Consider the following 115,027-nt stretch of genomic DNA (forward strand, 5'->3'; position numbering starts at 1 on the left):
CTGGTAGAAGAGCAAGGATCGCCACAGCAGGTGTTCGAAAACCCGCTTTCGGCGCGCTGCAAACAATTCATGTCCAGCAACCGCTAACGGAGCTACCCGCATGCAGAACTACAAAAAAATCTTCCTGGCTGCTGCCGTCACCCTGGCCTTCAGCGCCGGTGCCGCCGCCGAGACCTTGAAGATGGGCATCGAAGCGGCCTACCCGCCGTTCAACAACAAAGATGCCAGTGGCAATGTCGTCGGCTTCGACAAAGAAATCGGCGACGCCCTGTGCGCCAAGATGAAAGTCGAATGCACCGTGGTTACGTCCGACTGGGACGGCATCATCCCGGCCCTGAACGCCAAGAAATTCGACTTCCTGATCTCCTCGATGTCGATCACCGACGAGCGCAAGCAAGCGGTGGACTTCACCGACCCGTACTACTCCAACAAGCTGCAATTCATCGCACCGAAAAACGTCGATTTCAAAACCGACAAGGACTCTCTGCAAGGCAAAGTGATCGGTGCACAACGTGCGACCCTCGCCGGCACCTGGCTGGAAGACAACATGGAAGGCGTTGAAGTCAAACTCTACGACACCCAGGAAAACGCCTACCTCGACCTGACTTCCGGTCGTCTGGACGGCATCCTGGCCGACAAGTACGTCAACTACGAGTGGCTGAAAAGCGACGCCGGCCGGTCCTACGAGTTCAAGGGCGATCCGGTGGAAGAAAGCGACAAGATCGGTATCGCCGTGCGTAAAGGCGACGCGATCCGCGAGAAGCTGAACGTCGCGCTGAAAGAAATCGTCGCTGATGGCACCTACAAAAAGATCAACGACAAGTACTTCCCGTTCAGCATCTATTGATTCTGACCTGCCGGGCCGGCGCCGTTATTTGACGGCGCCAGTCCCTGGCATTGCCTGCCGCGATTTGAAAAGAAATCCATGACTATCGATCTCTACGGATTCGGCCCGGCGCTCGCCGCTGGCGCGCTGATGACTGTGAAACTGGCACTCTCGGCCTTGTGCCTGGGGCTGGTGCTCGGTCTGCTCGGCGCCTTGGCCAAGACTTCCCCGTACAAGCCGCTGCAATGGCTTGGCGGTACTTATTCGACACTGGTTCGCGGCATCCCTGAATTGCTCTGGGTGCTGTTGATCTACTTCGGCACGGTCAACTTGATGCGTGCCCTGGGCGAGTTCTTCGGCAACCCCGACCTCGAACTCAATGCCTTCGCCGCTGGCGTGATTGCGCTGGGGCTGTGCTTCGGCGCCTACGCCACGGAAGTGTTCCGTGGCGCAATTTTGGCTATCCCCAAAGGTCACCGCGAAGCGGGTGTGGCGTTGGGTCTGTCGAAATTCCGTATCTTCACCAAACTGATCATGCCGCAGATGTGGCGCATCGCCCTGCCCGGCCTGGGCAACCTGTTCATGATCCTGATGAAAGACACCGCGCTGGTGTCGGTCATCGGCCTGGAAGAAATCATGCGTCACGCGCAAATCGGCGTGACCGTGTCCAAGCAGCCGTTCACCTTTTATATGGTGGCCGCGTTCATGTACCTGGGCCTGACGGTTCTCGCTATGACCGGCATGTACTTCATGGAAAAACGCGCCGCTCGCGGCTTCGCGAGGAGCACCCAATGAACTGGGAAGTCATCATCAAGTGGCTGCCGAAACTGGCTCAGGGCGCGACGCTGACCCTGGAACTGGTGGCCATCGCCGTGATCGCCGGTTTGCTGCTGGCAATTCCGCTGGGCATCGCGCGCTCGTCACGACTCTGGTACGTGCGGGCATTCCCCTACGGCTACATCTTCTTTTTCCGTGGTACGCCGTTGCTGGTTCAACTGTTCCTGGTCTACTACGGCCTGGCGCAGTTCGACGCGATCCGTAACAGCTCGATGTGGCCGTACCTGCGCGATCCGTTCTGGTGCGCCACGGCGACCATGACGTTGCACACCGCGGCCTACATCGCCGAGATCCTGCGCGGCGCGATCCAGGCGATTCCACCGGGCGAGATCGAAGCGGCGCGCGCCCTGGGCATGTCCCGGACCAAAGCGCTGGTCTACATCATCCTCCCCCGTGCCGCCCGCATCGGTCTGCCGGCCTACAGCAACGAAGTGATCCTGATGCTCAAGGCCAGCGCCCTGGCCAGCACCGTGACCCTGCTGGAACTGACCGGCATGGCCCGCACCATCATTGCCCGGACCTACCTGCCGGTGGAGATATTCTTCGCGGCGGGGATGTTCTATCTGCTGATGGCTTATGTGCTGGTTCGCGGCTTCAAGCTGCTGGAGCGCTGGCTGCGCGTCGATGCCTGCCAAGGGCGTTGATGCCTGCGTGCTGACGGGCGAGGAGTTACTCGCCCGTTTCGCGGCGCTGGATGCTTTTCTGATCGAGCATCAGGCGCAGTGGAAACCTCGGCCGTTTACTCATCTGCAGCTTCCTTGGGAAGCGTCCTACCCCGAGTTGTCTGTATGGCTACGCGGCAGGTCGTTGGAGGATGCGGAAAATGCTCATAACCAACCTGCTCTGTTGGATGCGCCGGAGCCTTTTGCTTCGCTGGCGGCGCTGTCGCTTGAGCTGAGCGCAGTGGGTGAACTGCCCAGGCATGCGCTTGAAGCGGCTGGGCATCGGTTGAATGTCGATGTGCCGGGGCGCAAGTGGCAGCAGATTGAGGCGTTTGCCAGCCGGTTGGCGTTTGTCTCTGCACCGAAGCATTGGCTTGATTGGTGTTCGGGCAAGGGCCATTTGGGGCGGCGATTGTTGCAAACCGGTCAGCAGCTCACTTGCCTGGAATACGACCCGGCGCTGGTCGCCAGCGGTCAGGCACTCAGCCAGCGTCATCAATTGCACGCACTGCATGTCGAGCAAGATGTACTCGCTGCGGATGCCGCCTCTTTGTTAAATACTGCCCACACGCCGGTAGCGCTGCACGCCTGCGGTGATCTGCATGTGCGGCTGATCCAACTCGCCAGTGCCGCTGGCTGCAAACAACTAGCCATCGCGCCTTGCTGCTACAACCGGATCAGTCTGAGCGAGTATCAGCCGCTTTCCTCGTCGGCCAAGCGCTCCAACCTACAGCTGTCCCTCGATGATCTTTCGCTACCGATGAGCGAAACCGTCACCGCTGGCGCTCGCGTCCGACGTCAGCGTGACACCTCCATGGCCCGACGCCTGGCCTTCGACCTGCTGCAACGGCAGCTGCGCGGCATAGACGAATACCTGCCCACCCCTTCCCTCCCCAGTGCCTGGCTGGATAAATCCTTCGCTGATTACTGCCATCATTTGGCCGCGCTTAAAGAGTTATCCACAATCGGACCGCAGAATTGGTCAGCACTTGAAGCCACTGGTTGGCAGCGATTGGCCGAAGTGCGCAATCTGGAGCTACTGCGCGGACTTTTCCGACGCCCATTGGAGCTGTGGCTGGTACTCGATCGAGCCCTTTTCCTCGCCGAGCAAGGGTATGCGGTTCGCCTCGGAACCTTCTGCGAAACCCCGCTTACACCGCGTAATTTCCTGATCCTGGCTGAGCGCCCATAAAGCGCCTCAGCCTGTGGATAACTCTGGGGATGAAATTATCATGGATCCAATATATACGGCTGTTTCGGAGCTGAAACACAACTGTTCAATTTTCGTACACCTGTAAAAAAATCGGAAAAACAGGCATTTGCGATCAAATGAGAACGGCTCCACAAATTTGCCTCTAAGCAGGTGCGGTACAGATCCAGTTGTGCATAAGCGTTCAGCCAAAACAAGATAAACGACCTGCGAAACCTCAACTATCTTTTCCAAACGCCAGAATTGCCTGGCGCTCAAACAGCAAGGAGCTGGGAAAAACATGAGCACATTGAACAGTGCACAGGAAGCCGTCGATACCGTCGCCAACCAAGCCATTGATGCTGCGCTGCAGCAAACCTTCGCGGTGGGTGGCGCCATCATCAACAACGCAACGGGCGAAGTCATCGCCGCGCTGCACAACAATGTGCTGATGCCTTACCCCGGCAGCGGCACCACTTACTTTCTACCTCATGACCCGACCGCACACGGCGAGCGGCAATTGGTGGACTGGTACTACGAAAACGTCGCGCCATTGAACCTGCCACCGCCCAATCAGTTGACTGTCGTCACCACGCTGGACCCGTGCGCCATGTGCGCTGGTTCACTGCTGACTGCAGGATTTAACGTCGCCGTCAGTGCGATCGATGACTACGCAGGCATCAACTACAACAGCCAGTTCACCTTTCCGTCGCTGCCGCCGCAGATCCGCCAACAGGCGCAGGACACCTGGGGTTATTACGCGATTGCGGCGCCTGTCAGCCGGGCTTATCAAGGTTCGACCAGCCCGGTATTCGGCGGTCAGACCATCGACTCGGCGGCTTACTTCCTCACCAGTTCGATCTTCTCCGCCAGCGTCAACACCGTACGCGAGGCCAGCAACAACAGCGGTCTGCCACCGGATCAACTGCAAAACCCGGCAAACCTTCCGGCCAACAGCAAAGTGCGCCAAGCACTGACTGCGCTCAGCCCGTTTGCGCTGACCGTGCAATCGGCGAACCCACGCGACCCTGGCGCAGAACTCGCCCCGCCGCTACTGAAAACCGCGCAACAAAGCACGGTGTTCAACTCGGTAGCCCTCATCGATCCGTTCGGCAACCTGCTGGTGTGTCTGGGAGGCGTCGAGAACCAGTCGCCAATTCGTACAGCGTTCATGGAAACCACCCGCAACTACGCGGTCATGCGCTGGACCCTGATGAACGACCCCGACCCGACGGTTCGCGCCCAGGCCGAGCAATACCTGACGCATCCAAAGTACGGCACCTTCGTCTTCCTCTACGCCCCCGACCCCACCACCCCGCAGGCCGTGATGACCTTCGGCGCGTACGGTTCGACCATGGAAGGCCCCGTGCCGCAGAGCTATCCGTCCAACCTCCAATACGTGCTGCTGCCGGGCAACACCACCGCACAAGCGCTGTCGACACTGGCCCAAAACCTGCCGCCGTTCTACACGCAAAGCGTGCAAGTGGCGCCCGCGCAGGTGCTGAGTCAGGACCTGATCAACGCGGTTAAAAACGGCGTGTAACGCTTTAAAGCAATCGCATTGACCGGCCCCGCAGAAGCGTCCGCGGGGCCGGCCTGACGCCTCCGCAAAAATAGTCTGAATTCAGGGGTTTACAGAACCAACCCAATCGCTATAATCGTCGCCCTAACACGCCGGTATAGCTCAGTTGGTAGAGCAACTGACTTGTAATCAGTAGGTCCCGGGTTCGACTCCTGGTGCCGGCACCATACAAGGTTCCAGAGAAGGCTTTCAAAATCTCTGGAACCCCCGAAAAACCCGCCTTCTGGCGGGTTTTTTCGTTTTGGCGCTCCATCGGTTTCCGTCAGAAACTGGTGGATTCCAACCGTTTTAAGGGTAGAGTTTGGGATACAGGTCACTTCGATAAAAGGGAGTACCCTTATGTCGCGCACCACAGCTCCGCTCTCCGACGCAGCTTGCCGCTTGGCAAAACCTACAGACCGCGCCTACAAGCTTTTCGACGGCGATGGCCTCTACCTCCTAGTCCAACCCAATGGCCGCAAAGGCTGGCGGCTCCGTTATGTCAAACCTGACGGACGCGAAGGACTGACCTCGTTCGGCAACTACCCCGTCATTGGCCTCGCCGACGCGCGCCGCAAGCGCTTGGAGGTCAAGCGAATGCTGGCGGATGGCATTGATCCCATAGAGACCAAGCACCAAGCCAAGGCGGAAGCCGTAATCAAAGGCAGGACCTTTGAAAGCGTTGCGCTCGACTGGCATACGGAAATGTCGACCAAGTGGGCACCAGGCCATTCCAAGACAGTGATGAGCCGCCTCAAAACCCACGTATTCCCGCTGATCGGCGCCCGCGCCATTGTCGACCTCGACACCCATGACCTTATGCAGCCCTTGGAAGCGATCAAGAAGCGCGGAACGATCGACGTTGCTTTAAGGGTACAAAACTACCTGCAGAGCATTATGCGCGAGGCAAAGCGCCTCCGGCTTATCACCATAAACCCTGCTTACGATCTCGAGGGCTCGATCAAAGCCCCGCGGGTGGTACATCGCCCCGCTCTACCCTTATCGCGACTGCCGGAACTGCAGGAGCGGATCGACACCTATAAAGGCCGGGCACTTACCCGTCTGACGGTGATGCTGTCGCTGCATGTGTTTGTACGATCCAGCGAGCTGCGTTTCGCACGCTGGAGCGAGTTCGACCTCAAGCGCGGCACCTGGGAGATACCGGACACTCGACCCGTGTTGGAGGGAGTACCCTTTTCCACAAGGGGTACGAAGATGGCAGGGGATATCCATTTAGTACCCTTATCGCCGCAAGCAGTGTCGCTACTCGAAAAAATCCATGCACTCACAGGCAAATTCGCATTGGTCTTCGCAGGGGATGCCAAACCTTGGAAGCCCATGTCCGAAAATACCGTGAACAACGCGCTACGGACGATGGGATACGACACCAAAACCGATATCTGCGGGCATGGGTTTCGTTCGATGGCCTGCAGCGCACTGATCGAGTCAGGATTGTGGTCCGAGACCGCCATTGAAAGACAGATGAGCCACAAGGAGCGGAACAACGTCCGCGCCGCTTACATCCACAAGGCAGAGTTCATCGAGGAGCGCAGGCTGATCATGAACTGGTGGAGCCGGTATCTGGAGGCCAATCAGCAGGAGCATGTCACTCCACACGAGTTTGCAAACCAGACCGGGACGAACGTCACGCGGCTCAAGGCGAAAAGCCGCTTGAGGGAGTAGGCCGTTAGCCTACTCCTCGTCCTGCCCACCAACGTACGCTTTATACGCCTGCCTTTCATGAGTCGGCTTGGACGGAAATGCCAACTGAATCTGCCTACTTTTCACCATTCCATTCAGGTACTGCTGACGGAGGGCATCTGGACTGCGCTTTACCAAATTAGCCAAAACGTTGAGCGTCAGATAGTGCTCCTTGCATAGGGTGATAATCACCTGTTGCATACGATCCTTTTGCATGCGCTCTCGATTGCGCGGCTCCTCAGCCAGTATTTCGAGCTTTTCTCGAAACCCTGCATCAAGCCTGTCCAAAGCATCGATCAGCGGCGCGTCAATATGATCGCTCAACAAGCAGCCATCATCGTTTCGCTGCATATCCAGCTCGACCTTATGTTCGGAGCTACCTGCGTTATGTTCGGAGCTAGCCCCGTTATGTTCGGAGCTGCCGGCGTAATGTTCGGAGCTCTGCAGCGGACCTGCGAACACTTGCTCCGGCGTAGGCAGTTGCTCACCCGGCAGGTGATAAATCATGCCCCGTGAGCGCCCGTCGGGCACAAGGAATCCCTCGCGTACCAACCGCGCAAGCAGTTGGCTCAAGTCATGAGCATGAGTATCACAAATCTCAAGGAGACGATTATGGCTGACCACCCGCTCAATCGCGGCCGTGGCCAAAATCAACCTAGCAGTATGTTCCAAGCTCTCGAAACGAACCCCAAATCGCTCTCGTAACTGCTCCACCACCCCTTCAGGCAGCAAGTCCAACATGCGAAGCTCAAGAAGGGTTTGCTCGGGCTCGGGCTTTTCATAAAGGGCTGGCGGTCGCCAATGCTGGCTGCGCCACCCGCTGTAGATTTTTGGAACCCCAGAACCACCACGCTCGCCAAGACCGATAAGAAGAAACATTTGGTGCATTAGCCTGTTCCGGCAATCGCTGGTACCACCTTGCAACACCTGCTCAAGGGGTAAACGTAAGCCGCCAGGATTGCGAAAGCCAAACAAGTCAGGACGCTTCACGACTAACACAGAAACCCGCCCGGTATAGTCGGCATGGACCAAGGTATTAACCAAAGCCTCGCGCAGAGCTTCATGTACCGGTGTGTCATCCTGGCGCTGATCACCTTTGAGAGCGAACGGTACCTTTAGGTCCTCAACCAACTTGCGATAAACCCGCCGGTAGAAATCAAACAGATTTCCTGACCAGGTTCCATCAGGGACGAGTCTATCCACCCAACGTAGTTCTGTTTTGGCGTGCGGCCGCTCCTGATAGTCCACAAAGTAATGCGGCACACTCTCTTGGATCGAAAGCCAGCGTCCGAACATTAGTAAACCTGCCAGAGTCAGCCCTTCGACTCCGTTCGCGCGGTCTTTTCGCCAGCCGCCTATCTGTCGGAGAAACTCAATCCCTTGGTGCTCCAGCGCTGGATGGCCTGGCTTTATGTCGCTAAGCATCTGGCGGTAGATACGCAGACTGTCCGGATCGATGTCTGCGAAGTCGTAATTTGGCAAAATCCGCTCGTCCCGACAGTCCTCCACTTGCTCTGCGAACATGCGGCGAACATCTTCCTCAGAGCAACGCCGATCACCCTCATGTAATCGACGATAAGTGTTACCTAGCGGCTGACCATTGAGAAATACCGGCTTCTGCTTACGCGAAGCCGCCGGGATTTTCACTTCAAGTACCTGCTTGCCCTCCAGCTCTCTGACGACCACCTCCCGGTCAGTCAGCAGATTGACACTGACCTTGGCCGGATTGTTGAGGGTATTGAACAGGTCAGTACGTACTTTCTCGATATTTGATAGGCCTGCAACGCTGAACTGCCCATCCTTTTCGCGCACGCCAAGCAGTACTACCCCACCCTGAGTGTTAGCAAAAGCGGAGTAGGTTAACCAGAAATCCTTAGGCAACTCTCCCTTCCCATCCTGCCCCTGAGCGAGCTTGCATTCGAGCTCGACAGATTCAACCAGCGAGGGCAGATCTTCAAGGGTATGGGGATTGAGTGACATCAAAGACTTCCTAAATGATCAGCCTGCTTCACGTAGCTGCAAAAGGTCGAAGAAAAGACATACGTGCGGGGATTGTACTCAGTCTTCCATAGTCGCACGCAACTCGACGAGCGGAGACTGATCATGAACTGGTGGAGCCGATTCCCAGTCACCAATCAGCAGGAGGATGTCACTCCTCACGACTCTGCACGAATGTCACACGGCCAAAAGCCAATCGCGGCGCAGCAAAGTAAGCGTACGTTCTCGAAATCTCGATGATCCGTTTGTCCACGCGGGTCCATCCAAACAGGGCTGCAAAGCCGCCCTGTTTGGATGGACCTCACTTAAAAAATCTAAAGCCCCCACAACTGTCTGTGGAAAACCACTGATTTCCACCGGTGGATAATTTTATCCACAGCCGCAGAACTCTCGAAAATTCGAGCCTTGACCCAAATTATCCACAGGAGTAGAAAAGATCGAGCAAAGCGCTGTCGTTGACAGCAACCCAGGTAGCCAGAATCTTTAAGGCTACGCCACACCGTGGTGGTTCTCCCAAAGTGCGATTAGCGTCCGGCGGCTCGCATGGTCACAGCGATGTGATGGATGCCTACTTCAGATCATTGCCATTGCGGCAAATAAATCCCCCTACCCAGCTGCCCTGCAGCAACCTATCCGCTTGGCCATTTCACTGCGCCAACCTGCGCCCGTCTCTTTCTCTGGAAAGAGACGGGCGCTCCTACCGCTGCTGCAGCCCACCTCGTATAAGGCTTTGCGGCAATTCCCTCTGTGACAATCGGCGTGACAAACACCGAAGTCATCAGCAACAGCGACGCAGATGATGGTGCCGCAGCCCACGGAATGGACTGCACCTGACTGACAGCCAGGCACGCCCCGGACATCGCCTCACTGCCCTCACCCGACTCAGGATCTCGCGGCGCTGGTCTCGTCAGCCAGTGCAGCCTCTACCCGCCCACTTCTGCGGAAGTGTTCAGGAGGTCAGATCATGAGATGCCCAAGCTCCTGGTCGTAAAGAGCCGCCAGTCCCGCGTAGTGGACAATCCTCACAAGGTCGCAGGGGCCTTGATCCCTGATAACACTCAACATTCTTGGCGGGATGACGTGGGGAAGGTTTTAAAGGTTTGGCTTCGAGAGGAGTTTGATCATGGCATTGGTAGGTAGACGGGACGGGCGGAACTTTGGCTATGGACGGCAACTGAGTTATGCCGGACCACAGGCGCTACGTGATCTGTTTGGCGGCGGCCATTACGGCACGGTCAAAGCGCACAGCGATCGCTGGCAGGCGTTCGTACGCTGGTGTCGGTCGGAGGAAGGGCCGGGGTTTAACGATGCGCGGCAGATTAATTGGCAGACCTTGCTGGACTACGCCGGACATCTGCGCCACCAAGTTGAACAAGGTGAGCTGGCCATCGCAACTGCGCAGAACCGGTTGTCCAGTGTGAATCGGACCATGGGCGCGCTTCGCGGTGATCAGTATGTAAAAGTGCCGAGCCCAAGTAAGGCGCTGGGAATGCGGCGCACCAGTGTTCGTCGTTCTGTGCCGCAAGGCCAAGACCGCGAACACGTTAAGAAGATCGTAGAGGTGCTTTGCGCACACCAGCAGCCGCGCGCCGCGGCCATCGCTCAGTTAGCGCGAGCCACCGGTATGCGGTTACGCGAGGCGATTTTGGTCGACCTTCCGCGCCTGAAACGTGAGTCCGAACAATACGGGAAGATCAACATCCAGGATGGCACCAAAGGTGGCCGTTCTGGCGCGTCAGCACCTCGTTGGATTACGGTAGATGATCATATTCGTGATGCACTGAGGTTTGCCGAAAAGGTCTCGCCCGACGGTAGCCGCAACCTACTTGCACCGAACGAAACCTACCTCGATTTCCAACGGGGAATCGTCCGCCCCGCACGGAGCATCCTCCATCAGCACAACCTCAAAGGCTTCCACGAATTGCGCGCGGCTTATGCATGCGAACGCTATGACCAGATCACTCATCACCTAGCGCCCATCAACGGTGGCAGGTGCAGGCGCCTCGATCCACGCCTTGATCGAGAGGCACGCTTACAAATCAGCTATGAGCTGGGACACGGTCGAATCGACGTGGTATCGGCGTACATCGGTGGTCGGGTATGAATAAACCATTCGATATGGAGATCTTCTTGGCTGGGGTGCTGACGGGAGCACATGCCACACGCGAACGTCACATCCGCCAGGCCAAGACTATTCAAGCAGCCATTTCTGAACGCTGGAACCGAGATAATCCATGGACATGGCAAAGAAAACATCTCGTTTGGTTTTTGAACCACCACATGAACTCAAACTCGAAATCGACGCGCTACTACTACCTGCTGACCACAAACCTGATCACTCTGCGCCTAGGAAGATCCTGGAATTTTCCACGCTAGCCGAATGCCAGCAACTGCGCGCTCTGTATCCCTCACCGGCAGATTGAGCCAGCCAACGATTTGATTGGGATTAGGGCGGACCTCTTGAGCTCCTGAACCAAACCTCTGTTGTTTGATAACCTCTATGTTTTACTGATGGACTGAGGGTTGTAGCTCGAGGCTACAGGCTTCAACTGAGACGTAGAGGCTGAAGGCGGTGATAGACAGTAGTCTGGTGGCGAAGCTAAGGGCTGAGAATGCAAGATTGGTTGCCTTGCTGGATGCTCATGGCATCGATTGGCGCCCGCCTGCTGAGCCAGTCAAGATAGCGATTGTCCAAGCAGAACAATCACAGCAACTCGATACTGAAGGGAAGCTTGCCCTATTCCGAAGCTTGTTTCGTGGTAGGACGGACGTTTATCCCATCCGCTGGGAAAGCAAGGCAGGCAAATCAGGATACGCACCCGCTTGCGCAAACGAATGGAGGCCTGGCGTTTGTGAGAAGCCCCGAATTAAATGTGGCGACTGCGGTAACCGCCAGCTGCTTCCGCTGACCGATGAGGTGGTCTATCGCCATCTGGCGGGCGAAGTGGTCGTTGGTATCTACCCCCTACTCTCTGATGACACTTGTTATTTTTTGGCGGTCGACTTCGATGAGGCCGAATGGCGTGATGATTCCAAAGCTTTTGTGCAGTCATGCCATGAGCTGAACGTCCCGGTGGCGCTGGAAATATCGCGCTCAGGCCAAGGGGCTCATGGCTGGATTTTCTTTGAGCGTAATGTCCCTGCCTGCGATGCGCGCCGCCTCGGTGCCGCAATCATCAGTCATGCCTGTGAGCGCACCCGCCAGTTGGCGCTCAGCTCCTATGATCGACTGTTTCCAAACCAGGACTATATGCCCAAAGGCGGCTTTGGAAATCTCATCGCGCTCCCTTTACAAAAGCGGGCCAGGGCCCAAAACAATAGCGTTTTTGTAGACGACTCGCTTGAGCCTCATCCTGATCAATGGGCCTTCCTGGCATCGATTCAGCGCTTGAGTCCAGAAGATATCCAGCCCGTTATTATCCAGGCGATGGGTAATCGGGACCCTCTAGGGGTCGCCTATGTCGATGACGAAGGTGATGCAGTACCTTGGAAAAATCGTGAATCGAGATCACGTAAATTGACATGCCCGTTGCCTGCTGCTGTCAACATCACGCTGGCTAACTTAATTTACTTTGAAAAGTCGGAATTGCCACAGCCATTGGCAAACCAGCTTGTCCGGCTCGCTGCCTTTCAAAATCCTGAGTTCTACAAAGCTCAGGCCATGCGCATGTCAGTGTGGAACAAGCCAAGGATTATCGGCTGTGCTCAGAACTTCCCCAAACATATTGCGTTACCACGTGGCTGTTTGGATGCTGTGCTGGAGCTTTTAGAGGAAAACGGGGTTGCCCCTATTCTTAAAGACGAACGCTTCGCGGGCGACCCCATCGACGTGAGCTTTCTCGGGACCCTGCGTTCTGACCAAGAGGCTGCTGTCAGCGCAATGCTAAGTCATGACACCGGTATCCTCTGCGCACCGACAGCTTTCGGTAAAACGGTGAGTGCTGCTGCGTTGATTGCCGCACGTGGCATTAACACGTTGGTGCTTGTGCATCGGACGGAACTGTTAAGGCAGTGGCAAGAGCGCTTGCAGGCGTTCTTGGGAGTCGGGAATGGTGTCGTTGGTACTCTTGGAGGCGGAAAAGCGAAGCTTACCGGCATCATCGACATTGCCGTAATGCAGTCGTTATCGCGAAAAGGCGAGATCAGCGATCAGGTAAAAAATTACGGCCAGATCATCGTTGATGAATGTCATCACCTATCAGCAGTGTCATTCGAGGCACTACTGAGGAGCGCTACCGCGCGGTACGTACTGGGGCTCACAGCAACCCCAGTGCGCCGAGACGGGCAGCAGCCCATTATTTTCATGCAGTGCGGACCGATCCGACATACTGCTGCTCGACCAGCGAGTGCGCCCCATGACCTCTCTGTCGTGCCTCGATTGCTGCCCAAACCAATAGTGGTCCCCGACGGCTTTGGGATTCAGGACGTTTTTCGGCGTCTAGCCGACGACTCTGAGCGGACAGCCAGAATCGTCTCGGAGATTGAGCTGGCGTACAACGAGGGTAGAAAAATTCTAGTGTTAACGGAGCGGACGGAACATGTGGATGCCCTTGAATTAGAATTGAAGCAGCGCGTGCATAACCTTTTCACGCTTCATGGGCGAGTGCCTAAGAAACAGCGAATTTCCCGTATGCATGAGCTTGAGTCCCTTCCCCCTGATGCTCCACGAGTGCTGTTGGCAACAGGAAAACTAGTAGGTGAAGGCTTCGATCATCCGCCGTTGGACACGCTGGTGCTGGCAATGCCCATCTCATGGAAGGGAATCCTTCAGCAATATGCGGGGCGGTTGCATCGATCACATGCCGATAAGGCCGACGTGCGAGTGATCGACTTCGTTGACGAGGGTAATGTCGCGCTGATGAGGATGTGGGATAAGCGCCAGGCGGGTTACAAAGCGATGGGCTACCGCATGGCTGATTCCATGGCCACCATGGACCTACTCTAACTCTAACGTGGTTGACAGTTGACACATCAACGGCCCAAATCTCATAGACGAATGACCGGCCGCTGTGGGGGCAACTCCGGCCCTTCGCCGTTAGTCACGTCAAGCAAGATCCTCAGGCGTACGAGGACCTTGAGGTAGCTTTAGAGGTAGAGTCGCACAAACCTTTAAGTATTAATCAGCTAATTCAATAGCTTATGAAATTATTCGACTCCTGGTGCCGCAGCACCATACAAAACAAAGCCCTCGTAGAAATACGAGGGCTTTGTTGTTTTCGGGGTTTGGAAAACCAGGCCTTAGTGACCCGCGCTTTGCCCACCATCAACGTGCAGAATCTCGCCAGTAACAAAGTTGGCGCTATCCAGATAAACAACCGCCTGCGCAATATCACTGATCTCACCCATATGCCCGACCGGGTGCAAATTCCCCAGCGCTTCATGAGTTTCCTCGCCATGCATCGGCGTCTTGATGATGCCCGGGGAAACCGCATTCACCCGAATCCCACGCTTGGCGTACTCGATGGCCAGGGACTTGGTTGCCGCGTTCAAACCACCTTTGGTCAGCGAAGCCAGTACCGACGGCACACCGTCGATGGCGTGGTCCACCAGGCTGGTGGTGATGTTGACGACGTGGCCGCTTCCTTGTTTTTCCATCTCGGTGATCGCGAGTTGGGTGATGTAGAAGAAACCGTTCAGGTTCACCGACAGCACTGCGGCGTAGTCTTCCGGGGTGTAAGCGGTGAACGGTTTGGCAACGAAGATCCCGGCGTTGTTGACCAGGGTGTCGATGCGACCAAAACGTGCGATGGCTTCACGGATGACTTGCTGGGCGACTTCCGGGTTGCCGATGTCGCCCGCCACGGTGAGGATGTCCGGGTCGGTGGACGGTTTGATCGAACGCGAAGTGGCGACAACCTTGTAATCCAGATCACGGAACGCCTTGACCATGCCTGCGCCGAGACCTTGGGAGGCGCCAGTGATAACGATGACTTTTTTCGAATTGCTCATGATGAACCTCAACTAATAAATGATGGTTTGAAAAAGTAAGTAATCAGGCTTCGGCGGGGGCCTTCGCCATTTGTCTCAACATCTGTTCGTAGTACTCGACCGACTGCGAACCGGACACCAGGTGACGACCGTTAAGCACCATGGCCGGAACCGAATTGATGCCGCGCTGGCGGTAAAACGCTTCAAGCTCACGCACTTCCTTGGCAAACGCTCCGGACGCCAACACCTCTTGAGCACCTGCCGCATCCAGTCCTGCTTCAACAGCCAGACGAACCAGCGTCTCGCGATCGCTCGGGTTCTGGCCGTCGGTGAAGTAAGCGCGCAGCAGGATTTTCTTCAGTGCGACCTGCCGCCCTTCCTGCAACGCCCACATCAACAACCGGTGAGTATCAAACGTGTTGTAGAAGTGGCTGCGCTTCTCCAGATCGAACTTGAAGCCAATGGCCTCACCGCGAGCGATCTGCATCGCTTTGCCGGCGGCGACGTCTTTGGCGGTTCGTCCATATTTGCGCATCAAGTGCTCAACCGCTTTTTCGCCGACTGCCGGCATGTCCGGGTTCAACTCGAAGGGCTTGTAGGTCAGCTCCACCGAGACTTCACCCGCCACGTTCTCGATCGCCTGCTCCAGCGCCGTCGCGCCCAAGGCGCACCACGGGCACACCACGTCGGAGATGAAATCGATGGAGACGGTCGCGGTCATGACTGCCCCTCCGCCTCAGCCAGTTGCTTGCGGTACTGGGTGGTGGTGATGCCGGCGTAGCCCCAGTTATCGGTGTCGACTTCTTCGATCACGATGTGGGTCAGGTGCGGGTCCTTGTTGAGAACGCGTTCCAGGGTTTCAGTGATTTCGGCGATCACCTGAGCTTTCTGCTCTGAGGTAACGCCATCGCGGGTGATGCGTACGCTTACGAAAGGCATGAGGAATCTCCAAGTGACCTTCCCTTCGGAATGAATGGGTAGGCGTTGGAGTTCAATGTAGGGAGTTAGCTGGAGGGGATAAAGGTGGGGGCGGGAACATCATTAGTTACTTGGTGTAATGAGTTTTGTCTCGCAGACCCAATACGTTTGCATCAAAAACGATCAATCGACTAGCCTGCGCTTATCGCAAATTTTAGATAACTCAAAGGAGGGAGGCGTTCATGGCAGTTCAATTTTTCGACAGCCCATTCCATGTCACGCATGACAGCGAAGTCGCTAGCAAAAAAGCGTTGAAGATGGAGCTATCGATATTCATCACCGACTACATCAAAACCCTGGGCCTCAAACAAAGTGAGGCTGCAGCCAGGTTGAACGTGACCCAATCACGCGCCTCAGAACTCACCACTGGCAAGATCGAGAAATTTACGATCGATGCAATGATGGACATGTTGGATAAACTCGGCTTTCGAACGACTTTTACTTTGCCATCCAATGATGCCGGGGCTTTGCCTCAGATCGTAATTTCACAAGCTAACGCCTGCTAGACGTTGTGCGATTTTGCAGTAGGACTCAGCCCCTTCTGATGTAGTCCGTCTTGTTACGTGTCGCTTTTTTTCACTTTCAGCGACACGTTATTAGAACGTGTCGCTGGAGACGACATATGCGAGTCGATGCGTTCCTTCGTTAACGGCCTCCCCTCAGCGATTGGAAGCGTTTGGCTCTCATTCATTTCGCGTACAGATTCCAGCAAATCCTTTTGAAACTTATCCAATTCAATGTCCATTCCTGATATCTCCTTCAGCAAGTCCGCAAGGACATCAGCACGCCTTCTTCAAATTAAGAAAATTATGGCTGGCCAATAATTATTGCCCAGCCATAAAAATCACTAAAACGTTCCCCCACGCCACCACCTAGCCACGATTGCGCATCTGTCCCTCTCAAGCTACCTTCAACCCGTCGCTGCCAATTCAGCGACCGGGCCTGATAACCCGAGTAAGATACAGGCGCACAAGCGCCCATAATCACGATTGTTGGCGTTTTTTTGTGCCTGCATTTCCGTGTAATGGCGGCTGTGCGTGGGAGACCTTCGGGTCTGCCGGGTTCCTGTATCTCCGGTTTATCAGCCCGCGCATAGCTGCCACCCATTCGCCTGATAACGAACGTGGTAGCTCTAACTTTGATTCAGGAGTTTTTGCTAATGCCCGCTATCGATCCGTCCATAATTTTCAATTCTGCTTCACTGATTACCCACCACCGCCCAAAAACCGGAGGTGCCCAATGACCAACCCCCAAGACCTGAAAACCATCGGCCTCACCCCTTTCTCCTACCACGCCAACCAACCGCTATTCCGCATCAACGCCGGCGTCCCGGTCATCCAGGCCCTCTCCCACGCCTCCGACCTGCTCCACATCGCCAAACTTCTCGCATCAGACGCCGCCATGGTCCGCGACACCGACCGGCATGCCTGGGCGTCGCATTTTTTGCAGGATATGAGTAAGGCGATCATCGATGACGTAGCGAAGGTACTCGATGCACCGGGTAACAATCGTAACCAGTGACGTCGTTATGTAGACCCAAGCCGCACGCGTAAAAAAGCCCCGATCAATCGGGGCTTTCCAGTTTCCGACTCACACCTCGCTGACCTCAAACACAAACGAAATCTTCCGACTGCTCGCACTCCACACATATCGAATGTGCTTGCCTTGCTTCGGAATCGAAACGGCCGGCGGACGAAACGCAGCGACACATTCATGGCCGGGCAGCCGGACGCTGTTGTAAAGCAGCCCCCACGACAAGGTTTCACGCAGTTGACGGGCAAACGCTTGTGACGGCCCATATGCGTCAGGATCCGGGTTGTGCAGCTCGGGGTAGTGTTGGCGAACGTCATGCATCGGTTTGACGACTTTGTTGACGTAGGTGCGCAGGGTCAACTCGATGTCGGGCTCGTTGGTCGCGGCGAGGAAGCGTTCCTGGTGATAGCTCGTCTCGGCGATGGCGGCGGCCTGACTGCTGGCGGCGTAGTAGACGCCGTAGGTGCCGTCGGTGAAGCGGCTGGTTTTGCCGATGTGAGTGAACGCGGCCATGACCGGTGATGAGCCGGGGCCGGAGATTCGGTCTTCGGGCAGCACACGGGAGAGCACGCCGGCTTCTTGCACCAACCGGTCGTTGGTCAGGGCTTCCAGGGCGTAGGCGGTTTGCAGGTCTTCAGGGTCGAGCACGTCTTCAAACAGGGTGATCGGGGGGAACGCACTGTTGATCATCCGATAAGCACGGTTCCACTCGGGGAGCACGACTTCCGGGGCCATCAGCCGCGGACGCCATCGAGGTAGCGACGCACGTCAGCGATGTCCACCACCCGGCCGGCCAGCATGTAGCTCAAGGCGGATTGACCATTGAACGGCGCGGCGGTGTTCGGACTGCTGACCCATTTGTAGGCGCGGTCGCGGTTGTTGCTGAAGATGATGCTCAGGGCTTTGTGGATGCCCATCAGGTAGGAGATGCGCTCCAGGGTGTCGTGCGGGAGACGCACATTGGGCGGCAGGTGTTTGTATTTATAGAAGGTGGTGTTGCCGACTTTGCCCAGCAGCGTGCGCTGTTCTTCGGCGGTGCAGCCCCAACGCTCCATCAGGTTGAAGAAGAACTTGAGCGCCACACGGCCGGCTTCCGGGGTGTCGAGCTCTTGGGGAGCGGTGCGCACGGGAGATGAAGTGGCCATTGGAAGGACTCCTTCGGGCAAAGGGTTGTGCCTTCAGAGTAGTACAGATCCGAATATGTTCTAAATTTTTGTTCGCTTACGGATTTTCTAAGGCTTTTCGACGATCACGGTTTCCCTTGAGCTAAATCGCGCCCACAAAAAAACCCCGAACCAGTCGGGGCTTCCTTTCTCAGCCTTGCATCAGGCCTCGATGGTGCAACCGATCATCAGAAAATGTTGATCGGGTAATCCACGAACACACGCACTTCGTTACCGCTGGAGTTGTACTCACTCGATTTCTGCGAAACACGCAGGATCGAGCTGCGCAGTTTCACGCTCAAGTCTTTGGCCGGGCCGCTTTGCACGACGTACTTGAACTGGTTGAAGATTTCGCGCTCGGTACCGCCTTCGCTGGTGGAGGTGGTGATGTTATCGCCGCGCACGTAGGCGAAGTTGTAGCTCAGGCCTGGAACACCGAAGGTGCTGAAGTCGAGGCCGTAGCCGAGCTGCCAGCTGCGTTCGTCTTCGGCGTTGAAGTCGGACCAGTAGGAGTTCGCCAGGTAGATGGTGTTGCCGCCGTCGCCGACGCGACCTTGATCTTTCTGGTAGCCGCCGTAGGCGTAGCCGAGGTTGCTGTCGCCGGTGCTGCGCTGGTGGGCGAGCGTGAACGAGTGCGCGCCGGTGGCGAATGTGGCGGCCAGGCTCCAGATTTTGTTGTCGTCGCCGGTGGCATCGCTGTCGCGGACGTAGGAATCTTCCAGCTTGGTGCGGTAGCCGTTGAAGTCCAGCGTCAGGGACTGATCCTTGTCGATCGGGAACACGTAGTTGGCGTTCACGTATTGCTTCTTCAACACGTCTTCGACGTCGGAGGCGTACAGCGCAGCCTTGAACTGTTCGGTGAACTGGTAACTACCGCCTAACACGTTGATCGACTTCAAACCGCCGCTGTCATGGCCTTCAGCGCTTTTGCGCGATTCGGCGGTGAAGCGACCGGCGTTCAGCTCCAGGCCTTTGATCTCCTTGGAGGTGATCAGGGTGCCGGTGTAGCTTTCTGGCAGCAGGCGAGAGTTGTCGTAATTCAATACCGGCAAGGTCGGCATCTGGTCGCCGTAAGTCAGGACGGTGCTGGATACGCGGAATTTTACCGCGCCACCGGCTTTGGCCAGATCGCCGGCCGGGTTACCGCTGTCGCCTTCCTTGAAGAAGTCGATGCCTTGACCGCCGCTGTGGCTACCACGGTCCAGACGCAAACCGTACAGACCGAAGGCATCAACGCCCACGCCGACGGTACCTTGGGTGAAGCCCGAGGTGTAGGTGCCGATGGCAGCCTGACCCCATTCACGCTGGTCATCGTTACCGTTTTTTTTGTCGCGATTGATGTAGGCATTGCGCAGCAGCACTTTGAGGCTGCTGTCTTCAACAAAACCCTTGGATTCGGCCTGGTCGTTAGCCATGACCTGTGTAGCACTCAACATCCCCAGAGCGATCAGGCTGATTCGCTTGTTCAACATGTTGTTCTTTTCCTTATGACCGGTTGATACGCGCTGTGTCGAACGGCTGAAACGGCGCTATCGCACTCTTTTTTCACCCCAAACAAAAAGGCCCGCACACGAAGAAATCGTGGCGGGCCTTTTTGTTATTTTATGAGTCATGGCGGTTAGCCACAGGCGTGGGGCGAATCCTAGCCGCGTCCTTAACCATGTGTCAATTTCATGAATCGTCTGTAAATAGGTGAAAACGTCTAAGAAATCACTTGTCGACGTCAATGGGCGCAGCCGTCGAGGCCACAGGCTTGAAGCTCCGATGACGACGCTTGTGCGCGAAGCGATTGACTCAGCCATGCCGCGAAGGCTTGCGGCTTGCCGAGCCACGGGCCGATATCGATCAGGGTGAGTTGGCCGTTGTGTTCCAGGGCGAAGGTCGGGAAACCCTGGCCGCCGACTTCGGCCAAGCGTGCTCGACTGTCCTTGATGTGGCGATCGGTTTCAGCTTCTTTGAAAGCAGCCTGGAACGCTTGAGGTTCCAGACCGATGTCTTTCGCGAGTTCTAACAACACAGCTTCATCGGCAATACGTCGACCTTCCTCGTAGTGAGCACTTTGCAAACGCCCCAGCAACTCCAGTCCTCGGCCGGCGATCTGCTCGGCTGCCAGCACCGCGGCAATCGGCGGTGCGGAATCGAACACCGCTGTCTCATCGCGCAGCAATCCTTCGAAATACGCCTCGCCGAACGGCTGGCCGGTGTACTCGGCGATGCGCCGGTCGTGGGGTATCACGTAGTTGCGCAGTTGTGGCGAGACGGTCTGGCGGTTAGCGCCGGTCATCATGCCGCCGCCGTGGGCGATCACTGGCAACACAGCCTGAGCGGCTTGCACCAGCGGTTTTGCGCCATAGCACCAGCCGCATAACGGGTCGTAAATGTAGTGAAGGATCATGGGAAGACTCCGGCAAAAGCGTAGGAAAACGAGATGCCGGCAGATTAGTCCTCCGCCCGTTTCTGAAAAACGCTGCAATGGCTTTCAGTCTGTTTCATGAATCGGTCAAATGACCTCACCGCCCACTGTAGCCATCTCGACACAATTCGAAATAATCAAACAGCGAAACCTTTCAAGAATAATTAACGGAAGTAAATAACAAGCATTACCATTCGCACCCTCGAATTTCTCCACCCTTTCGGATGCGCTTCAGATGCCTGCCCCCTTTCGCCTCACGCCCGTCACCCTCGGGCTTTCTGCATTTCTCTCTGCCGGTTTTGCCTGCGCCGCCACCACCGTTTTACCCGAGACGTCGATCAGCGCCGAAGTTGAAGCCGATGACCCGCGCGTGAAGGAAACCAGCACCGCGACCCGCACCGCCACGCCGGTGCGCTACGTTCCACAAGCCATCGACTCGATTAAAACCGCGAACGTCGTGGATTACGGCACCAACGATCTGGGCACCGCGCTGAGCGGCATCCCCAACGTCAGCAGCGGCGCCGACACTCGCTTCGACAGCCTGCGCATCCGCGGTTTCGACGCCAGCAACGACTTCTACCTCGACGGCATCCGCGACGACAGCCAATACGTGCGCGATTTGCACAACATCGAACGCATCGAAGTCCTCAAAGGCCCGGCCGCTGTTTTGTATGGCCGTGGCAGTCAGGGTGGGATCGTCAATCGGGTCAGCAAACTGCCCGAATTCGGTCGCCGCTCGACCCTCGAGGCCCAGGGCGGCAGCGATGATTTGCGCAGCCTCTACGCCGACCTCAGCACCGACCCGAGCGAGAACATCAGCCTGCGCCTGAACATGGGCAACATGGATCAAAACAGCTTCCGCGATGGCGTGAGCGGCAATCGCCAACTGTTCGCTCCGTCGATGAGCTGGCAACTGACGCCGGACCTGAACTGGCTGGTGCAGTACGAATACAGCCGCTACAACCGTACGCCGGATCGCGGTATCCCCGGTGTAAACGGGCGCCCGGCGGACGTAGGACGGGATACGACCTACGGCAGCGAGCACGATTTCATCGACGACAAGTCGCAATCCCTGCGCTCGAAGCTCAGTTATGAGCTCAACGACAACTGGCAGCTGCGCCACACCCTGGGCGTGTTCAAGCTCAACAGCGATTTCGACAACACCTACCTGACCGGTTACACCCCGGCGACCAACAAGGTCACGCGCCAGCACTGGCAACAGGACCTGACCACCCGCAACGTCTACAACAACGTCGAACTGGAAGGCGGTTTCGACACGTTCGGCCTTGAACATCGTTTGCTGACCGGCATCGAAATCGGCAGCCAGCGGCGCGACCCTACGTTGTACAACGCGGCCACCGGACGCGGGACTCAGCCGGTGCCGGCACTGGACCTGTACAACCCCGACCGCAATTTGCGCCATACCGGACGGATGCAGGTTTCCAGCAGCACTCACACCGAAGTCGAAAGCCGTGCGGTGTACGTGCAGGATCAACTGCGTCTGAACGATCAATGGCAACTGCTGGCGGGTTTGCGTTACGACACCTTCGACATCGAGTCGACCAACAAGCTGCGGGACATTTCCGAAGATCGCGACAGCCATAGCACCAGCCCGCGTGTAGGACTGGTGTGGACGCCGCTGCAGAATCATTCCTTCTACGCCTCCTGGACCAAGACTTTTTCCCCGGTCGGCGGTGGTTTGATCGGCATCACCCCAGGCGCCGCCGGCAACAGCAACGACCTGAGTCCCGAGCTGACCAAGCAAAAAGAAATCGGCGTGAAGAGCGACTGGCTCGATGATCGCCTGAGCACCACGTTGGCGATCTACGAACTGGAACTCTACAACCGCCGTACCAGCGATCCCAACGATCCGACCGTCACCTTGATGACCGGCGTGCAACGTTCCCGCGGGATAGAGCTGACTGGCACCGGCAAAATCGCCGGCAACTGGTACGTGCGCGGTGGCGTGGGTGTGCAGGACGCGACGGTCGAAAAGGACAACAACGGCTTTGAAGGCAAACGCATCAGCAACGTGGCCAAGCATAACGGCAGCCTGTTCCTGACCTGGAAGCCGGAAATGGGCTGGTACGCTGAAACCGGTCTGACCCTGGTAGGCCAGCGTTATGCCGACAACCTCAACACCACCGTCCTGCCGGGTTATGGCCGTTGGGATGCATTGGCCGGGTTCCGGCAGAAGGATTGGGATTTGCGCGCGGCGCTGAACAACATCAGCGACAAGACCTATTACTCGTCGGCCACCAGCGCGGCGCAGATTCAGCCGGGTGAACCGCGCAGCCTGGTCGTGACCGGGACCTACAGCTTTTAAGGGCAAGATCAAAAGATCGCAGCCTGCGGCAGCTCCTACATAGATCGGTGTAGGAGCTGCCGCAGGCTGCGATCTTGGCGTGCTGACAGGCGCCACCCTTTCCAACTGGCAAAAAAAAAGCGCCGCCATCCCGGCAGCGCTTTTACCAATCCGTTGTTTTTCTTCTTATCCTTCCATCACATCCCACAACGCTTCCAGCTCCGCTTCGCTGAATAAACCAGCGGGGTAGCGCTCGATCATCATCCGGCGCGGATCAGGTTCTCTGATCTGACGCGTTCCATTGGACTTCAACCAGTGCGCCAGGATCTGGAGTGAATCGCTGTTTACTGCCAGGGGATGCAACGCCCGTTCGCTCACTACATTCATTTCGGCGTTCATTTCCGCGCTCTCTCCTGGTGTGTGAGCGGCTAACTTATCCAAGGTTTATGACAGAACATCGCAGTTCTCTCCCTCCCTGTTTTACACCAGGAGAGATACAAGAGCTGTGCCAAGGTTTAGAAACTGTCGACAAGCGGATACAAAAAAGCCCGCGGTCCTGAAGGGCTGCGGGCTTTCTGCTGGACCGGGAGTGAAAACGTTTGCCGGAATGATTTCGCAATCAACTCAAGCTGTTACAACTGCACTCACTCTTTGTGCGGTGCTGGCTGTTGTTGGGTAAGGCAGTGGATGTTACCGCCTCCCAGTAACAGTTCGCGGCCGGGCACCATCACCACTTCGTGCTGCGGGAACAGTGCCTGCAAAATCTCTTTTGCCGGGCCATCCAACGGATCGTCAAAGCTCGGCGCGATGATGCCGCCGTTAACGATCAGAAAGTTCACGTAGGAACCGGCCAGACGCACGGTCGGATTACGTTCCTGAGTCCCGTCCACCGGATCAACACCAGCGCACTCTTCTTCGGTCGCAAACAGCGGCCCCGGAATCGGCATCTTGTGCACCGTGAATGGGCGACCCTTGGCGTCGGTGCTGATTTCCAGCACTTTCATTGCCGCTTGGCAGCGCGGGTAGTTCGGATCCTGCGGGTCATCGGTCCAGGCCAGCAACACTTCGCCCGGACGCACGTAGCAGCAGAAGTTATCCACATGGCCGTCGGTTTCGTCGTTGAACAAACCGTCCGGTAGCCAGATGATTTTATCCACAGCCAGATTGGCGCTGAGCACCGCTTCGATTTCTGCACGGTTGATGTGCGGATTGCGATTGCGGTTCAGCAGGCATTCTTCGGTGGTGATCAGCGTGCCTTCGCCATCGACGTGGATCGAACCGCCTTCAAGTACAAAGCCGTCGGTGCGGTAGCGCTGGCTGCGCTCGATCTCGAGGATCTTGCCGCCGACCTGTGAGTCGCGATTCCACGGCGAATACAGACCACCGTCGAAACCGCCCCACGAGTTGAAGTCCCAATTCACACCACGGACTTCGCCACCGTTATTGATAACAAACGTCGGACCAGTGTCGCGAACCCAGGCGTCGTCGCTGGACATTTCCACCACACGAATATTCGGCACGTCCAGACGGGCACGGGCGTTTTCGTATTGGCCGGCGGAAACCGCCACGGTCACCGGTTCGAAGCGGGCAATGGCTTTGGCTACCGCGACGTGCGCGGCCTGCGCCGGTTTGCCACCCAGGCGCCAGTTATCCGGGCGCTCGGGCCAGATCATCCAGGTCTGGGTTTGCGGCGCCCATTCGGCCGGCATGTAAAAGCCGTCGGCGCGCGGCGTGCTGTGCAAAGTGGTCATAGCGATCAGGACTCCAAGGAACCGTCGAGGGTCTTTAGTGTGCCATACAGGTTCGGACGACGATCACGGAACGAGCCCCAGGCGCTGCGGATGTGTTCCAGTTCGTCCAGGTCGAAGCTCTGAACCAGCACACCTTCTTCGGTTTCGTTGAGTTCTTGAACCTTCTCGCCGAACTGGTTGGCGATGAACGACGAGCCGTAGAACGTAATGTCGTAGCCGTCCTGCTCTTCGTTGCCGATGCGGTTGCTGGCGATCAGCGGCATCAGGTTGGCGCCGGCATGGCCTTGTTGCACGCGCTGCCAGTGATCACGGGACGAAATGGTCTTGTCGTGTGGCTCGCTGCCGATCGCGGTCGGGTAGAACAGGATTTCCGCGCCCAGCAACGCCATGCTGCGGGCGCATTCCGGGAACCACTGGTCCCAGCAGATACCCACGCCGATTTTCGCGTAACGGGTGTTCCAGACTTTGAAGCCGGTATCGCCCGGATTGAAGTAATACTTTTCGTGGTAGCCAGGGCCGTCCGGGATATGGCTTTTACGATAAATCCCGAGGTTGCTGCCGTCGGCATCGATGATCGCGATGCTGTTGAAACGCGCGCGGCCCGCCAGTTCGTAGAAGCTGATCGGCAAAACCACTTGCAGTTCTTTGGCGACTTTCTGGAAGTGCTTGATGGCGACGTTGTCTTCAACCGTCGTGGCCAGCTGCAGGTAATCCGGGTTCGGCTTCTGGCAAAAGTACGGAGCCTCGAACAGTTCCTGGATCAGGATGATCTGCGCGCCTTGCGCCGCGGCCTCACGGACCAGCCGCTCAGCGGTCTCGATGTTGGCTTCAAGGTCCCAGGAACAGGCCATCTGGGTAGCGGCGACGGTAACGATACGGCTCATGAATCATCTCCGGGGCAATTGCTTGAGGGTCGAGTGTGGCATCGACCAATGACAGAAATGGGAAGCACCGGGCGTGGTGAGTCCACACCGGGGCAGCGGTGACTTTATAGCCGATAAAAATCGGCTTTTAAAGCTTAAAACCATCCGCCTGTCGAAATTAATTCAAGAAAACCAGATAATAATCGAACTTTACGCTATCCCTGTGGGAGCGAGCTTGCTCGCGATGAGGCCAGACCAGCCAACATTGATGTTGAATGCTGGACCGTTATCGCGAGCAAGCTCGCTCCCACAGGGGATGGGTGTTTACAGACCCTCGGCGAGCACCTTCGACAGCATGTCCACGAAGAAATCCACGCTCTGACGCGAGGTCACCATCGGCGGTTTGATCTTGAGGATGTTCAGGTAATCGCCAGTCGGCTGCATGAAGATCCCCAGCTCGCGCAATCGATCACACAGCGCCGTTGTTTCTTCGGTTGCCGGTTCCAGGGTTTCGCGATTGCGGATCAACTCGACGCCTAGATAGAAGCCGGAACCATGCACCGCGCCCATCAGCGGATGAATATCGATCAGCGCTTCAAGCCGTTCCTTGAAATACCCGCCCACGACCTGAGCGTTTTCCCAGAGCTTTTCTTCCTCCATCACATCCAGCACTGCCATGCCGATCTGGCAACTGACCGGGCTGCCGCCGGCCGACGAGAAGAAGTAACCCTCGGCCTCCAGCGCTTCGGCAATTTCCCGACGGGTGATCACCGCGCCCAACGGCTGGCCGTTGCCCATGCCTTTGGCCATGGTGATGATGTCCGGCACCACGCCTTGTTCTTCGAAACCCCAGAAAAAGTTGCCCATGCGGCCGTAACCGACCTGCACTTCGTCGGCGATGCAGACACCGCCCTGAGCACGAACCAGCGCATAAACCTGCTTCAAATAACCCGCCGGCAGCGAGATACCGCCGGCATTGCCGTACACCGGTTCACAGATGAAACCGGCCAGCTGACGTTTCTGCTCGGCAATTTTCGCCAGGTTGTGTTCGACGCTGCGCACGTAGTCCGGCGCGCTGCCCGGTCCACGGAATTCGCCGCGATAGGTGTTCGGCGCGGTGACCGGATGCACCCAGTCCGGACGGCTGCTCAAGGCCTTCGGGTTGTCGGCAATCGAGGTCGAGACCGCATCGGCTGCCACCGACCAGCCGTGATACGCCTCAAGCACACTGAGCATGTCGCGACCGCCGCTGTAGGCCCACGCCAAACGGATCGCAAGGTCGTTGGCCTCGGTGCCGCTGTTGACCAGGAACACTCGATCCATGGAGTCCGGCGACAGTTTCAGCAAACGTTCGGAGAACTCGGCAATCGCCGCGTAGTTAAAACGCGAGTTGGTGTTGAGCAGCGACCACTGACGACTGGCGACAGCGGCCATGCGCGGATGACCGTGGCCAAGTACCGCGACGTTGTTGAGCATGTCGAGGTAGGAACGGCCTTGCATGTCGATCAGGTGATTACGCCAGCCGCGTTCGATACGTGGCGGGTCGACGTAATAGTGTTTCTGGGTACGGGCGAAACTGGCGTCGCGGCGCGCCAGCAACGTCTGCGAATCGAGTTCCTCTTCGGCGTCACAGGCCAGACCCAGCAGCACCGCCGGCGACGGGCACAACGCTTGCCAGGCCGCGGCACGAGACGGCGTACAAAACAAGGGCGCATTGAACGAAGCGCCTCGGCACAACTGCACGATCAGTGGCCCGCAGACCGAACCCAGCACCTGGCCTTTGACCAGCGCTGCGCCCGTGTACAGCGACGGGGTCACTCCCCACAACCGCACGCTCAGTTGCGGACCGTCCAGTTGCAGCACACCCGCCGCTGGCTGATGCACCACCCCGGCAAACGGTGATTCGACCGCCGTGCCGTAGAGCACTCGCAATTCGACGTGCAATGGGCACGTGTCCGGCTCAGTGGCGCTGTCCGGCCGGGTGCGGGACAAGCGATATTGCCCATAACGACTGGCCGCCAGACCGTGAGCCGCGGCAGCTTCGGTCAGCAGCCGCTGATCGATCCCCTCCTGCTCCCAGTTGCCGGCCTCGAAATGCGGACTGAGCACGCCCAAATCGATCAACGCAAACTCACGACCCACCAGGCTCGGCAGTAGCGGCGCAAAGCCTTCGCTGCCGATGCTCGGCAGGCTCTGGCCGACGGCGGTCAGGATCGCCGCTTCCATCAACGCCAACGGCACCGATGTGGCGACGCGGAAAATCTCCCACTCGTGGGTGAGGTTGTCGCGGCTGTATTCGTTGCCCGGATCAATATTGACCTGCTGCTCGCCGCTGAGCACCAACACCGCCGCACGGGCGACGATCAGTGGCCAGAGCGCCAGTAGCTCTTCATGCGTGAGCGGATTGACAGCGTGATAGGCCTGAACCGCCGGAAAAATGTAGAACGGATCGCCATCAGCGTGGTGCAGCAGCGCTGCGCAGGTCACCGACAGATCAGTAATGCGCCAGGTACGGATCAGGTCGCCGAAATCGATCACGCCCTGCAATTGCCACTGGCGTTGCGAATCTCGCTGCCACACCACGTTGTCGTCGGTGATGTCCATGTGAATCGCCTGCACTGGCAGCTTATCCACAAGCGGTTGCAAATGACGCTCGGCCTGTTCAGCCGCATCGGCAATCAGCCGGCGTTGCTGGTCGTCGCTGATGACCGGCAGCAAGTGCGTGATCAGCGCGTTGGCGTGACGGGCGTCCCATTGAAGGGTGCGCTCAAGGCCCGGATGGTCGAAACCGGCCAGCGCCAGGTCCATTTCACCGCAGAGTCGACCAAAACCGGCCACCACTGAACCGGGCAGATGATCCAGGTGTGTGAGCGACTGGCCTTCGATGTAATCGAGCAGGCGCACATGCACCGGTTGGCCGCCGACTTCCAGGGAGAGAAGGTCTGCACCGTTTTTGGCGGGAATCACTCGTGGCACATGCACATCGGGGTGTTCACCCAAATGCCTAAGCCCGGCGTGCTGAGCGTGCAGCTCCAGCGCCGAGTAGTCGCCACGGCAGATTTTCAGGACAAAACGCCCCTGGTCGCTGTCGACCCGATAGTTAAGATCCTGCTGGCTGCCGAGGGCCTGCAACCTTCCACTCAGCCCGTAATGTCCCTTCAACAGCTCAAGCGCTTGCTCCGCAGACACTTGCGGGCTGGGCAAACTGGCGCGATGAATCAACGTGGCGAGTGGCATACAACGACCCCTGAAATTTTATTAGGCGCTTATATCGCCACTGCTTTGAGCGATACGCAACCCCTTCGCCTGCCTGAAATCCTCCTGAGGTTCGACAAATCAGTTAACGGATCAGGAAAAAAAATCACTCCACTCGCACCGGACGCCACTTTGCGCAAGAATGTCGCCCATCAACGCCTATTGCTGGAGAAAGACCATGAAAGTAGTCACCACCGACCTGCCCGGTGTTCTGATCATCGAACCCAGGGTATTTGGTGACGAGCGCGGTTTCTTCTATGAAAGCTTTAATGCCAAGGCTTTCAATGAAGCGACTGGCCTGGAGACAAATTTCGTTCAAGACAACCATTCCCGTTCGCAAAAAGGCGTATTGCGCGGCCTGCACTACCAACTGGAAAACACTCAAGGCAAACTGGTTCGCGTCACAGTCGGCGAAGTACTCGACGTGGCTGTGGACATTCGCCGCAGCTCGCCACATTTCGGCAAATGGGTGGCCGTGCGTCTGTCCGCCGAGAACCATCGCCAACTCTGGGTCCCGGAGGGTTTCGCCCACGGTTTCGTGGTGTTGAGCGAGTTCGCCGAATTCCTCTACAAAACCACCGACTACTACACTCCGTCCGCCGAGCGCTGCATTCGCTGGGACGACCCGGACCTGGCCATCGATTGGCAACTGGATGAAGCACCGCAACTGTCCCATAAAGATCAGGCCGCCGCGTTCTTCAAGGACGCTGACGTCTTTTCCTGAAACACCGTCTGAATCTTCGCCGCACAGTCGTGCCTGACCCACGGCGCGCAGACTGCGCCCGCAAGCCTAGGCATAATGCGCCTGTACCCACAGGCGCTCGATGCTCATGACTCCAACCCTCCCCCGCAGGCCCCGCTGGCGCAGCCTGGCCCTGCTCGCGCTGTGCCTGGCGCCATTGCTGTGGCCGCTGGAGCATCTGGCCGAGCGTTACTACCGCAGCGAACTGGCCGGGCAGAACCGCCAGACGCTCGACCTTTACGTCGCCAACCTGCTGGGTACCCTGCACCGTTATGAAGTGTTGCCGCAAATCCTCGGCGATCTGCCGGCCCTGCGAGCAGTCCTCGGCGCGCCCGACGATGGCGTCACCCAGGGCAACGCCAATCGCTTGTTGAAAAATATCAGCGCCCAGACCGGCGCCGAAGTCATGTACCTGATGGACACCACGGGCAAGACCCTGGCCGCGTCCAACTGGGACAAGCACGACAGTTTCGTCGGGCGTAATTTTTCCTTCCGGCCGTATTTCAGCGAAGCCATGGCCGGGCGACTGGGGCGTTTTTTCGGTTTGGGCACGACCTCGGCCAAGCGTGGCTATTTCTTCGCCGCCGCCGTGCGTAACGGCGAAAAGATCATCGGCGTGCTGGTGGTCAAGGTCGACCTGGACCACACCGAAAGCCTCTGGGGCAAAACCCCGGAACAACTGCTGCTGACCGACCATAACGGCGTGGTCATTCTCACGTCGCGGCCCGAGTGGCGATTCCGCTCGACCCGCCCGTTGGGCGAAGAAGAACGCAAGGCTATTGCTGCGATTCAACCCTATCCGACCCGTGATCCCAAACCATTGCGGCTCAACCCCAACGCCTGGCTGACACAAACCCAGCCCATCGCAGAAACCGGTTGGAACGTCAGCATCCTCGCCCCACGCACTTTGATTGATCGCCCGGTACGCACGGTCGTCGCCATCGGCGGCGCGACATTGTTGGTCTTGATGTTGCTGCTGGGTCTGATGATGCAGCGACGCCGTCATTACCTCGAACGAATCGCCTTCGAAGCCAAGGCCCGTCGTGAGTTGGAAGGCCGGGTAGCCGAGCGGACCAGCGACCTCGAAGGCCTCAACCGTCGACTGAAACAGGAAGTGCTGGAACGCGAACAGGCCCAGCAAGAGCTTGTTCGCGCTCAGGATGATCTGGTGCAGGCCGGCAAACTGTCGGCCCTTGGCACCATGTCGGCGAGCATCAGCCACGAATTGAATCAACCGCTGGCGGCGATCCGCAGCTACGCAGAAAACGCCGAGGTGCTGCTCGATCATCAGCGCACCGATGATGCGCGCGGCAACCTCAAGTTGATCAGCGAACTGACCGGGCGCATGGCGTCGATCATCGCCCACCTGCGCGCCTTCGCCCGGCGCGATCGCCACGCCCCGGAAAGCGTCGCCCTCCAACCGGCGCTGGACGATGCGCTGGCGCTGCTGGCCAAGCGTCGACGCAGCATGGAAGTCGAGCTGATCCGCGACTTGCCGGCCGCCACCCTGTGGGTCGAGGCCGGGGAAACCCGTCTGCGTCAGGTGCTCGGCAATCTGCTGGCCAACGCCTTGGACGCCCTGACGGAAAAAGGCCCGCCACGTAAGCTCTGGTTGAGTGCCCAATCCACTGCCGACGGCGTCAATTTGTACATTCGCGACAATGGCCCCGGGTTCTGCCTGGAGGCACTTGGCCGCGCCAGCGAGCCCTTCTACACCACCAAGACCCGCACTCAGGGGCTTGGGTTAGGGCTGGCGATTTGCGAAACCCTGATGCGCGCCTTCGGTGGTGAACTGTCGTTCGCCAACCACAAGGAAGGTGGCGCCCTGATTACCCTGAAGTTGCGTGCAGGCGCACCGGGTGTGAGCCTGCAACCGTCCGAGGACCGAAGTGCATGACCATCGACAACCGCATCCAGGTCGTGTTGATCGACGACGATCCCCACCTGCGTCAAGCCCTGAGCCAGACCCTGGACCTCGCCGGCCTGAAAATCCTGCCTCTGGCCGAAGCCAAAGGCCTGGCGGGGCAACTGGAGCGTGACTGGCCGGGCGTGGTGGTCAGCGACATCCGCATGCCGGGCATGGACGGCCTCGAACTGCTGACCGAACTGCATGCCCAGGACCCGGAGCTGCCAGTGCTGTTGATTACCGGTCACGGCGATGTACCACTGGCCGTGCAAGCCATGCGCGCCGGGGCTTATGACTTTCTGGAAAAACCCTTCGCCAGCGACGCCCTGCTCGACAGCGTCCGCCGCGCCCTGGCCCTGCGCCGGCTGGTGCTGGACAACCGCAGCCTGCGTCTGGCCCTGAGTGATCGCAATGAGTTGAGCACCCGACTGGTCGGGCAATCGGCGCCGATGCTGCGCCTGCGCGCGCAGATCGGTGCATTGGCAGCGACCAAGGCCGATGTGCTGATCCTTGGCGAAACCGGTGCCGGTAAAGAAGTTGTCGCACGCGCATTGCACGATCTGTCGAGCCGTCGTAACGGTCCGTTCGTGGCGATCAATGCCGGCGCCCTGGCCGAGTCGGTAGTCGAAAGCGAGCTGTTCGGTCACGAGCCCGGCGCCTTTACCGGCGCGCAAAAACGTCGCATCGGCAAGTTCGAATTCGCCAATGGCGGCACGTTGTTCCTCGATGAAATCGAAAGCATGAGCCTGGATGTACAGGTGAAATTGCTGCGTTTGCTGCAAGAGCGGGTCGTCGAGCGCTTGGGCGGTAATCAGCTGATCCCGTTGGACATCCGCATCATCGCTGCGACCAAGGAAGACCTGCGTCAATCCGCCGATCAGGGCCGCTTCCGTGCCGACTTGTATTACCGCCTGAACGTCGCACCGCTGCGTATTCCGCCGCTGCGCGAGCGCGGCGAAGATGCACTGATGCTGTTCCAGTATTTCGCCGACGAAGCCAGCGCTCGTCACGGTCTGCCACCCCACGAGTTGCAACCGGGACAACGCGCCCTGCTGCTGCGCCACACCTGGCCGGGCAACGTGCGGGAATTGCAGAACGCGGCCGAACGCTTTGCCCTGGGCCTGGAACTGGCCCTGGACAATAACGCAGCGGATGGCGCTGTCGGCATGACGGTCGAAGTGGTCAGCGGCGGTCTCAGCGAACAAGTGGAAAACTTCGAGAAGAGCTTGATCGCCGCCGAACTGGCGCGTTCTCACAGCTCGGTGCGCAGCCTCGCCGAAGCCCTTGGCATCCCACGCAAGACCTTGCACGACAAACTGCGCAAGCACGGGCTGAACTTCGCCGACGGTGGCAGCAGCCACACCGACGAACTCGATTGAGCTACCGTCAATTCATCATCTTCAAACAAGAGATCCGTGCATGAGCCGCGACAGCCGTCATCTGGAATCAGTCCTCCATCGCGACATTCCCCTGACGCGGGATATGGGCCTCAAAGTGCTCGATTGGCACGACCAGCAACTGCGCCTGCACTTGCCGCTGGAGGCCAACGTCAATCATAAAAGCACCATGTTCGGCGGCAGCCTGTATTGCGGCGCCGTGCTGGCCGGTTGGGGCTGGCTGCATTTGCGTTTGCGGGAAGAAGGGGTTGAAGGCGGACACATCGTGATTCAGGAAGGACAGATCAGCTATCCGCTGCCGGTGACCATGGACGCGACAGCTATTTGCCACGCGCCGAGTGCAGCGGTGTGGAAGAAGTTTTTGGCGATGTATGTGCGGTATGGACGGGCGCGGTTGACGTTGCATTCTCGGATTGTGAATGTGGGGAGTGAGGAAGATGCGGTGACGTTTACCGGGCAGTACGTCCTCCACCGCTAAAGCAAAAGATCGCAGCCTCGTTTCACTCGACAGCTGCTACAGGGGGCGCGTTTCTCTGTAGCAGCTGTCGAGTGAAACGAGGCTGCGATCTTTTGATCTTTACGCCCGCGCCAACGCCAGCAGTTTTTCGCGCCACGCAGCCTTCGCCGGCAGCGCCAGGAAAAACTCATTCAACAACGATTCCCGCGCCGGATAACAAAACGGCGCACCGCTCAAATCCAGCACCTCACCGCCCGCCCCTTCCAGCACGCCTTGTGCCGCCGCCGTGTCCCACTGCGAAGTCGGCGCCAACCGCGGATAACAATCCGCCGCCCCCTCAGCCAACAAACAGAACTTCAACGAACTGCCGATGTTAGCCAATTGCAGTTCACCCAGACTGTCACTCAACCCGGCCAGCAGGCGCTCCTGCTCAGGACTTGAATGCCGACGACTGGCAACCACGGTAAACGCTTCACCCGCCGCGGGCACGTCGCGCACCTGAATCGGCAGCGGCGTTGCGCCTTTATCGCCACGCCACGCGCCCAGACCCGCACCACCGACGTAGAAGCGCCCGTTGGTCGGCATCGACACCACGCCAAACACCACTCGGCCTTGTTCGATCAGCGCGATATTGACAGTAAATTCTTCGCTACCGGAGATGAACTCCTTGGTTCCATCCAGTGGGTCCACCAGCCACCAACGCTGCCACCCGGCGCGCACGCTCTGGGGAATGTTGGCGTCTTCTTCGGACAGTACCGGGATGCTTGGGTCCAGCGCCGTCAACCCGGCCAGGATCACATGGTGAGCGGCCATGTCGGCGGCCGTCACCGGGGAATCATCGGATTTTGCAGTCACGGCGACGTTGGCACGCCAAAACGGCAGAATCGCTTCACCGGCATTCAGCGCCAGTTCAACAACAGGCGCCATCAACGGATGGGGGAAAATCATGGCTGGAACACTCCACGCTGAGTCAGCAGATCACGGGCCAGATAAAGTGCTGCCAACGCACGGCCCTCAGTGAATCGTGGGTTCTGGGCCAGGGCCGACAACTCACGCAGGTTGATTTTGTCCACGCCCATCGGCTCGGGCTCATCGCCTTCAAGGCTTTCTTCGTACAGATCAGTGGCCAGCACCACCTGGATCTTCTGGCTCATGTAACCGGGCGACAACGACAACTCAGTCAAATGCTCCAGTTGCCGCGCGCCATACCCGGCCTCTTCCTTGAGCTCCCGTTCGGCCGCCGCCAGCACGTCCTCGCCCGGCTCGATCAAGCCTTTGGGCAAGGACAGCTCGTATTCATCCGTGCCGCCGCAATACTCTTCGACCAGCACCGCGTGGTCCGCATCCAGCATCGCCACGATCATCACCGCGCCATAACCGGCGCCCTTGCCGACCAGTCGCTCATACGTGCGCTCCACGCCATTGGAAAAGCGCAACTTCAGCTCTTCGACGCAGAACAAACGGCTGGTGGCGACGATCTCGCGGGCGAGGATGGTGGGTTTCTGGCGCATGAGCGGCTCCTTGGCGATAGCGCGTTACTATACCCGGCCTATCCTGATTGTTTACGTCGGATATCTTTTTTACCGCTGGAGAAGTTTTTTATGTCCCTGCTGCCCTGGCGCGACATCGACACCGTTCTGTTGGATATGGACGGCACGCTGCTGGACCTGCATTACGACAACCATTTCTGGATGGAACACCTGCCCCAGCGTTACGCCGAATTGCACGGGGTGAGTCGGGCCATGGCCGAGATGGAATTGCAGCCGTTGTTCGAACGCAACGCCGGCCAGTTGCAGTGGTATTGCCTGGATTTCTGGAGCGCCGAGCTCAAACTGCCGGTGCGCGAACTGAAACTGGAAACCGCGCACCTGATCGCCTTGCGACCGGATGCGGACACCTTTCTGGCCGCCATCAAACAGGCCGGCAAGCGCGTGGTGCTGATCACCAATGCACACCGCGATTCGCTGTCATTGAAACTGGAAAGAGTCGAACTGGCGCCGTACTTCGAGCGGTTGATCAGCTCACATGATTACGGTTTCGCCAAGGAAAACCCGCAGTTCTGGGATGCCTTGCAGGCGGACATCGGCTTCGACCCGGCGCGCAGTCTGTTTATCGACGACACCTTGCCGATTCTGCGTAGCGCCCGCGACTTTGGGGTTGCGCATCTATTGGCCGTGAGCGAACCGGACAGCCGCAAAGGGCCCAAAGACACCGCAGAGTTTGCGGCGGTGGGGGATTATCGAGAATTGATCGAAGGCCTTTAGAACTGTCTGTAAACGAAAAAAGCCGCCGCGCTGACCGCCAAAGGCCAGCTCGCCGGCTCCCGCCTATGCAAAAAGCTCACTAGCTTAACCCTACTCCCCCGCTCGATACATGTCCTGAACGCTAACTATAAACTGCACAGAAAAGCATTTTCGAACGCCTATTAAGGATCAAGAATCGTCACGGTAAATAAGTTACTGCGTCAGGGGCACGTATGCGCTGCCGTAGCTTGGTCGCTTCCACGCAGGGGAGTCGCGCGCACCCAAAAGGAGCAAATCCTCCAGAGGCAGCGCTCGGCGTCAGTTCCAGCGGTCCCAATGGCAGTAACTCAGATACAGGGAAAATAGACAGACTCTGGAGTTATCCGTGAAGCACATCCAACATCCTCGTAAGGCCCCCACCCAGACTCGTTCGAAAATGATGGTCGAGGCCATCCTCGAAACCACTGCCAACGTGGTGGTCAAACATGGCTATGCTGGGACCAATACCAACCTGGTCGCGCAGCTGGCCGGCGTCAGCGTCGGATCGGTCTATCAGTATTTCCCCAACAAAGACTCACTGATAGCCGCCCTGCACTATCGCAAGGTCAAGGCCACTCACGAAGCCATCCAAGGCCTTCTGACCCGCTCAGACATCTCCAGCCTGCAAGGGCATATCGAGCACTTGGTACGAGCCTTCCTGACCCCACATACGAAGGAGCCGGAGCTGCATCGACTGCTGGAGCAAGAGTTCTCGTTCTTGAATGATCAGACGACCGAGGATGCGTATAAAGCGGAAATCCCGCTAATGGTGCAGGACCTGCTGGGGCGCTGGGCCGACCAACTGGTGCAAAACGATATCCAGCTGGCCGCCTGGCTAGTGACCCGGATGATCAGGTCACTGATACATGCCTATGTGATCGAATGCCCCGATTTTTGCCCCAAGGCTATCGAAAAAGCCATCTGCGACTCAGTCATGGGCTATCTGTGCGGGACAGCCAACAACACTTCGCTACTGGTTTCCCGCGCGCGACGGATTGCAAAAAACCGCACCAACGCCCGCATGGCGCACTCATGCGCCCCCGCGGCGTGACGCCTGCACCGCGCACAATTGCTCATAACGATTGAGCAGTCGCCTGGATTGTAGATAGCTTGGCACCTCAACAATTAGCCCATCCACTTCTGCCCGCACCTTACCGCCACTGGCAGCCTGTTCGAAGGCCTCGATCTGGCGAACTGACAACTCGGCATCGGCACTTGTCGGTGTCAGATAGCGATTGGCAACGGCCACGTGATCCGGATTGACCACACCTTTTGCCTGATAACCGATAGAGCGCGCAACGCGCATGTCCGCTTCGGCGCCCTCGTCATCAGCAAAGGTATAGGGCGAATCAATCGCCAGGACTCCGGCAGCAGCGCATTCAAGGAGAAAACGGGATCGGGGATAGAACAGCTCGGTCCCTTCTCTACTGCGCCCGGCACCGAGGTCAGCGACCATATCTTCAGTCGCTACCAGCATTCCCTTGATTCGCGGGCTCGAATGCGCGATATCGATCGCTCGCACCACACCCAGGGCGGTTTCGATGTTCGGGACAATCAGCGTTGAGCCCTGCTTGATCGAAAGCATCGACTCCAGCCGGGTAATTTGCTGGTCCAACTCGATCATCTGTTCAGTGGATTCGACTTTCGACATCATGATGATTGCCGGCCGGCCGACCATAACCGCACTTAGATCATCATGGCCGCACGTTTCGAAGGGATTGATGCGCACCGAAGTGATACGCCCGCACTCGCGCCAATGGTCCATGACTCTCGCCGATAATGCGCGGGCCTCTGCGCGCCTGGCCGGCGGCGTGAAATCTTCCAGCTCCTGTACCAGGACATCGGCACCCGTTTGCAGTGCCGCATGCAGCGCGACCTCTTCTGCGCCTGGTACAAACAAGAACGTACGGCATAGCGCCAACGGGTTTTCGGGGGACATAGCCATAGCATCTTCCTGATGATCTGTTGGGTTGAGAGAGGAAAAAATACGAGGTACTTCTAGAGCATGGTCAGGCCGCCATCCACCGGAATAGTCACACCACTGACAAATGAGGCTTTGCCGGACAACAACCACGCGATAACCTCGGCGGCTTCGTTCGCCGAGCCTTCACGACGCAATGCGGTCATCTCATGCAAACGCTGCAACTGGCCATCCTGACGAGTGGTGTCATCGAGCATCGGGGTACGAATCACGGCGGGGGCGACACAATTGACGTTAATACCTCGAGGGCCCAATTCGCGGGCAAGGCCCTTGGTCATGGTCACCACCGCGCCCTTGCTGGCGGCATAGGCCAGAGTCCCGGCCAAGCCACCACCGCGCAGCCCGGCGACACTGGCCACAGTGCAGATGCGAGCACCCGGGCTCATTCGCGGCACAGCCAATTGCACGACACTGAAGGTGCCGATCAGGTTGATATCCATCAGTGTTCGGAAACGCGCAGCCGTGAGCGAATCAAAAGGTGAGGTATCGACTACCCCGGCACAGGTTGCCAGGGCGTCTATCCGACCCTGCCAATCATCGATCTGCTGGAACACCCGAGCCAGCGCCTGCTCGTTACAGACATCGGCAACAAACCCGCGGTGCTGGCTACCCAGCCCACCGATCGCTTCCTCCAGCCCCTGCGCATTCATGTCCAGGCCTGCGACCAAAAATCCCAACTGGTGCAAGTGTCGTGCAGTGGCTGCGCCAATGCCGCTGGCGGCGCCAGTCACTACGGCCACGGGTTGTGATGAAGACATCTGAGCGGGACTCCTTGAGCATTCCGTTGCGGGTCGGCGTGAGCCTTGATCAGGTACCCACCCACTCGACTGGACGAGCCAGAACGAGCGCTTATGCTAAAAGAACCCGGACAGCCTCACTACTCGCATGCCAAACAGACAGCCCTTGGTTAATACAGCAGTCTAAAGCGACTTATTACTCGCATTTATTTTCTACTCGGTCGTTAATGTGTATTGTCCGACAATAGGAATACAACACCGTTCCTGAAAATGCGAGTACGCCAGTCTTATACGGACTGAAGTTGCTCTTCTGTTTACGCGCCCCTCAGATGAAACAAGACCGAGAACAGCGACTCTGCGCTACCTATCGATAGGTCCGCGCTCGCCAAGTTGGAAGTTTCGTCAGTCTTTTCGAGCGCAACGGAATGCGAGTAGCCACACTAATACCTGTGCCGTAGCATGAGTAACAAGTTGTGACAAGCGCTGAGAGAGCCTAGAACTATTAGTCATCAAAGCGTCATAAAGTTCAATGCTTTGATGAACACACCAACGCTTCTCACCAGCACAACTCAGATGTCTCACTAAGCCAAGAGGGTACTGCAATGGGCAACAATGGATTTGATACCGTCATCGAAGTTAAATATCGCGACACCGACTCGATGGGTCATGTAAGCAGCCCTGTTTACTACGACTACTTGCAGCACGCTTACCTGAGCTACATGCACAACCTGCTGAACCTGCCGAAGGATCAAAAGCTTCCGCACATCATGGTCAAGACCTCCTGCGAATATGTTAAGCCAGCGGTCTATGGCAACATCGTGACTGTCACCAGCCGTGTTATCGAGTTCGGCAACAAGAGCTTCGAGATGGAGCACATCATGCACCTTAGCGATGCAGGGAAAACCACTGTCGCTAAAGGCCTGTCCAAACATGTGATGTTCGACTACGCGGGCAATCGCACCATCACCGTCCCCGACGAATTCAAAAACCAGGTTCTGGCCTTCCAGGAGTAGTGATCGAAACCCGACCACGACTCGAACATTGATCGCTGGCCGATGCCACCAGGCCGGCGTCTAGGGTGTATTGATAGGTAACGCAAATATGCTGCTGTCCTGGACTACCGAACAACGAAGCCTGCTCGAGAAATACCGTGAAATCGGCGGGCAACTGGCAAGTGCAAACAAAGGCACACCGGTTGGGTTTGACCATGCCGGTTGGAGCCGCCTCTGCGAGGAGGGACTATGGAAACTGGTAATTCCATCCAGTCACGGCGGCACGGGAGAAGACTGGTGGGGCTTCACTGCAGCGCTTGAAGGGCTGGCCTCTTCGATCCGCACACCAGAGCTGCTGCTCTCGGTCATCGCTCAGGCCGGTATGGTTCGGGCGTTGATGCTGTATGGCAGCGAAAGCCAGAAGGACCGATACCTTCAGGCGATTCTCAACGGCGCAATCAGCGCCACCGGGATCGCCGAACCTGGCACCGGTACCGACGTCAGAAGCATCGACAGCACGCTCAGCCCTACCGCCGACGGCTACAGCCTGACCGGCAGCAAATACAATATCGCTCACGCACCGATCGCCGACTTCATGCTGATCGTGACCAAACTGGCCGATATGCCAAAGCACAATATCGCGCTGGTCCTGCTCGACGGCGACATGCAAGGCCTGAGCAGAGGCGAGCCGGATGACAAGCTCGGCAACAAGAATCTACCTACCGGCCCGCTGTACTTCGACAACGTTCAGGTACAGGCTTGCCAAGTACTGGGCAAAGCCGGTCGCGGCCTGCAACAACTGATCGACATTATTTCTTTGGGCCGACTTTATTACGGTCTGGTGGCAGTCAACCTGCCAACGCCTTATGTTGCCGAGGCCGTGCGCTACGCCGCCGAGCGACAAAGCTTCAATAGTTCAATCGACAGCCACCAATATGTACAAAAGCGCCTGATCAATATGACCATTGGCATGGAGCGCAATCGCTGGATGGTCTATGCCGCGCTGTACCAACTTCTTAATGGTCATCCGCAGGCGTTGATGAGTTGTTCCATCGCTAAACTTACCAGTGCCCAAGACTTGATAGAAACTGCACTAAGTCTGGTAAAACTGTATGGCAGTATCGGCTATCACGAAGGTGGCATCGCCACCTTTGTTAAAGATGCTCTGGGCTTTGCCAGTGTCGGCGGCACAGAAGAAATGCATCAAAAAAATATATTCAATCAAATGCTTCGACTGGCATCCCATACAGAATAACAAAACAGCAATGCAGCCAACTTAATAGCCGGTTGATCCTGCGCACTCTAAACAGTGTGCTGTCGGCTTTAGGTTGAGCTGTGACGTCTTATCGAATGCATAACACTGCGTGCGACGTTGTATCAGCCTCACTGCGTGGTTAACGGCCGCGTGCCGGTACAACCAATTGCATCAATGATGAGTGGCTTGAGATGAATAGCGAGAACATTCTTTTCTCTGTGGATCAAGGTGTCGCTGTCGTGGTTCTGAATCGTCCGGACCAATTCAACAGCTTTACCGCAGACATGCACGAGCAACTGCGCCAAGCGTTGGCTCTGGTTCGGCAAGATCCAGGTATTCGCGCCCTGTTGCTGACCGGCAAAGGCCGGGCGTTTTGCGCCGGGCAGGATCTGGCGTCGTTGCAGATAAATCCTGACGGAACACCAGCAAACCTGGGCGACCTGCTCGAGCATGACTACAACCCGCTGATCAGAGCCTTGCGTGACCTGCCAATTCCGGTGATCTGCGCCGTCAACGGCGTAGCCGCCGGAGCTGGAGCCAGTATCGCTCTTACCGCCGACCTGGTCATCGCGGCCCGCAGCGCCAGTTTTATTCAGGCCTTCGGCAAGGTTGGCCTGATACCCGATTCAGGCGTCAGCTGGGTACTTCCACGCCTGATCGGCAGCGCTCGAGCCAAAGCGCTGTTTATGTTGGGCGAGCGCATCAGCGCCGAGCAAGCACAACAGTGGGGAATGATCTGGCGTTGCGTAGATGACAGTGAGCTTGCAGACGAAGCGCTGCTGCTGGCTAGGCACCTTGCCACGCAACCGACCTACGCTCTCGGTCTGCTCAAGCGCTGCATGGATTTAAGCCAGCAACACAGCCTGGATCAGCAGCTTGAAACGGAACGCGAGTTGCAGACGCTGGCAGGGCAAAGCGAGGACTTCAGTGAAGGCCTCAACGCTTTTATCGAGAAGCGCAGCACTCACTTCAAGGGTCGTTGAAAATGGACGCAATCGCACGTTTGGACACTGCGGTCAGACCGCTGCTCAATACTCACGATGACGCACTTGAACACGCGTCGATCGACCAACTGCGGCACCACCAGTTGCAACGTTTGCGATGGAGCCTGTCACACGCCTACACCAACGTCCCGTGGCATCGCCAGCAGTTCCATGATTTGGGGGTTCACCCTTACGACCTGAACAACCTGGAAGATCTGGCACGCTTCCCGTTGACCAGCAAAGCCGAGCTGCGCGAGCACTACCCTTTCGGGCTGTTCGCCGTGCCCATGGAGCAAGTGGTTCGTCTGCACGCCTCCAGTGGCACCACCGGCAAACCGACAGTGGTCGGTTACACCCGCAACGACATCGATGTCTGGGCCTCACTGGTGGCCCGCTCGATTCGCGTGGCGGGCGGGCACAGCGGCGACCGTATTCACATTGCCTACGGTTACGGCCTGTTCACCGGTGGCCTGGGCGCACATTACGGTGCGGAGAAACTCGGCTGCACGGTTATCCCGATGTCTGGCGGGCAGACCGCTCGACAAGTCCAACTGATCCAGGATTTCCGTCCCGACATCATCATGGTCACGCCGTCTTACATGCTCAACATCGCCGAAGAAATCGAGCGTCAGGGTATCGCCACCGAAGATCTGTCACTGCGGGTCGGCATCTTTGGTGCAGAGCCGTGGAGCGCGCAGATGCGTAGCGAGCTGGAACAACGGCTCGGCATTCAGGCACTGGATATCTATGGATTGTCCGAGCTGATGGGACCGGGCGTTGCCATGGAATGCCTGGACACCAAAGACGGCCCGACACTTTGGGAAGACCATTTCTACCCTGAAATCATCGACCCCGACACCGGCGCGGTATTGCCCGACGGGCAGTTCGGTGAGCTGGTGCTGACCTCGCTCAGCCGCGAGGCACTGCCGATGATTCGTTATCGCACCCGTGACCTGACCCGACTGTTGCCAGGCACCGGTCGAGCCATGCGTCGCCTGGACAAAATCACCGGTCGTAGCGACGACATGCTGATCATCCGCGGGGTCAACGTGTTCCCGACGCAGATCGAGGAACAACTGCTCAAGCAGGCGCCGCTGAGCCCGATCTATGAGCTGCACATCTATCGCAGCGGCAACCTCGACAGCCTTGAAGTGCATGTCGAACTGCGCCCGGAGCACGCCGCGCTGAGCGAGCCTGAGCGGGATGCGCTGTGTCGCGAATTCGGCCATCAGATCAAGGTCCATGTCGGCATCAGCACGCAGATCAAGTTACAGCCCCACCACACGCTCAAGCGCTCGGAAGGAAAGGCTTGCCACGTCTTCGATCGACGCGGCGAGTACTGATTGCGCACCTCACACGTCTTCGACTCACACGAGGAACCGCTCATGCAATCTTCATCGCAAAAGGATTTCGGCTCGACCCACGAGTCTGACGAAGAAGCCGCCTTTATGGAAAAAATCCAGGCTGAAGTGAAAATAGAGCCCGACAACTGGATGCCCGCCGGCTACCGAAAATCACTGATCCGTCAGATATCCCAACATGCCCACTCGGAAATCGTCGGCATGCTCCCGGAAGGCAATTGGGTCACCCGCGCGCCAACGTTCAAACGCAAGCTGCAACTCATGGCGAAAATCCAGGATGAAGCCGGTCATGGCCTGTACCTGTATTGCGCCGCAGAAACACTCGGCGCCGACCGCGACCAGGAGATCGCCCGCTTGCATGCCGGGCAAGCCAAGTACTCGAGCATTTTCAACTACCCAACGCCGAGCTGGGCCGATGTCGGCACCATCGGCTGGCTGGTCGACGGCGCCGCGATCGTCAATCAGGTAGTCCTGCAACGGACCTCCTACGGCCCCTATGCACGGGCCATGGTGCGGATCTGCAAAGAAGAAAGTTTCCATCAGCGCCAAGGCTACGAGCTGCTGTTGGTGATGATGAAACAAGGCACAGAGGCACAGAAGGCAATGGTTCAGGATTCAATCAATCGCTTCTGGTGGCCGGTGCTGATGATGTTCGGGCCAAGTGACGCGCACTCGCCCAACAGCGCGCAATCGATGGCCTGGAAGATCAAACGCAACAGTAACGACGAGCTGCGTCAGCGATTCATTGACCAGACCATCGCGCAACTGGAATTCCTCGGTTGCACAGTCCCGGACCCGGACCTTAAGTGGAACGCCGGACGCGGTCACTACGACTTCGGTGAGATCCAGTGGGATGAGTTCTACCACGTACTCGAAGGTAATGGTCCCTGCAATCAAGAGCGCCTTGATACCCGCCGCCAAGCCTTCGAAGAAGGTAGCTGGGTACGCCAGGCGGCAGCCGCCCACGCTCGCAAACAACAAGAAAAAAACCGAGAGGCCGCGCATGTCTGAATGGTCCCTGTATGAGGTCTTCGTGCGCAGCAAGCACGGCCTCAACCACAAACATGTTGGCAGCGTGCACGCCACCGATGCGTGCATGGCCATCGAAAACGCTCGCGAGCTCTACACCCGGCGCAATGAGGGCATCAGCCTGTGGGTGGTCGCGGCGGAACAGATCACCGCTTCCAACCCGCAAGACAAGGAGATGCTGTTCGAACCGTCTCAGGACAAGGTTTATCGGCACGCCAGTTTTTATGAGCTGCCCGACGAAGTGGGGCATATGTGAGCCAGATCATGAATCAAACCGACGAGCTAATCGACTATCTGCTGCAAATGGGTGACAGCGCATTGATCACCGGCCAGCGCCTGTGCGAGCTGTGCGGGCATGCCCCGGCCATTGAGGAAGAACTGGCGCTGATGAATGTCGGCCTCGACCTGGTCGGCCAGGCTCGCAACTGGCTGGAGTACGCTGCCGAGCTGCTCAATGACGGGCGCAATGCCGACCGCTTGGCGTTCCTGCGCGGTGAACATCTGTATCGCAATCTGCTGTTGGTCGAACAGCCCAACGGAGACTATGCGCAAACCTGCGTGCGCCAATTTCTGTATGACGCCTGGCACTTTCATCGGCTGCAGGGTTTGCAGAACTCCAGCGACAAGATGGTCGCCGCTATCGCCAACAAAGCCCTGAAAGAAGTTACCTACCACCTGCGCCGCTCCAGCGAGTGGATGCTGCGCTTGGGCGACGGCACCGACTACAGCCATCAACGGATGCAGAGCGCGCTGGATCAGCTGTGGCGCTTCACTCATGAACTGTGCACGGTCAGCGACCGCGAGCAGCGTCAGTATCAAGTCGGTTTGAGCAGCGATCCCCAACTGCAGGTGAACGCCTGGCGCGAGACCGTAGAGGGCATCCTCGCCCGCGCAACCCTGAAGCTGCCGCCGCCTGCGCGCTACTTCTACTTGAGTGGCATCGAGGGACGGCACACGGAAAACCTCGGCCCGCTTTTGGCGACCATGCAGTCTCTACCACGAGCTTACCCAGATGCACGCTGGTGAGCTGATCGCGTCCGACTGGTGTGGTCGTCGGGCGAAGGCCGAGGACCTGCCAAACGCCTGGTCGCTCATGGCACAGGTGATGGACCCGGAAGTGCCGGTGGTCAGCCTGGTCGACCTGGGCATCGTGCGCGACATTCTGTTCCAGGACGGCCGGCTGAAGGTGGTGCTGACACCCACCTATTCCGGCTGTCCAGCGACCGAAATGATCGAGCAACGTGTGCGCCAGGCGCTGGAATGCGCAGGCTATGCCACGCCCTATCTGGAACAGCGACTGGCGCCAGCCTGGAGCTCGCAATGGATCACCAACCAGGGCCGGCAACGCCTGCTGGACTACGGCATCGCCCCGCCACAGGAGAAATCCGGCCCGGTGCCCTGCCCGCAATGTGCGAGTCTCGATACCGAAACCGTCAGCGAGTTTGGCTCGACCGCCTGCAAGGCGTTGTACCGGTGCCGCCGTTGCAAAGAGCCCTTCGACTACTTCAAGTGCATTTGAGTCTGTAGCTGACTCAGGAGAAATCCATGAACACCTTTCACCCACTGGAGGTCCGGGACATTCGGCGCGAAACCCGCGATGCGGTTTCGATTCTCTTCAATGTGCCCGGGGCATTGCGCGACACCTTCCAGTTTCAGCAGGGCCAGTACCTCGTACTGCGCACGCAACTGGATGGCGAAGAAATCCGCCGCTCCTACTCGATTTGCAGCGCTCCACATGAAAACGAGCTGCGGGTGGCGGTCAAGCAAGTCAGCGGCGGGCGCTTCTCCGAGTTCGCCAATCAAACGCTGGTCGTCGGCGATTATCTGGACGTCATGGCGCCAAGCGGCAATTTTTTTGTCGAGCTGGACGCGCAACGTCACGGCCGCTATCTGGGCATCGCCGCCGGCAGTGGCATCACGCCTTTGCTGTCGATCATCAAGACCACGCTCGAGCAGGAACCGCATAGTCAGTTCACCTTGCTCTATGGCAATCGCTCCAGTTCCGGGACGCTGTTTCGCGAACAACTGGGAGACCTGAAAGACCGCTATCTGGAACGCCTGAAGCTGATCTTCGTGATGAGCCGCGAGCGCCAGGATGTCGACCTCTATAACGGTCGCCTGGATGGGCAAAAATGCCGGCAATTCTTCACTCGCTGGATCGATGTCGCAGCGTTGGATCATGCGTTTATCTGCGGCCCGCATGCGATGACCATTGAGGTTCAACAAGCGTTGATCGAGCACCAGCTTGACCCCGCACGAGTGCACTGCGAACTGTTCGCCAGCCCATCAGCCGGCCGCAAACAGGCCGTTCGCGAGGCCGCCCCGACAGACACCGTCAGAACCAGCCTGATCACCGTGATCAGCGATGGCAACAGCCTGGCCTTCGAGCTCCCGCGCAACACCCTGAGCATTCTCGACGCCGGCAACCAGAACGGCGCAGAACTACCCTACGCCTGTAAGGCCGGGGTCTGTTCGACCTGCAAGGCCAGGTTGGTCGAAGGTGAAGTGGAGATGGACAGCAACTTCGCCCTTGAAGATTACGAGATCGAAGCAGGCTTCGTTCTCTCATGCCAATGCTTTCCCCTTTCTGATCGAGTAGTGCTGGACTTCGATCAACTTTGAAACCCTACAACAAGAAAACTGTTCCGCTGCTGCAGCACTTTTAGCACCGCCCTTTTCTGGTACCTGCGTGACTAAGCCGCCTTTGAACTGCCTTTAGCGCAGAGAAGACTCGACTCATCAAGGAACTCTGAGGAAAAACGAATCATGGACATGACTATTGGTGATTTTTTATTGCGACGCTTGCGCGAATTCGGCATTCGTCATCTGTTCGGCGTACCCGGGGATTACAACCTGGCATTCCTCGAACAGGTCGAGTACTCGAACGAAATAGAGTTCATCGGCAATTGCAATGAACTCAACGCTGCCTATGCCGCGGACGGCTATGCCCGGACCCAGGGCTTTGGCAGCGTATTGACCACCTATGGCGTCGGCGATCTGAGTGCGCTAAATGGCATCGCCGGCGCCTACGCCGAACGCGTACCGGTGATTCTGATCTCCGGCATGCCGCCCCTGCATGCGATTCTCGACCGCGCGTTGTTGCACCACACGCTGGTCGACGGCAACTACGACAACGTGATGATCACCCTGCGCGAGTTCACAGTGGCGCAAGCCCGCATCACGGTGGAAAACGCTGCAGCGGAAATCGACCGGGTGTTGCTGACCTGTTATCGAGAGCGACGACCGGTTTATCTACAGCTACCGTCGGACCTCGCCACGCTGCAAATCGAAGTGCCTGAGCATCCATTGCAGTTGACCGAAACCCGCAGTGATCCGAACCAACTAAAGGAAGTGGTTGAGCAGATCGTCCAGCGCCTTTCACACGCCAGCACGCCGACGCTATTGGTGGATGCAGATGTCTCGCGTTTTGGTCTGACCGGCTTGGTGCAGAGCCTGGCTGAAACGCTGAATGTGCCATTTGCAACCATGGCACCAGCCAAGGCCATGCTGCCAGAATCGCATCGTCTGTTTCTCGGGACCTACGTCGGCGCTGGTTCGGCTCCGAGCGTACGTGAAGCGATTGAAAACTCAGACTGCGTGATCAGCATCGGCGCTCGATTTACCGACACGAGCACGGGTCTGTTTTCGCAAAAATTCAGAGCCGGCTCGTTGATTCAGCTGCACCCCTATGCCGTATCCCTCAACCGTGTCCACTACACCGCCGTATCGGTGCGCCAAGTGCTGGCGGGCGTCCTTCAGCTGGCCACGAAGCGCCTCCAGGCCTGGCCGATGCGCGAGTTGCGCGAGCAACGTTCAGTCACGCCGTTCGAGCCACAACCGGATGCCAAGCTGAGCCAACTGCGCTTCTGGCAACGCATCAGTCACTTCATAAAACCGGGCGATCTGATCATCGCTGAAAGTGGCACTTCTTCAGCTGGCCTCAACGGTTTGAGCCTGCCGGAAGATGTCACCTTCATTTCCCAGCCGATCTGGGGCGCTATCGGTTTCACTCTGCCGGCCCTGCTCGGCTCGCTAGTGGCCCAACCGCAACGCCGGCAGATGCTGTTCATCGGCGACGGTTCGATCCAGATGACCGTGCAGGAGCTGTCATCGATTCTGCGTCGCGACCTCAAGCCGATTATTTTCCTGATCAACAACGACGGCTATACCATCGAGCGCCTGATACTCGGCGAGAACTCCAGCTACAACGACGTCAACCGCTGGCGTTACGCCGAGCTGCCGTATGTACTGGACACGCGCAATCGCTCTCGACGGCTGATCGTTCACACCGAAGATCAATTGGAGGCCGCTGTCGAACAGGCAGCGACAGCCAACGAGCTGGTGTTTATCGAAGTGATGATGGAGCGGATGGATGCCCCTGAGTCGCTCAAGCGTTTCGCGAAGATGTTTGCCGACTTCGATTTCGGTCCCATTCCCAAAGCGACCGAAACGTTGTCGATGGCAGTCTGAGCCAAAGGCATCGGCGGTGGTCACCGCCCATGCCTTCTTGCCTCCAGTGACCTTCAACGGTCACCCTCTGCATCAGGCGATGGAACGAACCACGCCACCATCGACACGCATCGCCGCACCGTTGGTTGCACTGGCTTGAAGCGACGCCAGATAGACCACCAGATTCGCCACTTCTTCAGTCGTCGCCAAACGCTTGATCAGCGAGCTTGCGCGATGTTGCGCGATGAAACTCTTCTCCAACTGCTCAGACGGCACGCCTTGTTCTTCGGCCATCTGCGCGAAGAAACCGCCGACACCTTCAGAGCGCGTTGGCCCCGGCAGTACCGCGTTGACCGTCACACCGGTGCCGGCCAGCGTTTCCGCCAGTCCACGAGAGATTGCCAGCAGCGCGGTTTTGGTGGTGCCGTAATGGACCATTTCAGCCGGAATCTGCAACGCCGATTCACTGGACAGGAACAACACCCGACCCCAGCCACGTTCAGCCATGGCCGGCGCATAGTGACGTGACAGACGCACTGCGCTCATCACGTTGACGTCGAAAAAACGCTGCCAGTCGGCATCGGTAATATCAAAGAAACCCTTGGGCTCGAAGATCCCCAGGTTGTTCACCAGGATGTCGACATTCGAGATTTTGGAGAACAGTTCCTGCGCGCCTTCCACGGTTCCCAGATCGGCTGCAAGACCGATCAGCCGAGCACCCGGCAGTCGGCTCAGAATGTGCTCGATAGCCTTGCGCACCCTCTCCTCGCTGCGCCCGTTGATGACCACTTCAGCACCCGCCTCGGCCAGACCGAAAGCAATAGCCAGACCAATACCGGCCGTGGAACCACTGACGATCGCGCGCTTTCCGTGCAACGATATGTTCATGCTTACTTCCTCCGATAGATGATGTAACGACACAAAAGGCGGACTCAAGGTCCGCCGTAATTGATTCGAAAAGCCTGGCGCCTCAATGAGTGGTACCGGCATCAGCCGTTGCCAGCGGATAAATCGACTGCCAGCCGCCACCTAGTGATTTATAGAGCCCAACCATGGCCAACGAGACCGTGGTCGAGCTTTCCACCAGTTGTTCCTGATTCGCCAACAAGGCGCTCTGAACCGTCAGCACGTTGAGGAAATCCACCACCCCTTCGACGTACTGGCTTTGCGCAGTTTCCAGCGCAATCCGATTCTGCCGCACCGCTTCGGCCAGTCGGTCACGTCGCAGTTGGCTGGCGTTGTACAAGGTCAGCACATCATCAATTTCATGCCAGGCCCGAAGCACCACCTGTTGGTAATCGAGCGCCGCTTCCTGTTGTTGCGCCTCGCGCAACTTGACCATCCCACGCAAACGTCCACCCTCGAAAATCGGCAGGCTCAACTGTGGGCCGATAGCAAATTGGCGCGAGCCCCAGGACCCGAAATCCGATAGCTGCATCGACTGGAAACCAACGTTGCCGGACAGACGAATGCGCGGATAGAAATCACCTTTGGCCACTCCGATCCCAGCCGTCGCGGCATGCAGACGGGCTTCGGCTTGACGAATATCCGGACGACGCTCGGCCAGCTCCGACGGCAAGCCAATTGCGAAGTTTTGTGGGGTTTGCGGTACTGGCGCCGGTCGTTCCAATTCGGCCTGCAAGGCTCTTGGTGGCTCGGCCAACAGCAGGCTCAACGCATTGATCAACTGTGCCTGACGCTGTTCGAGCGACGGTAAGCGAGCTTCGACTGCGGCGACCTGCGCAGCGGCTTCAGCCACATCCAGATTGGTCGCGATGCCATCAGCCAAACGCATCTGCGACAGCTTCAGGCTGTGCCGGGAAACATCCAGGTTCTCGCGAGTGACCGCGAGGGTGCTCTGCACGCCGCGCAGCTGAATGTAATCGCGAGCGGTCTCGGCCAGAATCGACAGCAGGACCATGCGCCGGTCGTTCTCAGCCACCTCGACCGATGCATCGGCCACTTCCACTTCGCGTTTGACCCGGCCCCACAAGTCTAGCTCCCAGGCAGCGGTGAAATCGCCCTCCCAGAGATTGAAGGCAGACTTGCCGCCCTTGCCCGAAGGGTCACTCAGGCCCTTGCTGCTGTTGCGTGCCCGCTCATAGCCGACACCGGCATCAAGGCTCGGATATTGATCGGCGGCGATGGTCTGGCGCGCCGCTCGACTCTGCTGCAGACGAGCACTGGCGATTTTTACATCGAGGCTGCTGGTGACAGCACGGCGAGCCAGGGCAGACAACTGCGTATCGTGAAAGATGTCCCACCAGCGTTCTTCAACCGGCGAAGCCTCTGGGCGACTGACGGCAGCCTGGCCTTGCAGCAAGGGCCACTTTGCGTTATCTGGCCCCTGAGGCTTCTGAAAGTCCGGACCGACGCTGCAAGCCGAGAGCATCAACACGCTCGACAACAATAATGGTTGAACAGGGAAAGTCCGACTCATCGAAGGGTGACCTCTTTACGTGCGTCGTTGCCCTGCGGGTCCTGCGTCTCGATACTGGCTTCCACCGACATGCCCACACGCAGGCGGTTCGCCAACGGTTGATCGGCATCCAGCGCAATCTTCACCGGTATCCGCTGCACGACTTTGGTGAAGTTGCCCGTCGCATTGTCCGGTTTGACCGAAGCAAAGGTCACCCCGGTCGCCGGCGCAATACTTTCGACCCGACCGGTGAGGCTCTCGCCACTAAAGGTGTCGACGCGGATCTTCACTGGCTGCCCTGGCTGCACATGTGTCAACTGGGTTTCCTGGAAGTTGCCAACCACATAGGCCCGCTCCAGAGGAACAATCGCCATGATCTTCGCGCCTGGATTGACATAGGCCCCGACACGCGCAGCACGTTCACCGACTACACCATCCAGCGGTGCCACAAGACGGGTGTAGGACAGATCAAAACGGGCCCGCTCCAAGGATGCCAACGCATGTTTGTGGCCTCCGTCGGCACTGTCGAGCTGGGCCTTGAGGATATCCACCTGTTTGCGCGAAGCGGCCAAGGCAGCGGTCGAATTGGCCAAGCGGGCGCTGGCTTGATCCACCCGGCTGCGGGCCTGCTGAGCATTTTGCACGGTGCCGGCGCCCTGGCCTGCGAGATGGTTGTAGCGCGTCAGTTCGTGCTCCGCGAAAGCTTGCTCAGCCTTGTCGGCAGCCATCATGGCCTGCGCCTGAGCGATCAATGACGACTGGCGTTCCAGCGTAGCTTTCGCGTTTTGAAACTGCGCCTGCGACACCAGTGACTGTGCCTCGGCCGCCTGGAGCGCAGCCTGGTAGTCACGATCATCGATGACCACCAGCAATTGACCGGCCTTCACCGGCTGGTTGTCCTCGACCAGCACCTGACTGATAAAACCCGAAACCTTCGGCGCCACCAACGTGTAATCCGCCGTGATAAACGCATCGTTAGTGGTTTGCAGCGAGCCGGAACCAAACAGGCGCGGCGCTGCCAGGTAGATGACCCCGCCAAGAGCAACCAAGGCAACTGTGTACAAGGCAATTTTCTGATTTTTACTCGTAGTCATAACGACTTTCTCTCTGAATGGAACGCTATGCCACCGCACGAGGTGGATAGATCCGGGAAGGCATCAACGGGATCAACAGAATCAAGGCCAGTGCCAGCAACGCCATGCAGTAGTACAAGTCCGAAGACGTCAGTACGACCGCCTGTTCGTGGATGCGATGGGCAAGCCCTGCAGCGTCGCTGTCTGCCAAAGGCGAGTTGCCCAGGCGATCGACCAGCATGGTTGAGTGGAAATGCAGCCGCGCCGTGGTCAACGCCTCCAGCACGCCGGTAGCAAGGACCGCCGAAAAACCTTTGACGGTGTTGAACCAGGCGGAAGCGAACGGGCCGTCTTGCGGCGCCAGGCCGCCGGTAGCGAGCATCAGCAACGGGATCACCGCCATCGGCTGACCAAACACCTGGAACAGCTGCAAGATGTAGAAGTTGTCACGAATCCACTCGGAAGTGATTTGCGTGCCGCCAGCACAGGCCAGCGCCAGCAATCCAAGACCGATTGCCAGAACCCATCGGCAGTCGACCCGACGGATGTTGCACAAGGCCGCCACCAGCGGTAACGCCAGCAACTGCGGCAAGGCCACCATCAGCAATACCGGCGCAGTTTGTACCGGGCGATAACCCTGCACCTGAGCCAGGTAGCTGGAAGGGATGATGATCACCCCCAGCAATACGATCAGCACCCCGCCGAGGGTTAGCAACGAGTGGGACAGGTTCAGGTTGGTCAGCATCTGCAATTTGAAGAACGGCAGCGGGTGCGACCATTCATTAATAAAGAACAACACCAACAGCACCAGACCGCCGCCAAGCAGCCAGCAGATCAGCGTGGACTCGAACCAGTCCAGACGATTGCCCTGGGACAGACCGATCACCAGCGCACAAATCGCCGGCAAACCGAGCAACAGGCCACGCCAGTCAAACTGTTTGAAACGCTCAAAGCGCATCGGGTCCTGCGGCAAGCCATATGCAACCGCGACCATCGCCAACAAGCAGGGCGGGACGATCTGCCAGAACGCCCATTGCCAACCGACGTATTCGGTCCACAACGCGGCCAGCGGAGTCCCCAGGCTCGGGCCGAAGGTGGCAGTCAACGCATAACTTGCCAGCCCGTAAAGCTTGACGCCGGGCGGGAGGAAACGCAGCGCGACGGTCATCAGCATCGGCGGCAGACTGCCCCCGGCCAGCCCCTGCAAAGTTCGTAACACCATCAGGCTTTCGAGGTTCGGAGCGAACGGGCAGAGAATCCCAAGCACGGTAAACGCACCGATGGCGCTGAGAGTGAAGCGACGCAGGGAGAAGGTGACCGAACACCAGGGCGCAAACGCCATGGCCGATACTGAGGTGGCAGCGTAAGTGGCGATCAACCAGGTACCTTCATCCGCACCGATATACAGCGCGCCACGAATGTCAGGCATGGCCACTTTAGTGACCATCTCGTTGAGACCGGCCACTAATACGGCAATCAGCACCCCGATCAGCCCGATCACAATACGCAGGCCAAACACTGGTGCAGCGGCCGGTGCGGGTTTCGTCACCTCCAGCGTCGGGGCCATAACAGCAGGGGCTGCGAGCGAACTCACGGGTTCACCCGTCGGCCAGCGCCCCGAAAGATAGAAAACAACACAAGGCACATTGCGTCATGACTCCAGGTAAAGGGTTACCTGGATAGTTTATGAAGACGCAATAGTTCCGAAAACTGACATATGGGAAGCTTTAAGCTGCACCCAACGCACGTATCAATCCACAGGCCGCGATAAGCCGGGGTCGTGCTCGGCCCGAAGGGGCTTGCGGCGATCCTGGAAGCGCAAGCTGCTTCAAACCCGTGGCGAGGAGTACTTGGCACAGCTCTCTTTCAACGTCTGACGCAGCCAGCGATGGGCCGAGTCGTTATCAAAGCGTGGATGCCAGGCCTGCATGACCACCACCGTCTCCAGCGCCATAGGGATACGGAACGAACGCAACGGCAAGCCCAGCCGCGAGACGCTCCACAACACATGCTCCGGCAGCGGCAGCAACAGGTCGGAATCGGGCAAGGCGAACATCGCCGAGTGAAAGCTAGGAGTGATCAACGCGACACGCCGCTGCAAGCCCATCCCGGCCAAAGCGGTATCGATCGGCCCGGTTGCACGACCGCGTCGCGACACGCTGACCTGCGCATAGGAGGCGAAACGTTTTGGCGTGATTTCTTCCTGAAAGATTGGGTGATCCACCCGGGCCAGGCCGACAAAGGTCGTGGTGAACAGGCTCTGAACTTTGATTTCCGGCCCAAGATTTCGCGTCGCACTGATATAAAGATCGATCCGCCCTTCGCGCAACGCGTCATCCTCGCCCTCGCCTTCCGGCACGAAGCGCAGCACGGTACGTGGGGCCTTTTTGCGCATGATTTCCAGCAGCTGCGCACCAAAGGCCGCGACAAATACGTCATTCGCCCGCAAGTTGTAGCAGCGTTCCAGCGTCGTCAGATCGACCTCGTCACCCGAAAGGAACACCTGCGCCGCTTGTTCGACCAGGCTGCGCACCTGAGCCCGTAATGCCAGCGCCTTGGGTGTCGGCACCAGACCACGCCCGGCGCGCACCAGAATCGGGTCACCCACTGCGCTACGTATCCGGGTCAAGGTCCGGCTCATCGCCGCGGGGCTCAAGCTCATGCGCCGGGCGGCACCGACCACACTGCCCTCGTCCAGCAGCGCATCCAGGGCCACCAGCAGATTCATATCTGGAAGATGCACAACAAACACTCCTTGTGAAAATCAATTAATCCTGGCGCAATCCTAGCAGTTTCTGACCAAACACCAATGCGCGCGAAGCCTGCGCCGTATGCAACTACAAAATGCACGACGAACCATTTACCTAAACGTACGATTTTCCAAGAATACCTGCTTTCCGTTAACTCCCGGTTGGAACAGCCATGCTTCGCTCCTTACTCGTTGCTATTGATGGTTCGCCCCAGAGCCGATCGGTCCTGGACCTGGCCGCACAGTATTCCAAGCTGGATGCCTCTCGACTCTATGTCCTGCTTTCCGTCGACAGTGCGTACACCCTGCCTTCGGAAAATGGGCACATCAAGCCTGCAGATGAGCAGGAATATCCCGCGGCCAGCAGTGAGCAACATATAGCCAATAACGCCATGCAAGAGGCCCTGGACTATTTACGGTCACTCGGGCTTGAAGCAGAAGGCGTGGTCATTGACGGAGAGCCGGCCTCTTCGATCGTTTCGCAAGCCGACCGGCTGAAGGTCGACTTGATCATCGTCGGCCACCGCCATCTTTCGCGGATCAACCGTATCTTCGACCCTTCAGTCAGCGCCCGAGTCATCGAAGTCGCCCGCTGCCCGGTGCTGGTCGATGTCCTGAATTTCGCAGGTGATATATGAAACTGGAATACCTTTTATTGGAAAAGCATGGCCATGTGGCGATGATCACCCTTAACCGCCCCGAGGTGCTGAATGCGCTTTCAGCCGGACTGAATGCCGAATTGGCGCGTCTGCTCGATCATCTGGAAACAGATGACGAAACTCACGTAGTGGTGATTACCGGCAATGAAAAGGCCTTCGCCGCCGGTGCCGATATCAAGCTAATGAAGGATTGGAGCTACATGGATGTGTACAAGGCTGACTTCGTCAGCCTTGACTGGGAACGCCTGAGCACCTTTCGCAAGCCGAGCATCGCTGCGGTTGCTGGCTATGCGCTGGGCGGAGGCTGCGAGCTGGCGATGATGTGCGATTTCATTATCGCAGCGGAAAATGCCCGCTTCGGCCAGCCAGAGATCACCCTCGGTACCATCCCCGGCGCCGGTGGCAGCCAACGACTGGCAAGGTTTGTCGGCAAATCCAAGGCCATGGACATGGTTCTGACCGGGCGCACCATGGATGCCGTCGAAGCCGAACGCTGCGGTCTGGTTAGCCGTTTAGTGCCGACTGCCTCGCTGCTCGACGAGGCACTGAAGATAGCCTCACGCATCGCTGGCTTCTCATCCCCGGTAACACTACTGGCCAAGGAAGCGGTAAACCGCGCCTTCGAAACCAGCCTGGCAGAGGGCGTACGCTTTGAACGCCGGCTGTTCCATTCGACCTTTGCTATCGAAGATCAGAAAGAAGGCATGAACGCGTTCAGTGAAAAACGCCCACCGCAGTTCAAACATCGCTAAGCAGGCAAGCAGGAATCGGGATTCAGCCAGGCTCGAAAGCCTGGCTGAAAAGCATCACTCAGGAATGCGCAATACCTGGCCGGGATAGATCTTGTCCGGGTGCGACAGCAGCGGTTTGTTGGCTTCGAAGATTTTCTGATACTTGTTGGCGTCTTTGTACTCAGCCTTGGCAATCGCGCTGAGGGTGTCGCCTTTTTTCACGGTGACGAAACGCGCCGCCTGAGCGACCGGGCCGGTCACGGTGATCTGGTCGTCAACGCTGCCGATACCGGCAATGTTGCCCAAGGCCAGCAGAATTTTCTCTTTTTCTTCCTGGCTGGCGACTTCACCGGTCACCGTGACCGTATCGCCATTCACTGTTGCCTGAACATTCGGGTTGCCCAGGCCGACCTTGGCGATGTGCTCCTTCAACTGCTCGCTCGCATTGGCATTACCCGGCGTTAACAGGTCAATAAGCTTTTCGCCCGCTTCTTTCACAAAGCTAAAAATACTCATGATGCACTCTCCTTGGGTTTATGAGGTCCAGACGCGAAAGACTAGACCAACGGCAAAGAACGAGGTTGCGATCCGACCAATGACTCAAGTGCTCTGCAAGCGCGTTAGAATCTCGAGCCTGACCGCGCCCTGGAGCGAAGATGGACATCAAGCAACTTAAATTCCTCATCGCCCTCGACGAAACCCGGCATTTCGGCCAGGCCGCTGCGCGTTGTCACATCACCCAGCCGACCCTGTCCATGCGCCTGCGCAGCCTCGAAGAAGAACTTGAGTTGCCGCTGGTCAATCGAGGTCAGCGCTTCGAAGGTTTCACCGCACCGGGTGAACGGGTGCTGGCCTGGGCGCGCACCGTGCTGGCGGCCTACGACGGCTTGCAGGCCGAGGCGGCTGCCTGTCGCGGCAATCTGGTCGGTACGTTGCGTCTGGGTGTGGTGCCGCTGTCGAGCTTCGATCCGCTGCCGCTGATGCAACGCCTGCACGCCGAACACCCGAACCTGCGCTTCGAACTCTCGGCCCTGAGTTCTGAACAGATCCTCGAACAACTGGCGAACAATCGCCTGGATCTTGGCGTGTCGTACCTGGAGCGACTGGACGGCGAACGCTTCGATTCCCTGGCGTTCAGCGAAACCCGCATGGGCCTGCTCTACGATCAGCGCTTCTTCAGTTTCGGTGAGGCGCCGCTGAGTTGGGAGTCCCTGATCGAACTGCCGCTGGGCATGCTCACCAGCGGCATGCATTTTCGGCAGTCCATCGACCACAACTTCCACAGTCGCGGCCTCACCCCGCAGCCGTTGCTGCAAACCGATGCCGTCCACCAATTGTTACAAGCGGTGCACGGTGGATTCTGCTGCGCCGTGATGCCTCTGGACGGAGGCCTGGAAAAACTCACCGATCATTTACGCCTGCAACCCATCGAAAATGCTCAAACCCTCGCCCGGCTGGGGCTGATCATGCGTCGCAGCGCTCCGCGCTCGGCACTCGCGGAAGCCTGTTTCGCGATTCTTCAGCAATCGCTGCCAAGCTCTTGATCGACGCTATCTATCGGTAGATCAGTATTAGCGATTAGACGCGACAAGTTGACGCGCCTAGGCTTAAAGCAGCCTAAACCGTCGGTGATGCCTCATGAACGCCAAGCACCCTGTCTGCGCGGCGCCAGCCCTCGAAACGCCAGCGCCCGCCGCAAGCCAGACGTACAGTTACTGCGACCTTCAAGACACCGAATCAGCCAGCACCGCGCTGGCCGAAGAAGTCGCGTTGGCGATCGCTTATAACGGCATCAGTCAGGCGGTCATGTTGGTGACGCCGACCGATCTTGAAGACTTCATCGTCGGCTTCAGCCTCGGCAGCGGCATCATCGAAGACGCTTCCGACATTTATGACCTGCAACTCAGCGGCTCGGGTTCAGCGCAATACGCGCAAGTGACCATCGCCAACCGCGCCTTCTGGAACCTCAAGCAACAGCGTCGGCAAATGGCTGGCACCAGCGGTTGCGGACTCTGCGGTGTGGAAGCGGTGGAGCAGGCCTTGCCAGACCTCAAGATACTGCCCGGCGCCCCCTTGCCGCCCGCCGAATGGCTCGATGGTTTGCGTCAGCGCATCGGTGCGTTCCAGCCTCTTGGCCAGTACTCCGGCGCAGTGCACGCCGCCGTGTTTATGAACAGTCAGGGCCAATTGCTGCTTGGCCGCGAAGACATCGGCCGACACAACGCCCTGGACAAACTGATTGGCGGACTGATCCGTCAGAAGATCCCGACCACCGGCGGGCTGGCGATTGTCACCAGCCGTTGCAGTCTCGAATTGATCCAGAAAGTGTTGCGCGCAGGCATCCAGACCCTGGTCAGCCTGTCGTCGCCCACGGGCCTAGCCGTGCAATGGGCCCGTCGCCACAACCTCAATCTCATCCACCTGCCGCAGAAAAGTGCGCCGCGGGTCTACAGCCCTGCGACGGAGAACCAAGCGTGAGTCAACATCGTCAAGCCGACCAGAAACCCGTCCCTCGCTACAAGCCCTACAAAGGCCCAGCCGGTGGCTGGGGCGCGCTGGCCAGCGTTGCCCGGGCCTGGTTGACCAGCGACAACGCGCTGAAAAACCTGCGCATGATGCTCAAGACCAACAAGAACGGCGGGTTCGACTGCCCCGGTTGCGCCTGGGGCGACTCCAACGAAGCCGGCATGGTGGCGTTCTGCGAGAACGGCGCCAAAGCGGTGAACTGGGAAGCGACCAAACGCCGTGTCGACGGTGCGTTCTTTGCCAAACACAGCGTCAGCTCGTTGCTGGAACAAAGTGACTATTGGCTGGAATATCAGGGGCGTCTGACCGAGCCACTGCGCTACGACGCCGAGACCGATCGCTACAAACCCATAAGCTGGGAAGCGGCCTTCGCGCTGATCGGCAAACACCTGCAAGGGCTGTCGAGCCCGGATCAGGCCGAGTTCTACACCTCGGGCCGCGCCAGCAACGAAGCGGCGTACCTGTATCAATTGTTCGTGCGTGCCTACGGCACCAATAACTTCCCCGATTGCTCGAACATGTGCCACGAGGCCAGCGGTGTGGCCATGTCGCAAAGTGTCGGCGTCGGCAAAGGCACCGTCACCTTCGACGACTTCGAACACGCCGACGCGATTTTTGTCTGGGGTCAGAACCCTGGCACCAACCACCCACGGATGCTCGAACCGTTGCGCGAAGCGGTGAAACGCGGCGCTCAGGTGGTATGCATCAACCCTTTGAAGGAGCGCGGCCTGGAACGCTTCCAGCACCCGCAACACCCGATCGAAATGCTCACCAACGGCGACAAGCCGACCAACACCGCGTACTTCCGTCCGGCATTGGGCGGCGACATGGCGATCATGCGCGGCATGGCCAAGTTCCTGCTGCAGTGGGAGCGTGACGCACAGAAGGCGGGTGAGCCGGCCGTATTCGACCACGACTTCCTCAATGAACACAGTGTCAACGTGCTGGAATACCTGGGCATCGTCGACGACACCTCGTGGGAGCAGATCGTCGAACAATCCGGACTGACGCTGGTTGAAATCGAGCAAGCGGCGCGGATGTACGCCAAAGGCAAGAACGTGATCATGTGCTGGGCGATGGGCATCACACAGCATCGCCATTCGGTGGCGACCATCCAGGAAATCGCCAACCTGATGTTGCTGCGCGGCAACATCGGCCGCCCCGGCGCCGGTCTGTGCCCGGTGCGCGGCCACAGTAACGTGCAGGGCGACCGGACCATGGGCATCAACGAGCGTCCGCCGGTGGCGTTCCTCGATTCCCTGGAGCGTCGCTTCAAGTTCAAGGTGCCGCGTGAAAACGGTCACAACGTGGTCGAGGCGATCCATGCCATGGCTGACGGCCGCGCGAAAGTCTTTATCGGGCTGGGCGGTAACTTCGCCCAAGCCACCCCGGACAGCTCACGGACCTTCCAGGCCCTGAGCAACTGCGACCTGACCGTGCAAATCAGCACCAAGCTCAACCGCAGCCATTTGGCGCACGGTAAAGACGCGTTGATCCTGCCGTGCCTGGGTCGCACCGACATCGACATCCAGACCGAAGGCCCGCAAGCGGTGACCGTCGAAGACTCGTTCAGCATGGTTCACGCCTCCAACGGCCAGTTGCAGCCGCTGTCGAACCAGATGCGCTCTGAGCCGTCGATCATCGCCGGCATCGCCGCCGCGACCCTGGGCAGCAAACCGGTGGACTGGAACTGGCTGGTGGCCGATTACCGGCGCATCCGCGACCTGATCGCCGACACCATTGCGGGTTTCAAGGACTTCAACGAGAAGATCCAGAACCCGGGCGGGTTCTACCTCGGCAACAGCGCCGGTGCTCGCCGCTGGAATACCGCGTCGGGGCGCGCCAATTTCCGTCCGAATGCCCTGCCTAAAGATCTGGTGCACGAACGCACTCGCGCCACCGGCGTATTGCCGGACCTGATCATGCAGTCGATGCGCTCTCACGATCAGTACAACACCACGATTTATGGGCTTGATGACCGCTATCGCGGCGTGAAAGGTCAGCGTGATGTGTTGTTCGTCAACGAAGCCGACATCATTCGCCTGGGGTTCAAACCAGGGCAGAAGGCTGACATCGTTTCGATCTGGGATGATGGCCGTGAGCGTCGGGTGAAGGGCTTTACGCTGCTGGCGTTTGATATCCCTGCCGGACAAGCGGCGGCTTACTATCCGGAAGTGAATCCGCTGGTGCCGCTGGAAAGCATCGGGGATGGCAGCCATACGCCGACATCGAAGTTTGTGGCGATCCGGTTGGAAGCGGCGAGTGCGACTGGGTTGATTATGGCCAAGTCGGCTTAACGTAGTGACAAGACTGGCCCCGTCGCGAGCAAGCTCGCTCCCACAGTGGATCCTGATTGAACACAAATACTATGCCCACTGAAGATCTAATGTGGGAGCGAGCTTGCTCGCGATAGCGGTGGAGCATTCAACGAATTTCCGAATTGACTGCTTTTCCTTTCGCCCACAAAAAAGGCCGTTTTGCATGAAAACGGCCTATCCGAAGTAGCTAAAGACCGGCGAAAAACACTTAAGTTCCGGCTAAAAAACAGTAACTTATAGAAATGTGCTCAAGTCGTGTTACTCGTCGGATTTCGATTGTCACGACCATGACACAGCCTCAGGATCGCGCCGTCATCCCCTTGAGGTTCCTCTAATGAAGTTCTCCTCGATTCTCTTGTTGTCCCTTGGCCTGGTCAGTGGCTTCGCTTCTGCCGGCGGCACCACCGAAGCAGGTGTGGGCGGCGCATTGGGCGGGGTTCTGGGCTCGGTCGTCGGTCAGTCACTAGGCGGCAGTACAGGTTCCACCATTGGCGCGGCCCTGGGCGGCGCGGGTGGTAGTGCTGTTGGCGCAGACAAACGCAGCCGTGGCGAAGCAGCCATTGGCGGTGCGTTGGGCGCAGCAGGCGGTAACGTGGTCGGTCGCAGCATGGGCGGCACCACCGGCAGCCTGATCGGCTCCGCAGCAGGCGGCGGCGCCGGTGGCGCGCTGGGTAACTACATGGGCAACAAGAGCGATGACGACGATGATCGTCGCTCCTATCGTCGTGGTTATGATGATGATCGTCGCTACTACCGTGACGGCCATCCGGGTCGGGGCCATGCCTATGGGCATCGCAAGCACAAACATCGCTATCGCGACTGAGGTTGAATCACCTCGTTTACCGGTAGATCAAAAAAATCGCAGCCCAAGGGCTGCGATTTTTTTTGCCCGTCAAACCACCAACCGCTCCAGCGCCCCGCGCAACCCGGCAGGAATCGCCACCGGCTGATTAGAGGCCCGATCCACAAACACATGCACAAAGCGCCCTGCTGCGCAGGCTTCGTCTTCCCCGGCCTTGAACACCGCCAGCTCGTATTGCACCGAACTGTTGCCCAGCTTGCCCACCCGCAAACCGATTTCGATCCGGTCAGGGAAGGCAATGGAAGCGAAGTAATCGCAGGCCGAACTCACCACAAAGCCCACCACTTCGCCATCATGGATATCCAGATCGCCGACTTCGATCAGGTAGGTGTTCACTGCCGTGTCGAAGAAGCTGTAGTAGGTGACGTTGTTGACGTGACCATAGGCGTCGTTGTCGTGCCAGCGGGTGGTGATGGGTTGGAAGTGCGGGTAGTCGGTGCGTTGATTCATGCGCAGTTCTCGTATTGAAGTGGATGAAGTTTACCGATCCGCAAACCCTTTACCCATCGCCTCCAACTCGCCAATCAAGCGCGCCGGCTTCCAGTGATCACCTTGGCGTGTCTCAAGCGCCATCAACCGCTGGTGAATATCCGCCAACCCTTGCTGATCCGCCCATGCCATCGGCCCCTCCTTGTCCGCCGGGAAACCATAACCATTGAGGTAGACCAGATCGATGTCGTGCGCCGACCCGGCAATGCCTTCCTGAAGGATCTTCGCCCCTTCGTTGACCAGCGCCAGCAGGCAGCGCTCCAGAATCTCCTCGGCGCTGATCTCGCGACGCTGGAAGCCCAACCCTTCGCTGACCTGCAACACCAGCGCATCGACTTCCGGATCGTGCTCAGCCTGTCGACTGCCCGGTTCGTAGTGGTAATAGCCGTTGCCACTCTTCTGGCCAAAACGCCCCAGTTCGCACAGACGGTTATCCACCTGAACCTCTGGTGCGTCCTGGCCTTTGCCCGCCAGCTCCCGAGCACGCCATCCCAAGTCGACACCGACCACGTCGTACATGCGGAATGGCCCCATGGCAAAACCGAAACCTTGCAGCGCCGCATCCACCTGATAGGGATAGGCGCCCTCCAGCAGCATCTTGCGCGCTTCAAGCACGTAGGTATTGAGCATGCGATTACCGATGAAACCTTCGCAGTTGCCCGCCACCACGCTGACCTTGCCCATGCGCTTGCCAAGCTCCAGCGCCGCTTCGAGCACCGCCGGCGAAGTCTGTGCACCGCGGACGATTTCCAGCAACTTCATGATGTGCGCCGGGCTGAAGAAATGCAGGCCCAGGACTTGTGTCGGACGGCGAGTCGCCGCGGCAATGGCGTCAATGTCCAACGCCGACGTGTTGCTGGCCAGAATGGCTTCGGGTTTGAGCAGGCCATCCAGTTCGCGGAAGATCTTTTGCTTGAGCTCCAGGTTTTCGTAAACCGCCTCGATCACCAGATCGACATCACGGATCGCCGCATAATCAGCAGCCGCCGTGACCCGTGCTATGCGAGCGTCCGCTTCGGCCTGATCGATCCGTCCCTGACGCACGTTGTGGGCGTAGGTGTCCGCCACGGTGGCCAGCGCCTGTTCAAGCATTTGTGGGTTGTTATCGACCCACTGCACCGGGACGCCGGCGTTGGCCAGACACATGACAATGCCACGGCCCATGGTGCCTGCGCCAATGACGGCGGCGCGCTGAATAGTGAACGGTGTCTGGCTCATAGTTGTTCTCTTGTTGGCGATCCAAAGACAGCCTTCACCATAGTCAGCCACCGCGCATTTTTGAAATTTATTCCTGTGATGAGCAACATTCAGCGGATGGATCTACGCCGGCAAATGCGCCTCGGCCCACGTCCGGACTTCGGCATACGGATAATCCTCCAGCGCCGCAAACCCGGGAATCGACCGTGCCTTGAGCTTGGTGAACAGCGGCACGCCGATGCCGCATAAAAACCGCGTCACACGTTCCGCCGACGGAACGTTGCCGGTGTGCTGCTCATGCCTGTGGATAAAATCACCGCACAACGCCTCGAAGTGTTTATCCACAATTGCCGGTAATTCCGGTGGCGTCGGCAACCGCGCCACGTCCCCGTGACACACCGAACAATGCCCGCACTGCTGCGGCGCATTTTCATCGCCGAAGTACTCGGCCAGGCGATAACCCAGGCAATGGTCCGTGGCGAACAGATCCAGCATGGCGTGAATCCGCGCGATCTCGGTACGCTCATGCCGAGTGAAGTAAGCGTGTAACTCGGTGCTCAGGGCCTGGCTGTTGAAGTCCGTTTGCAGCAGGCTGTAGACCTCGGTCATCTGCTTGCTTTCGAGCTCGACCCAGCCCTTTTCCTGGAAATAATCCAGTGCCTTCACCACCCGATTACGCTCGGCCTGATGCTGTTCATACAGCGCATCGAAATTCACTGTGGCCCAGGTCCGTGCGCGGCTCGAGGTCTGGATGATCGCTGCGACGAAGTCTTTGCGCTCACCCTCGAAGCGGGCCAGCAAGGCCTCGGGTTCCTGCAAGTATTTGAAGCGGTATTCGGCGTAATAGGCGTAACGCGGGGCGATGATCCCGCGCAGTTCCAACTGCACCAGCAAGGTCTTGAGGGGCAATTGGCGGATGTTGCTTTGGTCCGCTAGCGGCCCCAACAGAAACTCCCACTGCCCCTCGGGTGCGGCGGCTTGCAACTCGTCGAGCACATAGCGGATGCCATCCAGCTCAGGCGTATCGCCGTAGACGAAGTTTTCCAGCACGTTGAGGCTGTCGCGGTTGGCCAATACCAGGCAGTCGGACGGCTGCCCGTCACGCCCGGCGCGGCCGATTTCCTGGCTGTAGTTTTCGATGGATTTGGGCAGGTCGAAATGCACCACGTTGCGGATGTCGCTCTTGTCGATGCCCATGCCGAACGCGATGGTGGCAACGATGCAATTGGACTGCCCACCCATGAACCGGCGCTGAATTGCTTCGCGTTGTTCGTGGGGCAGACCGGCGTGATAGGCCTCCGCCTGAATGCCGTTGCGGGACAGATGTTCGGCAATGTGCTCGGCGGTTTTCTGCAGGGTGACGTAGACAATGCTCGGCTGGTCGGGACGCTGGCTCATCCATTCGACAAGGCGTCGGCGTTTGTCCTGACCGCGCACCGGTTCCACTAGCAGATTGAGGTTCGGCCGATAGAAACCGGTGGTTACTACGTCTTCGGGGGCAATGGCGAACTTGGCCTCCATGTCAGCGATCACCTTGGGTGTCGCGGTGGCGGTCAGCAGCAGCGCCTGAGGGATGTTGAACTGGCGCTGATAGTCGGGGAGCTTGAGGTAGTCAGGGCGAAAATTGTGGCCCCATTCCGAAATGCAGTGCGCCTCGTCCACCACCAGCAACGAGATTGGCACCTGCTGCAAGAAATTGCGGAAACGCTCGTTCTTCAAGCGTTCCACGGAGATCATCAAAATCTTCAGTTCGCCAGACTTGGCCCGGGCCATCACGTCGCTAGCGTCATCGCGGCTCTGGGCCGAATCGATACTGCCCGCCGCAATGCCATGGCGCTTCAGGAACGCCAGTTGATCCTGCATCAACGCCAGCAGCGGCGAGACCACCAATGTCAGGTGCGGCAGCAGCAAGGCTGGCAATTGATAACAAAGGGACTTGCCCGAGCCGGTGGGGAAAATCGCCGCCGCCGAACGCCCGGCCAACACCGCACTGACCGCCGCTTCCTGGCCGGGTCGAAACTGTGGATAACCGAAAACCTGTTCCAGGGTGTTGTGCATAAGCTGTCACTCCGTTGACCGCTGCGAAGCCCAAAGCCTAGCCGGCAAACGCAGCGAGTCGAGAAAAGGTCGGGGACCAAAACGATACGGGATGATACAGCTTCGAACGATCGTCAGCAGACGATGAGGCTACGGCACCAACACCGCCACTCGCAGCTGCTCATTAAGCGCCTGCTCGTGAAACACTTGGCTCTTGCTTGCCCAAATGGCATGGGCGGGGCTGATTTCGCCGGTGAACGCTGCCGCCAACTGACGCAAATCAGCGACGCTTCGCACGCGGGGGCAGAAGGGTTCGCTGTCGCAGTTCTGACTGGCGCTGCGATAGGTGATCAGCAAGCGGTCCCATAAGTCATCACGCACCTGCCTGACCGACTTGAGCTTCACATCCTGCACGCCCAGTCGTTGTTTCAGGCTCTGTTCGTCCAGCGCTTCACTGGCCAGCAATGCCTTGCCGAACATCAGCACTTCAGCACGGAAAGCGGTGTCCATGCTCGCCTGACTGGTCAGCGAATCCGGCCAACCGGTGCGATCCATATTGGCCAGGACCATCGAGTTACCGGCGTCAGCAGCATCTGCTGCGCGACAAATCCCGGCCCACAGCAACAAAATCGCGGCCATACGTAGCCATTGCATACTTAATTCCCTTTAAGCGTTGGACGGACGTTTCGAAACGTCCTACTGATTCTGGCGCGCACCATACAGAGGTTTGATGCGTTGCGCCTGACAAACCCGTAGGAAATTTGCCGTCTAAGGGTTTAGGCGTAAAAAACCTCGGGAAACGCGTAGGCTCGATCCGAAAAGGCAGGTAAAACCCCTACAAAACCTGTCCATCGCAGCCGTATTGCCGCGCGGCGCCGTGCCCTTCTATAGTCTGCGGCGCGGCTGAAAACAGGGTGTCGACCTGCCGGCGAGACTGCCCGACTTCTTACAGGACTGACCTAAATGCAAGACCGCTATCGCCCACTCAAAACCAGCTACAGCGAAACGCCCGTCCTCGTCATCGACACCGCGGCCAGCACGGGTGCCGTCCTCGACGCAGCGCACCAACGCCTGCGCGCAGCCAGCGATTTGCTCGAAACGCTTTATTGTCTGTGCTTCAAACAGGCCGATGTTAAAGACATCCCTCATATAGTGAATGCACTTTATTTACTAACGCAGGATGGTTGCGAGCTTCTAGAAGTTGCCAAACAAAGAATAGGACATTAGAACTTCGCCACAATTCCAGCAACAACTAACCACTTCATTATCTAAATAAATCAAACTAGTCTGCACGCTCTTAAACCAAACAAGAGCACAACAATGACTACATTAACTATTTTCTTTTGCGGTACCGGCTCGACTAAATTCGACAACCAAAACCCAACTTACTGGAATGGCGAACTGGTTTCGGCACTGGCCTCCCATCATGCTGGCCGAGAGTTTGCCGAATGGATCGTCATTGACGGCCCAGGCACCAGCAACCTGCAAGCTGATGAGCTGTTCACCAAATCCAAGGACTACGGCCTGAGCGGCACGCTGTTCGGCAAGGGCTGGGAGGAGAACGTAAAGCACGCCATCAACATCATCAAAGGCCAATGTGACTGGCAACGTGAAAAACTGACCGAGACCGAATACAACCGCCTGAAGGCTGCAGGCATTCCAATCGAAGACGTGATCGTCGAAGGCTCCTGGCTGTGGCGTAAATATAACTACGGCGACCGCAGTGTGACCCAGCAGAAGTTACAAGAACAAATCATTAAAACGTTTCGCAAGGACGGCGTTATTCCAACCAAGGTCAACTTGGTAGGCTGGAGCCGCGGCGGCATTAGTTGCCATATGCTGGCCAATGCCATGTTCAAGGACAGCGCACTGAAGAACATCCCGGTAAATATCTTTGCGATTGATCCGGTACCGGGCATCGGCAACTTTCAGGAAGACAAAGTAAAACTGAATGCCAATGTAAAAGAATACGTCGGCTTCTACGCCCGAGACGAGCGTTCCAAAGGCTTCAGCTGTGTCATCCCGCAAACGGCCACCGGCACCCGAACCCACATTTATCCCATGCCTGGCCGCCATGGCACGCTGGTTGGCAACGCCGCCGCAGATGGTGTCAGCGGCCCTAAAGCGCTGGCCGAACCCGGCCTGGTCGTCCGCCACTTTGCCGAAGTGTGCCTGAAGCGCTGGGGAGTGCCGCTGAACAAAACCCTCAACCTGACTCCGGCCGACTTGCAGAACCACCACAACACCATGGCCAGCGCCACCGAAAAATACAAAGCGATGGAAAAGTGCTCGTACACCTACTTCACCGAGCTGGACCAGGGCGAGCGATACGTTTCGCTGGGTAGTAATGGGGTCAAGTTCTCAGCAGTGAAAGGCACGATCTACGCGCCGGCAACCGGGCTGACCACTAGCCCGCTGGATGTTGCTTCGTATCAGCATATTCGTTGAGGTGGTAGGGCGCGGGATGGCGGAAAAGCACGAGAAATTTCGTCGCGAAAATTCCTATAGAAAGGGCCTAGCCGAGGTTCGGCCCGATCCTACAAGCGGGGACTCTTTGTCGTCTATCGCTGCCCGGCTGCTCACACCTATAGTCGGGCTGTCGCTGCTAATTCAGCGACTCGGGCTTGGTCACCTGAATAGAGAACTCATTCCGCTTCCGTTGTATGCTGCGGCACTTCAAGTGCCTGCACGCTATATGGTGGCTGTGTTCGGGACGCCTTCGGGCGTACCGGCAAAGTGAGTTCTCACCGGTTTGACCAACCCGAACACAGTCCGCCTCCCATCGCTTGGTCACGATGGTGGTGGTTTCTCCTGATGCACTTGAGAATTCTCACTATGAATAAATTGAACCCGTTCCCCGATCGCTACCGCCCCCTCCAAACAAACCTCACCGATTCCCCACCCCTGATCATCGACACAGAGGCCAACCCCCAGGACATTCTCGAAGCCGCCCTCCAGCGAATCCGAGCCTCCGGCGACCTACTCAAAACCCTACATTGCCAATGCTTCAAAAACGGTGACGTGGAAGACATCCCGCATATCACCCACGCCCTCTACCTGTTGACTCAGGACGGCTGCGACCTGCTGAAAGTCGCGCAACAACGCATGATGGGCTGGAAAGCACCAACCTGACGTTGAGCGAAGATCGTTCCCACGCTGTGGGAACGATCAAAACCACGGGATAACCTTGAGCAAATTTTTTGATGAGCTGATGGAAATCGTGCAACAAATGAACGAGATCGTACGGGGTGAGCGCCAGCCTTCCCGCGAATTCCATGTTCGCTGCTCTGATCGACATCCAACACATCGCAAGATCAGGCTTAATCCGCCTCACGAAATGGCCCTGAACAGAAGACGCCCCATGAACCTCGCCCCCAACTTCCCCGACGACCACGCCATGCACCTGCTCATGCAGCTGCTGCACGAAGAACTCGGTCTCCCCGAACGCAAAACCATCAGCCTCACCGCCTCGATCAACTTCGACCTGGGCTGTGACGGCGCAGATGCGCAGCATTTGATGGAAGCACTGGAAGAACAGTTTGGGATCGACTTCGTGGACTACGACACCTATCGCTACTTTCAGCCCGAAGGGTTTGATGTGCATCTCAAGCGACGGGCAAAGGGTCGCGGCGACAAAGTCCCGCTGACCATCGGCATGCTTTACCAAGCGGTCAAGGTGCAACGGTGGGATACCAAAGCTCTGGAAGAGATCTGACCGAGCACTTAAGTGGCATTATTCTGGCTGTTTACCCATATTTCAGTTGGAATAATGGCAGTTTTCGCAATCGATCAAATCCTACTCATACCGCATAAACCTGGAGTGGCTGGACAGGGCAGGCTGCTTTTCGCAACTGGTCGAGCTAGCCCAGCATCTCAATACATAAGTGCTATTATTCTGGCAGTTTAGGCTTAAAAATGAAGGAATAATGGCACATGGCTAAGAAAACAGCGCCGCTCCTGCCAGCAGCAGCCAAGCTGCTCTCCGAGTTTGGCGAGCGGCTCAAACTCGCTCGGTTACGCCGCAAGCTGACAGCCAAGCAGGTTGCCGAGAGGGCTGGCATGTCACTGACAACACTGCGCTCTCTAGAGTCAGGTGGATCTGGCGTGACAATCGGGGCTTATTTGTCAGTGATGCAGGTGCTGGGCCTGGAGAAAGACTTGAGCAAACTCGCCGCAGTGGATGAGCTGGGGCGCCAACTGCAAGACGCTCAATTAACCCCAAGAGCAAACCTCGCAGCCAGTAAACGCCAACGAGTACGCAGCGTAACCCCAGCGAAGGTATCGCCACCTATTCGCGACAGGGAGACGGGGGCATTTGAAAGTCCCACCTCTAAATCGGACCTTGCTGCTGATTTCCCTTTGAACACTCACTCTTTATCCAATTTGTTAACCAAGAAAAACCCCAAACCTACGACGGGTAAAAAATGACACGGATCGCGGTGTATGCCGATTGGGAATCCTTGAACGGACCAAGGCGTCTTGGGTTCCTCCATGCCAGAAAGGCTCGCTCCACCAACGTATTTGAGTTTGAGTACGACACTGCTGCTCTGGCCGATCCCGAGTTGAACTTCACATCGCTGGATCCCCGAATCGGCCTCTTTGAGGGCCGGCAGTTCCCTGGCCAACATCAGACCCGGTTCGGCGTTTTTGCCGATTCAAGCCCGGATCGATGGGGCCAATTGCTGATGAAGCGACGGCTGGAACGAGACATCCGTGACGGGTTGGCCCCTAAAGGCACCAAGCTGTACGAGTCAGATTTCCTTCTAGGCGTTCATGACCTCTATCGGGTTGGAGCGATCCGCTACAAGCTCAATGACGAAGGAAATTTTCTGGATGATCGCAACGGGTTGGCAGCCCCACCCTTCGTCGAGTTGCGTGCCTTGGAAGAAGCAAGTCGTGCCTTGGAGAACGATCCGGACAACACCTCTCCCGATGGGCGCGAGTGGCTGAGGATGCTGATAGCGCCTGGCGGTTCATTAGGTGGCGCCAGACCCAAGGCCAGCGTTGCTGACGAGCGCGGTCATTTATGGATAGCCAAGTTCCCGAGTACCCGCGATGACTATGACGTCGGCGGTTGGGAAATGGTGGTGAATGCCTTGGCGAGTCATTGTGGTTTACGGGTCGCGATCGGCACCGCACGCCGCTTCGCGAGTGATCATCACTGCTTCATGGTCAAGCGCTTCGATCGCACCGAACAGGGTGGTCGACTGCATTTTGCTTCAGCAATGACCATGACCGACCGTGTTGACGGTGACGACGCATCGGTAGGTGCCAGCTACCTTGAGTTAGCAGAAGTGCTCATGGAACACGGCTCAGAAACCAACGCAGATCTTCGCGAGTTATGGTCTCGTATCGTGTTCAATATCTTGGTCTCCAATACCGATGACCACCTGCGCAACCATGGTTTTATCCTCGACCCCGGCCGGGGATGGCGTCTGTCTGATGCCTACGACATGAACCCGGTAGCACACGCCGATGGATTGAAGCTCAACATCACAGACGCCGACAACGCGCTGGATCTTGAACTCGCTCGCGAAGTGGCCGAATACTTTCGGGTCAGTCGTGCAGATGCGGAAGAAATTATTGAGAGCTTCCAAGGAGTCGTCAGCCAATGGCCAACGCTAGCGGGCGCAATCGGGCTATCAAAGCGTGAGCAAGACAATATGGCTCCGGCGTTTCGCCTCTCTGGCAATTGACCTCCGTACTGCTCTTCTCTCGACCATAAAAAAGCCGCCCCTAGAGGCGGCTTTTTCATCACATCAAACCAAATCTTACAAATTCGGCCCAGCAGCCTTGATCGCGTCGCTCACTTCAAACTTCTTGAAGTTCTCAACAAACAACCCAGCCAGTGCTTTAGCCGCTTCATCGTAAGCAGCCTTGTCAGCCCAGGTGTTACGTGGGTTCAACAGGCCAGTCTCAACGCCCGGCACCGCCAACGGCACGTCCAGGTTGATGGTGTCGAGGTGTTCGGTTTCAGCACCGATCAACGCGCCGCTCTGGATCGCTGCGATCACGCCGCGAGTGGTCGGGATGTTGAAGCGTTTGCCGACGCCGTAGCCACCGCCGGTCCAGCCGGTGTTGACCAGGTAGACCTTGGAGCCGAAGCCGCGGATGCGCTTGATCAGCAGTTCTGCGTATTCGCCAGCCGGACGCGGGAAGAACGGTGCGCCGAAGCAGGTGGAGAAGGTCGACTTGATGCCGCTGCCGGAACCCATTTAGGTCCAGCCCACCCCTGCGGGTTAGCCGGCCCCGCAGTGGTTGGGCCCATGTTAATCCCTGAGGATCGACACTGGCGGCAGTACGCCGGTCAGGTCGCAGGTCAGGAAGATCACAGCGTTTGGCTCGCCACCGAGGTTTTTCTCGGAACGCTTGGCAACATGCTCCAGCGGGTAGGCGGCGCGGCTGTTCTGGGTCAGGCTGACATCGTCGTAATCGGCGTGCTTGGCGTCATCGATAACGACGTTTTCCAGGACTGCGCCGTGCTTGATGGCTTTCCAGATGACCGGCTCGTTCTTCTCGGACAGGTCGATGCACTTGGCGTAGCAGCCGCCTTCGATGTTGAAGACAACGCCTTCGCCCCAGCCGTGCTCGTCGTCACCGATCAGGTAACGGCTTTCATCGGCGGACAGGGTGGTTTTGCCGGTGCCGGACAGACCGAAGAACAGGGTCACATCGCCCTCTTCGCCGATGTTGGCGGCGCAGTGCATTGGCAGGACGTCGGCAGCCGGCAGCAGGAAGTTCTGCACCGAGAACATGGCTTTCTTCATTTCACCGGCGTAACGCATGCCGGCGATCAGCACTTTCTTCTGAGCGAAGTTGAGGATCACGCAACCGTCGGAGTTGGTGCCGTCACGCTCTGGCACGCACTCGAAGTTGGCAACGTTGAGCACTTGCCACTCATCACGGCCAGCCGGGTTGTACTTTTGCGGGTTGATGAACAGGCAACGGCCGAACAGGTTCTGCCAGGCAGTCTGAGTGGTCATCTTCACGGCCAGGTAGTGGTCTTCTGACGCACCTACATGCACGTGGGAAACGAAATGCTCTTGCGCGTTGTTGAACGCCTCGACGCGAGCCCACAAGGCATCGAACTTGTCGGCCGGGAATTTGCGGTTGATCGGGCCCCAGGCAATGGCTGCTTGGGTGGTCGGCTCTTCAACGATGAAACGATCGACTGGCGAGCGGCCGGTGCGGTGACCGGTGCGAACAACCAGCGCGCCGGTATCGGCAAGCTCGCCTTCACCGCGACTCAGGGCTTCTTTAACCAGATCATCAACACTCAGATCGGTGTACACGGCGTTATTGGCTTGCGTCATGAGGTTCCCCGTCGGCCATTGGCCGAGTGTGCTCCAAACGTTTTGTAGTAGAAAGTCGTGCACTACTACCGCGAAAAAAGTGGGCCGGATTATGCCAGAAAAGCCCAAAAATAGTAGGGCCCTCCCGTCGTAACGGCGTTATTCCGGCACAAACCAGTGAATTTACCTGCGCTGAACCGTTTTAGTGACGGGTATCTGACGGCGTATCAACACCCGCACCGGCGAATAATTGAGCGATATCGGCGGCGTCGAACAGGTAGCGCTCGTTGCAAAACTGGCAATCAATCTCAATGTTGCCGCCATGTTCGATCACGAGCGACTGGGCATCTTCCAGACCCAAACTGACCAGCGCATTGGCAGAACGTTCGCGGGAGCAGCTGCAACGGAAGCGTAGTTTCTGCACATCGAAAAGACGAACCTGCTCTTCGTGGTAGAGACGATGGAGGATGGTTTCGTTGTCCAGGCTCAGCAATTCATCGGCGGTCAGGGTGCTGCCCAGCGCGGTGATGTGCTGCCAGCTCGCGGCGCGCTCTTCTTCGTCTTTCAATCGATCAGCAGGCAGTTGCTGCAGCAACAGGCCACGGGCGCGACGACCATCGGCGTACAACCAGAAACGCGTACCGACTTGTTGGGACATCACGAAGTAGTTAGTGAAGCACTCCGACAGGGTTTCGCCATCGAGGTCGACGATGCCTTGGTAACGCTGGCCCTGGGTCGGGTCGACGGTCAACGCCAATACGCCGTTGGGCATCAGGTCGGCGAGGGTCGCGTCGGGGGCGATCTGGTCGGCTTCGTATCGGGCCAGGCCACGGATTTCGCGCTCGCTGGAGCACTCGATCATCAGCAGCGGGATCGGGCCTTCGGAACGGGCCTGGAGAATCAGCAAGCCATCGAACTTCAAGGTGCCGACCAACAACGACGCCGCCGCCATCAGCTCGCCAAGCAGTTGTGCAACCGGCTCCGGGTACGGGTGTTTAGCGAGGACTTCGGCGTAGCTACGCTCCAACGCAACCAGCTCGCCGCGGGTGTCGCTGTCATCGAAGATGAAGCGTTGGGTGTAGTCGGTATCCGGTAAATCGGTCATAGGTCTGGGTATCTGAAGTAATGACAAAATGATTTCAAACAGCGAGAAATTGCGCCTCTGCGGCACCATTTTGGTGCGCGACGTTCAGCCATGAGAGGCATTTTATGAACAATCCGGGTTTGTTCCAAGCAAGGTGGAACCGCCGCCGGTTGGCTTTATGCAATTTCTTACCTCTTGCGCTGCTGGCCTTCTGGTTATGGCTGCAAGCTCGCTCCCACAAGGACTGCGCAATACCTGTGGGAGCGAGCTTGCCCCGGGCGGCGATCCGACGAAGGCTGCTTCACAGGCAACACAGAAGCAACTGACTACTCGTCGTTGCTGCTTCCACGAAGCTTGAACAAATCCCGTCGCTGCTTCTTGCTCGGTTTGCCATCGGTGCTCACGCCCAACGAACCGGCCTTACGCATGGCCGCAGCCGCCTCGCGCTTGGCGATGCTGGCTTCAGTTTCAGCGTAGAGCGCCTGAGCCTCTGGCGCGCCACGGCGTACGATCGACAGCGCCTGAACCACCACCGTGCGCTCCTCGAACCCTGCGCGAATCTGAAACTCGTCGCCGACCCTCGGCTCCTTGCCCGGTTTGCAGCGCTCGCCCCGGCAATGCACCTTGCCGCTTTCTATCGCCGCTTTGGCCAAGGCGCGTGTTTTATAAAAACGCGCGGCCCACAACCATTTATCGAGACGGACCTTGTCGTCCTCTTCCTGTTTTTGTGCCACTGGAATTCCTCTCTCGGTGAATAGTCGGAACTGTACTACCGTTTCTGTCGGGCGCAAGAACTCGGCCCTCCAGATAGACTGTGTTCTTGGCCGGCTCACCGGCATGGAGTAATCGAGTGACTATATTTCCGTCTTCATTGACCTCGCCAAAGGGCGGTTGCCAGGGTTGCCAGCAAAGTGAGCCCCTGGGCTTCGATTTTACCTTTGCCTACCAACCGATCGTCGATTTGCGAGATCAGTCGATTTTCGCCCATGAGGCACTCGTGCGCGGTGTAAAGGGTGAGGCTGCACTGTCGGTTCTCGATCAGATCACCGAGGACAACCGCTACCGCTTCGACCAGCTCTGTCGGACCCGAGCCATTGAAGGCGCGGCGAATCTAGGGATGCAGACGCATCTGTCGATCAACTTCATGCCCAACGCCGTGTACCGCCCGGAACTGTGTATTCGCAGCACGCTGGAAGCAGCGAAAAAACACAACTTCCCCATCGACCGGTTGATTTTCGAAACCCTGGAAAGCCAGCACGTAGATAACTATCGCCATTTGACCAATATTCTGCGTGAATACCGCGAATTCGGCTTCAAGACCGCCATCGACGATTTCGGCGCGGGCTACTCGGGGCTCAATCTGCTGGCTGATTTCCAACCGGACCTGATCAAACTCGACATGGCACTGATCCGCGATGTCGACCGTGATCGTGTTCGTCAGGCTATCGTTCGAGGGATTGTCACAATCTGTGCGGAGCTGAACGTTACAGTCATTGCCGAAGGGATCGAAAGCGCCGGAGAACGGGACTTCCTGGCGGACTGTGGAATTTTTCTGATGCAAGGTTACTGGTTCGCCAAACCTGCATTCAAAGCGTTGGCTCAGGTAACGCCTGAGGCCTGGACGCATTAATCGCTGGTTTATTCCTATTGAAGACATTTGACCATTTGACCGTTGTCGGTCTGCGCGAGTGGGTGGCGCTCCCGGATTTGGGAGTCGCGGGCCTGCGCGCAAAAATCGACACCGGCGCCAGCACCTCCAGCCTGCATGCCACCGATATCGAACCGTTCGAGCGCGACGGGGAACAGTGGGTGCGCTTTACTGCTCACTTGGGCACGGTGGTGCAACTGCGTCACCGGCGCTGCGAAGCACCCCTGGTGACGATGAAAACCATCAAAAGCTCCAACGGCCACGCGCAGATGCGTTACGTGGTCAGCACCACCCTGGCCCTCGGTGATCGGGTCTGGCGGGTCGAATTCACGCTCGCCTGCCGCAAGTCCATGCGTTATCGCCTGTTACTCGGTTCCAAAGCCTTGATCGACGGCCAGTTGGTGGTCAATCCGGGCATTAAATACGTACAAGACAAGCCGGTGTTCCCGGTATCTACCTCCTCCACAGGTGTTGCATGAAGATCGCTGTGCTGTCGCGGAACCCGCGTCTGTATTCCACTCGTCGTCTGGTCGAAGCCGGTACCGAGCGTGGCCATGAAATGGTGGTGATCGACACCCTCCGCGCCTACATGAACATCGCCAGCCACAAGCCGCAGATCCACTACCGCGGCAAGCCGCTGGAAGGTTTCGATGCGGTGATCCCGCGGATTGGCGCGTCTGTGACGTTTTATGGCTGCGCGGTGTTGCGTCAGTTCGAAATGATGGGCGTTTTTCCACTCAATGAATCGGTGGCCATCGCACGCTCGCGGGACAAACTACGCTCGCTGCAATTGCTGTCGCGCCGGGGAATCGGTTTGCCAGTCACCGGTTTTGCGCACTCCCCGGATGACATTCCCGACTTGATCGAGATGGTCAACGGCGCGCCGCTGGTGATCAAGGTGCTGGAAGGCACTCAAGGCATCGGCGTGGTGATGTGTGAAACGGCGACGGCGGCGGAGTCGGTGATCGAGGCGTTCATGGGCCTGAAGCAGAACATCATGGTTCAGGAATACATCAAGGAAGCCGGCGGGGCGGACATTCGCTGCTTCGTGGTCGGCGACAAGGTGATCGCGGCGATGAAGCGCCAGGCCAAGCCTGGGGAGTTTCGCTCCAACCTGCATCGTGGTGGCACCGCCAGTCTGATCAAGATCACACCGGAAGAACGCATGACGGCATTGCGTGCGGCGAAGGTGATGGGTTTGGCAGTGGCGGGCGTGGACATCCTGCGTTCCAATCACGGGCCGCTGGTGATGGAAGTGAATTCGTCGCCGGGGTTGGAAGGGATTGAAACCACCACCAGCAAGAACGTGGCGGGGATCATCATTGAGCATCTGGAGAAGAATGGTGGGCCGAATATGACGCGCACCAAAGGTAAAGGCTGAAAGCGAAAAGATCGCAGCCTTCGGCAGCTCCTACATGGGAATGCGTACCCTGTAGGAGCTGCCGAAGGCTGCGATCTTTTTTTCGGCCGTTACACAGCGTCTCTAGGCAACATCAACCCAAGCGGCAACCGCACCCGCGCTTCCAGCCCGCCGCCAGAACGGTTACGCAGTTCAACATTCCCGCCATGCATCGAAGCAATCCGCTTCACGATCGCCAAGCCCAACCCGGTCCCCTTCCCGCCGCGTGCACGATCACCCCGAGTGAACGGGTTGAAAATCGCCTCCAGCTCGGACGGATCAATCCCCGCCCCACGGTCCATGACACTCAGCACCACATACGGCGCGCTGGTATCGCCGGACACATAAGCAGCCACTTCGACACCGCTGCCGGCATGATGCAAGGCGTTGCCAATCAGGTTGTTCAACAGCCGCTTCATCGACACCCGACGCAACGGAAACGGCTGAATCGGCTCCAGGCGCAGGCACACTTTCTCTTCATTCTGGTTGTAGGGCGCTGCGACTTCGCGCACCAGATCGCTCAGGTCCACCTCTTCCACGGACTCGTCGCGTCCATCGCGGATGAACGCCAGAAATTGATCGAGAATCGCGTCCATGTCCTCGATGTCGCGAACCATGTCGTCCGTCAGGTCGCTGTGGTCGCCCATCAGCTCCAGGGACAAGCGCAAACGGGTCAGCGGGGTACGCAGGTCGTGTGATACCCCGGCCAACATCAGCTCGCGCTCCCGACCGGCCTGCTCAACGTCTTCAGCCATCTGGTTGAAGGCGCGGTACACCTCGGTCATCTCGCTCGGCGTGTCACTGATCGGCAGGCGCACACTGCGACCCTGGCCGAGTTGCCGTGCGGCATAGACCAGTCGCTTCAAAGGTTGATTGAGCTGGCTGACGAAGATCCATGCCGAGGCGGTGGACAGCAGACCGATCGCGAGGAACCAGCCGAGCACATTCCAGATTTTCTGGCCGCGCAACGGATGCGGATAGAGCGGCACTTTCAGCCAGCCATCGCCCAGGCTTGGCGCCCGGACCCACAGGGCCGGCGGCGAGTGCATGCGTAATCGCACTTCAGTGTCGTCACCCAATTCGTCCCGCATCTGCCGCTGATAAATCGCGCTGTAAGGCCAGTGTTGCTCGCCTTCCGGCACACCCGCGCCCACCACCCGGATCAGGGTCGCGGCATCGGCGATTTTCTCACGATTTTCTTCATCGGCAGCCCAATAGGCGCGCAGCGTCAGGGCGACGCCGTGGCTGTATTGGCGGTCCACAAGCACGTCTTCGTTCATTAACAGATAAACCAGGGTCAGCGCCTTGGAGAACAGGACGACGATCAGCACCAGCCACAGGGTGCGGGAGAAAAAACTCTGGGGGAACCAAACGGGGGTTTTCATGGATAACCGCTACACACTTGCAGGAGCGAGCGATGCTCGCATATTGCGGATCGCGAGTCTGCGGACAATCGTCCGCAAGACCCGCTCCTACAAATCGCCGATCACTTGGTGGCGGCGCCATCCGGAACGAACACGTAACCCACGCCCCAGACCGTCTGGATGTAACGCGGCTTGGATGGATCGGGCTCGATCATCCGGCGCAGACGGGAAATCTGTACGTCGATGGAGCGCTCCAGGGCGTCCCACTCGCGGCCACGGGCCAGATTCATCAGCTTGTCGCGGGTCAGTGGCTGACGGGCGTTCATGACCAACGCCTTGAGCACCGCAAACTCACCGGTGGTGAGCATGTGCACTTCGTCACCACGCTTCAGCTCGCGGGTGGCCAGGGACAGCTCGTAGTCACCGAAGGTCACGCTTTCGTCTTCGCTGCCCGGTGCGCCCGGCACAGGAGTCGATTGACGACGCAGGACCGCTTTGACACGAGCCATCAGCTCGTCCGGGTTGAATGGCTTGGCCAGGTAATCGTCGGCACCCAGCTCCAGGCCCTTGATGCGGCTCAGCTCATCGCCCTTGGCGGTCAGCATGATGATGGGGATCTGGTTGTTCGCGGTGCGCAGGCGGCGGCAAGCGGTCAAGCCGTCTTCGCCGGGCAGCATCAGGTCGAGGACCACCAGGTTGAACACTTCACGCGCCAGCAGGCGATCCATTTGTTCAGTGTTCGGGACGGCGCGGGCGCGATAGCCCTTGCTGACGAAAAAACGTTCCAGCAGGCTGCTCAGCCCTGGATCGTCGTCAACAATAAGAATTTTTTCGCCTTCAGCAATGTTTGCAGTGCTGCTCATTAGATGCTCCTTTGATCTCGGCGCGCATTATGGCGTAGCTGTCGTTATACGCACCGTGTGCATTGTTAGCAGATTTTTCCTTCACCGCCAGAAATCCGGTCTTTATGCCTACAGCCTGCGATGCCCCCGAATGACAGAACGCTGGTTATAATGCGCGGCCTTTTGTGTCAGGCAACGTCTGATCATTACTGTAGGTGGCCGTTTTTTATTTTCATGGCGCAGGCAGTAATTGTTCGATTTCACGGGTCAACGGGATACCTGTTGATCCAGGTAGCGGCGCAGGCCAGGCCGCTCAACCAGACTCGCCGAGCCCTTATCTCTGCGCCTGCGAGCCTGCTTTCACAATTTGTCAGGTGGTTTTATGGACAGCATCAACAGCCGCATCGCCGAGGAACTCGGCGTACGCCCACAACAGGTCGAAGCGGCCGTCGCGCTACTCGATGAAGGCTCCACGGTGCCCTTCATCGCCCGCTACCGGAAAGAAGTGACCGGCAGCCTCGATGACATCCAGCTGCGTCATCTGGAAGAGCGTCTGCGCTACCTGCGAGAACTCGACGAACGGCGTATCAGCATCCTTGCCAGCATCCAGGAACAAGGCAAGCTGACCCCGCAACTTGAACGCGACATTAAACTCGCCGACACCAAAACCCGCCTCGAAGACTTGTACCTGCCGTACAAGCAGAAGCGCCGCACCAAGGGCCAGATCGCCCTGGAAGCCGGCCTCGGCGAGCTGGCCGACGGCCTGTTTAACGACCCGACCCTGACGCCAGACGCTGAAGCCGCGCGCTTCGTCGATGCCGAAAAAGGCGTCGCCGATGTGAAGGCTGCCCTTGAAGGCGCCAAGTACATCCTGATGGAACGCTTCGCCGAAGACGCCGGCCTGCTGGACAAGCTGCGCAGCTACCTCAAGCAGGAAGCGACTCTGAGTGCCCGCGTGATCGCCGGCAAGGAAGAGGAAGGCGCCAAGTTCCGCGACTACTTTGAACACGACGAACCGCTGAAAAGCATGCCGTCGCACCGCGCGCTGGCGATTTTCCGTGGCCGCAACGAAGGCATTCTGAGTTCTGCGCTGAAAGTCGGCGACGAACTGCCGGGCGCCATGCACCCGTGCGAAGGCATGATCGGTCAGCAATTCGGCATCCAGAACCAAAACCGCGCCGCCGACAAATGGCTGGGCGAAGTGGTGCGCTGGACCTGGAAGGTCAAGCTCTACACCCACCTGGAAACCGACTTGCTGGGCGAACTGCGCGATGGCGCGGAAACCGAAGCAATCAACGTGTTTGCGCACAACCTGCACGATTTGCTGCTGTCGGCACCGGCTGGCCCGCGTGCCACATTGGGTCTCGACCCGGGCCTGCGCACCGGTTGCAAGGTCGCCGTGGTCGATTCCACCGGCAAGCTGCTGGATCACGCCACGGTTTACCCGCACGTGCCGCACAACAAATGGGACCAGACCATCGCGATTCTGGCTGCCCTGTGCGCCAAGCATTCAGTGGACCTGATCGCCATCGGCAACGGCACCGCCAGCCGCGAAACCGACAAGCTGGCCGCTGAACTGATCAAAAAATACCCAGCCATGAAGATGACCAAAGTCATGGTCTCCGAAGCCGGAGCATCGGTTTACTCGGCGTCGGAACTGGCTTCCAAGGAATTTCCGGACCTCGACGTGTCGATCCGTGGCGCGGTGTCGATTGCCCGTCGTCTGCAGGATCCACTGGCCGAGCTGGTGAAGATCGACCCGAAATCCATCGGCGTCGGCCAGTACCAGCACGACGTGTCGCAGCTGAAACTGGCACGCGGCCTGGACGCTGTCGTCGAAGACTGTGTGAACGCCGTGGGCGTGGACGTGAACACCGCCTCCGTGGCGTTGCTGGCCCGCATCTCCGGCCTCAACGCGACCCTGGCGCAAAACATCGTCAGCCATCGCGACGAGCACGGCGCGTTCAAAACCCGTGCAGCGTTGAAGAAAGTCGCTCGTCTGGGCGAGAAAACCTTCGAACAAGCCGCTGGCTTCCTGCGCGTCATGAACGGTGACAACCCGCTGGATTCGTCCGCGGTTCACCCGGAAGCCTATCCGCTGGTTCAGCGCATCGCCGCTGAGACCGACCGCGACATTCGCTCGCTGATCGGTGACGCCAGCTTCCTCAAGCGTCTTGATCCGAAAAAGTACACCGACGAAACCTTCGGTCTGCCAACGGTCACCGACATCCTGCAAGAGCTGGAAAAACCCGGTCGCGACCCGCGTCCCGAGTTCAAGACCGCCGAGTTCCAGGAAGGCGTCGAAGACCTCAAGGACCTGCAACTGGGCATGATCCTCGAAGGCGTGGTGACCAATGTGACCAACTTCGGTGCTTTCGTCGACATCGGCGTGCATCAGGACGGTTTGGTGCACATCTCCGCGCTTTCGGAGAAGTTCATCAAGGATCCGCGCGAAGCGGTGAAGGCCGGCGACGTGGTGAAAGTGAAGGTCATGGAAGTCGACATCCCGCGTAAACGCGTAGGCCTGTCGATGCGCATGAGCGACACGCCGGGCGAGAAAATCGATGGTGCCCGTGGTGCACGTCCGGGTTCGGCGCCACGCCAATCCCAGAACAACGCACCGCGTAAAGAAACCACGGCGGCGGCCCCGGCCAACAACGCCATGGCTTCGCTGTTCGCCAACGCCAAGCAGTTGAAGAAACGCTGATGGACATCCCTGCCGGGCTGACCGAAAGCGCTTTTTTCAAGTTGCTGGGGTGTCGCATGCACAGTCTGGAGACCGGGGTGGCGCAAGTCGCCCTCGGGCTTGCGCCAGAGCTGCGCAATCGCGGTGGCAAGCTGCACGGCGGGGCCTTGTTCAGTCTGGTGGACATTGCCATGGGGCTGGCCTGCTCCAGCACCCATGGTTTTGACCAGCAGAGCGCGACCATTGAATGCAAGATCAACTACATTCGCGCTGTTTCTGACGGTGAAGTGATGTGTACGGCGCGGGTCATTCACCCGGGCCGCCGCACGTTGGTGGTCGAGGCTGACGTGATGCAGGGCGATAAACTGGTCGCAAAAGCACAAGGCACGTTCGCTGTCCTGTAGCTAGATGTCACCCATTTGAGTTAATTTCGGCGCTATGAAAACCTGTGGGAGCGAGCTTGCTCGCGATGAGGGCGTGTCAGTCAACATCTATGTCGTCTGACACACCGCCATCGCGAGCAAGCTCGCTCCCACAGGGATTGTGGCGACTTGGCTGACCGACATCAGTCTGTGTTGCTCAAAAACCAGGCGAAAACGCCAGTTTCAACTTCACCCTTGTAGACCGTCTTGCCCACCCCCATATTGGGGCGACTGACGCGTGAAGGAATCCAACTTGAGCGAACTTCTCAACCGCCGCCTGGCTCTGCTCGGCGAGCGCGCTAACCTCTCTCTGCTCGAACAGTGCCTTCACGGCATCGAACGTGAATGCCTGCGCGTGACCGGCGAAGGTCGCCTGGCGCAAACGCCGCACCCGGAAGAATTGGGTTCCGCGCTGACCAACGAACAAATCACCACCGACTATTCCGAGTCGCTGTTGGAGTTCATCACGCCCGCCCTGCCCGACCCGGCGGATACGCTGGCGAGCCTGGACAAGATCCACCGTTTTGCCTACAGCAAGCTCGGCAACGAGTACCTGTGGAGTCCATCGATGCCGTGCCCGTTGCCGGCCGAGGAAGACATCCCGATTGCCTATTACGGCACGTCCAACATTGGTCAGCTCAAGTACGTCTACCGCAAGGGCCTGGCCCTGCGGTACGGCAAGACCATGCAGTGCATCGCCGGGATTCACTACAACTTTTCCCTGCCGGAAAAGCTCTGGCCGCTGCTCAAAGCCGCTGAAGACTTTGTCGGCACCGACCGTGACTATCAGTCGTCAGCCTACATCGCCCTGATCCGCAACTTCCGTCGCTACAGTTGGCTGCTGATGTACCTGTTCGGCGCCTCCCCTGCGCTGGACGCCGGTTTCCTGCGCGGTCGTTCGCACCAGTTGGAACAACTGGACCCGGACACCTTGTACTTGCCGTACGCCACCAGCCTGCGCATGAGTGACTTGGGTTACCAGAGCAACGCCCAGGCCGGGTTGACCCCGTGCTACAACGATCTGGCCAGTTACACCGACAGCCTGCGCAAAGCGGTCGCAACGCCTTACGCGCCGTACGTCGAAATCGGCACGCATCAGGACGGTGAGTGGGTTCAGCTCAACACCAACATCCTGCAAATCGAAAACGAGTACTACTCCAACATCCGCCCGAAACGCGTGACCTACACCGGTGAACGGCCGATCCAGGCGCTGGTGGCCCGCGGCATTCAGTACGTCGAAGTGCGTTGCCTGGACATCAACCCGTTCCTGCCGATGGGCATCGACCTGCCAGAGTCGCGGTTCCTCGACGCGTTCCTGCTGTATTGCGCGCTGAACGAGAGCCCGTTGCTGACCAACACTTCTTGCAGCAATGCGACCTCGAACTTCCTCAGTGTGGTCAAGGAAGGTCGTCGCCCGGGCCTGCAACTGCAACGCGACGGTCATCCGGTGGACCTGAAAGAGTGGGCCAGCGAGTTGCTGGAGAAGATTGCACCACTGGCGGCGATGCTGGACCAGAGCCATGGCGGCGATGCACATAGCAAGGCCCTGGATGCGCAGCTGGCCAAGGTCAAGGACCCGTCGCTGACACCCTCGGCCCAGGTGCTGGCGGCGATGGCTGAGCACAAAGAGAGCTTCAGCCAGTTCTCCCTGCGTCAGAGCCGCGCACATGCGGAGTTTTTCCGCAGCGAGCCGTTGAATGGCGATGATCAAGCCAAGTTTGAAGACCGGGCGCGTTCGTCGCTGGCCGAGCAGATTGAGCTGGAGCAGAACGAGGTGGGCGATTTCGATGTGTTTGTCGGGTCGTATCAGGCGAGCATTCTGGCGATTAGCAACTAACCTCCTTGGCACTGATCATTCCCACACCGGAGCGTGGGAGCGATCAGGTTACCTGCTTAGAATTTTCCGTTCATAAGCTCATTCTAAAAAGTTATTTATTTCCGGATTCTTAGATCATTTAGTCTCCTTTCACGCCGACTCTCGGTCGCCTGACAAGGAGCTTCTCAATGAAACTGACTTTCCCCCTTCGCCTGCTGGCGGCCGCGTCTCTGGCTGCGGTGAGTTTCTTTGCCCAGGCGGCTGACGTCACCGTCGCCTACCAGACCACCGTAGACCCGGCGAAAGTCGCCCAGGCCGACGGCGCGTACGAAAAAGCCACCCACTTCAAGATCGACTGGCGAAAATTCGACAACGGCGCCGATATCATTGCCGCCATCGCTTCCGGCGACGTGCAGATCGGTTACCTCGGTTCCAGCCCCCTGACGGCGGCAATCACTCGCAAAGTCCCCGTAGAAACGTTCCTCATCGCCACGCAGATCGGCGCCGCTGAAGCCCTGGTTGCCCGCGACGGTTCCGGGATCAAAACCCCGCAGGACCTGATCGGCAAGAAAATCGCCGTGCCGTTCGTTTCCACCGGCCACTACAGCCTGCTGGCCGCGCTGAAGCACTGGAACATCGACCCATCAAAAGTCACCGTCCTCAACCTTGCCCCGCCAGCCATCATTGCTGCGTGGAAACGCGGTGACATCGACGCCACCTACGTGTGGGACCCAGCCCTCGGTGTGGCCAAGGAAAACGGCAAAGTGCTGATCACCTCCGGTGAACTGGCCAAGTTCGGCGCACCGACCTTCGATGCCTGGATCGTGCGTAAAGACTTCGCCGAGAAGCATCCGGAAATCGTCACCGCGTTCGCCAAAGTGACCCTCGATGCCTACGCCGACTACCGCAAAGACCCCAAAGCCTGGCTCGCCAACCAATCCAATGTCGACAAGCTGGTGAAACTCTCCGGCGCCAAGGCCAGCGACATTCCATTGCTGCTGCAAGGCAACGTCTTCCCGCTGGCGGCTGATCAAGTGATCACCCTCGGTGCACCGACCACCAAGGCCATCACCGACACCGCCGCGTTCCTGAAAGAACAAGGCAAGGTTGAAGCCGTGCTACCGGACTACGCCCCCTACGTCAGCGCCAAATACATCACCAACTGATCGGAGTTAACCGCGATGGCTTTGCTTCAGCTGGAGCGCATCAGCGCACAGTACCCCGGCGCCGCCGAACTGGTACTGGCGGATATTTCCCTGAGTCTTGGGCCCCAGCAGTTGCTGGTCGCCCTCGGCCCGTCCGGCAGTGGCAAGACCTCGCTGTTGAACCTGATTGCCGGTTTCGTCGAGCCCAGCGCCGGGCGCATCACCCTTGACGACGTGCCGGTCAAAGGCCCGAGCGCCGAACGCGGCGTGGTGTTCCAGGACGATGCCCTGCTGCCCTGGCAGGACGTGCTGGCCAACGTCGGTTTCGGTCTGGAACTGGCCGGCATTGCGCGGGAAAAACGTGAACTGCGCGCCCGGGAAATGCTCGCTTTGGTGGACCTTTCCGGTTTCGAAAACCGCCGGATCTGGCAGCTTTCGGGCGGCCAGAAGCAACGTGTCGGCCTGGCCCGCGCCCTCGCTGCTGATCCACGCGTTTTGCTGATGGACGAACCCTTCGGCGCCCTCGATGCCTTCACCCGCGAACAGATGCAGGAGCTGCTGCTGCAAGTCTGGCAGCGCACCGCAAAACCGGTCTTTCTGATTACTCACGACATCGAAGAAGCGGTGTTTCTCGCCACGGACCTGATTCTGCTGGCGCCGAACCCTGGGCAAATCGTCGAACGCCTGAGCCTGGATTTCGGTCAGCGTTACGCCGCCGGTGAGTCCGCTCGATCAATCAAATCTGACCCGCGCTTTATCGAAACCCGCGAACACGTGCTCGCCAAAGTGTTCTCCCAACGCAGCGCCGCCCAGCGGCAGGAGCGCGCATGAGCAGCTATGAGATTCCGGCCGTCACGGTCAAACCGCACTCGACGGTGATTCCTGTTCGTCGCAGTCTCAGTACTCGCTGGATCAGTCTGCTGACGCTCATCGCGCTCGTGGTTATCTGGTGGGCGGTCACCGCCACTGGAATGATCGAACCGCTGTTCCTGCCGCCACCGTCCGCGGTGCTGCAAAAAGGCTGGCTGCTGGTGACCACCGGCTACATGGATTCAACGTTGTGGCAGCACCTTGGCGCGAGCCTCAGCCGAATCGGTCTGGGCCTGGGCTTCGCGGTGCTGACCGCCGTGCCCGTTGGAATCGCCATCGGCCACAACCGCATTGCCCGCGGCATTCTCGATCCGCTGATCGAGTTCTACCGCCCTATTCCACCGCTGGCTTATCTGCCGCTGATCGTGATCTGGTGCGGCATCGGTGAACTGTCGAAAGTCTTGCTGATCTACCTCGCGATCTTCGCCCCGATCGCCATCGCTACTGCGACCGGCGTGCGTAACGTCGACCCGGCCAAAGTGCGCGCCGCGCAATCGTTGGGCGCGACTCGGGCACAATTGATTCGCCATGTGATTCTGCCGAGCGCGTTGCCGGACATTTTGACCGGTGTGCGGATTGGCCTGGGTGTGGGTTGGTCGACACTGGTCGCCGCCGAATTGATCGCCGCCACTAGCGGTTTGGGCTTCATGGTGCAGTCGGCCGCGCAGTTCCTGGTCACCGATGTGGTGGTACTGGGGATTCTGGTGATCGCGCTGATCGCCTTCGCCATGGAGATGGGCTTGCGTGCCCTGCAACGCAAACTGGTGCCGTGGCATGGCCAGGCTCACTGAAGCATTTGAATGTGGGAGCAACTGCCTTAATACCCCCCTTTTTTTGGATCAACCCTGTAGGAGCTGTCGAGTGAAACGAGGCTGCGATCTTTTGATCTTGCTCTCTAAAAACAACATCAAAAGATCACAGCCTTCGGCAGCTCCTACAGGTGCGGTGTCCCCCCAGAATTGAAGAGAACACCATGAGCAACCTGACCATCGTCCCCTTAAGCTACGCCCTCGGCGCACACATCAGCGGCGTCGACATCAGCCAACCGCTGAATCTGGAACAGCGCGACGCCATCGAGCAGGCGCTGCTCAAACATCAAGTGTTGTTCTTTCGCGATCAGCCGATCACACCGCAGCAACAGGCGCGTTTCGCCGCCAATTTCGGCGACCTGCACATTCACCCGATCTACCCGAATGTGCCAGAACAGCCGGAAGTGCTGATCCTCGACACCGCCGTCACCGACGTGCGCGACAACGCGATTTGGCACACCGATGTGACCTTCCTGCCGACCCCGGCCCTGGGCGCGGTGCTCAGTGCCAAGTTGCTGCCGGAGTTTGGTGGCGACACGTTGTGGGCCAGCGGTATTGCAGCGTATGAAGCGTTGTCCGCGCCGATGAAAACCTTGCTCGAAGGGCTGACCGCGACCCACGATTTCACTCGTTCGTTCCCGCTGGAGCGCTATGGCAACACGCCGGACGCCTTGGCCCAGTGGGAAGAAGCGCGCAGGAAAAACCCGCCGCTGTCCCACCCGGTGATCCGCACTCATCCGGTGAGCGGACGTCGGTCGTTGTTCGTCAATGAAGGCTTCACGTCGAAGATCAATGAGCTGTCGGAAACCGAAAGCGAGGTGATCCTGAAGTTTCTGTTTGCCCACGCGACACGGCCGGAATTTACGATTCGCTGGCGTTGGCAGAAGGACGACGTGGCGTTTTGGGATAACCGCGTGACACAGCATTACGCCGTGGATGATTACCGGCCGGCTCGGCGGGTGATGCAGCGGGCGACGGTGTTGGGGGATGTGCCGTTTTTTCGGTGAGCCCTGGGAATGTCTGCTGACATTGATGGCCCCTTCGCGAGCAGGCTCGCTCCCACAGGTGACCGAAGTCTAATGTGGGAGCGAGCCTGCTCGCGAAGGGGCCGGAACAGACGCTAGGTCATCCGGCGCCGAAAAGCTTACTCAGCGGTGGAAGGCTTCTCCCAAAGATTGACCCCGCCCTCCTGGGCAAACCGGTCAATCTCCGCCAATTCCTCCGAGCTAAAGCTCAAATTTTTCAACGCCCCGACGTTCTCGATAATCTGCTCCGGACGGCTCGCACCGATCAGCGCCGACGTCACGCGCGGATCGCGTAGCGTCCACGCCAATGCCAGCTGCGCCAGACTCTGACCGCGACGCTTGGCGATCTCATTCAGCGCACGCACATGAGCGATGTTGGCTTCGGACAGGTGCGCCGTCTGCAACGAACCACCACCCGGACGATTGACCCGCGCGTCCGCTGGCACACCGTTGAGGTACTTGTCGGTCAACAACCCCTGAGCCAACGGCGTAAACGCAATCACGCCCGTACCAAGTTCGTCCGTCGTATCCAGCAGGTCTTTTTCCACCCAACGATTGAGCAGGTTGTAAGCCGGCTGATGAATCAGCAACGGGACTTTCCACTCTTTCAGCAGCGCGGCCATTTCACGGGTTTTAACGCCCGAGTACGAGGAGATACCGATGTACAACGCCTTGCCCTGTTGTACCGCGGTGGCCAGTGCGCTGGCGGTTTCTTCCAGCGGCGTGTCCGGGTCGAAGCGGTGGGAATAGAAGATGTCCACGTAGTCCAGGCCCAGGCGCTGCAGGCTCTGGTCAAGGCTGGCCAGCACGTATTTGCGCGAACCGCCGCCCTGACCATAAGGGCCGGCCCACATGTCCCAACCGGCCTTGCTGGAGATAATCAGCTCGTCGCGATACTGCTTGAAGTCTTCACGCAGCAAACGACCGAAATTAATCTCGGCGCTGCCATAAGGGGGGCCGTAGTTGTTGGCCAGGTCGAAATGGTTGATGCCAAGATCAAACGCGGTACGCAGCAACGAACGCTGAGTGTCGATCGGCGTGCTGTCGCCGAAGTTGTGCCACAGGCCCAGAGACAGTGCCGGCAGCACCAGCCCGCTGCGCCCCACGCGGCGGTAAGGGATGGAGTCATAGCGGTTTTCGGCAGCGGTGTAGGTCATCGAATCCTCTCTTGTCTGTCTTGAAGTTGGTATCGACTGCTTCGCAAGTTGCCCAGCATACGCCCAGACAAACGCCGATGAACCTCGGACTCGAGAAAATGCTGAAACGTTTCACATATTTCATCTTTGCCGTCAGTTGATCGTTCTCACGCTCTACGTGGGAACGATCAACATTTACGCCGACAACTCACGCAAGGCGGCGGCAGCCAAAAAGCCAGACCTTGAGCTGTACCGCTGATCCCGCCTGACTGTTTGATCGATACGCTCAAGCAACTGCTCAGGCAGTGTGGCATTGAAGCGCACCGACTTTCCGAAGTAAGGCGTGATATCAAATTCGACCACCCCCCACACGCCGCCCGCGTAATCAGGGTTATCAAGATGAGCGTCGATCTCATGCACCTGCGGCAGTGGATCGCCATCGGCCACCAAGCCTTCGTAGTGCAACGACAGCGCTTCTTTCACGTTTTCAAATGCCTGCGCCACAGTACCGCCTGCGGAGAAGCAACCCGGCACGTCCGGGATAATTACTCCGTATCCTGAGTCGGCATCCTTGTGCAGAACGACCGGGAATTTCATTTCGGTAAGTCCTTCCTGTGATGTGGCCCGCTCGGGGCTTTCGTATCCGGTGTCGGGTCTCATTTCAGACCCGCCTGTTTCAATATGCTGTTGATCGTTCCTTTCGGAAGATCCGAGTCCGGGGGCTTTATTGTCACCCTCCCTGGCTTGCATGGATGCCACCAGATACCAACCATCCTCCTCGATCATCCTGATCATTTCCCGACTTCGCATCACCTTCGTCCTTGTGGGCAGCATCTGCTGCGCACACTACGCGACGAAGCTTCATACCAATACACACCATACACACTCTGATAAATATTGGCCTATCGTGCAGAGGCCCGATTTCCCTATAGACCAGCGGCTACTGTGCCCCCGCAAACACTTCCCCCAGCCAATCCACAAACACCCGTACCCGTGGCGACATGTGTCGGTTGTGCGGATACAACACCGAAACCGGCATCGGTGGTGGTGGCGTATCGATCAGGACTTCCTGCACCAAACCCTGGGAAATCTGCGTTTCCATTCGGTAATGCGGGCACTGGATCAGGCCCAACCCGGCAATCGCCGACGCCGCATAAATTTCCGCGCCGAATACTGAAAGTGCACCATCGATTGCCACTTCCTTCAGCTCGCCATGAACCATGAATTCGAAAGGAAATAACTTGGCGGTCGTGCGCGAGACGTAGTTCACAGCACGATGATGTTTGAGGTCGTCGAGGCTTTTCGGTTCGCCGTATTTGCGCAGATACGCGGGACTGGCGCAGGTGATTTGGCGCAGATTGGCGACGCGGCGGCCGATCAGCGCGGAGTCGCCCAAGGTGCCGGCGCGCAGCACGCAGTCGACGCCTTCGGCGATCAGGTCGACAAAGCGGTCGGCCTCGCTGATGGACAGTTCGATGTCCGGGTAGCGCGCCATGAACTGCGGCAACGCCGGGATCACAAAGTGTTTGGCCAGCGTGCCATGCAAATCCACGCGCAACCGGCCCTTTGGCGCAACGCTACGAAATGCCAGCTCGGCTTCTTCCAGTTCCGCCAGCAGCTGCACACAACGCAGGTAGTACGCCTCGCCGTCCAGCGTAGGGCGCACCTTGCGAGTGCTTCGCTCCAGTAAACGCGTACCGAGCCAGGCTTCGAATTGATTCAGCGTGTGGGTCAGCGTCGCCCGCGGCAGCTTCAGGTCGTCGGCAGCCAGCGTGAAGCTGCTGCGCTCGTAGATGCGCACGAAAACCTTCATCGCTTTGACTTGATCCACGCGGGTCTCCTGGCGGTCGATTGTTGGCGATTATTGAACAGTCAAGGCAACTCTCGTGCATTTATCAGCCTGAGTAAACATGTGAATCTGGCTTCACACCGAGCAAACAACTCCCGACTCAAAAGGATTCACCGCCATGACTACTCAAACTACGAAAGTTGCCATCGTGACCGGCGCCTCCCGCGGCATCGGCGCGGTGATCGCCAAACAACTGGCCAAACAAGGTTTCGCCGTCGCCATCAACTACGCCAGCAGTGCCACCGAAGCTTCAAAACTGGTGGTCGAATTGCGTCAGGCCGGCCACCAGGCCATAGCGATCAAGGCTGATGTAGCGAACGCCGACGACGTACGCCGGATGTTCGACGAGACCGAAACACAACTGGGTAAGGTCGATGTGCTGGTCAACAACGCCGGTATCCTCAAAGTCCTGCCGCTGGCGCAACACACGGATGAGCTGTTCGACCAGAACTTCAACATTCACGCTCGCGGCACGTTTAACACCCTGCGTGAAGCCGCCACTCGCCTGAACGCTGGCGGACGGATCATCAACTTCTCCAGCAGCACCGTCGGCATGAACCTGCCGGGCTATGCGGTGTACATCGCCAGCAAAGCGGCGGTGGAATCCCTGACCCAGGTGTTCGCCAAGGAAATGCGCGGTCGCAACATCACCGTCAATGCCGTCGCGCCTGGCCCGGTCGCCACCGATCTGTTCCTGCACGGCAAGAGCGAAGAGCAGATCCAGAACTTCGCCAAGATGGCCCCGCTGGAACGTCTGGCTCAGCCAGAAGACATTTCCCGCGTTGTGTCTTTCCTGGTCGGCCCGGATTCGGCGTGGGTCAACGGGCAAATCATGCGCGTCAACGGCGGGCTGGTTTAACTATGCTCACTTGACACCGCAGTGCCCCTTTCGCGAGCAGGCTCGCTCCCACAGGATTGCGACGACCTTGTGGGAGCGAGCCTGCTCGCGAAGGCGGCCCCAAAAGCAACACACATTTGAAGGGCGGAACACACCATGCACACCACGATCATCATCACCTTCGGCCTGATCCTCCTGGCGCTGATGCTGTTCATCGGCGAGAAAATCGGCTTCAGTCGCCAGACCCTGGCCTTCAGCTTTGTCGTGCTGTGGCTGGCACTGACGTTGATCAACGGCGCGGTCGGCATGGTCAATGCCGGCCAGCCGTTCAGCACGGAACTGGTGGTCGGCAGCGCCGTGTTCGGCGTGCCGGTGGCGGCGATGGTGTTGTTCATGGTGTTGAGCGCCGATACCTGAAAAGGGCCCGGCGCCACCGACTCTCGATCAACGCACCAAATGCAAAAACTGCATGTGCCGTTCGTACTGATCGAGGATGTCGTTGATGATCTGCTCCTTGGTGTAACCCACCAGATCGTAGTCCTGACTGCCCTCTGCAAGATGCACTTCAGCCCGGTAATAACGACGGTTGTTGAGTTCCTTGGAACCCATGCCGCCACGGGCAAACGACGGCGTGAAATAGCCACGCATCTGCACTTGATAGATAAACGGATGCTCCTCGCCATGACCGATTTCCAGGCTGACGTTGTCGTTGGCCGGGTCCGGCTGGGTGACCACGTTCAAGCCCTTCTCGACGAACACCGCCGAGACTTCTTCAATCGCCGGACGCACCGTCGTATCGAGGAAGCGATAGACCTCATCCCGTGACGGGAAATGCACGGCCTGACTCAGGCGTTGACGCCAGCCGCCACGCCGCGACCCGGATACCGGTGCCAGCGAATGCAGTTGCGCGATCTGCTTCTGCGACTCCAGGTAGAACGCCTTGTGCAGCCCCCACATCATCAGCAGCAAGATCATCGAGAACGGCAGCGAGGTCAGCACCACCGCGGACTTCAGCGCATCGATACTGCCGGAGAACAGCAGCGCACTGGTCACCAGCGCGGTCATTGCGCCCCAGAACACTCGCAGCCATTTTGGCCCGTCTTCATCCGGGTTGCCGCCCTTGGCGGACAGCGTCGACAACACCACCGTGCCGGAGTCGGCCGAGGTGACGAAGAACACGAAGCTGATGAACACCGTGACCGCGATGACGGTTTTGCTCCACGGGTAGGTTTCCAGCAGCAAGTAGAGGGTCATCGATGGGTTATCAATGGCCGACATGCCGAGCGCGCTCATACCGTGATTGAGGACTTGATCGATGGCGCTGTTGCCGAAGATCGACATCCACGCGAGGGTGAAGCCGAGCGGGATCAGCAGCACGCCGAAGACGAATTCGCGGATGGTCCGGCCACGGGAAATCCGTGCGATGAACAGGCCCACGAACGGCGACCATGCGATCCACCAGGCCCAGTAGAACACCGTCCAACCGCCCAGCCAGTCACTGGGTTTGTCGTAGGCATACAGGTCGAAACTCTTCATCGGCAACGCACCGAGGTAGTCGCCGATGTTCTGGATCAAGGTGTTGAGCAAATGCTGAGTCGGGCCGGCGAATAACACGAACAGCAGCAGCGCGCAGGCCAGCAGCATGTTGATGTCGGACATCACCCGCACGCCTTTATCGACACCGGACACCGCAACGATGATCGCCGCGCCCATCATCAGCGTGATCAGGCCGACCTGAATCCACTGGGTGTGAGCGATGCCGAACAGGTAGTCCAGACCCGAGTTGAGGTGCAACACACCAAAGCCCATGTCAGCACCGAGGCCGAACACTGTGGCGATGATGCCGAAGCCGTCCACCGCGTAACCGATGGGGCCGTTGATGCGCTTGCCGATCAGCGGATAGAGCGCCGAACGCAAGGCCAGCGGCAGGTTGTGACGGTAGGCAAAATAAGCCAGCGCCATGCCGACGAAAGCGAACACACCCCAGCCGTGCAGGCCCCAGTGCAGAAACAGAATCTGCATCGCCTGCCGCGCCGCATCCGCCGTGCCGGCCTCGCCTTGCGGGGGTTGCGCCAAATGGGTCAGCGGTTCGGACACGCAAAAGAAAAACAGCGTGATGCTGATCCCGGCGGCGAACAGCATGCCGGCCCAGGACAGGTAACTGAATTCGGGTTCGTCGTGGTCGGCACCGAGCTTGATCTTGCCGTAGCCGGACAAGGCGGTGACCACCACGAAGACCAGATACAGCGTCATCGCGAGCATGTAGTACCAGCCGACCGTGTTGGCCGCCCAGTTTTGCGCTTCCAGAAGCCAGGCGCCGGCTTGTTCAGGCATGGCGATGACGATGATGCCGAACAGCAAAATGAACGTCGCCGAAAAGTAAAACACCGGCGGATTCATGCGGACCTGACCGCTGGCGGGGGTGGGCGATGCACTCATGAAAGGTGCACCTCGAGGGGGTGAAGGGCAATCAATAACGGACTCGGCAAAGGCAAGCCTCCTGTTGTGAGCGGGCAGCAAACCGGCGGTTTAACTTGAATGAGCGTTCAAGTTAAACATGAATAGGGTGCTAAGGACTAATCGCAAGGCTCGGCGGTAGCTTTCTTACGCTAGCTCAAGGAAGGGTATGACGTGGGGTTTGGTGGATTTTGTAGGAGCTGTCGAGTGAACGAGGCTGCGATCTTTTGATCTTGATCTTAAAAAAGCAAAGTCAAAAGATCGCAGCCTCGTTTCACTCGACAGCTCCTACACAGCTCCTACAGCCAACGAAGACTGTTTATCAGTCACCAAAAAGCCGGGGGCTTACTTCTGCGTCCCGTCATCATGCTGCAGATTCGCCTGAGTCAGGTTGCTCCCCGCCGGCACGCTGCGGGTCAGCCAGACATTGCCGCCAATGGTCGAGCCCTTGCCGATGGTGATCCGCCCCAGAATCGTCGCACCGGCATAGATCACCACGTCATCCTCGACAATCGGATGTCGCGGTTGCCCCTTCTGCAACTGACCGTCTTCATCCGCCGGGAAGCGCTTGGCGCCCAACGTCACGGCCTGATAAATCCGCACACGCTCGCCGATGATGGCGGTCTCGCCGATCACCACACCCGTCCCGTGATCGATGAAGAAGCTGCGACCAATCTGCGCGCCAGGGTGAATGTCGATGCCAGTGGCCGAGTGGGCGATTTCCGCGCTGATCCGTGCCAGCAGCGGCAATCCGGCGCGGTACAAATGATGGGCCAGACGATGGTGAATCACCGCCAGAATCCCCGGATAGCACAACAACACTTCATCGACGCTGCGAGCCGCCGGATCGCCGTGATAGGCCGCCAGCACGTCGGTGTCGAGCAGACTGCGAAGCCCCGGCAATGCGAGGGCGAAGTCCTGAATGATCTGAATGGTCTTGGCCTCGACTTCAGTGTCGGCCTGGGCACTGTGGCGAGCGGCGTAGCGCAATTCGAGCCGCGCCTGAGCCAGCAATGCATTCAACGCAACGTCCAGCGTGTGGCCGACGTAGAAGTCTTCACTCTCCTCGCGCAGATCCACCGGGCCGAGGCGCATCGGGAACAACGCGCCACAGAGGGCTTCGAGAATCTCTGCCATGGCCGCTCGGGAAGGCAACTCGCGACCGCCCTGTTCGGTGCTGGCGCGGCCATTTTGTACGCGCCACTGGTCACGCGCCGTGCGCAGTTGGCTGACGATGGTCTGCAGTTGCCAATGACTGGAACGCTCGCTCACGGTAAAAACTCCTCACGGGCGGCCGGACTGTCTGGCCGCGTCAACGGCGATTACTTTACGGCATGGTCTGGAAGCCGAATTAAGAACCGATTGTGCTGTGCTCAGCACTTTTGGGCATAAGGCGATTGGCAGTTGCCCCGCTAAATAGGCGTGCCTATAGTCCTGTCATCTCCCTCCGCCAGTACGGACCCCATGATCAAACAACAGCTTGCCCGCTTTAACCGCCTCGACCTGCTCGGTCATCCTACCGCCCTGGAAAAACTCGAACGCCTGTCGGCCTGGTTGGGCCGCGATGTGTACGTCAAGCGTGATGACCTGACGCCGCTGGCGATGGGCGGCAACAAGCTGCGCAAGCTCGAATACCTGGCGGCCGATGCACTGGCACAAGGCGCCGACACCTTGATCACCGCTGGCGCGCTTCAGTCCAACCACGTGCGCCAGACTGCCGCCATTGCGGCCAAGCTTGGCCTGGGCTGCGTAGCCCTGCTGGAAAATCCCCTGGGTACCGACGACGCTAACTATGTCGGTAACGGCAATCGACTGTTGCTGGACCTGTTCGACGCCAAGGTCGAGTTGGTGGAAAACCTCGACAACGCCGACGAACAACTGCAAGCCTTGTCCGATCGTCTACGCAACAACGGCAAGAAGCCGTATCTGGTGCCGATTGGTGGCTCCAACGCATTGGGCGCTTTGGGTTATGTGCGCGCCGGGCTGGAATTGGCCGAGCAGATCAAGGACACCGGGCTGACATTCGCGGCCGTGGTTCTGGCTTCGGGCAGCGCCGGGACCCACAGCGGTCTGGCGTTGGCGTTGAGTGAAGTACTGCCGGATTTGCCAGTGATTGGTGTCACGGTTTCTCGCAGCGACGAAGACCAGCGCCCGAAAGTCCAAGGCCTCGCAGAACGCAGTGCAGAGCTGCTGGGCGTGCGCCTGCCAGCGAGTTTCAAGGTCGAGTTGTGGGACGAATATTTCGGCCCGCGCTACGGCGAACCGAATGCCGGGACGTTGGCCGCCGTGAAGCTGGTGGCGAGTCAGGAAGGTTTGCTGCTGGACCCGGTTTATACCGGCAAGGCCATGGCGGGTTTGCTCGATGGTATCGGTCGTCAGCGTTTCAATGATGGCCCGATCATCTTCCTGCATACCGGTGGGGCGCCGGCACTGTTTGCCTACAAAGACTTTTTGTAGCCGATCATTCCCACGCTCTGCGTGGGAATGATCCATTAGCTCAAAAAAGAATAACAAAGTTTATATTTATTATTTTCCTATCTAAAAGCGCCATCATATAGTCACGCCGCAGGCGAATTTGCAGCGAGACGCATACGATGCTTTAGGGCAGGATATTGCAGTCGTTCAAATCCCGAATTTGCCAACATTCCTAAAAGCGTCTTCATAAGAAAACACAGGGGCTTGTCATGAATTTTTCCGCACTACGACGAAATCTGCTGGTAGGTTCGCTGGGCCTGGCGCTGAGCGCCGGCCTGTTGGGGCAAGCGGTTGCCGGTGAGCAACTGCAAAAAATCAAAGACGCTGGCGTGATCAACGTTGGCCTGGAAGGCACTTACCCACCGTTCAGTTTCGTCGACGCCGACGGCAAGCTGGCCGGCTTCGAAGTCGAGTTTTCCGAAGCCCTGGCCAAAGAGCTGGGCGTGAAGGTCAAACTGCAACCGACCAAATGGGACGGCATCCTCGCGGCGCTGGAATCCAAACGTCTGGACGCGGTGATCAACCAGGTGACCATCTCCGAAGAGCGTAAGAAGAAGTATGACTTCTCCGAGCCTTACACCGTTTCCGGGATTCAGGCGCTGGTGCTGACCAAGAAGGCTGCGGAGCTGAACATCAAGTCTGCCGCCGATCTGGCCGGCAAAAAAGTCGGTGTAGGCCTGGGCACCAACTACGAGCAATGGCTCAAGGACAATCAGCCAAAAGCCATCATCAAGACCTACGACGATGATCCGACCAAGTTCCAGGATCTGCGTGTCGGCCGCATCGACGCCATTCTGATCGACCGTCTCGCCGCGCTGGAATACGCCAAGAAAGCCAAGGACACCACCGCCGCCGGCGAAGCGTTCTCCCGCCAGGAAGCCGGTATTGCCCTGCGCAAAGGCGAGCCTGAGTTGCTGGCAGCCGTGAACAAGGCCATCGACAAGCTGCGCGCCGACGGTACGCTGAAAAAGCTTTCGGAAAAATACTTCAGCGCTGACGTCACTAAATAATGGAAGAAGCTTTCCAACTCGCGCTGGACTCCGCACCCTTCCTGCTGAAGGGCGCGTACTACACGGTTATCCTGAGCCTGGGCGGGATGTTCTTCGGCCTGGTGATGGGGTTTGGTCTGGCGTTGATGCGCCTGTCGCGCTTCAAACTGGTGAGCTGGATCGCCCGCATCTACGTGTCGTTCTTTCGCGGCACGCCGTTGTTGGTGCAACTGTTCGTGATCTATTACGGCTTGCCGCAATTGGGCATCGAACTTGATCCGCTGCCGGCGGCCCTGATCGGCTTCTCGCTGAACATGGCGGCCTATGCCTGCGAAATCCTCCGCGCCGCGATCAGCTCCATCGAGCGCGGTCAGTGGGAAGCCGCCGCGAGTATCGGCATGACCCGCGCGCAGACGCTGCGCCGGGCCATCCTGCCGCAAGCGATGCGCACGGCTCTGCCACCGCTGGGCAACAGCTTCATTTCGCTTGTGAAGGACACCGCGCTGGCAGCCACTATTCAGGTGCCGGAACTGTTCCGTCAGGCGCAGCTGATTACCGCCCGAACCTTTGAAATTTTCACCATGTACCTTGCCGCCGCGCTGATCTACTGGGTTCTGGCCACGGTGCTTTCGCACCTGCAGAACCAGTTGGAAGCACGGGTCAATCGGCACGACCTGGAGTCCTGACCCAATGATTGTCGTGGAAAAACTGACAAAGCAGTTCAAGGGTCAAGTGGTGCTCAACGGCATCGATCTGCAAGTGAAGGAAGGCGAGGTGGTGGCGATCATCGGGCCTAGCGGCTCGGGTAAAACCACGTTCCTGCGTTGCCTGAATTTCCTGGAAGAACCCACCAGCGGCCGGATCAAGGTCGGTGACATCGAGATCGATGGCAGCCGTCCGCTGAACCAGCAGCAAGGCCTGGTGCGACGTTTGCGCCAGCACGTGGGTTTCGTGTTCCAGAACTTCAACCTGTTCCCTCATCGCACCGCCCTGGAAAACGTTATCGAAGGCCCGATCATCGTAAAGAAGATCCCGCACGCCGAAGCCGTTGCCCTGGGTAAAAAGCTGATGGCCAGGGTCGGCCTGGCGGGCAAGGAAGACGCTTACCCGCGACGCCTGTCCGGTGGTCAGCAACAGCGTGTGGCGATTGCCCGCGCGCTGGCGATGGAGCCGGAAGTGATTCTGTTCGACGAACCCACCTCAGCCCTCGACCCGGAGCTGGTGGGTGAAGTGCTGGCGACCATTCGCAGCCTCGCCGAAGAGCGACGCACCATGGTCATCGTCACCCACGAAATGGGCTTTGCCCGGGACGTGGCGAACCGCGTGGTGTTTTTCGACAAGGGTGTGATCGTCGAACAAGGCGAAGCCAAGGCCCTGTTTGCCAATCCGAAAGAAGAGCGCACGAAGCAATTTCTCAGCAAGTTCCTGAATAACGCTCACCACTGAAATATCGCCTCACTACTTGTTAACTTCCACGGATGGAAGTGACAACTACCCCTACTAATAGAATCTCTCGATACGTTCTCTGCGTTTATTCACCCACCCGAACAATAGATAGTTTTTTACAGCTGCGTGCGGTACATATATATGTCCTGCAACAGAATAACCTCGCCTAATATTCGCCAAACCCAGCGCCCTCACTGAACCAACACTCACCGCTAACCACGCGCCAAACACCCATAAATCAAGGCCAAGTTCGACAGAACGGTGCAGCTTATTAACTCCAATGCGTAGGATTTTTCTGAATAACACTAGATCCAATACTTAACTAGCCAGCTCTATTGACACCTATTCAAGCGCACTCTTATCTAGTCTCCAACAGGCGTTTAACCTCGCACTCATTCACTGTTTAATTTCACACACAGTGAACAGTTTTGTTGCTCGGTAATTCACGCCTTTCGAACTTTCAGAAACGGACTTTCGCTGCAAGGCTTCAAGGAGAAACCCCATGACAAGCACTTCGAACAAACCCGAACTTGCCGCCCCGACCCTGGCGCAATCTCACAAGACCTGCATCAACATCACCTCGGCGGCGCACCTGCTGATCGATGTGGCGCCCTACTCCGGCATGGACGAAGGCGACCTGATCGAACTGTTCTGGGATAACTGCTACGTGGCCTCCAGAGTGCTGACGGCCGATGATGTCGGCCAACCGGTCCAACTGCGTGTGCCCGAGAGCTTCATCGCCAATGGCACCTCGCGCGTTCACTACCGGATCATGCAGATCGGGCAAGGGCCAACCCTTTCAGCCGCCAGACGGGTGCAGATCAAACTCGACTGCCCCGGCGGCCAACCGTCTGCACTGTGCGGCGACGAAAACCAGAGTCTGGAGCCCGTGAATATCCCCGAGACCATTCGCCGTCAGGGAGTCAATCCGAACCAGATCAAGCGCGGCGTTCCGTTGACCATCGAGCCTTACCTGAACATGGCTGCCGACGACGAAATCACTCTGCGCTGGGGCGATGTGCGCATGGATCTGCCACGACTCAAGGCCGGCGATGTCGGCCAGCCGATCCAGGTCTGGGTGCCGCCGGCGATCATTCTCGAAGCCGGCGAAGACCTGCGGCTGGAAGTGACTTACTGCATCCTCGACCGGGTGGGTAACAACTCCCGCTGGGCACCACCGCGCCGGCTGAAGATCGGTTGCGCCAATCCCTATTTGAAGGCCCGGCCGAAGGAAATGCTCATGGCCGCCGAACCTCGCAAGAAGTGAAAACACCGCCCACCCTGTGGGAGCGAGCTTGCTCGCGATGAGGCCGTGTCAGTCAACATCAATGTTGCCTGACACACCGCTTTCGCGAGCAAGCTCGCTCCCACAGGGTCCGCGCTCAGCCTATTGAAGCCCCTTCTATGCATATTCCTAAAAGTTAGTTTATTAATTTTTTATACACGCTTAGGGTATATGCACCGGACCACCGGACATTCTTGTTTTCGTTCGTCGCAACCATCGCGACGTTTCCATGAGATGTGAGGTAGGTATGGTCCGGAACACAATCACCCCAGTGCAGATCGCCAGGGCATTGCGTGCAGCCAAGGAGCGGCACTGATGTCCAGTCTGGCAGATGCAATCGTCCAGAGTGATCTGGACATCGCCCCGTTGTTGTTGCCCGCGCAGGTCTTGCGTAACGACGCACAAGCCATCAAGGCCGCCCATGAGCTGGCGCAAGTCGCCCGTCTGCAAGCAGCCAAACGCGACCAGCAGCGCAAGCTGCCGTGGTCGGAAATCGAACAGTTCACCCGCAGCGGCCTGGGCAGCATTTCCATTCCGCGTGAATACGGTGGCCCGCAGGTTTCGTTCGTCACTTTGGCCGAAGTCTTCGCGATCATTTCCGCGGCCGACCCGGCACTGGGACAGATCCCGCAGAACCAGTTCGGCATTCTCAACCTGGTGCTCGGCAGCGCCACTGAATCGCAGAAAAAACAGCTGTTCAAAAGCGTGCTCGACGGCTGGCGAATCGGTAACGCGGGACCTGAGCGCGGCACCAAAAACACCCTCGAACTCAAGGCGCGAATCACCGCCAGCGGCGACGGCTTCGTCCTTAACGGGCAGAAGTTCTATTCCACCGGCGCCCTGTTCGCCCACTGGGTCGCCGTCAAGGCGCTGAACGACGATGGCAAGCAGGTTCTGGCCTTCGTCCGCCGCGGCACTCCTGGCCTGCGCATCGTTGATGACTGGTCGGGGTTCGGCCAACGCACCACCGCCAGCGGCACCATTTTGCTCAACAACGTGCAAGTCGACGCCGAGCTGGTGGTGGATAACTGGAAGATCAATGACAACCCGAACATTCAGGGTGCCGTGTCGCAGCTGATTCAAGCGGCCATTGACGCCGGCATCGCCCGGGGCGCCATCGACGACGCCATCGCGTTCGTGAAAACCCGTGCACGGCCGTGGATCGACGCCAAGGTCGAACGGGCCAGCGACGACCTTTATGTGATCGCCGACATCGGCAAACTGAAAATCGAACTGCACGCCGCCGAAGCGCTGCTGCGCAAGGCCGGGCAAGTGCTCGATCAGGTCAACGCCGCGCCGCTCACCGCCGAGTCCGCCGCCCGCGCCTCGATTGCCGTGGCCGAAGCCAAAGTGCTGACCACCGAGATCTCGCTGCTGGCCAGCGAAAAGCTTTTTGAACTGGCCGGCAGCCGCGCCACCCTCGCCGAATTCAACCTTGATCGCCATTGGCGCAACGCCCGCGTGCACACGCTGCACGACCCGGTGCGCTGGAAATATCACGCAGTGGGCACTTACCACTTGAACGGCACTCTGCCGGCTCGCCACTCCTGGATTTAACGACCAGATCTCTGGAGAAACACATGACTCTTTCTCACCACGTCGCGGTCATAACCAGCGATGAGCAAGCCCTGATCGTCGCCAGTGACTTGGCCGAAGATTTCAAACGCGACAGCGCCCTGCGCGACCGCGAACGCCGTTTGCCACACCCGGAACTGGAAGTGTTTTCCCGCTCGGGGCTGTGGGGCATCAGCGTGCCAAAAGAATACGGCGGCGCTGGCGTTTCCAACGTCACCCTGGCCAAGGTGATCGCGCTGATCGCCCAGGCTGACGGTTCCCTCGGTCAGATCCCGCAGAACCATTTCTACGCGCTCGAAGTGTTGCGGGTGAATGGCAGCGAAGAGCAGAAAAAACGCCTGTACGCAGATGTGCTGGCCGGCCAGCGCTTCGGCAATGCCCTCGCGGAACTGGGCACCAAAACCGCCCATGACCGCGTCACCAGCCTGACCCCTGATCTGCATGGAGAACGTGACGGCTGTCGCATCAACGGCCGCAAGTTTTACGCCACGGGCGCTATTTATGCCCAGCGCATTCCGACGTCGGTCGTGGATGAAAACGGCGTTCAGCAACTCGCTTTCGTCCCTCGTAATGCCAAGGGTCTGACGGTAATCGACGACTGGAGCGGCTTCGGCCAGCGCACCACCGGCAGCGGTTCGGTGGTGTTTGAAGATGTCTACGTCGCCGCCGAAGACGTGATCCCGTTTCAGAGCGCGTTCGAGCGCCCGACCACCGTCGGCCCGCTGGCGCAGATTCTTCACGCCGCCATCGACACCGGTATCGCCCGCGCCGCCTATGAAGATGCCCTGCATTTCGTGCGCACCAAGACCCGGCCGTGGATCGATTCCGGCAACGACAAAGCCACTGAAGACCCGCTGACCATCAAGAGTTTCGGCCACTTGAGCATTCGTCTGCACGCCGCCGAAGCCTTGCTGGAACGCTCCGGCGAATTCCTCGACAAGGCTCAGGCCGACACCAACGCCGGGACCGTCGCCGCCGCGTCGATTGCCGTCGCCGAAGCCCGCGCCATCAGCACCGAGATCTCACTTGCCGCCGGCAGCACATTGTTCGAACTGGCGGGCAGTCAAGCAACCCTGAGCGAACACGGTCTGGACCGTCATTGGCGCAACGCACGGGTGCACACGCTGCACGACCCGGTGCGCTGGAAGTATCACGCCGTCGGCAACTACTACCTCAACGATGAAAACCCGCCACTGCGGGGGACCATCTAAATGGCCAAGAAAAAGATTTTGCTCAACGCGTTCAACATGAACTGCATCGGGCACATCAACCATGGTCTGTGGACGCATCCACGGGATAACTCCACTCAGTACAAAACGATCGAATACTGGACCGAACTGGCGCAATTACTGGAGCGTGGACTGTTCGATGGCCTGTTCATCGCTGACATCGTCGGGGTTTACGACGTCTACCAAAACTCGGTGGACGTACCGCTCAAAGAGTCGATCCAGCTGCCGGTCAATGACCCGCTGCTGCTGGTTTCGGCCATGGCCGCAGTGACAAAAAACCTTGGCTTCGGCCTCACCGCCAACCTGACTTACGAACCGCCGTATCTGTTCGCCCGACGCATGTCCACGCTCGATCACCTGAGCCGTGGTCGGGTCGGCTGGAACATCGTCACCGGCTACCTCGACAGCGCCGCCAAGGCCATGGGGCTGAGCGAACAGGTCGAACACGACCGTCGTTACGACCAGGCCGATGAATACCTGCAAGTGCTCTACAAACTCTGGGAAGGCAGCTGGGAAAACGGCGCGGTGCTTAACGATCCGCAGCAGCGGATCTACGCGCAGCCCGAGAAAGTGCACAAGGTCGAGCACAAGGGCGAGTTCTATCAGGTCGAGGGTTATCACCTCTGCGAACCCTCGCCGCAGCGCACGCCGGTGCTGTTCCAGGCCGGCAGTTCGGATCGCGGTTTGCTGTTCGCCGGGCGACATGCCGAGTGCGTGTTCATCAGTGGCCAGAACAAACCGTCGACCAAAATTCAAGTGGACAAGGTGCGCGCCAGTGCCGTCGAGGCCGGGCGCAACCCCGAGGACATCAAGGTGTTCATGGGGCTGAACGTGATTGTCGGCGCCACCGAAGAGCTGGCCTGGGCCAAGCACGCCGAGTACTTGAGCTACGCCAGCGCCGAGGCCGGCGTGGCGCATTTCTCGGCCTCCACCGGGATCGATTTCTCCGAATACGCCATCGACGAACCGATCCAGTACGTGAAGAGTAACGCGATCCAGTCCGCCACCAAGAACCTGCAAAACAACGACTGGACCCGCCGCAAATTACTCGAGCAACACGCGCTTGGTGGTCGCTACATCACCGTGGTGGGCTCGCCTGAGCAAGTGGCCGATGAGCTGGAATCGTGGATCGCCGAGACCGGGCTGGATGGCTTCAACCTGACTCGGATTGTCACGCCGGAAAGCTATGTGGATTTCATCGATTTGGTGATCCCGGAGTTGCAACGGCGTGGGTCGTACAAGACCGCTTACGACCCTGGCAGCCTGCGGGAAAAACTGTTTCACGGCGAGGCGCATTTGCCTGAGCAACATACCGGCTCGACCTACCGACGCTAAAAGCATCGCGGGCAAGCCCGCTCCCACAGGGATTGTGTGAACACCAAAAATCCACTGTGGGAGCGGGCTTGCCCGCGATGAGGCCCTCCCAAACACCCAAAATTTATGCACTGACTGGAATAACCATCATGACCAAAAAACTATTCAACCACCCAGTCAAAGCACTGGCCCTGGCCCTCGGCCTTTTCAGCTCCATCACCTTCGCCGCCGACGCGCCGCTGAAAGTCGGCACCACCGCCGCTTTCGCCATTCCCCTGGAAGCCGCCGTCGAAGAAGCCAAGAAACAAGGCCTGCAAGTCGACCTGGTGGAGTTCAGCGACTGGATCGCGCCCAACGTCAGCCTCGCTGCCGGGGACATCGACGTGAACTACTTCCAGCACGTCCCGTTCCTGGAAAACGCCAAGGCCGCCGCCGGTTTTGACCTCGTGCCATTCGCACCGGGGATCATCAACAACGTCGGCCTCTACTCGAAGAAATACAAAAGCTTCGACGAGCTACCGGAAGGCGCCAGCGTGGCGATCGCCAATGACCCGATCAACAGCGGTCGTGGCTTGCAGCTGTTGGCCAAGGCCGGACTGATCACGCTCAAACCGGGTGTCGGTTACAAGGCTACCGAAGAAGACATCATCGCCAACCCGAAGAAGATCAAAATCCTTCAGGTCGAAGCCGTGCAACTGGTGCGCGCTTATGACGACGCCGATTTGGTTCAGGGTTACCCGGCTTACATCCGCCTGTCGAAGACCTTCGATGCCGGCTCCGCCCTGCTGTTCGACGGCCTCGATCACAAGGAATACGTGATCCAGTTCGTGATCCAGCCGAAAAGCAAAACCGACCCGCGCCTGATCAAATTCGTCGACATCTACCAGCATTCGCCGGCCGTTCGTGCAGCGCTGGATAAAGCCCACGGCAAGCTCTACCAAGCTGGCTGGGAAAGCTGAGGATGACGGCAGCCACCCAACTGCGACTGGAAACTTCAGAGCCTCGCCATACCCTAGAGCATGCTATACAAACCGAACTGCACCCAGACCTGAACCACGCTCATGTGCGCTTCATCGGCCTGGGCAAAACCTACAACGGACAGCAAGGTCCAGTGGCGGCACTGCACGGCATCGACCTGGCGATCCAGCGCGGTGAGGTGTTCGGCATCATCGGTCGCAGCGGCGCCGGCAAGTCGTCGCTGATCCGCACGATCAACCGTCTGGAACAACCGAGCACGGGGCGCGTACTGATCGATCAGGTCGACATCGGCGAGTTCGATGAAGACCGCCTGGTGGCGCTGCGCCGGCGCATCGGCATGATCTTCCAGCACTTCAACCTGATGTCGGCCAAGACGGTTTGGCAGAACGTCGAATTGCCATTGAAAGTCGCCGGTGTGCCGAAGGAAAAACGCGAGCAGAAAGTCCGCGAATTGCTGGAACTGGTAGGCCTGCAAGAGAAACACAAGGCCTACCCGGCGCAGCTTTCCGGCGGGCAGAAACAGCGCGTCGGCATCGCCCGCGCCTTGGTGCATGACCCGGCGATTCTGCTGTGCGACGAAGCCACTTCAGCGCTGGACCCGGAAACCACGCAATCAATCCTCGGCCTGCTGCGCGAGATCAATCAGCGCCTGGGCCTGACCATCGTGCTGATCACCCACGAGATGGCGGTGATTCGCGATATCTGTGATCGGGTCGTCGTGCTGGAACACGGGAGAATCGTCGAACAAGGGCCGGTCTGGGAAGTCTTCGGCAACCCCCAGCACGAGGTCAGCAAAACCTTGCTGGCGCCGTTGCAACACGGTTTGCCGGAAGAACTGCAAAGCCGCTTGCAGGCACATCCACAGTCCTCGGACGCCGCTGTTGTGCTGCGTTTGCAGTTCACTGGCAGCGCTAGCGACGAGCCTGACTTGGCGGCGTTGTTCAGTGCCCTCGGTGGTCGCGTGCGTTTGCTGCAAGGTGGCGTGGAACGGATTCAGGGCCATGCCCTCGGGCAATTGCTGTTAGCAGTGACCGGCTCGTCCCTTGGCGCAGAGGAATTGCGTCAACGCGCCGGCAACTGGGCTCAACAGGTGGAGGTGCTGGGTTATGTGGTTTGATCGCTTGCTGCAAGGCTTCATCGACACCTTCCTGATGGTCGGCGTGTCGTCATTGATCGCACTGCTGGCGGGCATTCCGCTGGCGGTGATTCTGGTCACCAGTTCCAAGGGCGGGATTTACGAGGCTCCGGCGCTGAACCGTGCGTTGGGCGCGTTCGTGAACCTGTTCCGCTCGATTCCGTTTCTGATTTTGATGGTGGCGCTGATTCCGTTTACGCGGTTGATCGTCGGCACCACGTACGGCGTTTGGGCGGCAGTGGTGCCGCTGACCATCGCCGCTACACCGTTCTTTGCGCGCATTGCCGAAGTCAGTTTGCGTGAGGTTGATCACGGGTTGATCGAAGCGGCGCAGGCGATGGGTTGCCGGCGCTGGCATATCGTTTGGCATGTGTTGTTGCCCGAGTCGCTGCCGGGGATTGTCGGCGGTTTCACCATTACGTTGGTGACGATGATCAACTCGTCGGCCATGGCCGGGGCGATTGGTGCCGGCGGGTTGGGCGACATCGCTTATCGGTATGGGTACCAGCGGTTTGATAGCCAGATCATGTTGACGGTGATTGTGTTGCTGGTGGTGTTGGTGGCGATTATCCAATTGGGTGGAGATCGCTTGGCTCGGGGGTTGAACAAGCGTTGAGTCTGGTCGTCAGAGATACCGCTATCGCGAGCAAGCTCGCTCCCACATTTAATCTTCGGTGAACACAAAATGGGTGTTCGGCGCGGTCCAGTGTGGGAGCGAGCTTGCTCGCGATGGCTGCACAGCAGCCTTCTGCCTCATGGCGTATATTCGGCGAACTCACATTGCCTGCGCAGCCGACCATGAAACAGACCCCCACCGACCTCGAGCAGATCACCTCCACCACCCTGGGCCATTACAACTCGGTGGCTGAAAGTTTCCGCGAAGGGACTCGCGATCACGATGTCAGCCAGAACATTGCTGCGCTGCTGCGGCATATTCAGGGAGAGTCGCCGTTCGACATTCTCGACTTTGGCTGTGGGCCGGGGCGTGATTTGCAAGCTTTCACACGCATGGGCCACTCCGCTGTCGGGCTTGATGGCTCGGAGAAGTTTGCGCAGATGGCGCGCGAAGACAGTGGTTGTGAGGTCTGGCAGCAGGATTTTCTGAAGCTGGATTTGCCGGCTGAGCGCTTTGACGGGATCTTCGCCAATGCGGTGTTGTTTCATATTCCGCGTCAGGAATTGCCTCGGGTATTGAAGGAGTTGCACGGAGCTTTGAAGCCGGGCGGGGTGTTGTTCAGTTCCAATCCGCGTGGCGAGAATCAGGAGGGGTGGAATGGGCCGCGTTATGGGGCGTACCACGATCTTGAGACGTGGCAGCAATTGCTGACGGCGGCAGGGTTTGTGGAGCTGGAGCATTACTACCGGCCGGCGGGACTGCCGCGCGAGCAGCAGCCTTGGTTGGCGAGTGTTTGGCGTAAGCCGGCGTAGCCTGTCAGGACGCAATCGCGAGCAAGCTCGCGAAGGTTTTCTAACGTTGCACAGCGACTTGATAGGTTGCCACTCCCCCATTCGCGTCAAACGCGGTGATGCTTCGATCGGCCAGCTGTCGCCCATCAACCTCACGTTCGCGTAAATCAAAATTCGCCACCAGTCTGGTGCCGTCGGCGAACGTTGTCTGCTGTACCTGACGATCCTCAGTCAGCCAACGGAAATCTGTCATCGCCTGAGTCGCCAGACGCTCATGCAGCGGGCGGAAGAAAACATCCTGACGAGCAATCACCGGTAACCGCTGCTTCAGCGTCGCCGCACTCAGGTGATACAGCGGCGGCACGTTGTAGAGCAATTGAGTCAGCTCATTCTCGGCGCGCACATTGCTCAACTTAAGGCTGTCGAACAGCCAATGATGGGTGGTGATCACCGAGCCATGGAACACCGCCTGATAAAGCGGCAAGCGCGTTTGCGGAGCAAAGTGAACCGTGCGGTAGGGTTCCTTGAGTGGCACGGTTTTGAAGAAAACCTGCGGCTGTTCATCAGGAAACCAGCGGCCCAGGTAATAGGGCGACTTCGGATTCTTGCTCATATCCGAATCCCCCCAGCCGATCACCGGTGTCTGCATCCCATGGGCAAACAGTACACCTTGGGCCGTGGTGGCGTTGCCATCCTCGGAGCCGGTCGGTAGCTTCAACGTCTCGTTGACCCAGCGCGAGGCGTCGATGTTGCCCTCGGCATTTTGCACCTGAGTCATGGTCGCTCCCACACGGTAGCTGTCGAACAGCATGCCGGTGGCGTAGGCGTCCAGAAACCAGCTATTGAACCCGGCCTTGCTCTGTACAGCCCTGATGCGCGCCTCAAGCAATGGCCGAACACAACGCGGATCGGTGTAATGCCCCGATTGCTGAAACCCGCTTTTGAACGTCCCGGTTTCCAACACGATCGCACATCCCTGATTGGCTCTGGAGCCCAGATGCGCGGTGGTCCAGTCCGGGTTTTCAGTGATGGTCAGGGCCGTTTCATAGGAATCATAAGGCGCCACCAGGTAGCCTGCGGCAACGCCTTGACGCACCGTTTCAGGGTGCCAGAGACCACCTTCCCAACCCTCGCCAAGGCCTAGCCATAATCGCGACAAGCCCGCAGCTTTCAGTTGTTCGATAGTCGTTGGTGACAAGGTATTGCCCCAGTGTTCCGGTATTGCCGTCACAGCATCGGAGAACGCCACTGCCAGCTCTGCACGTAATAAGCCGTAGCCGTCAGCCAGTTTTTGCATGTCCGGTTCGACGACTGACTGCCAGCCGCTGCGTGCCTTCTTGTTGAGCGCAGCATTGAGGCTGCGTAGCAACGTGACTTGCTGGTAACGATCAAGCGGCGGCTCAGCCCGGGCCAGTAACTGCGAGCTTTCAGCGTCAAAACTGGTCCGTAACTCGCTGGCCAGTACACCGTTACCGCGCAACCCTTTCAGCAAAGCTGGCCAGCTTCGAATATCGTCCGGTCCGAGCAGGTCGTTACCCCACAGATAAACATGACTGGCTCCCAGGAGCTTTTTGGCTTCGGGAGTCTTCAGCAGTTTGTCGCTCAAGGTTTCGTATTGCCCGCTGTCGACCAACCATTTCCGATAGCGCTTGGCACCCGCCAACAGATCGGCATCACCCAACGACAGCTTGAAAGTCAGCGGTGCATTGGGCTCAAGGGAGGTGAACTGATGATGGACAGTCAGAGCAAGGGTGTTGTTGTTTTCGGCGCTGAAGATCAGGCGATTGTTGTAAGGGTTGGTCATCAGCCAGTTCAGCGTGAAGCCACCGTGATCAACGCCCCACAGCGGCAAACTCAGGTCTTGGGTGGTATTGAACGCCCCCTGATCGAGCAGAAAGGTTTGCCACAGCGGATCACCGGCAGGCACGTAACGCCCCTCGGCCAGCGGCCAGATCAGTCCTTTGCCCATAGAACTGCCGGGCTGTTTTAGAAAGCTCAGCTCACCGGGATCACGGGCCGTGATGGACAGGGACAGGTCACGCTGATCGAGGGCGGCACTCAGCGTCCAGGCGCCGTCATCCCACTGCCAGTCCATGCGATTGGCGCTTTGCTTGAGGTTGCTGACCTTATACCCGGTAACGCCCGACGAGGCTTGCACTGGCGAATTTTGTGCGGGGATGACGCGGATCGCCAGCGTGGCGGGATCGAGTTCGACGCGCCACAGCGAATTTTCCAGCACACTGTCGGCCAGCGTCGGGGGTGAACACAACAGAGCGCCGAGCAACAGCACATAGCGCAGACAATAGGTCATCGGTGACATCGAAGTCCCTCCTCCATTTGGAAAGGGACCGTACAGCAACGCACCGGCCATGTAAGTAGGACCGTTCCCAAACGTCACTCGGGAACGATCAACGCATCAATTACTGCACCTCTGTTTTCGGTTCGCGAATCTTGTACCAAGCCACATAAAGCGCCGGCAAAAACAGCAACGTCAGCAACGTCGCAATAATAATCCCGCCAATCATCGCGTAAGCCATCGGCCCCCAGAACACTTCCCGGGCGATCGGAATCATCCCCAGGCTCGCCGCCGCTGCCGTCAGCAGAATCGGCCGGCGACGATGCTCCGTGGCTTGCACCACGGCATCCCACGGTGCATGACCGTCCTTCTCCAAGGCGTCGATCTGCGTCACCAGAATCACCGAGTTGCGGATGATGATGCCGATCAGCGCCAAAATCCCCAGAATCGCCACAAAGCCCATCGGCGTGCCCGTCGGGATCAGCGCCAGCACCACGCCGATCAGCCCGAGTGGCGCGACGCTGGCCACCAGGAACAGCTTCTGCACGCTGTGCAATTGGATCATCAGGAAGGTCGCCATCAAAAACAGCATCAACGGCACAACCTTGGCAATTGGCCCCTGGGCCTTGCCGCTTTCCTCGACGGTGCCGCCTGTGGCGACCTTGTAGCCCACCGGCAAACTGGCGGCGAATTTATCGATGTCGGGTTGGAGTTGTTTCACCAGGTCGGTCGGCTGAATTTCGTCGCGCACCGCCGCCTTGATGGTGATGGTCGGTTTGCGGTCGCGGCGCCAGACCAGCGGTTGCTCAAGTTCATAACGCACGGAAGCGAAAGCCAGCAGCGGAATCGACGTGCCGCCCGGCGTGACGATCTGCAAATTCTGCAGGGTTTCCGGGGTGCCGCGTTCGGCATCTTCGGCACGCCCCACCACGTTGATCAGGTAGATATCGTCATCGACCTGTGTCACCGGCGCACCCACCACGATGCTGTTCATCAGGTTGGCCACGTCCTCCGACGAAAGTCCCAATTGCCGCGCCTTGTCCTGAGCGATGTCGATGCGCAGGACTTTGCCCGGTTCGTTCCAGTCGTAAATGATTTCGCCAATGTGGGTGTTTTTATCCAGTTCGGTGGCCAGGGCGATGGCGTGTTTGCGCACCTGATCGATGTCCTTGCCACTGACCCGGTACTGAATCGGCCGCCCTACCGGCGGGCCCATTTCCAGCGCCTGGACGTAGCTGCCGATACCGACAAAATCCTTGCGCAGGCGCTCGCGCAAGCGTTGGCTAAGCGCGTTACGCGATTCCAGCCCTTTGCTGACGATCACCAGTTGCGCGTAGTACGGGTTCTGCAATTGCTGGTCGAGGGGCAGGTAGAAACGGATCGCCCCTTCGCCGATGTAAGTGCTCCAGCGCACGATGTCCGGGTCGCCCTTGAGCGTCGCCTCGAGCTTGTCCACAGCCTTGCGGGTTTCGGCGATCGAGGCATTTTGCGGCAGGTTCAGGTCGACGAGAATTTCCGGGCGGTCCGAGGACGGGAAAAACTGGTTCTGCACGAACTGCATGGAAAACACCGATGCCACAAACAGTGCAACAGTGATGCCGATCGCCCACCAGCGATTACGCATGGCCCAGAGCAAGCCGTAATTGAACGCCCGACCGATGCGTCCCGGTTCTGCGTCGTGAGGTTTCACGTTGGCGCTGAGGATGTGCACGCCGATCACCGGGGCGAACAGCACCGCGACAATCCACGACACGATCATGGCCACCGCGATCACCGCGAACAGCGTGAAGGTGTACTCGCCGGCCGAGCTGGCGTTCAGGCCGATGGGCACGAAACCGGCCACCGTCACCAACGTACCGGTCAACATCGGGAACGCCGTCGAGGTGTAGGCGAACGTAGCGGCCTGCTCCTTGGTCTCGCCCATTTCCAGGCGCGTGACCATCATCTCGACGGTGATCATCGCGTCATCCACCAGCAGGCCGAGGGCGATGATCAATGCGCCGAGGGAAATCCGCTGCATGGTGATGCCGCTGTATTCCATGAAGACGAAGACCATCGCCAGCACCAGCGGAATCGAGCAGGCCACCACCAACCCGGCGCGCACGCCGAGGCTGATGAAGCTGACGATCAGCACGATCACCACCGCTTCGAACAATGCGCTGGTGAAGCCACCGACGGCTTTTTCCACCACTTCGGCCTGATCGGAAACGTTGTGCACGCCGACGCCCACCGGCAGGTCGGCGGTCAGGTCATTCATGCGCTGGTGCAGCGCCTTGCCGAACTCCTGAATGTTGCCGCCCTTCTTCATCGCAATGGCGAGACCGATAGCAGGATGGCCGTTAAAGCGGAACTCCGGTGTCGACGGGTCGACATAGCCACGGCTGATTTCGGCGACGTCGGCCAAGCGGTAGAAACGATCGTTGAGCCGCAGGTTGACGTTTTCCAGGTCTTTCTCCGAGGCAAACTGCCCCGTCGTGCGCACGGAAATCCGCTCGGGACCGGCCTCGATCACCCCGGCCGGTGTCACCGCGTTTTGCGATTGCAGGCTCTGCACCACCTGACGCTGATCGATGCCCAGCGCCGCCAGTTTGCGAGTGGAGAAGTTCAGGTAGAGGACTTCGTCCTGCTCACCGACCATCTCGACCTTGCCCAGCCCCGGCACTTCGCGAATCTCGGCGCGGACCTGCTCGACGTAATCGCGCAATTGGCGCATCGACAAACCGTCGGCGGTAAAGGCGTACACCGAACCAAACACATCACCGAACTCATCGTTGAATCCCGGCCCTTGCAGGCCTTGGGGGAAGTCGCCGCGAATGTCGTTGATCTTCTTGCGCACCTGGTACCAGATTCCCGGAATGTCCTTGGCGCTGGTGGTATCACGCAAGTTAACGAAGACCGTCGACTCGCCGGGGCGGGTGTAGCTTTTCACATAGTCGAGAGAGTCGAGCTCTTCGAGTTTTTTCTCGATCCGGTCAGTGACCTGCTTGAGGGTTTCTTCCTGGGTCGCGCCCGGCCAACGGGTCTGGATCACCATGGTTTTGATGGTGAACGACGGGTCTTCCTCGCGGCCCAGGTTCAGGTACGAGAACACGCCCATCAGCAGCCCGACGAACATCAAATACCAGACAAACGACTGATGCTTGAGGGCCCATTCGGATAAGTTGAAACTCCCTTTCATTGCGGGCTGTCCTCATCGATTTTTACTTTCTGCCCCGGTTTCAGGCTATTCACGCCAGCACTGACCACTCGCTCGCCGGACTTCACGCCGTTGGCCAGGACCATCGTTGAGTCAGTGCGGCTGACCAGGCTGACGTCTCGCGGGGAAACGGTTTGGGTCTGCGGGTCGATGACCCAGATCCGCGGTTTGCCATCGACCTCCTGGAGCGCGGTCAGGGGCAGTTCGATACGCGGTTTGATCGCGGAGCTGAGGGTCACGCTGATCGCCGTGCCCAGGCGAAACCCCGGTGGCGTGTCGGTCAGTGTCAGGCGGGCGCGACGGGTGCGGGTCGCACTTTGCGCCTGAGGTTCGATTTCGCGAACGATGGCTGTGGTGGTGATGCTCGGGTCGAGTTGGACAGCAACCTGGAACACCACGTCTTCCGGCAACTGGTCGACCAAAGTATCCGGCAGATCGATTACGGCTTCCTTGATGTCCGGCTGCGCCAGGGTCACCACTTGCTGGCCGGCGCTGACGACTTGCCCGGCTTCGGCGTTCCACGCGGTAACGATGGCCTTGTGATCGGCGCGCAGTTCGACGTAGTTGAGCTGGTCCTTGGCCTGATCGACCGCAGCCTTCGCTTGATCGAGGGAGGCCTGGGTGGTTTTGAGGTCGGTCTGTGCGACGTCGAGTTGCGCCTGGGCGCCCACACCGCGATCGAACAACTCTTGCTGACGCCGGGCGCTGGCTCGGGCGTTGATGAGTTGCGCCTGGACGCTGGCCAGATCACCCTGAGCGGAGCGCAACTGGTTCTGCTGATCGGTGGGGTCGAGCGTGGCGAGCAACGCACCTTTATCAACTTCGGCACCGACATCGACGTTACGGCTGGCAATGCGTCCCGGTACCCGAAAGCCGACATTGCTTTCATAACGGGCCTGGATGCTGCCGGCGAAACGGCCCAGGTTTTCTTCGTCCAGGGACTGGACCTTGATGGACAGCACCGGGCGTATCGGTTCCGGTGGCGGTTCTTTTTTCGAGCAGGCCACCAGGATCACACCGGCGAAAACCAGCAACAGACGCTTCATGGCTGGACTCCCGCGGCTAAATCCTTATAGGTGTTTTCGGCGATCTCCACCTTCACGCCGGGGTGCAGCAACTGGCCGCCGGCGATGACGACTTTTTCGCCACCCTTCAGGCCGGCGCTGATGATCACTTTGCCCGTCAAGTAGCGGCCGACAGTGACGGTGTGCAGCTGTGCCTTGCCCTCATCGTCCACCAGCCACACGGCCGGGTCGCTGAGATTTTTCGTCAGTGCCGACCAAGGCAGTTCGACCGCCGACTTGCCTGGCGTCTTGGCCGTAGCACTCACCACCGAACCGAGCTGCATGCCTTCCGGTAGTCCGTTGAGAGTGACTTTGACCTGCACCGTGCCGGTCTGCGCGGAGACGGCCGGGGTGATTTCCCG

Annotated in this window: 104 protein-coding genes, 1 tRNA gene and 4 pseudogenes (1 of these 109 cut by a window edge); 67 read left to right on the forward strand and 42 right to left on the reverse strand. The window is 58.5% G+C overall.

The annotated features are described in order from the left end of the window. The 8 genes and pseudogenes from ACIQU2_RS05230 to ACIQU2_RS05265 all read left to right on the forward strand — a co-directional run. Positions 1-87 (forward strand): annotated as a pseudogene (locus tag ACIQU2_RS05230) (ATP-binding protein); the annotation flags it as partial. A 13-nt stretch (positions 88-100) separates the two neighbouring features. Then, positions 101-847 (forward strand): ABC transporter substrate-binding protein, encoded by a 747-nt coding sequence (locus tag ACIQU2_RS05235; protein WP_403139137.1) that lies wholly within the window; start codon positions 101-103, stop codon positions 845-847. A gap of 78 nt (positions 848-925) precedes the next feature. After that, the gene (locus ACIQU2_RS05240) at positions 926-1,621 is read left to right on the forward strand and encodes an ABC transporter permease (protein ID WP_149416717.1); all 696 of its coding nucleotides are present in this window, start codon (positions 926-928) and stop codon (positions 1,619-1,621) included. Then, entirely contained in the window at positions 1,618-2,307 is a 690-nt protein-coding gene (locus ACIQU2_RS05245; protein ID WP_347806306.1) for an ABC transporter permease, read from the forward strand. The genes ACIQU2_RS05240 and ACIQU2_RS05245 overlap by 4 nt, the downstream gene beginning before the upstream one ends. Continuing rightward, complete coding sequence (locus ACIQU2_RS05250) at positions 2,288-3,517, forward strand: methyltransferase (RefSeq protein ID WP_403139141.1); 1,230 nt, start codon at positions 2,288-2,290, stop codon at positions 3,515-3,517. The genes ACIQU2_RS05245 and ACIQU2_RS05250 overlap by 20 nt, the downstream gene beginning before the upstream one ends. 298 nt (positions 3,518-3,815) lie before the next feature. Next, entirely contained in the window at positions 3,816-5,057 is a 1,242-nt protein-coding gene (locus ACIQU2_RS05255) for a nucleoside deaminase (protein WP_347802614.1), read from the forward strand. Between the two features lie 130 nt (positions 5,058-5,187). Next, positions 5,188-5,263 (forward strand) — tRNA-Thr (locus ACIQU2_RS05260). Between the two features lie 172 nt (positions 5,264-5,435). Beyond that, on the forward strand, positions 5,436-6,758 hold the full coding sequence (locus ACIQU2_RS05265; RefSeq protein WP_403139143.1) for a tyrosine-type recombinase/integrase: 1,323 nt from the start codon (positions 5,436-5,438) through the stop codon (positions 6,756-6,758). Between the two features lie 9 nt (positions 6,759-6,767). Here ACIQU2_RS05265 and ACIQU2_RS05270 read toward each other — a convergent pair whose 3' ends face one another. Further along, on the reverse strand, positions 6,768-8,756 hold the full coding sequence (locus tag ACIQU2_RS05270) for an RNA-binding domain-containing protein (protein WP_259038116.1): 1,989 nt from the start codon (positions 8,754-8,756) through the stop codon (positions 6,768-6,770). A 1,141-nt stretch (positions 8,757-9,897) separates the two neighbouring features. Between ACIQU2_RS05270 and ACIQU2_RS05275 the strand changes: the two genes are divergently transcribed. The 3 genes from ACIQU2_RS05275 to ACIQU2_RS05285 all read left to right on the forward strand — a co-directional run bounded on the left by ACIQU2_RS05275 (position 9,898) and on the right by ACIQU2_RS05285 (position 13,719). Next, positions 9,898-10,878 carry an integrase domain-containing protein gene (locus ACIQU2_RS05275; RefSeq protein ID WP_403139148.1) on the forward strand — a complete coding sequence of 327 codons (981 nt, stop codon included), beginning with the start codon at positions 9,898-9,900 and terminating at the stop codon, positions 10,876-10,878. After that, positions 10,875-11,150 (forward strand): hypothetical protein, encoded by a 276-nt coding sequence (locus ACIQU2_RS05280; RefSeq protein ID WP_403139153.1) that lies wholly within the window; start codon positions 10,875-10,877, stop codon positions 11,148-11,150. The genes ACIQU2_RS05275 and ACIQU2_RS05280 overlap by 4 nt, the downstream gene beginning before the upstream one ends. Positions 11,151-11,346: 196 nt before the next feature. Then, positions 11,347-13,719 (forward strand): TOTE conflict system archaeo-eukaryotic primase domain-containing protein, encoded by a 2,373-nt coding sequence (locus tag ACIQU2_RS05285; protein ID WP_403139158.1) that lies wholly within the window; start codon positions 11,347-11,349, stop codon positions 13,717-13,719. 293 nt (positions 13,720-14,012) lie between these two features. On the opposite strand, the gene ACIQU2_RS05290 is transcribed toward ACIQU2_RS05285, so the two are convergent. From ACIQU2_RS05290 to ACIQU2_RS05300, 3 genes are read right to left on the reverse strand one after another with little or no spacing between them, the layout of a single operon-like run. Further along, entirely contained in the window at positions 14,013-14,723 is a 711-nt protein-coding gene (locus ACIQU2_RS05290; protein WP_046045535.1) for an SDR family NAD(P)-dependent oxidoreductase, read from the reverse strand. A 43-nt stretch (positions 14,724-14,766) separates the two neighbouring features. Next, positions 14,767-15,423: a DsbA family oxidoreductase gene (locus ACIQU2_RS05295; RefSeq protein WP_403139165.1), complete on the reverse strand. Its 657-nt coding sequence runs from the start codon at positions 15,421-15,423 to the stop codon at positions 14,767-14,769. Next, positions 15,420-15,641, reverse strand: a complete 222-nt coding sequence (locus tag ACIQU2_RS05300; protein WP_046045533.1) for a 4-oxalocrotonate tautomerase family protein — start codon at positions 15,639-15,641, stop codon at positions 15,420-15,422. The genes ACIQU2_RS05295 and ACIQU2_RS05300 overlap by 4 nt, the downstream gene beginning before the upstream one ends. Positions 15,642-15,862: 221 nt before the next feature. On the opposite strand from ACIQU2_RS05300, the gene ACIQU2_RS05305 reads away from it, so the two are divergent. Next, complete coding sequence (locus tag ACIQU2_RS05305) at positions 15,863-16,186, forward strand: helix-turn-helix domain-containing protein (RefSeq protein WP_403139171.1); 324 nt, start codon at positions 15,863-15,865, stop codon at positions 16,184-16,186. A 53-nt stretch (positions 16,187-16,239) separates the two neighbouring features. On the opposite strand, the gene ACIQU2_RS05310 is transcribed toward ACIQU2_RS05305, so the two are convergent. Next, entirely contained in the window at positions 16,240-16,425 is a 186-nt protein-coding gene (locus ACIQU2_RS05310; protein ID WP_403139174.1) for a hypothetical protein, read from the reverse strand. Positions 16,426-16,919: 494 nt separating this feature from the next. On the opposite strand from ACIQU2_RS05310, the gene ACIQU2_RS05315 reads away from it, so the two are divergent. Next, complete coding sequence (locus tag ACIQU2_RS05315; protein WP_056745530.1) at positions 16,920-17,201, forward strand: DUF3077 domain-containing protein; 282 nt, start codon at positions 16,920-16,922, stop codon at positions 17,199-17,201. 69 nt (positions 17,202-17,270) lie between these two features. Here ACIQU2_RS05315 and ACIQU2_RS05320 read toward each other — a convergent pair whose 3' ends face one another. The 4 genes from ACIQU2_RS05320 to ACIQU2_RS05335 all read right to left on the reverse strand — a co-directional run bounded on the left by ACIQU2_RS05320 (position 17,271) and on the right by ACIQU2_RS05335 (position 20,771). After that, complete coding sequence (locus ACIQU2_RS05320) at positions 17,271-17,948, reverse strand: RES family NAD+ phosphorylase (protein ID WP_403139181.1); 678 nt, start codon at positions 17,946-17,948, stop codon at positions 17,271-17,273. Continuing rightward, positions 17,948-18,358 carry an MbcA/ParS/Xre antitoxin family protein gene (locus ACIQU2_RS05325; protein ID WP_033058347.1) on the reverse strand — a complete coding sequence of 137 codons (411 nt, stop codon included), beginning with the start codon at positions 18,356-18,358 and terminating at the stop codon, positions 17,948-17,950. The genes ACIQU2_RS05320 and ACIQU2_RS05325 overlap by 1 nt, the downstream gene beginning before the upstream one ends. A 206-nt stretch (positions 18,359-18,564) precedes the next feature. After that, a complete protein-coding gene (locus ACIQU2_RS05330; RefSeq protein ID WP_403139186.1) occupies positions 18,565-19,848 on the reverse strand; it encodes an OprD family porin in 1,284 nt (427 codons plus the stop codon). A 251-nt stretch (positions 19,849-20,099) separates the two neighbouring features. Then, positions 20,100-20,771: a DsbA family protein gene (locus ACIQU2_RS05335; protein WP_403139191.1), complete on the reverse strand. Its 672-nt coding sequence runs from the start codon at positions 20,769-20,771 to the stop codon at positions 20,100-20,102. Between the two features lie 253 nt (positions 20,772-21,024). Between ACIQU2_RS05335 and ACIQU2_RS05340 the strand changes: the two genes are divergently transcribed. Next, positions 21,025-23,115: a TonB-dependent receptor gene (locus ACIQU2_RS05340; protein WP_403139194.1), complete on the forward strand. Its 2,091-nt coding sequence runs from the start codon at positions 21,025-21,027 to the stop codon at positions 23,113-23,115. Positions 23,116-23,280: 165 nt separating this feature from the next. On the opposite strand, the gene ACIQU2_RS05345 is transcribed toward ACIQU2_RS05340, so the two are convergent. The 4 genes from ACIQU2_RS05345 to ACIQU2_RS05360 form a co-directional block, all read right to left on the reverse strand. After that, positions 23,281-23,493: a hypothetical protein gene (locus ACIQU2_RS05345; RefSeq protein WP_403139197.1), complete on the reverse strand. Its 213-nt coding sequence runs from the start codon at positions 23,491-23,493 to the stop codon at positions 23,281-23,283. 245 nt (positions 23,494-23,738) lie between these two features. Beyond that, positions 23,739-24,845 (reverse strand): agmatine deiminase, encoded by a 1,107-nt coding sequence (gene aguA / locus ACIQU2_RS05350; protein WP_403139201.1) that lies wholly within the window; start codon positions 24,843-24,845, stop codon positions 23,739-23,741. Positions 24,846-24,850: 5 nt separating this feature from the next. Continuing rightward, positions 24,851-25,729 (reverse strand): N-carbamoylputrescine amidase, encoded by an 879-nt coding sequence (aguB, locus tag ACIQU2_RS05355; RefSeq protein ID WP_008149347.1) that lies wholly within the window; start codon positions 25,727-25,729, stop codon positions 24,851-24,853. Positions 25,730-26,032: 303 nt separating this feature from the next. Then, on the reverse strand, positions 26,033-28,945 hold the full coding sequence (locus tag ACIQU2_RS05360) for an aminotransferase (protein ID WP_403139208.1): 2,913 nt from the start codon (positions 28,943-28,945) through the stop codon (positions 26,033-26,035). Between the two features lie 196 nt (positions 28,946-29,141). Between ACIQU2_RS05360 and rfbC the strand changes: the two genes are divergently transcribed. The 4 genes from rfbC (at position 29,142) to ACIQU2_RS05380 (ending at position 33,486) form a co-directional block, all read left to right on the forward strand. Then, complete coding sequence (gene rfbC, locus ACIQU2_RS05365; protein WP_347802625.1) at positions 29,142-29,687, forward strand: dTDP-4-dehydrorhamnose 3,5-epimerase; 546 nt, start codon at positions 29,142-29,144, stop codon at positions 29,685-29,687. Positions 29,688-29,793: 106 nt separating this feature from the next. Next, a complete protein-coding gene (locus tag ACIQU2_RS05370) occupies positions 29,794-31,602 on the forward strand; it encodes an ATP-binding protein (RefSeq protein WP_347802626.1) in 1,809 nt (602 codons plus the stop codon). Further along, entirely contained in the window at positions 31,599-32,990 is a 1,392-nt protein-coding gene (locus tag ACIQU2_RS05375; RefSeq protein ID WP_347802627.1) for a sigma-54 dependent transcriptional regulator, read from the forward strand. Before ACIQU2_RS05370 ends, ACIQU2_RS05375 begins: the two co-directional genes overlap by 4 nt. A gap of 40 nt (positions 32,991-33,030) precedes the next feature. Further along, on the forward strand, positions 33,031-33,486 hold the full coding sequence (locus tag ACIQU2_RS05380; protein ID WP_347802628.1) for a YiiD C-terminal domain-containing protein: 456 nt from the start codon (positions 33,031-33,033) through the stop codon (positions 33,484-33,486). A 99-nt stretch (positions 33,487-33,585) separates the two neighbouring features. Here the strand turns inward: ACIQU2_RS05380 and cysQ are convergent, their stop codons facing one another. Both cysQ and nudE read right to left on the reverse strand, forming a co-directional pair. Continuing rightward, positions 33,586-34,413 (reverse strand): 3'(2'),5'-bisphosphate nucleotidase CysQ, encoded by an 828-nt coding sequence (gene cysQ / locus ACIQU2_RS05385; RefSeq protein WP_403139219.1) that lies wholly within the window; start codon positions 34,411-34,413, stop codon positions 33,586-33,588. Next, entirely contained in the window at positions 34,410-34,976 is a 567-nt protein-coding gene (gene nudE / locus ACIQU2_RS05390; protein WP_033058385.1) for an ADP compounds hydrolase NudE, read from the reverse strand. Before nudE ends, cysQ begins: the two co-directional genes overlap by 4 nt. 90 nt (positions 34,977-35,066) lie before the next feature. Between nudE and yrfG the strand changes: the two genes are divergently transcribed. Next, the gene (yrfG, locus tag ACIQU2_RS05395) at positions 35,067-35,729 is read left to right on the forward strand and encodes a GMP/IMP nucleotidase (protein WP_403139223.1); all 663 of its coding nucleotides are present in this window, start codon (positions 35,067-35,069) and stop codon (positions 35,727-35,729) included. Between the two features lie 415 nt (positions 35,730-36,144). Then, positions 36,145-36,798, forward strand: a complete 654-nt coding sequence (locus ACIQU2_RS05400) for a TetR/AcrR family transcriptional regulator (RefSeq protein WP_165353247.1) — start codon at positions 36,145-36,147, stop codon at positions 36,796-36,798. On the opposite strand, the gene ACIQU2_RS05405 is transcribed toward ACIQU2_RS05400, so the two are convergent. Both ACIQU2_RS05405 and ACIQU2_RS05410 read right to left on the reverse strand, forming a co-directional pair. Further along, positions 36,778-37,692: a CoA ester lyase gene (locus ACIQU2_RS05405; protein ID WP_347802631.1), complete on the reverse strand. Its 915-nt coding sequence runs from the start codon at positions 37,690-37,692 to the stop codon at positions 36,778-36,780. The two genes, ACIQU2_RS05400 and ACIQU2_RS05405, sit on opposite strands and share 21 nt — an antisense overlap. 53 nt (positions 37,693-37,745) lie before the next feature. Beyond that, positions 37,746-38,486 (reverse strand): SDR family NAD(P)-dependent oxidoreductase, encoded by a 741-nt coding sequence (locus tag ACIQU2_RS05410; RefSeq protein WP_129439352.1) that lies wholly within the window; start codon positions 38,484-38,486, stop codon positions 37,746-37,748. Between the two features lie 581 nt (positions 38,487-39,067). Here ACIQU2_RS05410 and ACIQU2_RS05415 point away from each other — a divergent pair. The 10 genes from ACIQU2_RS05415 to ACIQU2_RS05460 all read left to right on the forward strand — a co-directional run bounded on the left by ACIQU2_RS05415 (position 39,068) and on the right by ACIQU2_RS05460 (position 48,555). Further along, positions 39,068-39,478, forward strand: coding sequence for a thioesterase family protein (locus tag ACIQU2_RS05415; RefSeq protein WP_129439354.1), 411 nt, complete (start codon positions 39,068-39,070; stop codon positions 39,476-39,478). A gap of 88 nt (positions 39,479-39,566) precedes the next feature. Then, on the forward strand, positions 39,567-40,712 hold the full coding sequence (locus ACIQU2_RS05420; RefSeq protein WP_403139229.1) for an acyl-CoA dehydrogenase family protein: 1,146 nt from the start codon (positions 39,567-39,569) through the stop codon (positions 40,710-40,712). Between the two features lie 191 nt (positions 40,713-40,903). Continuing rightward, entirely contained in the window at positions 40,904-41,695 is a 792-nt protein-coding gene (gene paaG / locus ACIQU2_RS05425) for a 2-(1,2-epoxy-1,2-dihydrophenyl)acetyl-CoA isomerase PaaG (protein ID WP_129439358.1), read from the forward strand. A 2-nt stretch (positions 41,696-41,697) separates the two neighbouring features. Continuing rightward, positions 41,698-43,038, forward strand: coding sequence for a phenylacetate--CoA ligase PaaK (gene paaK, locus ACIQU2_RS05430; RefSeq protein ID WP_129439360.1), 1,341 nt, complete (start codon positions 41,698-41,700; stop codon positions 43,036-43,038). A gap of 42 nt (positions 43,039-43,080) precedes the next feature. Then, a complete protein-coding gene (gene paaA, locus ACIQU2_RS05435) occupies positions 43,081-44,067 on the forward strand; it encodes a 1,2-phenylacetyl-CoA epoxidase subunit PaaA (protein WP_347802634.1) in 987 nt (328 codons plus the stop codon). Next, on the forward strand, positions 44,060-44,341 hold the full coding sequence (gene paaB, locus ACIQU2_RS05440; protein WP_347802635.1) for a 1,2-phenylacetyl-CoA epoxidase subunit PaaB: 282 nt from the start codon (positions 44,060-44,062) through the stop codon (positions 44,339-44,341). The genes paaA and paaB overlap by 8 nt, the downstream gene beginning before the upstream one ends. 8 nt (positions 44,342-44,349) lie before the next feature. Further along, positions 44,350-45,111 (forward strand): 1,2-phenylacetyl-CoA epoxidase subunit PaaC, encoded by a 762-nt coding sequence (gene paaC, locus ACIQU2_RS05445; protein ID WP_129439366.1) that lies wholly within the window; start codon positions 44,350-44,352, stop codon positions 45,109-45,111. After that, on the forward strand, positions 45,098-45,604 hold the full coding sequence (paaD, locus tag ACIQU2_RS05450; RefSeq protein WP_129439368.1) for a 1,2-phenylacetyl-CoA epoxidase subunit PaaD: 507 nt from the start codon (positions 45,098-45,100) through the stop codon (positions 45,602-45,604). The genes paaC and paaD overlap by 14 nt, the downstream gene beginning before the upstream one ends. A gap of 26 nt (positions 45,605-45,630) precedes the next feature. Next, positions 45,631-46,707, forward strand: a complete 1,077-nt coding sequence (paaE, locus tag ACIQU2_RS05455) for a 1,2-phenylacetyl-CoA epoxidase subunit PaaE (protein ID WP_129439370.1) — start codon at positions 45,631-45,633, stop codon at positions 46,705-46,707. Positions 46,708-46,851: 144 nt separating this feature from the next. Further along, a complete protein-coding gene (locus ACIQU2_RS05460) occupies positions 46,852-48,555 on the forward strand; it encodes an alpha-keto acid decarboxylase family protein (protein ID WP_129439372.1) in 1,704 nt (567 codons plus the stop codon). 72 nt (positions 48,556-48,627) lie between these two features. Here ACIQU2_RS05460 and ACIQU2_RS05465 read toward each other — a convergent pair whose 3' ends face one another. From ACIQU2_RS05465 to ACIQU2_RS05485, 5 genes are all read right to left on the reverse strand, one after another. Continuing rightward, on the reverse strand, positions 48,628-49,422 hold the full coding sequence (locus ACIQU2_RS05465) for an SDR family NAD(P)-dependent oxidoreductase (protein WP_403139242.1): 795 nt from the start codon (positions 49,420-49,422) through the stop codon (positions 48,628-48,630). Between the two features lie 82 nt (positions 49,423-49,504). Next, the gene (locus ACIQU2_RS05470; protein ID WP_403139247.1) at positions 49,505-50,974 is read right to left on the reverse strand and encodes an efflux transporter outer membrane subunit; all 1,470 of its coding nucleotides are present in this window, start codon (positions 50,972-50,974) and stop codon (positions 49,505-49,507) included. Further along, complete coding sequence (locus ACIQU2_RS05475; RefSeq protein ID WP_129439377.1) at positions 50,971-52,047, reverse strand: HlyD family secretion protein; 1,077 nt, start codon at positions 52,045-52,047, stop codon at positions 50,971-50,973. The genes ACIQU2_RS05470 and ACIQU2_RS05475 overlap by 4 nt, the downstream gene beginning before the upstream one ends. 25 nt (positions 52,048-52,072) lie before the next feature. After that, positions 52,073-53,620, reverse strand: coding sequence for an MFS transporter (locus ACIQU2_RS05480; RefSeq protein ID WP_403139250.1), 1,548 nt, complete (start codon positions 53,618-53,620; stop codon positions 52,073-52,075). Between the two features lie 234 nt (positions 53,621-53,854). Next, a complete protein-coding gene (locus ACIQU2_RS05485; RefSeq protein ID WP_129439381.1) occupies positions 53,855-54,769 on the reverse strand; it encodes a LysR family transcriptional regulator in 915 nt (304 codons plus the stop codon). Between the two features lie 179 nt (positions 54,770-54,948). On the opposite strand from ACIQU2_RS05485, the gene ACIQU2_RS05490 reads away from it, so the two are divergent. Then, positions 54,949-55,413 (forward strand): universal stress protein, encoded by a 465-nt coding sequence (locus ACIQU2_RS05490; protein ID WP_403139253.1) that lies wholly within the window; start codon positions 54,949-54,951, stop codon positions 55,411-55,413. Next, positions 55,410-56,186: an enoyl-CoA hydratase gene (locus tag ACIQU2_RS05495; protein WP_129439385.1), complete on the forward strand. Its 777-nt coding sequence runs from the start codon at positions 55,410-55,412 to the stop codon at positions 56,184-56,186. The genes ACIQU2_RS05490 and ACIQU2_RS05495 overlap by 4 nt, the downstream gene beginning before the upstream one ends. Positions 56,187-56,240: 54 nt before the next feature. Here the strand turns inward: ACIQU2_RS05495 and lysM are convergent, their stop codons facing one another. After that, positions 56,241-56,681: a peptidoglycan-binding protein LysM gene (gene lysM, locus ACIQU2_RS05500; RefSeq protein ID WP_403139257.1), complete on the reverse strand. Its 441-nt coding sequence runs from the start codon at positions 56,679-56,681 to the stop codon at positions 56,241-56,243. A gap of 140 nt (positions 56,682-56,821) precedes the next feature. On the opposite strand from lysM, the gene ACIQU2_RS05505 reads away from it, so the two are divergent. The 4 genes from ACIQU2_RS05505 (at position 56,822) to ACIQU2_RS05520 (ending at position 61,832) form a co-directional block, all read left to right on the forward strand. Further along, positions 56,822-57,709 (forward strand): LysR substrate-binding domain-containing protein, encoded by an 888-nt coding sequence (locus ACIQU2_RS05505; RefSeq protein WP_283189635.1) that lies wholly within the window; start codon positions 56,822-56,824, stop codon positions 57,707-57,709. Between the two features lie 94 nt (positions 57,710-57,803). Further along, the gene (gene fdhD / locus ACIQU2_RS05510; RefSeq protein WP_403139260.1) at positions 57,804-58,643 is read left to right on the forward strand and encodes a formate dehydrogenase accessory sulfurtransferase FdhD; all 840 of its coding nucleotides are present in this window, start codon (positions 57,804-57,806) and stop codon (positions 58,641-58,643) included. Then, complete coding sequence (locus ACIQU2_RS05515) at positions 58,640-60,988, forward strand: FdhF/YdeP family oxidoreductase (protein WP_403139263.1); 2,349 nt, start codon at positions 58,640-58,642, stop codon at positions 60,986-60,988. Before fdhD ends, ACIQU2_RS05515 begins: the two co-directional genes overlap by 4 nt. Before the next feature lie 355 nt (positions 60,989-61,343). Next, a complete protein-coding gene (locus ACIQU2_RS05520) occupies positions 61,344-61,832 on the forward strand; it encodes a glycine zipper domain-containing protein (protein WP_347802642.1) in 489 nt (162 codons plus the stop codon). A gap of 69 nt (positions 61,833-61,901) precedes the next feature. Here the strand turns inward: ACIQU2_RS05520 and ACIQU2_RS05525 are convergent, their stop codons facing one another. The 4 genes from ACIQU2_RS05525 to ACIQU2_RS05540 all read right to left on the reverse strand — a co-directional run bounded on the left by ACIQU2_RS05525 (position 61,902) and on the right by ACIQU2_RS05540 (position 66,248). Next, positions 61,902-62,321 (reverse strand): acyl-CoA thioesterase, encoded by a 420-nt coding sequence (locus tag ACIQU2_RS05525; protein WP_403139267.1) that lies wholly within the window; start codon positions 62,319-62,321, stop codon positions 61,902-61,904. Between the two features lie 30 nt (positions 62,322-62,351). Then, positions 62,352-63,578, reverse strand: a complete 1,227-nt coding sequence (locus tag ACIQU2_RS05530; RefSeq protein WP_403139269.1) for a 3-hydroxyacyl-CoA dehydrogenase NAD-binding domain-containing protein — start codon at positions 63,576-63,578, stop codon at positions 62,352-62,354. Positions 63,579-63,680: 102 nt separating this feature from the next. Continuing rightward, positions 63,681-65,615: an ATP-dependent DNA helicase RecQ gene (locus ACIQU2_RS05535; protein WP_403139273.1), complete on the reverse strand. Its 1,935-nt coding sequence runs from the start codon at positions 65,613-65,615 to the stop codon at positions 63,681-63,683. Positions 65,616-65,744: 129 nt separating this feature from the next. After that, the gene (locus ACIQU2_RS05540; RefSeq protein ID WP_403139275.1) at positions 65,745-66,248 is read right to left on the reverse strand and encodes a polysaccharide deacetylase; all 504 of its coding nucleotides are present in this window, start codon (positions 66,246-66,248) and stop codon (positions 65,745-65,747) included. A gap of 309 nt (positions 66,249-66,557) precedes the next feature. Here ACIQU2_RS05540 and ACIQU2_RS05545 point away from each other — a divergent pair, with 309 nt between their 5' ends. The 6 genes from ACIQU2_RS05545 to ACIQU2_RS05570 all read left to right on the forward strand — a co-directional run bounded on the left by ACIQU2_RS05545 (position 66,558) and on the right by ACIQU2_RS05570 (position 71,290). Beyond that, the gene (locus tag ACIQU2_RS05545) at positions 66,558-66,821 is read left to right on the forward strand and encodes a hypothetical protein (protein WP_347802647.1); all 264 of its coding nucleotides are present in this window, start codon (positions 66,558-66,560) and stop codon (positions 66,819-66,821) included. Positions 66,822-66,914: 93 nt separating this feature from the next. Then, positions 66,915-68,042: a hypothetical protein gene (locus ACIQU2_RS05550; protein ID WP_403139279.1), complete on the forward strand. Its 1,128-nt coding sequence runs from the start codon at positions 66,915-66,917 to the stop codon at positions 68,040-68,042. Positions 68,043-68,429: 387 nt separating this feature from the next. After that, the gene (locus ACIQU2_RS05555; protein ID WP_123367054.1) at positions 68,430-68,726 is read left to right on the forward strand and encodes a hypothetical protein; all 297 of its coding nucleotides are present in this window, start codon (positions 68,430-68,432) and stop codon (positions 68,724-68,726) included. A gap of 229 nt (positions 68,727-68,955) precedes the next feature. After that, a complete protein-coding gene (locus ACIQU2_RS05560) occupies positions 68,956-69,309 on the forward strand; it encodes a DUF1493 family protein (RefSeq protein WP_403139399.1) in 354 nt (117 codons plus the stop codon). 218 nt (positions 69,310-69,527) lie between these two features. After that, positions 69,528-70,022 (forward strand): helix-turn-helix domain-containing protein, encoded by a 495-nt coding sequence (locus ACIQU2_RS05565; protein WP_403139282.1) that lies wholly within the window; start codon positions 69,528-69,530, stop codon positions 70,020-70,022. Continuing rightward, on the forward strand, positions 70,019-71,290 hold the full coding sequence (locus tag ACIQU2_RS05570) for a type II toxin-antitoxin system HipA family toxin (protein ID WP_403139284.1): 1,272 nt from the start codon (positions 70,019-70,021) through the stop codon (positions 71,288-71,290). Before ACIQU2_RS05565 ends, ACIQU2_RS05570 begins: the two co-directional genes overlap by 4 nt. A gap of 75 nt (positions 71,291-71,365) precedes the next feature. Here the strand turns inward: ACIQU2_RS05570 and ACIQU2_RS05575 are convergent. After that, positions 71,366-72,907 (reverse strand): annotated as a pseudogene (locus ACIQU2_RS05575) (phosphoenolpyruvate carboxykinase). Positions 72,908-73,088: 181 nt separating this feature from the next. Then, positions 73,089-73,991 carry an Hsp33 family molecular chaperone HslO gene (gene hslO, locus ACIQU2_RS05580; RefSeq protein WP_008149293.1) on the reverse strand — a complete coding sequence of 301 codons (903 nt, stop codon included), beginning with the start codon at positions 73,989-73,991 and terminating at the stop codon, positions 73,089-73,091. Between the two features lie 104 nt (positions 73,992-74,095). On the opposite strand from hslO, the pseudogene ACIQU2_RS05585 reads away from it, so the two are divergent. After that, a pseudogene (locus tag ACIQU2_RS05585) lies at positions 74,096-74,191 on the forward strand (phosphoesterase); the annotation flags it as partial. A 105-nt stretch (positions 74,192-74,296) separates the two neighbouring features. Here the strand turns inward: ACIQU2_RS05585 and ACIQU2_RS05590 are convergent. Then, complete coding sequence (locus tag ACIQU2_RS05590; RefSeq protein ID WP_403139287.1) at positions 74,297-74,704, reverse strand: RNA-binding S4 domain-containing protein; 408 nt, start codon at positions 74,702-74,704, stop codon at positions 74,297-74,299. 116 nt (positions 74,705-74,820) lie between these two features. Between ACIQU2_RS05590 and ACIQU2_RS05595 the strand changes: the two genes are divergently transcribed. The 3 genes from ACIQU2_RS05595 to rimK all read left to right on the forward strand — a co-directional run bounded on the left by ACIQU2_RS05595 (position 74,821) and on the right by rimK (position 76,999). After that, positions 74,821-75,600, forward strand: coding sequence for an EAL domain-containing protein (locus tag ACIQU2_RS05595; RefSeq protein ID WP_347802651.1), 780 nt, complete (start codon positions 74,821-74,823; stop codon positions 75,598-75,600). Between the two features lie 77 nt (positions 75,601-75,677). Further along, positions 75,678-76,097, forward strand: a complete 420-nt coding sequence (locus ACIQU2_RS05600) for an ATP-dependent zinc protease (RefSeq protein WP_235992871.1) — start codon at positions 75,678-75,680, stop codon at positions 76,095-76,097. Further along, the gene (gene rimK, locus ACIQU2_RS05605) at positions 76,094-76,999 is read left to right on the forward strand and encodes a 30S ribosomal protein S6--L-glutamate ligase (protein WP_134419496.1); all 906 of its coding nucleotides are present in this window, start codon (positions 76,094-76,096) and stop codon (positions 76,997-76,999) included. Before ACIQU2_RS05600 ends, rimK begins: the two co-directional genes overlap by 4 nt. Before the next feature lie 89 nt (positions 77,000-77,088). On the opposite strand, the gene ACIQU2_RS05610 is transcribed toward rimK, so the two are convergent. Further along, complete coding sequence (locus tag ACIQU2_RS05610) at positions 77,089-78,402, reverse strand: ATP-binding protein (protein ID WP_347802652.1); 1,314 nt, start codon at positions 78,400-78,402, stop codon at positions 77,089-77,091. A gap of 101 nt (positions 78,403-78,503) precedes the next feature. Further along, a complete protein-coding gene (gene ompR / locus ACIQU2_RS05615) occupies positions 78,504-79,244 on the reverse strand; it encodes a two-component system response regulator OmpR (RefSeq protein WP_027922237.1) in 741 nt (246 codons plus the stop codon). A gap of 361 nt (positions 79,245-79,605) precedes the next feature. Here ompR and ACIQU2_RS05620 point away from each other — a divergent pair, with 361 nt between their 5' ends. The 7 genes from ACIQU2_RS05620 to tauD all read left to right on the forward strand — a co-directional run bounded on the left by ACIQU2_RS05620 (position 79,606) and on the right by tauD (position 87,978). Continuing rightward, entirely contained in the window at positions 79,606-81,930 is a 2,325-nt protein-coding gene (locus ACIQU2_RS05620) for a Tex family protein (protein ID WP_403139293.1), read from the forward strand. Next, entirely contained in the window at positions 81,930-82,313 is a 384-nt protein-coding gene (locus ACIQU2_RS05625; protein WP_347802653.1) for a PaaI family thioesterase, read from the forward strand. Before ACIQU2_RS05620 ends, ACIQU2_RS05625 begins: the two co-directional genes overlap by 1 nt. Before the next feature lie 271 nt (positions 82,314-82,584). Further along, on the forward strand, positions 82,585-84,168 hold the full coding sequence (gene gshA / locus ACIQU2_RS05630; RefSeq protein WP_403139296.1) for a glutamate--cysteine ligase: 1,584 nt from the start codon (positions 82,585-82,587) through the stop codon (positions 84,166-84,168). Between the two features lie 167 nt (positions 84,169-84,335). Next, complete coding sequence (tauA, locus tag ACIQU2_RS05635) at positions 84,336-85,313, forward strand: taurine ABC transporter substrate-binding protein (RefSeq protein ID WP_403139300.1); 978 nt, start codon at positions 84,336-84,338, stop codon at positions 85,311-85,313. Between the two features lie 15 nt (positions 85,314-85,328). Continuing rightward, complete coding sequence (tauB, locus tag ACIQU2_RS05640; protein ID WP_403139304.1) at positions 85,329-86,123, forward strand: taurine ABC transporter ATP-binding subunit; 795 nt, start codon at positions 85,329-85,331, stop codon at positions 86,121-86,123. Next, on the forward strand, positions 86,120-86,953 hold the full coding sequence (gene tauC / locus ACIQU2_RS05645; RefSeq protein ID WP_403139306.1) for a taurine ABC transporter permease TauC: 834 nt from the start codon (positions 86,120-86,122) through the stop codon (positions 86,951-86,953). The genes tauB and tauC overlap by 4 nt, the downstream gene beginning before the upstream one ends. A gap of 182 nt (positions 86,954-87,135) precedes the next feature. Then, positions 87,136-87,978, forward strand: coding sequence for a taurine dioxygenase (gene tauD / locus ACIQU2_RS05650; RefSeq protein ID WP_403139309.1), 843 nt, complete (start codon positions 87,136-87,138; stop codon positions 87,976-87,978). Positions 87,979-88,115: 137 nt separating this feature from the next. On the opposite strand, the gene mgrA is transcribed toward tauD, so the two are convergent. From mgrA to ACIQU2_RS05670, 4 genes and pseudogenes are all read right to left on the reverse strand, one after another. Then, a complete protein-coding gene (mgrA, locus tag ACIQU2_RS05655; RefSeq protein WP_403139311.1) occupies positions 88,116-89,153 on the reverse strand; it encodes an L-glyceraldehyde 3-phosphate reductase in 1,038 nt (345 codons plus the stop codon). A gap of 174 nt (positions 89,154-89,327) precedes the next feature. Continuing rightward, positions 89,328-89,792 carry a type II toxin-antitoxin system HicB family antitoxin gene (locus ACIQU2_RS05660; protein ID WP_403139313.1) on the reverse strand — a complete coding sequence of 155 codons (465 nt, stop codon included), beginning with the start codon at positions 89,790-89,792 and terminating at the stop codon, positions 89,328-89,330. Further along, a pseudogene (locus ACIQU2_RS05665) lies at positions 89,789-89,942 on the reverse strand (type II toxin-antitoxin system HicA family toxin). Before ACIQU2_RS05665 ends, ACIQU2_RS05660 begins: the two are co-directional and overlap by 4 nt. Positions 89,943-90,072: 130 nt before the next feature. Beyond that, positions 90,073-90,963 carry a LysR family transcriptional regulator gene (locus ACIQU2_RS05670; RefSeq protein ID WP_403139315.1) on the reverse strand — a complete coding sequence of 297 codons (891 nt, stop codon included), beginning with the start codon at positions 90,961-90,963 and terminating at the stop codon, positions 90,073-90,075. A gap of 136 nt (positions 90,964-91,099) precedes the next feature. Between ACIQU2_RS05670 and ACIQU2_RS05675 the strand changes: the two genes are divergently transcribed. Continuing rightward, a complete protein-coding gene (locus ACIQU2_RS05675) occupies positions 91,100-91,840 on the forward strand; it encodes an SDR family oxidoreductase (RefSeq protein ID WP_403139317.1) in 741 nt (246 codons plus the stop codon). A 135-nt stretch (positions 91,841-91,975) separates the two neighbouring features. Next, positions 91,976-92,236, forward strand: a complete 261-nt coding sequence (locus ACIQU2_RS05680; protein WP_347802659.1) for a hypothetical protein — start codon at positions 91,976-91,978, stop codon at positions 92,234-92,236. A 27-nt stretch (positions 92,237-92,263) separates the two neighbouring features. Here the strand turns inward: ACIQU2_RS05680 and betT are convergent, their stop codons facing one another. Both betT and epsC read right to left on the reverse strand, forming a co-directional pair. Beyond that, positions 92,264-94,219 carry a choline transporter BetT gene (betT, locus tag ACIQU2_RS05685; RefSeq protein WP_347802664.1) on the reverse strand — a complete coding sequence of 652 codons (1,956 nt, stop codon included), beginning with the start codon at positions 94,217-94,219 and terminating at the stop codon, positions 92,264-92,266. A 402-nt stretch (positions 94,220-94,621) separates the two neighbouring features. Further along, positions 94,622-95,548 carry a serine O-acetyltransferase EpsC gene (epsC, locus tag ACIQU2_RS05690; RefSeq protein ID WP_046045486.1) on the reverse strand — a complete coding sequence of 309 codons (927 nt, stop codon included), beginning with the start codon at positions 95,546-95,548 and terminating at the stop codon, positions 94,622-94,624. Between the two features lie 192 nt (positions 95,549-95,740). On the opposite strand from epsC, the gene ACIQU2_RS05695 reads away from it, so the two are divergent. The 12 genes from ACIQU2_RS05695 to ACIQU2_RS05750 all read left to right on the forward strand — a co-directional run bounded on the left by ACIQU2_RS05695 (position 95,741) and on the right by ACIQU2_RS05750 (position 108,130). After that, a complete protein-coding gene (locus ACIQU2_RS05695; protein WP_403139318.1) occupies positions 95,741-96,733 on the forward strand; it encodes a D-cysteine desulfhydrase in 993 nt (330 codons plus the stop codon). A 227-nt stretch (positions 96,734-96,960) separates the two neighbouring features. After that, complete coding sequence (tcyJ, locus tag ACIQU2_RS05700; protein WP_129439443.1) at positions 96,961-97,761, forward strand: cystine ABC transporter substrate-binding protein; 801 nt, start codon at positions 96,961-96,963, stop codon at positions 97,759-97,761. Then, positions 97,761-98,426 carry a cystine ABC transporter permease gene (gene tcyL / locus ACIQU2_RS05705; protein ID WP_008148276.1) on the forward strand — a complete coding sequence of 222 codons (666 nt, stop codon included), beginning with the start codon at positions 97,761-97,763 and terminating at the stop codon, positions 98,424-98,426. Before tcyJ ends, tcyL begins: the two co-directional genes overlap by 1 nt. A 4-nt stretch (positions 98,427-98,430) precedes the next feature. Next, positions 98,431-99,186: an L-cystine ABC transporter ATP-binding protein TcyN gene (gene tcyN, locus ACIQU2_RS05710; protein ID WP_095127632.1), complete on the forward strand. Its 756-nt coding sequence runs from the start codon at positions 98,431-98,433 to the stop codon at positions 99,184-99,186. Between the two features lie 502 nt (positions 99,187-99,688). Continuing rightward, a complete protein-coding gene (locus ACIQU2_RS05715) occupies positions 99,689-100,453 on the forward strand; it encodes a hypothetical protein (protein WP_403139321.1) in 765 nt (254 codons plus the stop codon). Positions 100,454-100,786: 333 nt separating this feature from the next. Continuing rightward, complete coding sequence (locus ACIQU2_RS05720) at positions 100,787-102,028, forward strand: SfnB family sulfur acquisition oxidoreductase (protein ID WP_403139323.1); 1,242 nt, start codon at positions 100,787-100,789, stop codon at positions 102,026-102,028. Between the two features lie 23 nt (positions 102,029-102,051). Continuing rightward, complete coding sequence (locus ACIQU2_RS05725) at positions 102,052-103,257, forward strand: SfnB family sulfur acquisition oxidoreductase (RefSeq protein WP_403139324.1); 1,206 nt, start codon at positions 102,052-102,054, stop codon at positions 103,255-103,257. Further along, positions 103,258-104,610 carry an LLM class flavin-dependent oxidoreductase gene (locus ACIQU2_RS05730; protein ID WP_403139327.1) on the forward strand — a complete coding sequence of 451 codons (1,353 nt, stop codon included), beginning with the start codon at positions 103,258-103,260 and terminating at the stop codon, positions 104,608-104,610. A 128-nt stretch (positions 104,611-104,738) separates the two neighbouring features. Further along, positions 104,739-105,548 carry a MetQ/NlpA family ABC transporter substrate-binding protein gene (locus tag ACIQU2_RS05735; protein WP_140680419.1) on the forward strand — a complete coding sequence of 270 codons (810 nt, stop codon included), beginning with the start codon at positions 104,739-104,741 and terminating at the stop codon, positions 105,546-105,548. Between the two features lie 2 nt (positions 105,549-105,550). Then, the gene (locus ACIQU2_RS05740) at positions 105,551-106,684 is read left to right on the forward strand and encodes a methionine ABC transporter ATP-binding protein (RefSeq protein ID WP_403139329.1); all 1,134 of its coding nucleotides are present in this window, start codon (positions 105,551-105,553) and stop codon (positions 106,682-106,684) included. Further along, entirely contained in the window at positions 106,674-107,318 is a 645-nt protein-coding gene (locus ACIQU2_RS05745; protein WP_347805314.1) for a methionine ABC transporter permease, read from the forward strand. Before ACIQU2_RS05740 ends, ACIQU2_RS05745 begins: the two co-directional genes overlap by 11 nt. 182 nt (positions 107,319-107,500) lie before the next feature. Next, entirely contained in the window at positions 107,501-108,130 is a 630-nt protein-coding gene (locus tag ACIQU2_RS05750; protein WP_403139331.1) for a class I SAM-dependent methyltransferase, read from the forward strand. Positions 108,131-108,170: 40 nt separating this feature from the next. Here ACIQU2_RS05750 and ACIQU2_RS05755 read toward each other — a convergent pair whose 3' ends face one another. The 4 genes from ACIQU2_RS05755 to ACIQU2_RS05770 form a co-directional block, all read right to left on the reverse strand. Then, complete coding sequence (locus ACIQU2_RS05755; RefSeq protein WP_403139333.1) at positions 108,171-110,429, reverse strand: glycoside hydrolase; 2,259 nt, start codon at positions 110,427-110,429, stop codon at positions 108,171-108,173. A gap of 100 nt (positions 110,430-110,529) precedes the next feature. Beyond that, positions 110,530-113,583, reverse strand: coding sequence for an efflux RND transporter permease subunit (locus ACIQU2_RS05760; RefSeq protein WP_403139334.1), 3,054 nt, complete (start codon positions 113,581-113,583; stop codon positions 110,530-110,532). Continuing rightward, positions 113,580-114,647: an efflux RND transporter periplasmic adaptor subunit gene (locus ACIQU2_RS05765; RefSeq protein ID WP_403139336.1), complete on the reverse strand. Its 1,068-nt coding sequence runs from the start codon at positions 114,645-114,647 to the stop codon at positions 113,580-113,582. The genes ACIQU2_RS05760 and ACIQU2_RS05765 overlap by 4 nt, the downstream gene beginning before the upstream one ends. After that, on the reverse strand, positions 114,644-115,027 hold the 3' portion of the coding sequence (locus ACIQU2_RS05770; protein WP_403139337.1) for an efflux RND transporter periplasmic adaptor subunit. 720 nt of this gene lie beyond the right edge of the window; the window shows 384 of its 1,104 coding nt (coding positions 721-1,104); its start codon lies beyond the right edge, outside the window; its stop codon occupies positions 114,644-114,646. The genes ACIQU2_RS05765 and ACIQU2_RS05770 overlap by 4 nt, the downstream gene beginning before the upstream one ends.

The organism is Pseudomonas sp. NPDC098740 (assembly GCF_044760065.1).
GTDB lineage: Bacteria > Pseudomonadota > Gammaproteobacteria > Pseudomonadales > Pseudomonadaceae > Aquipseudomonas > Aquipseudomonas rossensis.

Bases quoted from the DNA above. Each gene is read 5' to 3' on its own strand.
- ACIQU2_RS05235 (WP_403139137.1), top strand. From the start codon at position 101: ATGCAGAACTACAAAAAAATCTTCCTGGCTGCTGCCGTCACCCTGGCC.
- ACIQU2_RS05240 (WP_149416717.1), top strand. From the start codon at position 926: ATGACTATCGATCTCTACGGATTCGGCCCGGCGCTCGCCGCTGGCGCG.
- ACIQU2_RS05245 (WP_347806306.1), top strand. From the start codon at position 1,618: ATGAACTGGGAAGTCATCATCAAGTGGCTGCCGAAACTGGCTCAGGGC.
- ACIQU2_RS05250 (WP_403139141.1), top strand. From the start codon at position 2,288: ATGCCTGCCAAGGGCGTTGATGCCTGCGTGCTGACGGGCGAGGAGTTA.
- ACIQU2_RS05255 (WP_347802614.1), top strand. From the start codon at position 3,816: ATGAGCACATTGAACAGTGCACAGGAAGCCGTCGATACCGTCGCCAAC.
- ACIQU2_RS05265 (WP_403139143.1), top strand. From the start codon at position 5,436: ATGTCGCGCACCACAGCTCCGCTCTCCGACGCAGCTTGCCGCTTGGCA.
- ACIQU2_RS05270 (WP_259038116.1), bottom strand. From the start codon at position 8,756: ATGTCACTCAATCCCCATACCCTTGAAGATCTGCCCTCGCTGGTTGAA.
- ACIQU2_RS05275 (WP_403139148.1), top strand. From the start codon at position 9,898: ATGGCATTGGTAGGTAGACGGGACGGGCGGAACTTTGGCTATGGACGG.
- ACIQU2_RS05280 (WP_403139153.1), top strand. From the start codon at position 10,875: ATGAATAAACCATTCGATATGGAGATCTTCTTGGCTGGGGTGCTGACG.
- ACIQU2_RS05290 (WP_046045535.1), bottom strand. From the start codon at position 14,723: ATGAGCAATTCGAAAAAAGTCATCGTTATCACTGGCGCCTCCCAAGGT.
- ACIQU2_RS05295 (WP_403139165.1), bottom strand. From the start codon at position 15,423: ATGACCGCGACCGTCTCCATCGATTTCATCTCCGACGTGGTGTGCCCG.
- ACIQU2_RS05300 (WP_046045533.1), bottom strand. From the start codon at position 15,641: ATGCCTTTCGTAAGCGTACGCATCACCCGCGATGGCGTTACCTCAGAG.
- ACIQU2_RS05305 (WP_403139171.1), top strand. From the start codon at position 15,863: ATGGCAGTTCAATTTTTCGACAGCCCATTCCATGTCACGCATGACAGC.
- ACIQU2_RS05310 (WP_403139174.1), bottom strand. From the start codon at position 16,425: ATGGACATTGAATTGGATAAGTTTCAAAAGGATTTGCTGGAATCTGTA.
- ACIQU2_RS05315 (WP_056745530.1), top strand. From the start codon at position 16,920: ATGACCAACCCCCAAGACCTGAAAACCATCGGCCTCACCCCTTTCTCC.
- ACIQU2_RS05320 (WP_403139181.1), bottom strand. From the start codon at position 17,948: ATGGCCCCGGAAGTCGTGCTCCCCGAGTGGAACCGTGCTTATCGGATG.
- ACIQU2_RS05325 (WP_033058347.1), bottom strand. From the start codon at position 18,358: ATGGCCACTTCATCTCCCGTGCGCACCGCTCCCCAAGAGCTCGACACC.
- ACIQU2_RS05330 (WP_403139186.1), bottom strand. From the start codon at position 19,848: ATGTTGAACAAGCGAATCAGCCTGATCGCTCTGGGGATGTTGAGTGCT.
- ACIQU2_RS05335 (WP_403139191.1), bottom strand. From the start codon at position 20,771: ATGATCCTTCACTACATTTACGACCCGTTATGCGGCTGGTGCTATGGC.
- ACIQU2_RS05340 (WP_403139194.1), top strand. From the start codon at position 21,025: ATGCCTGCCCCCTTTCGCCTCACGCCCGTCACCCTCGGGCTTTCTGCA.
- ACIQU2_RS05345 (WP_403139197.1), bottom strand. From the start codon at position 23,493: ATGAACGCCGAAATGAATGTAGTGAGCGAACGGGCGTTGCATCCCCTG.
- aguA (WP_403139201.1), bottom strand. From the start codon at position 24,845: ATGACCACTTTGCACAGCACGCCGCGCGCCGACGGCTTTTACATGCCG.
- aguB (WP_008149347.1), bottom strand. From the start codon at position 25,729: ATGAGCCGTATCGTTACCGTCGCCGCTACCCAGATGGCCTGTTCCTGG.
- ACIQU2_RS05360 (WP_403139208.1), bottom strand. From the start codon at position 28,945: ATGCCACTCGCCACGTTGATTCATCGCGCCAGTTTGCCCAGCCCGCAA.
- rfbC (WP_347802625.1), top strand. From the start codon at position 29,142: ATGAAAGTAGTCACCACCGACCTGCCCGGTGTTCTGATCATCGAACCC.
- ACIQU2_RS05370 (WP_347802626.1), top strand. From the start codon at position 29,794: ATGACTCCAACCCTCCCCCGCAGGCCCCGCTGGCGCAGCCTGGCCCTG.
- ACIQU2_RS05375 (WP_347802627.1), top strand. From the start codon at position 31,599: ATGACCATCGACAACCGCATCCAGGTCGTGTTGATCGACGACGATCCC.
- ACIQU2_RS05380 (WP_347802628.1), top strand. From the start codon at position 33,031: ATGAGCCGCGACAGCCGTCATCTGGAATCAGTCCTCCATCGCGACATT.
- cysQ (WP_403139219.1), bottom strand. From the start codon at position 34,413: ATGATTTTCCCCCATCCGTTGATGGCGCCTGTTGTTGAACTGGCGCTG.
- nudE (WP_033058385.1), bottom strand. From the start codon at position 34,976: ATGCGCCAGAAACCCACCATCCTCGCCCGCGAGATCGTCGCCACCAGC.
- yrfG (WP_403139223.1), top strand. From the start codon at position 35,067: ATGTCCCTGCTGCCCTGGCGCGACATCGACACCGTTCTGTTGGATATG.
- ACIQU2_RS05400 (WP_165353247.1), top strand. From the start codon at position 36,145: ATGATGGTCGAGGCCATCCTCGAAACCACTGCCAACGTGGTGGTCAAA.
- ACIQU2_RS05405 (WP_347802631.1), bottom strand. From the start codon at position 37,692: ATGGCTATGTCCCCCGAAAACCCGTTGGCGCTATGCCGTACGTTCTTG.
- ACIQU2_RS05410 (WP_129439352.1), bottom strand. From the start codon at position 38,486: ATGTCTTCATCACAACCCGTGGCCGTAGTGACTGGCGCCGCCAGCGGC.
- ACIQU2_RS05415 (WP_129439354.1), top strand. From the start codon at position 39,068: ATGGGCAACAATGGATTTGATACCGTCATCGAAGTTAAATATCGCGAC.
- ACIQU2_RS05420 (WP_403139229.1), top strand. From the start codon at position 39,567: ATGCTGCTGTCCTGGACTACCGAACAACGAAGCCTGCTCGAGAAATAC.
- paaG (WP_129439358.1), top strand. From the start codon at position 40,904: ATGAATAGCGAGAACATTCTTTTCTCTGTGGATCAAGGTGTCGCTGTC.
- paaK (WP_129439360.1), top strand. From the start codon at position 41,698: ATGGACGCAATCGCACGTTTGGACACTGCGGTCAGACCGCTGCTCAAT.
- paaA (WP_347802634.1), top strand. From the start codon at position 43,081: ATGCAATCTTCATCGCAAAAGGATTTCGGCTCGACCCACGAGTCTGAC.
- paaB (WP_347802635.1), top strand. From the start codon at position 44,060: ATGTCTGAATGGTCCCTGTATGAGGTCTTCGTGCGCAGCAAGCACGGC.
- paaC (WP_129439366.1), top strand. From the start codon at position 44,350: ATGAATCAAACCGACGAGCTAATCGACTATCTGCTGCAAATGGGTGAC.
- paaD (WP_129439368.1), top strand. From the start codon at position 45,098: ATGCACGCTGGTGAGCTGATCGCGTCCGACTGGTGTGGTCGTCGGGCG.
- paaE (WP_129439370.1), top strand. From the start codon at position 45,631: ATGAACACCTTTCACCCACTGGAGGTCCGGGACATTCGGCGCGAAACC.
- ACIQU2_RS05460 (WP_129439372.1), top strand. From the start codon at position 46,852: ATGGACATGACTATTGGTGATTTTTTATTGCGACGCTTGCGCGAATTC.
- ACIQU2_RS05465 (WP_403139242.1), bottom strand. From the start codon at position 49,422: ATGAACATATCGTTGCACGGAAAGCGCGCGATCGTCAGTGGTTCCACG.
- ACIQU2_RS05470 (WP_403139247.1), bottom strand. From the start codon at position 50,974: ATGAGTCGGACTTTCCCTGTTCAACCATTATTGTTGTCGAGCGTGTTG.
- ACIQU2_RS05475 (WP_129439377.1), bottom strand. From the start codon at position 52,047: ATGACTACGAGTAAAAATCAGAAAATTGCCTTGTACACAGTTGCCTTG.
- ACIQU2_RS05490 (WP_403139253.1), top strand. From the start codon at position 54,949: ATGCTTCGCTCCTTACTCGTTGCTATTGATGGTTCGCCCCAGAGCCGA.
- ACIQU2_RS05495 (WP_129439385.1), top strand. From the start codon at position 55,410: ATGAAACTGGAATACCTTTTATTGGAAAAGCATGGCCATGTGGCGATG.
- lysM (WP_403139257.1), bottom strand. From the start codon at position 56,681: ATGAGTATTTTTAGCTTTGTGAAAGAAGCGGGCGAAAAGCTTATTGAC.
- ACIQU2_RS05505 (WP_283189635.1), top strand. From the start codon at position 56,822: ATGGACATCAAGCAACTTAAATTCCTCATCGCCCTCGACGAAACCCGG.
- fdhD (WP_403139260.1), top strand. From the start codon at position 57,804: ATGAACGCCAAGCACCCTGTCTGCGCGGCGCCAGCCCTCGAAACGCCA.
- ACIQU2_RS05520 (WP_347802642.1), top strand. From the start codon at position 61,344: ATGAAGTTCTCCTCGATTCTCTTGTTGTCCCTTGGCCTGGTCAGTGGC.
- ACIQU2_RS05525 (WP_403139267.1), bottom strand. From the start codon at position 62,321: ATGAATCAACGCACCGACTACCCGCACTTCCAACCCATCACCACCCGC.
- ACIQU2_RS05530 (WP_403139269.1), bottom strand. From the start codon at position 63,578: ATGAGCCAGACACCGTTCACTATTCAGCGCGCCGCCGTCATTGGCGCA.
- ACIQU2_RS05535 (WP_403139273.1), bottom strand. From the start codon at position 65,615: ATGCACAACACCCTGGAACAGGTTTTCGGTTATCCACAGTTTCGACCC.
- ACIQU2_RS05540 (WP_403139275.1), bottom strand. From the start codon at position 66,248: ATGCAATGGCTACGTATGGCCGCGATTTTGTTGCTGTGGGCCGGGATT.
- ACIQU2_RS05545 (WP_347802647.1), top strand. From the start codon at position 66,558: ATGCAAGACCGCTATCGCCCACTCAAAACCAGCTACAGCGAAACGCCC.
- ACIQU2_RS05550 (WP_403139279.1), top strand. From the start codon at position 66,915: ATGACTACATTAACTATTTTCTTTTGCGGTACCGGCTCGACTAAATTC.
- ACIQU2_RS05555 (WP_123367054.1), top strand. From the start codon at position 68,430: ATGAATAAATTGAACCCGTTCCCCGATCGCTACCGCCCCCTCCAAACA.
- ACIQU2_RS05560 (WP_403139399.1), top strand. From the start codon at position 68,956: ATGAACCTCGCCCCCAACTTCCCCGACGACCACGCCATGCACCTGCTC.
- ACIQU2_RS05565 (WP_403139282.1), top strand. From the start codon at position 69,528: ATGGCTAAGAAAACAGCGCCGCTCCTGCCAGCAGCAGCCAAGCTGCTC.
- ACIQU2_RS05570 (WP_403139284.1), top strand. From the start codon at position 70,019: ATGACACGGATCGCGGTGTATGCCGATTGGGAATCCTTGAACGGACCA.
- hslO (WP_008149293.1), bottom strand. From the start codon at position 73,991: ATGACCGATTTACCGGATACCGACTACACCCAACGCTTCATCTTCGAT.
- rimK (WP_134419496.1), top strand. From the start codon at position 76,094: ATGAAGATCGCTGTGCTGTCGCGGAACCCGCGTCTGTATTCCACTCGT.
- ACIQU2_RS05610 (WP_347802652.1), bottom strand. From the start codon at position 78,402: ATGAAAACCCCCGTTTGGTTCCCCCAGAGTTTTTTCTCCCGCACCCTG.
- ompR (WP_027922237.1), bottom strand. From the start codon at position 79,244: ATGAGCAGCACTGCAAACATTGCTGAAGGCGAAAAAATTCTTATTGTT.
- ACIQU2_RS05620 (WP_403139293.1), top strand. From the start codon at position 79,606: ATGGACAGCATCAACAGCCGCATCGCCGAGGAACTCGGCGTACGCCCA.
- ACIQU2_RS05625 (WP_347802653.1), top strand. From the start codon at position 81,930: ATGGACATCCCTGCCGGGCTGACCGAAAGCGCTTTTTTCAAGTTGCTG.
- tauA (WP_403139300.1), top strand. From the start codon at position 84,336: ATGAAACTGACTTTCCCCCTTCGCCTGCTGGCGGCCGCGTCTCTGGCT.
- tauB (WP_403139304.1), top strand. From the start codon at position 85,329: ATGGCTTTGCTTCAGCTGGAGCGCATCAGCGCACAGTACCCCGGCGCC.
- tauC (WP_403139306.1), top strand. From the start codon at position 86,120: ATGAGCAGCTATGAGATTCCGGCCGTCACGGTCAAACCGCACTCGACG.
- tauD (WP_403139309.1), top strand. From the start codon at position 87,136: ATGAGCAACCTGACCATCGTCCCCTTAAGCTACGCCCTCGGCGCACAC.
- mgrA (WP_403139311.1), bottom strand. From the start codon at position 89,153: ATGACCTACACCGCTGCCGAAAACCGCTATGACTCCATCCCTTACCGC.
- ACIQU2_RS05660 (WP_403139313.1), bottom strand. From the start codon at position 89,792: ATGAGACCCGACACCGGATACGAAAGCCCCGAGCGGGCCACATCACAG.
- ACIQU2_RS05675 (WP_403139317.1), top strand. From the start codon at position 91,100: ATGACTACTCAAACTACGAAAGTTGCCATCGTGACCGGCGCCTCCCGC.
- ACIQU2_RS05680 (WP_347802659.1), top strand. From the start codon at position 91,976: ATGCACACCACGATCATCATCACCTTCGGCCTGATCCTCCTGGCGCTG.
- betT (WP_347802664.1), bottom strand. From the start codon at position 94,219: ATGAATCCGCCGGTGTTTTACTTTTCGGCGACGTTCATTTTGCTGTTC.
- ACIQU2_RS05695 (WP_403139318.1), top strand. From the start codon at position 95,741: ATGATCAAACAACAGCTTGCCCGCTTTAACCGCCTCGACCTGCTCGGT.
- tcyJ (WP_129439443.1), top strand. From the start codon at position 96,961: ATGAATTTTTCCGCACTACGACGAAATCTGCTGGTAGGTTCGCTGGGC.
- tcyL (WP_008148276.1), top strand. From the start codon at position 97,761: ATGGAAGAAGCTTTCCAACTCGCGCTGGACTCCGCACCCTTCCTGCTG.
- tcyN (WP_095127632.1), top strand. From the start codon at position 98,431: ATGATTGTCGTGGAAAAACTGACAAAGCAGTTCAAGGGTCAAGTGGTG.
- ACIQU2_RS05715 (WP_403139321.1), top strand. From the start codon at position 99,689: ATGACAAGCACTTCGAACAAACCCGAACTTGCCGCCCCGACCCTGGCG.
- ACIQU2_RS05720 (WP_403139323.1), top strand. From the start codon at position 100,787: ATGTCCAGTCTGGCAGATGCAATCGTCCAGAGTGATCTGGACATCGCC.
- ACIQU2_RS05725 (WP_403139324.1), top strand. From the start codon at position 102,052: ATGACTCTTTCTCACCACGTCGCGGTCATAACCAGCGATGAGCAAGCC.
- ACIQU2_RS05730 (WP_403139327.1), top strand. From the start codon at position 103,258: ATGGCCAAGAAAAAGATTTTGCTCAACGCGTTCAACATGAACTGCATC.
- ACIQU2_RS05735 (WP_140680419.1), top strand. From the start codon at position 104,739: ATGACCAAAAAACTATTCAACCACCCAGTCAAAGCACTGGCCCTGGCC.
- ACIQU2_RS05740 (WP_403139329.1), top strand. From the start codon at position 105,551: ATGACGGCAGCCACCCAACTGCGACTGGAAACTTCAGAGCCTCGCCAT.
- ACIQU2_RS05745 (WP_347805314.1), top strand. From the start codon at position 106,674: ATGTGGTTTGATCGCTTGCTGCAAGGCTTCATCGACACCTTCCTGATG.
- ACIQU2_RS05750 (WP_403139331.1), top strand. From the start codon at position 107,501: ATGAAACAGACCCCCACCGACCTCGAGCAGATCACCTCCACCACCCTG.
- ACIQU2_RS05755 (WP_403139333.1), bottom strand. From the start codon at position 110,429: ATGTCACCGATGACCTATTGTCTGCGCTATGTGCTGTTGCTCGGCGCT.
- ACIQU2_RS05760 (WP_403139334.1), bottom strand. From the start codon at position 113,583: ATGAAAGGGAGTTTCAACTTATCCGAATGGGCCCTCAAGCATCAGTCG.
- ACIQU2_RS05765 (WP_403139336.1), bottom strand. From the start codon at position 114,647: ATGAAGCGTCTGTTGCTGGTTTTCGCCGGTGTGATCCTGGTGGCCTGC.